The organism is Rhizorhabdus histidinilytica (assembly GCF_900167915.1).
In the GTDB taxonomy this organism is placed as follows: Bacteria; Pseudomonadota; Alphaproteobacteria; order Sphingomonadales; family Sphingomonadaceae; genus Rhizorhabdus; species Rhizorhabdus histidinilytica.
The window spans coordinates 506124-618908 of sequence record NZ_FUYM01000002.1; the positions used below are offsets into that span (position 1 = coordinate 506124).

The 112785-nt window shown below is 67.9% G+C and carries 103 protein-coding genes and 1 tRNA gene (2 of these 104 running past the window's edge); 51 read left to right on the forward strand and 53 right to left on the reverse strand.

The features are described from left to right. The 4 genes from B5X82_RS06115 to B5X82_RS06130 all read right to left on the reverse strand — a co-directional run. Positions 1–467 carry the 5' portion of a sulfotransferase domain-containing protein gene (locus B5X82_RS06115; RefSeq protein WP_079647213.1) on the reverse strand. It extends 304 nt beyond the left edge of the window, so 467 of the gene's 771 nt are visible here — the first part of the coding sequence; its start codon is at positions 465–467; the stop codon falls past the left edge of the window. After that, entirely contained in the window at positions 464–1879 is a 1416-nt protein-coding gene (locus B5X82_RS06120) for an HlyD family type I secretion periplasmic adaptor subunit (protein ID WP_223811006.1), read from the reverse strand. Before B5X82_RS06120 ends, B5X82_RS06115 begins: the two co-directional genes overlap by 4 nt. Continuing rightward, entirely contained in the window at positions 1876–3597 is a 1722-nt protein-coding gene (locus tag B5X82_RS06125) for a type I secretion system permease/ATPase (protein WP_079647214.1), read from the reverse strand. The genes B5X82_RS06120 and B5X82_RS06125 overlap by 4 nt, the downstream gene beginning before the upstream one ends. Positions 3598–3685: 88 nt before the next feature. After that, positions 3686–5371: a TolC family outer membrane protein gene (locus B5X82_RS06130; RefSeq protein ID WP_079647215.1), complete on the reverse strand. Its 1686-nt coding sequence runs from the start codon at positions 5369–5371 to the stop codon at positions 3686–3688. 246 nt (positions 5372–5617) lie between these two features. On the opposite strand from B5X82_RS06130, the gene B5X82_RS06135 reads away from it, so the two are divergent. Continuing rightward, positions 5618–9733: a glycosyltransferase gene (locus tag B5X82_RS06135; protein WP_079647216.1), complete on the forward strand. Its 4116-nt coding sequence runs from the start codon at positions 5618–5620 to the stop codon at positions 9731–9733. Between the two features lie 51 nt (positions 9734–9784). Next, the gene (locus tag B5X82_RS06140; protein WP_079647217.1) at positions 9785–12436 is read left to right on the forward strand and encodes a methyltransferase domain-containing protein; all 2652 of its coding nucleotides are present in this window, start codon (positions 9785–9787) and stop codon (positions 12434–12436) included. A gap of 14 nt (positions 12437–12450) precedes the next feature. On the opposite strand, the gene B5X82_RS06145 is transcribed toward B5X82_RS06140, so the two are convergent. Further along, on the reverse strand, positions 12451–13059 hold the full coding sequence (locus B5X82_RS06145; protein ID WP_079647218.1) for a class I SAM-dependent methyltransferase: 609 nt from the start codon (positions 13057–13059) through the stop codon (positions 12451–12453). Positions 13060–13257: 198 nt separating this feature from the next. Between B5X82_RS06145 and B5X82_RS06150 the strand changes: the two genes are divergently transcribed. Continuing rightward, the gene (locus tag B5X82_RS06150; protein WP_125725103.1) at positions 13258–14406 is read left to right on the forward strand and encodes a hypothetical protein; all 1149 of its coding nucleotides are present in this window, start codon (positions 13258–13260) and stop codon (positions 14404–14406) included. A 32-nt stretch (positions 14407–14438) separates the two neighbouring features. Here B5X82_RS06150 and B5X82_RS06155 read toward each other — a convergent pair whose 3' ends face one another. The 6 genes from B5X82_RS06155 to B5X82_RS06180 form a co-directional block, all read right to left on the reverse strand. Further along, on the reverse strand, positions 14439–15476 hold the full coding sequence (locus B5X82_RS06155) for a class I SAM-dependent methyltransferase (protein WP_079647220.1): 1038 nt from the start codon (positions 15474–15476) through the stop codon (positions 14439–14441). Position 15477: 1 nt separating this feature from the next. Beyond that, on the reverse strand, positions 15478–16332 hold the full coding sequence (locus B5X82_RS06160; RefSeq protein ID WP_235862611.1) for a glycosyltransferase family protein: 855 nt from the start codon (positions 16330–16332) through the stop codon (positions 15478–15480). Positions 16333–16469: 137 nt separating this feature from the next. Beyond that, the gene (locus tag B5X82_RS06165; RefSeq protein ID WP_079647222.1) at positions 16470–17633 is read right to left on the reverse strand and encodes a lipopolysaccharide biosynthesis protein; all 1164 of its coding nucleotides are present in this window, start codon (positions 17631–17633) and stop codon (positions 16470–16472) included. A gap of 32 nt (positions 17634–17665) precedes the next feature. Further along, positions 17666–18460 (reverse strand): ABC transporter permease, encoded by a 795-nt coding sequence (locus B5X82_RS06170; protein ID WP_079647223.1) that lies wholly within the window; start codon positions 18458–18460, stop codon positions 17666–17668. After that, positions 18457–19728 carry a glycosyltransferase family 4 protein gene (locus B5X82_RS06175; protein ID WP_079647224.1) on the reverse strand — a complete coding sequence of 424 codons (1272 nt, stop codon included), beginning with the start codon at positions 19726–19728 and terminating at the stop codon, positions 18457–18459. Before B5X82_RS06175 ends, B5X82_RS06170 begins: the two co-directional genes overlap by 4 nt. 10 nt (positions 19729–19738) lie before the next feature. Beyond that, a complete protein-coding gene (locus B5X82_RS06180; RefSeq protein ID WP_079647225.1) occupies positions 19739–22093 on the reverse strand; it encodes a glycosyltransferase in 2355 nt (784 codons plus the stop codon). Between the two features lie 253 nt (positions 22094–22346). Between B5X82_RS06180 and rfbC the strand changes: the two genes are divergently transcribed. The 5 genes from rfbC to B5X82_RS06205 are packed head-to-tail and all read left to right on the forward strand — an operon-like array spanning position 22347 to position 26234. Continuing rightward, on the forward strand, positions 22347–22904 hold the full coding sequence (gene rfbC, locus B5X82_RS06185; RefSeq protein WP_079647226.1) for a dTDP-4-dehydrorhamnose 3,5-epimerase: 558 nt from the start codon (positions 22347–22349) through the stop codon (positions 22902–22904). A gap of 10 nt (positions 22905–22914) precedes the next feature. After that, positions 22915–23973 carry a dTDP-glucose 4,6-dehydratase gene (gene rfbB / locus B5X82_RS06190; protein WP_079647227.1) on the forward strand — a complete coding sequence of 353 codons (1059 nt, stop codon included), beginning with the start codon at positions 22915–22917 and terminating at the stop codon, positions 23971–23973. Further along, on the forward strand, positions 23970–24860 hold the full coding sequence (gene rfbD, locus B5X82_RS06195; RefSeq protein ID WP_079647228.1) for a dTDP-4-dehydrorhamnose reductase: 891 nt from the start codon (positions 23970–23972) through the stop codon (positions 24858–24860). The genes rfbB and rfbD overlap by 4 nt, the downstream gene beginning before the upstream one ends. Before the next feature lie 4 nt (positions 24861–24864). Then, on the forward strand, positions 24865–25734 hold the full coding sequence (gene rfbA, locus B5X82_RS06200) for a glucose-1-phosphate thymidylyltransferase RfbA (protein ID WP_079647229.1): 870 nt from the start codon (positions 24865–24867) through the stop codon (positions 25732–25734). Continuing rightward, positions 25734–26234 (forward strand): Crp/Fnr family transcriptional regulator, encoded by a 501-nt coding sequence (locus tag B5X82_RS06205; RefSeq protein ID WP_079647230.1) that lies wholly within the window; start codon positions 25734–25736, stop codon positions 26232–26234. The genes rfbA and B5X82_RS06205 overlap by 1 nt, the downstream gene beginning before the upstream one ends. 124 nt (positions 26235–26358) lie before the next feature. Here the strand turns inward: B5X82_RS06205 and B5X82_RS06210 are convergent, their stop codons facing one another. The 4 genes from B5X82_RS06210 to B5X82_RS06225 all read right to left on the reverse strand — a co-directional run bounded on the left by B5X82_RS06210 (position 26359) and on the right by B5X82_RS06225 (position 31157). Then, on the reverse strand, positions 26359–27411 hold the full coding sequence (locus B5X82_RS06210; RefSeq protein ID WP_079647231.1) for a rod shape-determining protein: 1053 nt from the start codon (positions 27409–27411) through the stop codon (positions 26359–26361). Between the two features lie 111 nt (positions 27412–27522). Beyond that, positions 27523–28275: a tetratricopeptide repeat protein gene (locus tag B5X82_RS06215; protein ID WP_079647232.1), complete on the reverse strand. Its 753-nt coding sequence runs from the start codon at positions 28273–28275 to the stop codon at positions 27523–27525. Positions 28276–28342: 67 nt separating this feature from the next. Then, on the reverse strand, positions 28343–30823 hold the full coding sequence (locus B5X82_RS06220) for a TonB-dependent receptor (protein WP_079647233.1): 2481 nt from the start codon (positions 30821–30823) through the stop codon (positions 28343–28345). Positions 30824–30947: 124 nt separating this feature from the next. Continuing rightward, positions 30948–31157 carry a hypothetical protein gene (locus B5X82_RS06225; RefSeq protein WP_139385031.1) on the reverse strand — a complete coding sequence of 70 codons (210 nt, stop codon included), beginning with the start codon at positions 31155–31157 and terminating at the stop codon, positions 30948–30950. A gap of 148 nt (positions 31158–31305) precedes the next feature. Here B5X82_RS06225 and trxB point away from each other — a divergent pair, with 148 nt between their 5' ends. Next, entirely contained in the window at positions 31306–32277 is a 972-nt protein-coding gene (gene trxB / locus B5X82_RS06230) for a thioredoxin-disulfide reductase (RefSeq protein ID WP_079647235.1), read from the forward strand. A gap of 159 nt (positions 32278–32436) precedes the next feature. Here the strand turns inward: trxB and B5X82_RS06235 are convergent, their stop codons facing one another. After that, positions 32437–32712: an acyl carrier protein gene (locus B5X82_RS06235; protein ID WP_079647236.1), complete on the reverse strand. Its 276-nt coding sequence runs from the start codon at positions 32710–32712 to the stop codon at positions 32437–32439. Between the two features lie 126 nt (positions 32713–32838). On the opposite strand from B5X82_RS06235, the gene B5X82_RS06240 reads away from it, so the two are divergent. The 11 genes from B5X82_RS06240 (at position 32839) to B5X82_RS06290 (ending at position 47193) form a co-directional block, all read left to right on the forward strand. Further along, entirely contained in the window at positions 32839–34374 is a 1536-nt protein-coding gene (locus B5X82_RS06240) for an acyl-CoA ligase (AMP-forming), exosortase A system-associated (RefSeq protein WP_079647237.1), read from the forward strand. After that, the gene (locus B5X82_RS06245) at positions 34371–35612 is read left to right on the forward strand and encodes a pyridoxal-dependent decarboxylase, exosortase A system-associated (protein WP_079647238.1); all 1242 of its coding nucleotides are present in this window, start codon (positions 34371–34373) and stop codon (positions 35610–35612) included. Before B5X82_RS06240 ends, B5X82_RS06245 begins: the two co-directional genes overlap by 4 nt. A 120-nt stretch (positions 35613–35732) precedes the next feature. Then, positions 35733–36347 carry an XrtA/PEP-CTERM system exopolysaccharide export protein gene (locus tag B5X82_RS06250; RefSeq protein ID WP_223811423.1) on the forward strand — a complete coding sequence of 205 codons (615 nt, stop codon included), beginning with the start codon at positions 35733–35735 and terminating at the stop codon, positions 36345–36347. Between the two features lie 29 nt (positions 36348–36376). Continuing rightward, a complete protein-coding gene (locus B5X82_RS06255) occupies positions 36377–37897 on the forward strand; it encodes an XrtA system polysaccharide chain length determinant (RefSeq protein ID WP_079647240.1) in 1521 nt (506 codons plus the stop codon). Positions 37898–37901: 4 nt separating this feature from the next. Then, entirely contained in the window at positions 37902–39008 is a 1107-nt protein-coding gene (locus B5X82_RS06260) for an AAA family ATPase (RefSeq protein WP_079647241.1), read from the forward strand. Continuing rightward, a complete protein-coding gene (locus B5X82_RS06265) occupies positions 39005–40612 on the forward strand; it encodes a hypothetical protein (protein ID WP_079647242.1) in 1608 nt (535 codons plus the stop codon). Before B5X82_RS06260 ends, B5X82_RS06265 begins: the two co-directional genes overlap by 4 nt. Before the next feature lie 38 nt (positions 40613–40650). Beyond that, positions 40651–42192 (forward strand): XrtA/PEP-CTERM system-associated ATPase, encoded by a 1542-nt coding sequence (locus B5X82_RS27325; RefSeq protein WP_139385032.1) that lies wholly within the window; start codon positions 40651–40653, stop codon positions 42190–42192. A gap of 7 nt (positions 42193–42199) precedes the next feature. After that, positions 42200–43045 (forward strand): XrtA system polysaccharide deacetylase, encoded by an 846-nt coding sequence (locus tag B5X82_RS06275; RefSeq protein WP_176152489.1) that lies wholly within the window; start codon positions 42200–42202, stop codon positions 43043–43045. Between the two features lie 3 nt (positions 43046–43048). After that, the gene (locus B5X82_RS06280) at positions 43049–44098 is read left to right on the forward strand and encodes a FemAB family XrtA/PEP-CTERM system-associated protein (RefSeq protein WP_079647244.1); all 1050 of its coding nucleotides are present in this window, start codon (positions 43049–43051) and stop codon (positions 44096–44098) included. Continuing rightward, positions 44098–45288, forward strand: coding sequence for a TIGR03087 family PEP-CTERM/XrtA system glycosyltransferase (locus tag B5X82_RS06285; protein ID WP_079647245.1), 1191 nt, complete (start codon positions 44098–44100; stop codon positions 45286–45288). Before B5X82_RS06280 ends, B5X82_RS06285 begins: the two co-directional genes overlap by 1 nt. A gap of 3 nt (positions 45289–45291) precedes the next feature. After that, the gene (locus B5X82_RS06290; protein ID WP_079647246.1) at positions 45292–47193 is read left to right on the forward strand and encodes an XrtA/PEP-CTERM system amidotransferase; all 1902 of its coding nucleotides are present in this window, start codon (positions 45292–45294) and stop codon (positions 47191–47193) included. A gap of 8 nt (positions 47194–47201) precedes the next feature. Here B5X82_RS06290 and B5X82_RS06295 read toward each other — a convergent pair whose 3' ends face one another. From B5X82_RS06295 to fmt, 3 genes are read right to left on the reverse strand one after another with little or no spacing between them, the layout of a single operon-like run. Next, positions 47202–47618 carry an FKBP-type peptidyl-prolyl cis-trans isomerase gene (locus B5X82_RS06295; RefSeq protein WP_079647247.1) on the reverse strand — a complete coding sequence of 139 codons (417 nt, stop codon included), beginning with the start codon at positions 47616–47618 and terminating at the stop codon, positions 47202–47204. Next, positions 47615–48379, reverse strand: a complete 765-nt coding sequence (gene truA, locus B5X82_RS06300; protein ID WP_079647248.1) for a tRNA pseudouridine(38-40) synthase TruA — start codon at positions 48377–48379, stop codon at positions 47615–47617. The genes B5X82_RS06295 and truA overlap by 4 nt, the downstream gene beginning before the upstream one ends. Next, entirely contained in the window at positions 48376–49302 is a 927-nt protein-coding gene (fmt, locus tag B5X82_RS06305; protein WP_079647249.1) for a methionyl-tRNA formyltransferase, read from the reverse strand. The genes truA and fmt overlap by 4 nt, the downstream gene beginning before the upstream one ends. A gap of 52 nt (positions 49303–49354) precedes the next feature. Here fmt and recR point away from each other — a divergent pair, with 52 nt between their 5' ends. The 3 genes from recR to def all read left to right on the forward strand — a co-directional run bounded on the left by recR (position 49355) and on the right by def (position 51034). Next, entirely contained in the window at positions 49355–49951 is a 597-nt protein-coding gene (recR, locus tag B5X82_RS06310) for a recombination mediator RecR (protein WP_079647250.1), read from the forward strand. A gap of 96 nt (positions 49952–50047) precedes the next feature. Further along, positions 50048–50419, forward strand: a complete 372-nt coding sequence (locus tag B5X82_RS06315) for a hypothetical protein (protein ID WP_079647251.1) — start codon at positions 50048–50050, stop codon at positions 50417–50419. 81 nt (positions 50420–50500) lie between these two features. After that, positions 50501–51034, forward strand: coding sequence for a peptide deformylase (def, locus tag B5X82_RS06320; RefSeq protein WP_079647252.1), 534 nt, complete (start codon positions 50501–50503; stop codon positions 51032–51034). A gap of 118 nt (positions 51035–51152) precedes the next feature. Here the strand turns inward: def and B5X82_RS06325 are convergent, their stop codons facing one another. Both B5X82_RS06325 and B5X82_RS06330 read right to left on the reverse strand, forming a co-directional pair. Then, positions 51153–51836 carry a Fe2+-dependent dioxygenase gene (locus B5X82_RS06325; protein ID WP_079647253.1) on the reverse strand — a complete coding sequence of 228 codons (684 nt, stop codon included), beginning with the start codon at positions 51834–51836 and terminating at the stop codon, positions 51153–51155. Positions 51837–51843: 7 nt separating this feature from the next. Beyond that, positions 51844–52572 carry an energy transducer TonB gene (locus tag B5X82_RS06330; RefSeq protein WP_079647254.1) on the reverse strand — a complete coding sequence of 243 codons (729 nt, stop codon included), beginning with the start codon at positions 52570–52572 and terminating at the stop codon, positions 51844–51846. 138 nt (positions 52573–52710) lie between these two features. Between B5X82_RS06330 and B5X82_RS06335 the strand changes: the two genes are divergently transcribed. Then, entirely contained in the window at positions 52711–55020 is a 2310-nt protein-coding gene (locus tag B5X82_RS06335) for a ribonuclease R family protein (RefSeq protein WP_079647255.1), read from the forward strand. Between the two features lie 188 nt (positions 55021–55208). On the opposite strand, the gene dcd is transcribed toward B5X82_RS06335, so the two are convergent. The 5 genes from dcd to B5X82_RS06360 form a co-directional block, all read right to left on the reverse strand. Next, on the reverse strand, positions 55209–55763 hold the full coding sequence (gene dcd, locus B5X82_RS06340) for a dCTP deaminase (protein ID WP_079647256.1): 555 nt from the start codon (positions 55761–55763) through the stop codon (positions 55209–55211). Positions 55764–55894: 131 nt separating this feature from the next. Beyond that, positions 55895–56350, reverse strand: coding sequence for a cytidine deaminase (locus B5X82_RS06345; RefSeq protein ID WP_079647257.1), 456 nt, complete (start codon positions 56348–56350; stop codon positions 55895–55897). A 10-nt stretch (positions 56351–56360) separates the two neighbouring features. Further along, on the reverse strand, positions 56361–56843 hold the full coding sequence (locus B5X82_RS06350; RefSeq protein WP_079647258.1) for a UPF0262 family protein: 483 nt from the start codon (positions 56841–56843) through the stop codon (positions 56361–56363). A 96-nt stretch (positions 56844–56939) separates the two neighbouring features. Further along, the gene (locus B5X82_RS06355) at positions 56940–57989 is read right to left on the reverse strand and encodes an HlyD family secretion protein (protein ID WP_079647259.1); all 1050 of its coding nucleotides are present in this window, start codon (positions 57987–57989) and stop codon (positions 56940–56942) included. Further along, positions 57986–58423: a MarR family winged helix-turn-helix transcriptional regulator gene (locus B5X82_RS06360; RefSeq protein WP_079647260.1), complete on the reverse strand. Its 438-nt coding sequence runs from the start codon at positions 58421–58423 to the stop codon at positions 57986–57988. The genes B5X82_RS06355 and B5X82_RS06360 overlap by 4 nt, the downstream gene beginning before the upstream one ends. Before the next feature lie 155 nt (positions 58424–58578). Here B5X82_RS06360 and B5X82_RS06365 point away from each other — a divergent pair, with 155 nt between their 5' ends. Continuing rightward, positions 58579–60093 (forward strand): replicative DNA helicase, encoded by a 1515-nt coding sequence (locus B5X82_RS06365; RefSeq protein ID WP_079647261.1) that lies wholly within the window; start codon positions 58579–58581, stop codon positions 60091–60093. 192 nt (positions 60094–60285) lie between these two features. On the opposite strand, the gene B5X82_RS06370 is transcribed toward B5X82_RS06365, so the two are convergent. The 6 genes from B5X82_RS06370 to B5X82_RS27330 all read right to left on the reverse strand — a co-directional run bounded on the left by B5X82_RS06370 (position 60286) and on the right by B5X82_RS27330 (position 64767). Next, positions 60286–61050: a phosphoadenylyl-sulfate reductase gene (locus B5X82_RS06370; RefSeq protein ID WP_079647262.1), complete on the reverse strand. Its 765-nt coding sequence runs from the start codon at positions 61048–61050 to the stop codon at positions 60286–60288. Next, positions 61043–61468 carry a DUF934 domain-containing protein gene (locus tag B5X82_RS06375; protein WP_079647263.1) on the reverse strand — a complete coding sequence of 142 codons (426 nt, stop codon included), beginning with the start codon at positions 61466–61468 and terminating at the stop codon, positions 61043–61045. Before B5X82_RS06375 ends, B5X82_RS06370 begins: the two co-directional genes overlap by 8 nt. Further along, positions 61461–63095 carry a nitrite/sulfite reductase gene (locus tag B5X82_RS06380; RefSeq protein ID WP_079647264.1) on the reverse strand — a complete coding sequence of 545 codons (1635 nt, stop codon included), beginning with the start codon at positions 63093–63095 and terminating at the stop codon, positions 61461–61463. Before B5X82_RS06380 ends, B5X82_RS06375 begins: the two co-directional genes overlap by 8 nt. Next, entirely contained in the window at positions 63095–63391 is a 297-nt protein-coding gene (locus B5X82_RS06385) for a DUF2849 domain-containing protein (RefSeq protein WP_079647265.1), read from the reverse strand. Before B5X82_RS06385 ends, B5X82_RS06380 begins: the two co-directional genes overlap by 1 nt. Then, positions 63388–64176, reverse strand: coding sequence for a uroporphyrinogen-III C-methyltransferase (gene cobA, locus B5X82_RS06390; protein WP_079647266.1), 789 nt, complete (start codon positions 64174–64176; stop codon positions 63388–63390). The genes B5X82_RS06385 and cobA overlap by 4 nt, the downstream gene beginning before the upstream one ends. A gap of 72 nt (positions 64177–64248) precedes the next feature. Then, positions 64249–64767, reverse strand: a complete 519-nt coding sequence (locus tag B5X82_RS27330; RefSeq protein ID WP_377266391.1) for an HGGxSTG domain-containing protein — start codon at positions 64765–64767, stop codon at positions 64249–64251. 1389 nt (positions 64768–66156) lie between these two features. Here B5X82_RS27330 and B5X82_RS06400 point away from each other — a divergent pair. Genes B5X82_RS06400 through B5X82_RS26225 form a run of 3 tightly spaced genes read left to right on the forward strand, consistent with a single transcriptional unit; the run spans position 66157 to position 67491 of the window. Next, positions 66157–66861, forward strand: coding sequence for a transposase (locus B5X82_RS06400; RefSeq protein ID WP_079647267.1), 705 nt, complete (start codon positions 66157–66159; stop codon positions 66859–66861). Next, positions 66861–67223 carry a hypothetical protein gene (locus B5X82_RS26220; RefSeq protein ID WP_139385033.1) on the forward strand — a complete coding sequence of 121 codons (363 nt, stop codon included), beginning with the start codon at positions 66861–66863 and terminating at the stop codon, positions 67221–67223. The genes B5X82_RS06400 and B5X82_RS26220 overlap by 1 nt, the downstream gene beginning before the upstream one ends. A 10-nt stretch (positions 67224–67233) precedes the next feature. Next, positions 67234–67491, forward strand: a complete 258-nt coding sequence (locus B5X82_RS26225) for a hypothetical protein (RefSeq protein ID WP_139385034.1) — start codon at positions 67234–67236, stop codon at positions 67489–67491. A 242-nt stretch (positions 67492–67733) separates the two neighbouring features. Here B5X82_RS26225 and B5X82_RS06405 read toward each other — a convergent pair whose 3' ends face one another. The 3 genes from B5X82_RS06405 to B5X82_RS06415 all read right to left on the reverse strand — a co-directional run bounded on the left by B5X82_RS06405 (position 67734) and on the right by B5X82_RS06415 (position 69127). Then, the gene (locus B5X82_RS06405; RefSeq protein ID WP_079647268.1) at positions 67734–67955 is read right to left on the reverse strand and encodes a hypothetical protein; all 222 of its coding nucleotides are present in this window, start codon (positions 67953–67955) and stop codon (positions 67734–67736) included. 143 nt (positions 67956–68098) lie between these two features. Then, positions 68099–68587 (reverse strand): glutathione peroxidase, encoded by a 489-nt coding sequence (locus B5X82_RS06410; protein ID WP_079647269.1) that lies wholly within the window; start codon positions 68585–68587, stop codon positions 68099–68101. A gap of 30 nt (positions 68588–68617) precedes the next feature. Then, positions 68618–69127 carry a MarR family winged helix-turn-helix transcriptional regulator gene (locus B5X82_RS06415; RefSeq protein WP_079647270.1) on the reverse strand — a complete coding sequence of 170 codons (510 nt, stop codon included), beginning with the start codon at positions 69125–69127 and terminating at the stop codon, positions 68618–68620. Between the two features lie 65 nt (positions 69128–69192). On the opposite strand from B5X82_RS06415, the gene B5X82_RS06420 reads away from it, so the two are divergent. Further along, complete coding sequence (locus tag B5X82_RS06420; protein WP_079647271.1) at positions 69193–70077, forward strand: branched-chain amino acid aminotransferase; 885 nt, start codon at positions 69193–69195, stop codon at positions 70075–70077. A gap of 3 nt (positions 70078–70080) precedes the next feature. Here the strand turns inward: B5X82_RS06420 and rarD are convergent, their stop codons facing one another. The 6 genes from rarD to B5X82_RS06450 form a co-directional block, all read right to left on the reverse strand. Continuing rightward, the gene (gene rarD, locus B5X82_RS06425) at positions 70081–70971 is read right to left on the reverse strand and encodes an EamA family transporter RarD (protein WP_079647272.1); all 891 of its coding nucleotides are present in this window, start codon (positions 70969–70971) and stop codon (positions 70081–70083) included. A 66-nt stretch (positions 70972–71037) separates the two neighbouring features. Then, the gene (locus B5X82_RS06430) at positions 71038–71826 is read right to left on the reverse strand and encodes a sulfite exporter TauE/SafE family protein (RefSeq protein ID WP_079647273.1); all 789 of its coding nucleotides are present in this window, start codon (positions 71824–71826) and stop codon (positions 71038–71040) included. A 93-nt stretch (positions 71827–71919) separates the two neighbouring features. Then, a complete protein-coding gene (locus B5X82_RS06435; protein WP_079647274.1) occupies positions 71920–74373 on the reverse strand; it encodes a TonB-dependent receptor in 2454 nt (817 codons plus the stop codon). 226 nt (positions 74374–74599) lie between these two features. Beyond that, on the reverse strand, positions 74600–75280 hold the full coding sequence (gene pyrF, locus B5X82_RS06440; RefSeq protein WP_079647275.1) for an orotidine-5'-phosphate decarboxylase: 681 nt from the start codon (positions 75278–75280) through the stop codon (positions 74600–74602). Continuing rightward, positions 75277–75639 (reverse strand): hypothetical protein, encoded by a 363-nt coding sequence (locus B5X82_RS06445; RefSeq protein WP_235862612.1) that lies wholly within the window; start codon positions 75637–75639, stop codon positions 75277–75279. Before B5X82_RS06445 ends, pyrF begins: the two co-directional genes overlap by 4 nt. Beyond that, positions 75636–77960: a patatin-like protein gene (locus tag B5X82_RS06450; protein ID WP_079647276.1), complete on the reverse strand. Its 2325-nt coding sequence runs from the start codon at positions 77958–77960 to the stop codon at positions 75636–75638. Before B5X82_RS06450 ends, B5X82_RS06445 begins: the two co-directional genes overlap by 4 nt. 259 nt (positions 77961–78219) lie before the next feature. On the opposite strand from B5X82_RS06450, the gene radA reads away from it, so the two are divergent. Beyond that, positions 78220–79587 (forward strand): DNA repair protein RadA, encoded by a 1368-nt coding sequence (radA, locus tag B5X82_RS06455; protein WP_079647277.1) that lies wholly within the window; start codon positions 78220–78222, stop codon positions 79585–79587. Positions 79588–79599: 12 nt separating this feature from the next. Continuing rightward, positions 79600–80172, forward strand: coding sequence for a CvpA family protein (locus B5X82_RS06460; protein ID WP_079647278.1), 573 nt, complete (start codon positions 79600–79602; stop codon positions 80170–80172). A 119-nt stretch (positions 80173–80291) separates the two neighbouring features. Here B5X82_RS06460 and B5X82_RS06465 read toward each other — a convergent pair whose 3' ends face one another. Then, positions 80292–80720 carry a VOC family protein gene (locus B5X82_RS06465; protein ID WP_079647279.1) on the reverse strand — a complete coding sequence of 143 codons (429 nt, stop codon included), beginning with the start codon at positions 80718–80720 and terminating at the stop codon, positions 80292–80294. A gap of 147 nt (positions 80721–80867) precedes the next feature. Here B5X82_RS06465 and B5X82_RS06470 point away from each other — a divergent pair, with 147 nt between their 5' ends. Together B5X82_RS06470 and B5X82_RS06475 are read left to right on the forward strand one after the other, a co-directional pair. Then, positions 80868–81956: a PA0069 family radical SAM protein gene (locus B5X82_RS06470; protein ID WP_079647280.1), complete on the forward strand. Its 1089-nt coding sequence runs from the start codon at positions 80868–80870 to the stop codon at positions 81954–81956. A 146-nt stretch (positions 81957–82102) separates the two neighbouring features. Continuing rightward, positions 82103–82654, forward strand: a complete 552-nt coding sequence (locus tag B5X82_RS06475; protein ID WP_079647281.1) for a hemerythrin domain-containing protein — start codon at positions 82103–82105, stop codon at positions 82652–82654. Between the two features lie 124 nt (positions 82655–82778). Here the strand turns inward: B5X82_RS06475 and moaB are convergent, their stop codons facing one another. The 3 genes from moaB to B5X82_RS06490 form a co-directional block, all read right to left on the reverse strand. After that, entirely contained in the window at positions 82779–83306 is a 528-nt protein-coding gene (moaB, locus tag B5X82_RS06480) for a molybdenum cofactor biosynthesis protein B (protein ID WP_079647282.1), read from the reverse strand. A 173-nt stretch (positions 83307–83479) separates the two neighbouring features. Beyond that, positions 83480–85255 carry a lytic transglycosylase domain-containing protein gene (locus B5X82_RS06485; protein WP_079647283.1) on the reverse strand — a complete coding sequence of 592 codons (1776 nt, stop codon included), beginning with the start codon at positions 85253–85255 and terminating at the stop codon, positions 83480–83482. Next, positions 85252–85959: a uracil-DNA glycosylase family protein gene (locus B5X82_RS06490; protein WP_223811005.1), complete on the reverse strand. Its 708-nt coding sequence runs from the start codon at positions 85957–85959 to the stop codon at positions 85252–85254. Before B5X82_RS06490 ends, B5X82_RS06485 begins: the two co-directional genes overlap by 4 nt. Before the next feature lie 189 nt (positions 85960–86148). On the opposite strand from B5X82_RS06490, the gene B5X82_RS06495 reads away from it, so the two are divergent. After that, entirely contained in the window at positions 86149–87798 is a 1650-nt protein-coding gene (locus tag B5X82_RS06495; protein WP_079647285.1) for an electron transfer flavoprotein-ubiquinone oxidoreductase, read from the forward strand. 78 nt (positions 87799–87876) lie between these two features. On the opposite strand, the gene B5X82_RS06500 is transcribed toward B5X82_RS06495, so the two are convergent. Beyond that, positions 87877–88167: a hypothetical protein gene (locus tag B5X82_RS06500; RefSeq protein ID WP_079647286.1), complete on the reverse strand. Its 291-nt coding sequence runs from the start codon at positions 88165–88167 to the stop codon at positions 87877–87879. A gap of 88 nt (positions 88168–88255) precedes the next feature. Between B5X82_RS06500 and B5X82_RS06505 the strand changes: the two genes are divergently transcribed. Then, positions 88256–88621, forward strand: a complete 366-nt coding sequence (locus tag B5X82_RS06505) for a hypothetical protein (RefSeq protein WP_079647347.1) — start codon at positions 88256–88258, stop codon at positions 88619–88621. Between the two features lie 99 nt (positions 88622–88720). Here B5X82_RS06505 and B5X82_RS06510 read toward each other — a convergent pair whose 3' ends face one another. Both B5X82_RS06510 and B5X82_RS06515 read right to left on the reverse strand, forming a co-directional pair. After that, entirely contained in the window at positions 88721–89590 is an 870-nt protein-coding gene (locus B5X82_RS06510; protein ID WP_079647287.1) for a 4-(cytidine 5'-diphospho)-2-C-methyl-D-erythritol kinase, read from the reverse strand. 17 nt (positions 89591–89607) lie between these two features. Beyond that, complete coding sequence (locus B5X82_RS06515; RefSeq protein WP_223811004.1) at positions 89608–91260, reverse strand: tetratricopeptide repeat protein; 1653 nt, start codon at positions 91258–91260, stop codon at positions 89608–89610. Positions 91261–91554: 294 nt separating this feature from the next. On the opposite strand from B5X82_RS06515, the gene B5X82_RS06520 reads away from it, so the two are divergent. Further along, the gene (locus B5X82_RS06520; protein ID WP_079647289.1) at positions 91555–92154 is read left to right on the forward strand and encodes a peptidylprolyl isomerase; all 600 of its coding nucleotides are present in this window, start codon (positions 91555–91557) and stop codon (positions 92152–92154) included. Between the two features lie 145 nt (positions 92155–92299). On the opposite strand, the gene B5X82_RS06525 is transcribed toward B5X82_RS06520, so the two are convergent. After that, positions 92300–92788, reverse strand: coding sequence for a flavin reductase family protein (locus B5X82_RS06525; RefSeq protein WP_079647348.1), 489 nt, complete (start codon positions 92786–92788; stop codon positions 92300–92302). Positions 92789–92958: 170 nt separating this feature from the next. Here B5X82_RS06525 and infA point away from each other — a divergent pair, with 170 nt between their 5' ends. From infA to B5X82_RS06550, 5 genes are all read left to right on the forward strand, one after another. Then, entirely contained in the window at positions 92959–93177 is a 219-nt protein-coding gene (gene infA / locus B5X82_RS06530) for a translation initiation factor IF-1 (protein ID WP_010162480.1), read from the forward strand. Between the two features lie 16 nt (positions 93178–93193). Next, positions 93194–93817 carry a Maf family protein gene (locus B5X82_RS06535; protein WP_176152475.1) on the forward strand — a complete coding sequence of 208 codons (624 nt, stop codon included), beginning with the start codon at positions 93194–93196 and terminating at the stop codon, positions 93815–93817. After that, complete coding sequence (locus tag B5X82_RS06540) at positions 93810–94811, forward strand: ribonuclease (protein ID WP_079647290.1); 1002 nt, start codon at positions 93810–93812, stop codon at positions 94809–94811. The genes B5X82_RS06535 and B5X82_RS06540 overlap by 8 nt, the downstream gene beginning before the upstream one ends. Further along, positions 94789–94950, forward strand: coding sequence for a DNA gyrase inhibitor YacG (locus B5X82_RS06545; RefSeq protein WP_079647291.1), 162 nt, complete (start codon positions 94789–94791; stop codon positions 94948–94950). The genes B5X82_RS06540 and B5X82_RS06545 overlap by 23 nt, the downstream gene beginning before the upstream one ends. 67 nt (positions 94951–95017) lie before the next feature. Continuing rightward, positions 95018–95093, forward strand: a tRNA-Phe gene (locus B5X82_RS06550). A 559-nt stretch (positions 95094–95652) separates the two neighbouring features. Here the strand turns inward: B5X82_RS06550 and B5X82_RS06555 are convergent. Both B5X82_RS06555 and B5X82_RS06560 read right to left on the reverse strand, forming a co-directional pair. Then, positions 95653–96597, reverse strand: a complete 945-nt coding sequence (locus B5X82_RS06555; protein WP_217699563.1) for a hypothetical protein — start codon at positions 96595–96597, stop codon at positions 95653–95655. 70 nt (positions 96598–96667) lie between these two features. Next, positions 96668–98908, reverse strand: a complete 2241-nt coding sequence (locus B5X82_RS06560) for a TonB-dependent receptor (protein WP_176152476.1) — start codon at positions 98906–98908, stop codon at positions 96668–96670. A gap of 223 nt (positions 98909–99131) precedes the next feature. Here B5X82_RS06560 and B5X82_RS06565 point away from each other — a divergent pair, with 223 nt between their 5' ends. The 7 genes from B5X82_RS06565 to B5X82_RS06595 all read left to right on the forward strand — a co-directional run bounded on the left by B5X82_RS06565 (position 99132) and on the right by B5X82_RS06595 (position 107056). Continuing rightward, a complete protein-coding gene (locus B5X82_RS06565; protein ID WP_079647294.1) occupies positions 99132–99779 on the forward strand; it encodes a helix-turn-helix domain-containing protein in 648 nt (215 codons plus the stop codon). A 238-nt stretch (positions 99780–100017) separates the two neighbouring features. Next, positions 100018–101868, forward strand: coding sequence for a M2 family metallopeptidase (locus tag B5X82_RS06570; protein WP_176152477.1), 1851 nt, complete (start codon positions 100018–100020; stop codon positions 101866–101868). Positions 101869–101931: 63 nt separating this feature from the next. Further along, on the forward strand, positions 101932–102840 hold the full coding sequence (locus B5X82_RS06575; protein WP_139385035.1) for a sulfite exporter TauE/SafE family protein: 909 nt from the start codon (positions 101932–101934) through the stop codon (positions 102838–102840). A gap of 35 nt (positions 102841–102875) precedes the next feature. After that, positions 102876–103820: an alpha/beta hydrolase gene (locus tag B5X82_RS06580; RefSeq protein WP_079647297.1), complete on the forward strand. Its 945-nt coding sequence runs from the start codon at positions 102876–102878 to the stop codon at positions 103818–103820. 53 nt (positions 103821–103873) lie between these two features. Further along, positions 103874–105349: an aminopeptidase P family N-terminal domain-containing protein gene (locus B5X82_RS06585; RefSeq protein WP_079647298.1), complete on the forward strand. Its 1476-nt coding sequence runs from the start codon at positions 103874–103876 to the stop codon at positions 105347–105349. Between the two features lie 34 nt (positions 105350–105383). Beyond that, positions 105384–106631, forward strand: coding sequence for an aconitase X (locus B5X82_RS06590; protein WP_079647350.1), 1248 nt, complete (start codon positions 105384–105386; stop codon positions 106629–106631). After that, positions 106628–107056 carry an aconitase X swivel domain-containing protein gene (locus tag B5X82_RS06595; RefSeq protein WP_217699564.1) on the forward strand — a complete coding sequence of 143 codons (429 nt, stop codon included), beginning with the start codon at positions 106628–106630 and terminating at the stop codon, positions 107054–107056. Before B5X82_RS06590 ends, B5X82_RS06595 begins: the two co-directional genes overlap by 4 nt. 39 nt (positions 107057–107095) lie before the next feature. On the opposite strand, the gene B5X82_RS06600 is transcribed toward B5X82_RS06595, so the two are convergent. Further along, on the reverse strand, positions 107096–108355 hold the full coding sequence (locus B5X82_RS06600) for a metal-dependent hydrolase family protein (RefSeq protein WP_079647300.1): 1260 nt from the start codon (positions 108353–108355) through the stop codon (positions 107096–107098). 159 nt (positions 108356–108514) lie between these two features. Between B5X82_RS06600 and B5X82_RS27205 the strand changes: the two genes are divergently transcribed. Continuing rightward, positions 108515–110746 (forward strand): TonB-dependent receptor, encoded by a 2232-nt coding sequence (locus tag B5X82_RS27205; RefSeq protein ID WP_176152478.1) that lies wholly within the window; start codon positions 108515–108517, stop codon positions 110744–110746. Between the two features lie 64 nt (positions 110747–110810). Here B5X82_RS27205 and B5X82_RS06610 read toward each other — a convergent pair whose 3' ends face one another. Next, the gene (locus B5X82_RS06610) at positions 110811–111287 is read right to left on the reverse strand and encodes a MarR family winged helix-turn-helix transcriptional regulator (RefSeq protein ID WP_079647302.1); all 477 of its coding nucleotides are present in this window, start codon (positions 111285–111287) and stop codon (positions 110811–110813) included. A gap of 216 nt (positions 111288–111503) precedes the next feature. Between B5X82_RS06610 and B5X82_RS06615 the strand changes: the two genes are divergently transcribed. Both B5X82_RS06615 and B5X82_RS06620 read left to right on the forward strand, forming a co-directional pair. Next, positions 111504–112535, forward strand: coding sequence for a succinylglutamate desuccinylase/aspartoacylase family protein (locus B5X82_RS06615; RefSeq protein ID WP_176152479.1), 1032 nt, complete (start codon positions 111504–111506; stop codon positions 112533–112535). 41 nt (positions 112536–112576) lie between these two features. Beyond that, positions 112577–112785: the 5' end (the start) of a hypothetical protein gene (locus B5X82_RS06620; protein WP_079647304.1), read on the forward strand. The gene runs 496 nt beyond the window's last position; 209 of the gene's 705 nt are visible here — the first part of the coding sequence; it begins with the start codon at positions 112577–112579; its stop codon lies off the right edge, out of view.

Below are 112785 nucleotides of genomic sequence, written 5' to 3' on the forward strand. Positions count from 1 at the left end.
AAACCCCGCTCGACATAGCTGAACACGCGGTGATGGCCCGGCGCGGTAGGGTCTCCCGTCGCCACTCGCTCGCGGCCCTCGCGGATGCACCAGGCAAAGGGCTCGGTCTCCTTGCGCTTGGCATATTCCATCTTCCAGTGGGACCAGGCCCGCTGGATGGGGTCGCGGAACAACAGGATGATCTTCGCCGCCGGGTTATAGCGGACGATGCGTTCGAGCGCGTTGGGCCAATAGAGGTAGATCGGGGTCGCCTCGCCGCGCAGGCGATCGTCCGCCGTGAACAGGGCGTGATAGGCAGAATAATCCGGATCGGACCAATCTACCCCCTGCTCCTCGTCGAAGAAATGCGCTTCCTTGACCACCGGCATCTGGATGTCAGGCAGCTCGCGCAAATATTCGAACAGGGCGCTGGTGCCCCCTTTCTGTACCCCGGCGACCAGGAAATCGACCTTGCGGCCGCCGCTCATCGTTCCCTCAGCGCCGTCCGCATGGAGTCGGTGAACGGCTCGAGCAGATAGTCGAGGATCGAGCGCTGGCCCGTCACGATCGCCACGCTGGCCGGCATGCCGGGGGTCAGGTGGACATTGGGACCCGCCTTGGCGAGGTTGGCCGCAGGAACGGTGATCTCGACGAGGAAAAAGCTCGCGCCGGTCTTCTCGTTGATCCGCGCGTCGGCCGACACCAGCGAGACGGTGCCGTCGACCGGCGAGACGAGCCGGGGGTTGAAGCCGAGCAGCGTCACCCGTGCCGGCATGCCCTTGCGGACGTCGGAGATGTCGCGTGGCGAAACCTCGGCCGCGATGATCAGCTCGGTGTTGGTGGGGACGATCTGCATCAGCGTCTGCCCGGCCCCGGCGACGCCGCCCTCGGTGAACTGGGTCAGGTTGAACACATAGCCGGCGACGGGCGCGCGGACCTCGGACTGATCGCGCAGCACCTGCGATGCGCGCAGCTTCGGCACCGCGTCGGCAAGCTTTTCCTGCGCGGCACGGATGCCGTCGGCCACCTCGGTCTGATGGCGGTCCTCGAGCTGGGCGATCTGCAGACGGATCTGGCCGATCGACTGCCGGACGCGGGCGATGTCGGACATCACCGAACCCTTCTGGCCGCGCACCTGCACCGCGTTCCGTTCGAGCGCCAGCAGCCGGCTGTTCGGGGCATAGCCCTGCCGCGCCAGTTCGCGCACCCCGTCCAGCTCCTCGCGGATGAGCTTGCCCTGATCCTCGATCGCCTGCGCCTGGATGTTCAGGCCGTTGATCTGCGTCTCGAGCTGCTGGGCTTGCGAGCCGAGCACGAGCGCCTGGCTGCGGTAGAGCGTCATCCGGGTCTGGAACAGCGCATCCTGGCCCTGGATGAGCGCGGCGACGCGCGGATCGTTCATCCGGCTGCGCAGTTCGGGCGGATAGGTCACGGCGGCCGCGTCGGCGGCCTCCGCCTGGAAGCGCGCGATCTGGGCGTTCGAGCTGTCGACGATGCTCTGGTAGATGTCGACCGATGCGCCCGACTGGCTGTCGTCGAAGCGGATCAGAAGCTGCCCCTTGGCGACCTTCTGCCCCTCGCGGACGAATATCTGGCGGACCACGCCGCTCTCGAGGCGGCTGAGATTCTTGCTGTTGTTCTCGACCTTCACGACGCCGGTGGCCATCGCCGCGCCGGAGATCTTGAAGATCGCGGCCCAGACCAGCAGGGCGAAGACGAGGACGAGGATGACGATCCCGCCGGTCCGCATCGGCCGGCGCAGGTCGCGCTCCAGCTCGGGATCGCTCTGGGCAGGGGCCAGGCTGAACGCGACGGGAGCAGGGGCGGCGTCATCCGCTTCCTTCTCCGGGGCCGGTTCGGCGCGCGCCAGCATGCGGCGGAGATCGGGGAGGAACTTCACGACTTGGCCTCCGCGAGCGCGGGGACCGGCTTCTTCTGGGGCGTGAGCGAGCGCATCACCTCCTCGCGCGGGCCGAAGCGTTCGATCCGGCCGCCGCGCACCATCATCAGCTTGTCGGCCTGGGCCAGGACGCTGGGCTTGTGCGACACCATGACCACGGTGGTCCCGCGCTCCTTGAGGCCCTTGATCGCTTCGGCGAGCGCCGCTTCGCCATCGGCGTCGAGATTGGCGTTGGGTTCGTCGAGCACCACGACCTTCGGATTGCCGTAGAGCGTGCGCGCTAGGCCGACGCGCTGGCGCTGCCCGGCCGAGAGGACGGAGCCGCCTTCGCCCAGCTCGGTCTCGTAACCCTTGGGCAGGCGCAGGATCAGTTCGTGGGCGCCCGCGGCCTGGGCGGCCTTGATGATGTCGGCGTCCTCGGCATCCGGAAGGAAGCGGCAGATATTGTTGCGCACGGTGCCCGCGAACAATTCGGTGTCCTGCGGCTGATAGGCGACATGCTTGCCGAAATCGCCGCGTTCCCAGCTATAGACGTCGGCCCCGTCGAGACGGACCGTGCCCGCCGTCGGCTTCCAGATGCCGACCATCAGCCGCAGCAGCGTCGACTTGCCGGCGCCCGACGGTCCGATGATGCCCACCATCTCGCCGGGCTGGATCAGGAAGCTGGCGCCGACCAGGATGGGCGTGGGCGAAACGGCGGTCGCGAAGCTGACGCCTTCGAACGCGATCCGCCCCTGCGGAACCGGGAGCTGGGTCGCGGGCACCGGCAGTTCATAGTCGCCGAGCACCTTTTCCAGCCGGCGATAGGATTGCGACGCGTCGAACAGGATCTTCCACGATGCGACGATCCGATCGATCGGCGCCAGCGCGCGCGACGCCAGGATCATGTTGGCGAACAGCAGGCCCGACGCGATGTGGCCCGCGATCACCAGATAGGCGCCGACCGCGATGGTCATGATCTGGATTCCCATGCGGACGAAGCGGATCGCGCTCGAATAGAAGCTGCCCCGGCTGCTCGCCACGATCGTCATCTGCTGCGCCATCTGGCGATAGCCGGCCCAGGCGCTGCCGAGCGTCGGCAGCATGCCCAGCGCGCGGACGACCTCCGAATTGCGGAGCGCCGCGTCGGTGAACGAATAGCTCTTGATCGAGGCGGCGCTGGCCTGTTTCAACGCCGAGTGGGTGGCGCGGTCCTGGAGCACCGCCAGGATCAGCAGGATGATGCCGCCGACCAGCGTGACGACGCCGATCCACGGATCGATGATGAACAGCAGGCCCATGAAGATCGGCATCCAGGGCAGGTCGAACAGGACGCTGACCGCGGTTCCGCTGATCGCGCTGCGGATCGCGTCGAGATCGCGCAGCGCCTGCGCATGCGATCCGCCCATTCGCCGGACGACGAGGTCGAACAGCGCCGCGAAGGTCGGGCTCGCGAGCTGGCGGTCGAACGCCACCGAGAAAGTGGTCAGCACCTGCATGCGATAATGGTCGAGCACGCCCGAGACCATGAACACCACCAGCGCGCCGCCGGTCAGGACGAGCAGCGTCGAGCCGCTGTGGCTGTTGAGCACCCGCGAATAGATCTGGTTGGTGTAGATCGGCAGCGCCAGATACAGCAGGTTGCTCGCGAGGCTGAACAAGGCCGCGCAGATGAAGGAATTCTTCCCCTTCTTCAGCGCATCGGTGATCATGTTCTTCTCGAACAGGGCGGACATCATCGCGCAGTGGTTCCTGATTGCGGCATCCGCCGGCAAGGCCGCCGAAAGCGGCTCATTACCATCGTGGCCGGTGCTCGGCTAAGGCTTTTCATCGAGGACCGTCGGGGAGCGGCGGCGGGTCGCCATAGTCGCCGACGATCGATGGAATCTCGGCGGCGGTCACGACCCGGCTCTTGCTGATCGGGGTGAGCGGCTCCTCCACCGAATCCTTGGGTGGCGGCGGCGGCATCGTCGTCGCGCTGGTCGGTTTCGGCTGGTTGGCGCCGCGCAGGTCGACCTTGGAACGCGCATAGGGGCTCGCCGAACCGATCCGGTCGAGGAGCATCGCCGCCGGTTCGGTCGGGGAGATGCCGCGCCAGCGGACCCGCTTGAACTCCGCATCGGGGTCGCGCGCCGGGATGGCCGAGTTGACCGTGCGCGCGTCGAGCCGGCCCATGGCCAGCAGCAGCGAGGCGCGTGCGACATATTCGCTGTAGCGGCTGGACAACAGCGTCAGCTGCGCGGATGCCAGCTCCTGCTCGGCATTGAGCACGTCGGTGGTGCTGCGCAGCCCATATTGCTCCTCGCGCTGCATGCCGGCGAAGGTGATCTGGGCGGCTTCGACCTGGCGACGGCCGGCCACCACGGCGACGCGCGCGGCGGACAACTGGCTCCAGGCCAGGACGACGTCCTGGAGCGCCTGCCGCCGTTCCCCGTCGACGATGGCCTGCGCGGCGTTGTTCTGGTCCTCGGCCTGGCGGATGCGCGAGCGGATCGTGCCTGCCTGGAAGATCGGCTGGGTGATCGTGATCTGCGCGGTGACGCGGGTTTCCAGATTGTGCCGGTCATAAGGCGACAGCGGCCCGGCCTTGCCGGCGCTGGCGCTGATCGACGCCTGCGGGCGCTGGTTGCCGCGCTGCTCGGCGATGTTGGCGCGGCTCGCTTCCTCGGAGAAACGCGCGGCGGTGAGGTTGGCGTTCTCCTGGTCGGCGATGGCGAAGGCCTCGTCGATCGTCTCCGGCAGGCCGGGCAGCTCGGGCATCGGCTGGAGCTCGCCCGGCTCATGGCCGACGATCCGCAGATAGTCGCCGCGGCTGATCGCGAGCTGCGCCTCGGCCGAGGCGAGCTGGCTTTCACCTGCGGCGAGCCGCGCGTCCGACTGGGCGACGTCGGTGATCGTCGCGTCGCGCACCTTGCGCCGCGCCCGGCGCTCGGCGAGCTGCTCGCGCAGCGCCGCGACATTCTCGCGCGCGACCTCCAGCCGCTGCTGGTCGCGCAGCACCGCGCCATAGGCCTGGATGACGAGGCGGACCACCTCGCCCTCGACGCGGCGGAGCTGCTCCTGGCTGCCGCGGACATTGGCGCGGGCCTCGGCGAGCGCGCCGCGCAGGCGGCCACCGCTGTAGACCGGCTGGCGTACGCCGATGCTCAGCTCGCCCTCGTTGCTGTCGAGCGATCGCTGCCGGAGCTTCTGATAATCGTAGGTCGCCTGGCCGGTGATCGAGATGCTCGGCCCGTACTGGCCGCGCGTCTGGACGTAATTCTCGTTGGTGCTCTTCTGGCGGTAGCGCTGTTCGACGAGGGTCGGATTGGTCGCATAGGCCGACTCGACGGCGTCCATCAGCGTTTCGGCGTGGGCGGGTAGCGGGATGCAGGCCAGCAGGACCGAACCCAGCATCAACCGCCGGGCGCGGGCACGATGATGTGCCGGTCGATGATCGATACCCTGCTTCTCGAAGATCATCCGAATTCGCCGCCAGTTCGCGGTCGGCTCCACCCTCGGCATGCCTGTCATGCCGGGGCGCCCCCATAGCTGCCTGTACGCGGCTGTCAATTGGCATCGCTCGCTTGCTGCAGCCTTAACGACTTGCCTTAAAAGCGCTCTTGTTCCTAAGGAGCCCTTTTTCCCGGGCCGTCCTCCCGCCGGTCTTCAAGAGTTTCGCCGGATGGCTCGTGGCTATTTCTCCGTCCTGTTCCACATGTTAACCCGCATCGCATGACGGGGGGATTTCTACGGAGGCGCGCGGCCCGGCGCGCATTTGTGCGGGCGGGCGTCGAGCGCGACGGCGGGCGATGGGCGGCTGCGGCTGCGCAATATCGCCGTTACCTCCGCTATCGCCCCGATGATTTCGCGATCTGGGTGCAGCTTGGCCACATGCTGGGCGAGAGCGGCGATCCGGCGGGGGCCGACCAGGCCTATCGGACCGCGCATGCGCTGAACCCCGACGACGCCGATCTCGCCTTGTGCCGCGGGCACCTCGCCCGGCGCGGCGGCGATATCGAGGCGGCGATCGCCTTCTATCGCCGCAGCTTCGAGATCGACGGCGACGAGCGTGCCGCGGGCGCGCTGGCGGAGCTCGAGGCCGAGACCGGCTGCGAGTCGGAGCCCGAACCGGCGCCGGCCCATGGCGGGCGGCTCGACGGCTGGTTCGAGCGGTCGGTCTCCGGCGTCCTGTCGGAGGAGGGCGTGGACGATCCCTGGGTCGTGTTCCGCGCCGGCGACCGGCTGGTGGGGCAGGCGCGGCCGGGCCGCAACGAGGACGGTGTGCTCGAATTCCGCGCCACGCTCGATGTCGAGCTGGGTGAGAATGGCGAGGGAGTCGAGGTGATCGCCCGGCGCATGCCCGACGGCGCCATGCTCGAACCCGGACCGATCTTCCTCTTTCCGCCGTCGCGGCATCCCGCCGACCATGCGGTCGCCTGGTCGGTCCCGGCGGAGATCGTCAAGCCGTTCGACCTGCCGGCCGGGCGCGAGGTCGCGCTGTTCGTGACCCATTCGCGCTCGGGCAAGGTCAAGCCCAATGTGCTACCCTATGTCCGCGCGCTCAAGCAGGCGGGGCTTGCCGTGTTCCTGGTCGCGACGGTCGACCGGCCCGTCGACCTCCCGGCCGAACTGCTCGACAGCGTCGACGCGGCGATGGTCCGTCGCAATGCGGGCTACGACTTCGCCGCCTGGGCGCATGCGCTGAAGCTCCATCCCCGGCTGTTCGGGGCCGCGACCCTCTATCTCGTCAATGACAGCGTCGTGCCGGCGGCCGACGGCGCGCGGATCGGCGCGATCGTCGAGCGGGTCCGCCGCAGCGGCGCCGACCTGATCGGACTGACCGAGAGCCATGAGTGGCGCTGGCACGTCCAGAGCTACTTCCTGGCGATCAAGCCGGGGCTGCTCGCGTCCCGCTCGTTCCACGGCTTCATGGACGACGTCCGGCTGCTCACCCGCAAGGATCACGTCATCCGCGCCTATGAGGTGCGGTTGGCGGAGATCGCCGAGGAGGCCGGCCGTTCGGTCGAGATACTCTTCCCCAGCGCGACCGCGATCAACCCGACCTTGTTCGGATGGCGCGGGCTGGTCGAGCAGGGCATGCCCTTCGTCAAGGTGCTGCTGCTGCGCGGGACCTTCGACGCGATCGACATCGGCGGCTGGCGGGAAGTCCTCGCCGATGCGGGGTTCGACGTCGCGCTTGCCGAGGCGACGATCGCGGCGGGGGCGGAGGAGGGGCCGGTCGACGACGGCGGCCGTCTGCTCGCGCGGCGCCTGCCCACCGGGCTGCAGGCCGATCGGCCGCTCAAGGTCGCCTTCTTCGGGCCCTGGAACTACGACAACGGCCTCGGCCATGCCAGCCGCGGGATCATCGCCGCGATCCGGCGCACCGGCGTCCTGCTCAATCTCCATCCGGTCAAGCGGCCCTTCCACATCCACAAGCCGCTGGTCCCGCCTACCGACATCCTCGACTTCGAAGGCGTTCCCGACGTCGCGATCATCCATCTCAATCCCGACAGTTGGCATCTGCTGACCGACGAGCAGCACGCGACGATCGCGCAGGCGAAGCGCCGCATCGGCTATTGGGTGTGGGAAATGGGCCATATCCCGCCCGCCTGGCGCCGCAATTTCGGCGCGGTCGACCGGATCTGGGCGCCGAGCCGCTATTGCGCCGAGCTGTTCGCCGCGCAGGGCGGCGTGCCGGTCGACGTGGTCCCGCACGCCGTGCCGGTGGGCGAGCCGGCGACGGTCGATCGGGCCGGTGTGCTCGCCCGGCTCGGCCTGCCCGCCGATCGCCGGGTCATCCTCTACATATTCGACGGGTCGAGCTACCTGGTCCGCAAGAACCCGGCGGCGCTGGTCCGCGCCTTCTCGGCTTCCGGCCTTGCCGCGCGCGGCTGGTCGTTGCTGCTCAAGACCAAGCACCTCCACGACCGGCCGGAGGAGGGCGAAGCCTTCCGCGCGCTCGCCGAGGGGACCGAGGGCGTGGTGCTGATCGACCGGCCGATGGCGGCCGAGGAACTGGGCGAACTGAGGGCGCTCGCCGATCTCTACGCCTCGCCGCACTGCTCGGAGGGTTTCGGCCTGACGATCGCCGAGGCGATGGCGGCCGGCAAGCCGGTGGTCGCGACCGATTTTGGCGGCAGCCGCGACTTCCTCGACGCGTCGGTCGGCTGGCCGGTCAAGGCGCATCCCTGGCGGCTCGAGCAGGATTTCGGCCATTATGCCGAAGGCGGCGATTGGGCACGGATCGACGAGCCGGCGCTCGCCGCCACGCTCGCGCGCGCGGCCGATGCGATCGAGGCGGGCGACGATGTCAAAGGCGCCGCTGCCCGCGAGCGGATCGCGGCGCAACTCTCCTACGAGGCGGTGGCCGAGCAGGTCGCGGCCAGCCTGGCGGCGCTGCGCGAGATGCCGGCCGGTGGCGGCGGCGTCCATGTCCAGCCCAATCTCCTGGCCGGCATGCCGGTCGAACAGGCGATCCTCGGTCCGGGACTGAGCCTCCTTGCCCTGGCACCCGACGGCGCGCTCGATAGGCCGCTGCCCGACGACCTGCCGACCGACCGGGACGCGTGGATCATTCTCGCGCCGCGCGGCGCCATCCTCGCGCCGATGATCGAGCGCGACTGGCGCGAGGCGGCCGATGCCCGGCCCGACGTCGGCATCTTCTATGGCGACGATTTCGCGGCGGGGGCCGAACGCGGGCTCGATCAGCTCCGGCTGAAGCCCGCCTTCGACCTGACCCTCCTCGCGGCGCAGGACTATATCGGCGCGCCGCTGATCGTCCGCGCCTCGGTGCTCGCTGAACTGGGCCTGCGCGCCGAGATGGGCACCGCCCTGCTCGACGACCTGCTGCTGCGCGCGCACCATGCCGGCGTCTCGATCGAGCGGGTCGCCAAGGTCCTGCTGCTCCATCCGGGGCCGCGGCCGCAGGCCGATCCGGTGGTCCGGCAGGCGATGCTCGCGGCGCAGCCGCGCTTCGTCCACCATCGCTTTCGTCCCGGCCGCGCGCCAGGCACGCTGGCGCAGGAGCGGTTGTTCGGCCGCGATCATCCGTCGGTGTCGCTGCTGGTTCCGACACGGCGAAGCAAGCTGCCCGGCGGGCGCACCGCCTATGTCGAGCGGCTGTTGAAGGCGCTGGTCGCCACCGATTGGCCGATGGACCGGCTGACCGTGATCGTCGGCGACGACGTCGCGGGTGAGCCGGCCTGGACGAAACGCGCCTGGCCCTTCGCGCTGCACCGGATCGAGACGCTGCGCGGCGACGACGAGCCGTTCAACTATGCCGCGAAGATGAACCGGCTGTGGCGCGCCGCCGAGAGCGAGCAGATCGTGATGATGAACGACGACCTGCTTCCCACCGAACCCGGCTGGCTCAAGGCGCTGATCGGCTTCACGATGGACGAAGGCGTCGGCGGCGCGGGCGGACGGCTGCTCTATGAGGACGGCCGGCTCCAGCATGCCGGCATCGGTCCGCTGTTCGGCGCGATCGCCCATGTCTGGGCGGGACGCGAGACGGTCGCGGGCAGCTATCAGGACTGGGCGCTCGTCCAGCGCGAATGGTCGGCGGTGACGGGCGCGCTGTTCGCGACGCGGCGCTCGCTGATGGAGGAGGTCGGCGGCTTCGACGAGCAGTTCACGCTCGAATATAACGATATCGACCTCTGCCTGCGGCTGCGCGCGCTGGGCTATCGGATCGTCTGCACGCCCGAGGCGGAGATGGTCCATGCCGAACGCGCCTCGCGCGGCGACATGCCTGCCGGCGGCGACCAATATGCCGCCTTCCACCAGCGGTGGAGGCGCTGGCTCGATGACGATCCCTCCTGGCATCCAGGTCTCAACCGGGACAGCTTCGAGATGATGCCGATCGATGACCCCGGCGCCTGGTATCGCTGAGAAGGGTATAAAAGCCTAGGCTCGGACGGGCCGAGCCGCTAACCGCTTGCCATGGCCACGCAGAAGCCTTTCGCCGACGATCAAACCGCTTCGGGAGCGGAGCTGCCGCCTGCCTTCGACGCCGGCTATTATCTGTCGGCCAATCCCGACCTGGCGATCGCCGCCGATGCGGCCGCCGACCATTATGCCGCGACCGGCCGGGCCGAGGGCCGGGTCGCCTCGCCGCTCGCGCTGCGCGAGAATCTGATCGGGCTGATCGCCGACGGACGCTCGGTGCTGGAGATCGGGCCGTTCTGCCGCCCGCTGCTGCGCGGGCCGAACATCGCTTATCTCGACGTGCTCGACGCTGGGCAGCTGCGCGCGCGGGCGGTGGAGGTCGGTGCCGATCCGGCCGGATGCCCCGCGCATATCGACTATGTTGGCGGGCTGGAGCAGGTGCGGCGGCGCTTCGACGCGGTGATCAGCAGCCATGCGATCGAGCATCAGCCGGACCTGATCCACCATCTCCAGCAGATCGAGCGGATATTGCAGGCTGACGGCCTGTTCTGCCTGATCGTCCCCGACAAGCGCTACTGCTTCGACCATTATATCGCCGAGAGCACGATCGCCGACGTGATCGAGGCGCACCGCGAACAGCGGCGGCGGCACAGTCTGGCGAGTGTGATCGAGCATCACGCGCTGACCACCCATAATGATCCGCGGCTCCACTGGGCCGGGGACCATGGCCCCGCCGTCCGGGCCGACCGTGTGGCGCAGGTGGAAAAGGCGATGCGCAGCCATGACTTCAATCCCGGCCGCTATATCGACGTCCATGCCTGGTATTTCACGCCCGACAGCTTCCGCACGACGATCGAGACGCTGACGGAACTTGGGCTGATCGGCCTCGAGCTGGCCGGGGTCTACGACACCGTGCGCGGCCGCAACGAGTTCTGCGCGGTGCTGCGCCTCGGCGCGGCGGCGCGGGCGCGGGTGCGCGAAGGCCGTGACGAGGGCGGGGTGCTGTTCCTCCAGACTGCCGACGCCGAACATTATGCGCCGATGCTGGCGATCACCGCCGCCGGCGTCCGCGAATATTGCCGCCGGCATGGCTTCGGCTACGAGAGCTTCCTCGGCGTCAAGCGCGGCTTCCATCCCTGGCAGGCGACCTTCAACCGCATCCCGATGCTGGAGGAACTGGTCGCGCGCGGCTTCACCGGCTGGGCGGTCTATCTCGATGCCGATGCCTATATCCAGGATCTCGATTTCGACCTGGCCGCCTATCTCGCCGACAAGGGGGATCGTGCCGCGATCTTCGCGACCTCGGGGGTGACGGGCGAGCATTGGGACGTCAATGCCGGCGTCGCGCTGATCAACCTCGGCCATCCGCTCGGCCGCGAGCTGGTCGCGCGGTGGAGCGCCGCCTTCGCCGGGCATAGCGACGAGACGCTGCGCGACGCCACGGAATGGATGGGCGCCGGCAACGACCAGGACTTGCTGCACAAGATATTGGAGCGGGACGAGGCGATCGCCCGGGCCGTGCTGGTCGAACCGATGAGCCTGCTCAACGGACCGCAGGCCCGTTTCATCCGCCAACAGTTGCGGACCTTGGGCCCGACCCTGGAAGCCAGGACCGAGGCGTTGGCGAACGCGGTTTCCGCCGTCCTCCGCAACAATGGCGGCGGGCCGGTTCCCGCGACGGAGGCGGACCAGCGCTGGGCGGCGCGGTTCGCCCATCCCCAGGGACGCTTGCCGTCGCTGGTCGAGGCGCCGGTTCCGTCGCCCATGCTCGAACTGGCGGCCGGAATCGCCGGCATATGGTCGGCGGCGGGCGGCGCCGAGGAGCAGCCGCCCGGTTATCAGCGCGACCTGGCCGATCGCCTGCATGCGGGCGACGCCGGGGCGGTCGCCGCGGAACTGGCGGCGCTCGGGCGCGCGCGGTCGGCGCAGGGCTTTCTCGGCGGTGCGCGGCAGCACGAGCGCGCCCGCGATCCCCGCTTCGCCGACCGGCTGGCGCGCTGGACCTATGACAAGCTCGTCTCGCTGGCCGAGGCGGTAGGCGTGCTGCGGCTCGAAAATCCGGAAAATGGCGGCTGGGGCGAAAATGCGCTGACCGACCCGGCCGAGCTGTTCGCGGCGGTCGAGGCGGTGCTGGACGCCGACCTTGCCCCGCCGGCATCGGTCGGCGGTCACCTCGGCATCGCGGTGGGGCGCAGCATCATCCTCCACATGCGGATGCTCGACGCGATCCATGCGGCGTGGCGGCTCCGCCAACTCGCCGACATGGCCGGTCTCGGACGCGACGCGTGCATCGCCGAGATCGGCGGTGGCGCCGGGTTGACCGCCTATTATGCGTCGCGTCTGGGCCTGGCCCGATACCGGCTGTTCGATACGCCGACGATGAACGTGATCCAGGCCTATCTGCTCGGCGGGGCGGCACAGCCGCAGCCGCTCGCCGGCTTCGCCGCGCAGGCGCCGGGATCGGTCGATATCCTGTTCAACAGCGATACCCTGCCCGGGATGGAGCGGTCGGCGGCGCTCGCCCATCTCCGCGACGCAGAGCGGATCGGCGTCCGCCACATCCTCAGCATCAACCAGGAAGCCGCCGTCCCCGGCCAGGCTCCGCTATCCGAACTCCTCCGCGAGACCGGCGGCTACCGTCTCGCCTCCCGCCATCGCCATTGGCTGCGGGCGGGTTATGTCGAGGAGCATTATCTCCGGACCTGACATCGCCGCTTCGCCTATCGGCAGGGCGTGTAGAGCATCACCCGGATCTGCTCCCAGATCGGCGAGGAGAATTCGAGCACATACTGACCGCCGAAATCATAGGGCGCGGCGTTCAGGTCGAGGCAGCGGAAATCGCCGAAGTCGATATCGATGTTCCTGGCCGTGTCGAGCTTGTTGAAGGAGTTGGTCAGCAGGCATCTCGGATAGCGGCCGAACAGCTCGTCGCGGTGGCGGAAGACTTCCCGGTCCGGCAGATGCTGGAGCACGTCCTTCATGATCAGGAGGTCGGCGGCCGGCACCAGCGACAAATCCTCCGGCATCAGGTCGAACGAGACCTGCGCGCTTCCAAAGCGCTGCCGGTTGCGCTCCACGACGCTCGGGACAACGTCGAAACCATGATAGCGGACACCGTTCCAGTTGATCAGCCGCGAGAATTGCCAATCGCCGCAGCCGATATCGACGACCGACCTGATGTCGTTGAGATGGATGAAGCGCTCCAGAAAGGCGCGATATTCGATCGTCCAATAGGGCAGCGACCCGTCGCCCGAATGCCCGCCCCAATGTGAATCATCGGCCTCGTAGTGACGGCGGAAGGCTTCGGTCAATTCGCTGTACGAACTCATGGATCGAACCGTTCCTCTTACTTTCACCATGTGCGCCTAGCCTATCGCCGAACGCGACGAAACCGTTCCAACCCTCGGCAGCGCGTGCGTTGGTGGCCGGCTTGCACCATTTTGGTTGCAACGCACAAATACGGTGGAACTGTATCAGCGACGCCGGTAGCATCAATGTTGTTTCTTCTTCAACGAGTTATGGCGACGATGACAGTAACGCTGGTCCAGACATCTGACGCGATCTTCTACTATCCCATGCTCGTCGAGACCGCCAGGACAGTGCGTGCCTTCTGCGCTCGTAACGGCTTCGCCTATGAGCAATATGTCGGCATCAAGCGTGGCCACATGCCGTGGCAGGCGACCTATAACCGGGTCTATATCCTGAAGGAGATGCTCGACCGCGGCATGCAGGGCTGGGTTCTCTATCTCGACGCCGATGCCTTCATTCAGGATCTGGACTTCGATCTCGGCCGCTACCTTGCCGAGCGGTCGAAGGTCGGCGCGATCTTTGCCGGATACAGCACCTGCGACACGGCGTACGACATCAATGCGGGCGGGTTCGCGATCAATCTCTCGCATCCCGTCGGCAAATCCATCATTCTGGATTGGTACCGGTCGGTGGCCGACGTCCCGTCCGAGATATTCGAGGGCGCGGTCCATTGGGAGCATGATCTCGCCAACGACCAGCATCTCCTGTGGCAGATCCTCAAACGCTATGTGGAGGAGCTCGACCTGTCCGGCGACATCATCTTCGAACGTGCGAACCGGAGCTATGTGAACAACGGTCCCTTCATCGTTCAACTGCTGCGTTCATTTTACGATAGCTATGCCGAACGGTTGGTCGCGTTGAAGAAGCGCGTGAACGAGGTCCTCGCGAAGGAAGAGGGGCTGGCCGAAGAGGAGGGCGCCGGCATCTACATGTCGACGCAGCATCCCAAGCTGGTGACCGCGTCGGGCCGCAAGACATTGCAGGGGATCGTATCGAACGCGCAACATGGCGGGCTCATGTTCGGGCCGTACATCCATGTTCCCGCCGGTCGATACAAGGCCCGCATCTTCGGCGAGGTGCGCATGGCGGAGGGGCAGACCCAACTCACGGTGCTGAGCGATGTGGCGACCGACCGAGGCTTCAAGGTGCCGGTCTCCCGCTATCTGGTCTTCGACGGACCGCGGCGGGGGATCGTCTCCGAATTGCGCTTCGAGCTGCCCGAGGACGTCCATGATCTGGAGGTGCGGCTGACGGTCGGGCCCGAGGCCGATGTCGTGCTCCATGCGATCCAGATTCTGCCGCTGCTCGGCGACGAGGCGCTCGATCCCGCACCGGAACCGGCCCTGGGCGAGGTCTCGCCGGCCTAGAGCGACTTCCAGGCGGATGGCTGATACGGGTCTCAGCCGCGCTGGCTGAAACTGTAGACCTGCGCCCAGTGCGAATTGGGATCGCGATATTCGGCGCAGTCGAAGCCGGCTCTATCGAATCGTCCGACCAGGAAATCCTTCTGGAAGCCCAGCTCCATCCAGCCGCGGATGCGCATGACCGCGACATTTTCCCAGTCGAGGCGAAAGCCCCACAGATAGGGCATGTCCGGGCACAGCACGTCGAAGATCGGTTCTCCGGCCATCAGGATCCGCCCGGTCGGCGTGAGCAGCTCTCGCAGCTTCGGGATCACCCGCTCGAAATCGAGGCAGTGGTGGAAGCTTTCATAGAAAAAGATCAGGTCATAGGCGCCGGGAACGCCCGCCGGATTATGGCCGAACTCGCCGACATGCGGATGGAGATCCACCTGATAGCGATCCGCCGAGGTCCGCACCGCCCGGCAGAAGGCGGGGTTGATGTCGACGGTGTCCACCTTCGCGCCGAGCCGCGCGAAGGAGAGGGCGGTCAGGCCGAAGCCTGCGCCATATTCCAGCACGCGCTGTCCCGGCGAAATGCCGCTGCGCATCAGGATGTGCCCCATCGCCATCAGCTGTCCGCCGGCGAAGCTGGTATCACCCGATGCATAGAAGGCCGGCCGGAAGACCGCGTCGAGATCGCCGATCTCGGGTGTGTCCTCGTTGCTCGCCGCCTGATAGCCGGAGCGATTGGTGATCGCTTCCCACAGACGCAGCATCTGGTCGAGATAAGCCTGGCCCGCTGGGTCCAGGGTGACGTCGAACCAGTCCGGAAGCTGCAGCGAATGGCCTTGCCAGCGCTCGCGGTCGCCCCGCTGGAAATCGGCGGCGACCTCGTCGAGCTGGTCGAGGGTGATCACCTTCGGCGCGGTGAGGCGTTGACGGTAGCTATCGCGGAACTCGTCCGATTGGAGCAGCGCGGTGAACAGGTCCGACCGACTGGCGAAATGGCGGTGATGCTCGATGACCTGCTCATTCTCGGGTTCCCGGCCCAGGATGACCCGATAGCCGGCGATGACGTCGTCCCTACCGAGCATCTCAGCCATTCCCGTCCGGAACAGCTTCCGGGCGGTCGCGCGCCACTTCCGCGCGGATTCGAGCCCGATGTTCCGGACTGTCGAGTAGCAGGCGGACGACCTCCGGAATGCCATGTTCCAACCCCCTTGCGGCGATGAGCTGCGAATAGCCGACGCTCCCCCGGTCGGCCTCGCGCTTGAGTATGATCCGGTAGAGCTCGGAGACGACCGCGTCCTCGACGCTGCCCGATCCCGTCCCTGCGGCCCTGTGGAAGATATCCGCGACGGCGGCTTCGATCTTGTTCGTCCGGCTGTCGATATCGCCGTCGAGCGAGTTGAGCAGCTGCCGGATGAAGAGGCCCTGATGATGGTTGAACAGCATCGGATCGACGAACAGCGCCGGCGCACGGAGGCCGGCATCCTGATCGAGCGCCTGGTAGAGCATGGTCTGATCGTTGTCGTGGTCCCAGACCGAGGTCAGCGTGCGCAGCCGTTGGTCGGGAACGGCCATGAACCGCCGCTTCCACTCGCGCACCAGGGCAACGCCCTGAGGATGGCCCAGGTTGAAGAAGAGCACGCCCGAATTGATGTGCCAGGGAGTGGTCTCGCCCGGGATGGTCGTCATGATCGCCGACCGGTCCTGCTTGTCGGCAAGATAAGCCTTCAGATCGAAATCGAGGTCGAAGACATAGGCGTCAGCATCCATGTACAGCGCCCAGCCGCGATAGCCGCGATCGATCAGCTCCTCGAGCAGGAATATTCTGTTGAAGGCGGCCTGCGCGCCGTGGAAGCCGCGCTTGACGCCGACGAAGCTTTCATAGGCGAAGCCGTGGCGGCGGCAATATTCGATCGCAGTGCGCGACGTGGCCCGCAACATGCGACTATATTTGAACGCATCCGAAGTCTGGAGGATCGTCAGCTCCAAACCCGCACTCCCCTGTCACTGCATCGACATGCCATCCCGCGGGTATACGCGGGAGAGCCGTCATCCATTCCCAGCTTTTCCGAAACTTCCTACAACGAGTGCTCGCGCACGCCGGCGACCAGCAGCCAGCCGATGCCATAGGCGATCATCAGCGACAGGAACACCGTCAGCAGCATCTTGCCGCGCTCCGGGAATTCGGATTTCACCGGCATGTTCGGATCGACCACGCGGACGATGTAGAGCTGCTGCTTCATCGCCGCGTCACGCGCCTTTTCCAGGTTCGCCGCGGCGACCTCATAGCGCTTCGCCGCGAATTCCTGCCGAATCTGGAGGTCCTGGTAGTTACCCAGCCGCGCCGCGGTCGATCCGCCGCCCGCGGTGAGCTTGCCCGCCTGACCGGCGACCTGCGCCTCGAGCGCGCGGACCCGCGCGGCGACGGCGACATATTGCGGGCTGGTCGGGGCGATGATCCCCTGCATCGCGCTGAGCTGCGCGCGCGCAGTGGTAAGCTGGCCCTGCAGGGTCGCGATCAGGCTGAGCTGGGTCTTGCCCGAGACCTCAGGGTCGATGTCGCCGCGCTGCTGGCGGAAGGCGGTGAGCTGGCGCTGGATGTCGAACAGGCCCTGTTCGGCCTCGCCGAGCTGGCGGCGCGCATTCTTCAGCGCGTCGGTCTGGCTGCGCCGGTTGAGCATGTTGACCCGCTCTTCGCCCATGCCCAGCAGCTGGTTGATGATCGCGTAGGAATCCTCCGGTCGGAACGAACGGACGCGCAGCGTGGTGATCCCGGTTTCCTGGTTGAACCGCACGTCCACCTGCTTGCGGTAGTAGCGCATCAGCATTTCCGGGGTCGGCTGCGAAAACCACAGCCGGGTGGCGATGTCGGCCTCCGGGCGGCGGAAGCGCTCGACCAGGTTCGCGCGCTGGTTGAGCAGGTTCACGGCCTGCTGCGAATCGAGATAGTCGTTGACGCTCATCGCTTCGCTGCGCGACTGCGACGCGCCGCCGCCGATCCCGAGCAGCTGGCTGAAGCCCATCGACGGCATCGGCGAGCTGTCCGCGGTGCGGACGATGAAGTGCGCCTCCGACTGATATTGGTCGGATGCGAACACATAATAATAGGCGGCGACGAGCAGGGTCGGCACCAGCACCACCAGCACGAACCACTTGTTGCGATAGGCCCAGCCGCGCAACATGTCCGGCCAGCGTTGCTCCGCGGCTTCCTGGCTGGCGTGGGGCTTGATGATTCCGTGCATCGATTGTCCGAATGAAACTGGCTGAAGAGTGCTTAGTGCAGGTGGATGCGATTGCGAACCCGCCGAATGCCGATCAGGCCGGTATAGGTGAAAATGGCGCAGTTGGCGATGAGATAGCCGGGGAACAGATGCTTGTCCGACGCGGTTTCGAACATGCCGTAGCGGGTGATCTCGAAAATGTTGACCAGCGGGAACCAGTCGGCCGCGTTCTGGATGTAGACGGGTAGCCATTCCACCGCGAAGAAGGCGCCCGACAGCGGCATCATGAAATAGGATATCGGGTGGACGAGCCGCTGCAGCGTCGGTTTCTCGAAGGTGACCGCAGTGACGTTCAGGCCCCAGGCGAAGGATATCCAGATCATCCCGGCCACGCCGCCGATCGCCCAGAGCGGGCGGGCGGGCGGTTCGGCGAAGCCGAGCAGGATGATGATCGTGTACAGCAGGACGAAGGTGGTGACGCACCCCGCCGCCTCGACCACGACGCGGGCCAGCGACAGGTTCAGCACCGATATCATCCGATGGTACATCAACGGCAGGCTGCTCTCCAGGATGCTCTCGGCCCGGTTGAAGATGCCGCGGAAGATGATGAAGACGCAGTAGCCGACCAGCGAGAAGGCGACCGGCGGCATCGTCGATCCGATATGGCCCGGCTGGAAGGCGTGGAGGGCGCCGATCACGGTCGCCAGCATCAGCGGCTCGCCGACCATCCACAGATAGCCGATATTGTTGCGGCCGAAGCGCGTGTGCAGCTCGCGCAGCACCAGCGCCCCGATCACGTCGAGCTGCAGGGTCAGGTCCCGGTAGAAGGAGGAACGGGTCGCCGTCATGCGCCGCCGCTCCCGCCGGAATCGAGTTCGCGAACCAGGTCAAGCACGGTCGCGATATGCGCGCGCCACCCCGGCGGTGTCCAGCCCCGCAGCCGCTCGATCTGCCGATCGCGCCGTTCGGAGCGGTCGGCGGCATAGTCGAGGATCATGTCCGCCCAGGCGGGACCGTCGAGCGGATCGAGGAATTCGGGGACCGCGCCGCCCGCTTCGCGCAGCGCCGGCAGGTCGCTGCAGATCGCCGGCGTCCCGGCCATCAGCGCCTCGGTGACCGGCATGCCGAACCCTTCGGCAAAGGACGGCAGCAGCAGCGCGCGGGCGTTGCGGAGCAGCGCGGCGACCCCCCGGTCGGACAGGCCCGCCAGCTCATGGACGTGGCCCCGGATCGCCTCGCATCGTTCGAGCATGTCGAGGACGTTCTCATTCTCCCAGCCGCGCCGGCCGACGATCGCCAGGTGCGGCGTCCGTTCGGGGCCCAGCGTCTCCGCCATCCGCCGCCAGACGTGGAGCAGCAGCAGGTGGTTCTTGCGCGGCTCGATCGTGCTCAGCACGACGAAATAGGGGGAAGGGAGGGGCAGCGGCCCGTCTCCGCCTTCGGGCAGCGGGTCGCAGCCGAGATGGGCGACCCGGATCGGCGGCGGTGTGGTGCCGGTGAGGAAGCGGGCCATCGAATCCGCGGTGGCCTGGCTGTTGGCGATCAGGCCGTCCGCCAGTGAGGCCATGGTGCCGATCCGCAGCCGGTGGGTCGCGGCGCCGTTGGGCCGCGCATATTCCGGGAATTCGATCGGGATCAGGTCGTGGACCAGGCAGATGAAGCGGGCCTGTTCCGCGCGCAGCTTGGCGCGGACGCGATCGGGGCGGTGCAGGTGATGCGGCGACGCCTGGACATAATAGCGGCGCACCCCCGGGGCGGGCCTGGGAACCGGACGGGGGGCGAGGCTGGCCAGCGTCCGCGCCGCGGCGATCGTCAGTGCCCCCCGGCCCGGCGCCGCGCGCTCCGCCCAGCGGGCTTCGGTCTCGTCGAGGAAGCGCAGCACCGCGGCATGCGGCAGCCGGCCGTAGACCCCGAACGGGTTGACCGCCGCGAAGCGCAGCCGATCGGGCACCAGGTCGAGAAGCTGGCGCGCATAGACCAGCTCGACCCGGTCGATGCCGGTCGGCATCGCGTGGAGCGTCCGCGACAGCAGGCGCGACAGGTCGAGGACGATCTCGACCCCGGCGGGCAGCAGCGGCGACGATGCGGCATCCCGCGGAGCAGCCAAGGTCGACATGGCGGCTGCTTTATCGCGTCGGACGCGCGCCGTCATCCTCTCCGAAGGCGTTGAGCGAATCGAGCCGGTTGAGCGTGATCGCCTCCAGGAAGTCCTGGCGCGCGCTCACGTCGTCGGTTCCGTGCAGGAAGAAGCCGGCCACGAAGAAGGTGACGATCGCGCCGTCGCCCGCCGCCAGCGGCGCGATCCGGACCGGCACGTCGTGGGAGGCGTCGGCGGCCGGTATCTCTATTGCGATCCACTTGCTCTCGTCGGCATGCAGGTCGCCCTTGAGCAGGATCGATCCATATTCGAACGACCAGAAGGACTGGACATGGTCGTCGCCGGTGAGCTGGAACAGCGCGCGCAGCGGCGGGTGGGGGCCTTCCAGCCGCAGCAGCAGCTCGCCGCCCTCGCGCCGGACCCGGCAGCCGCGATTCTCGGGCCAATGCCAGCCGAGATTGGAACGGAAGCCCTCGCCTGTGCGCATCCCCGTCCAGATGCGGATAGATTCGTTGCGCGTCAGGGGATGCCAGCGGCCGACGCGGGCGGTCAGCGGCGGCGGCACGGCGATGCCCTTGCCGGCGTCGCGCCCGGCGAAGCGGTCGAGCTCGTCGGCGATCTGGCCGGCGAGGTCGCTCCAGGCGCGGGGACGGAAGCCGGCGGCGATCCGTGCCTCGGTCGCGGCGCGATGGTCGGCGTCGAGGATCAGCTTCTCGGCCGCATCGGTCAGCGCCGCCACCGATCCCGCCTCGACATAGACCGCGAACGGGCCGCCCGCCTCGGGCAGCGACGCGGCATCGGAGACCAGCGGCACCTTGCCGTAGCAGAGCGATTCGGTGACCGGCAGGCCCCAGCCTTCATAGAGGCTTGGATAGACGGTGAAGAGCGCGTTGCGGTAGAGCAGCCCCAGCTCCTCGTCCGACAGGCGCGACAGCATCGACACCTTGCTCGCCAGCAGCTCGTCCTCGGCGAGGCGGGCATAGATGCGGTCGTTGAGCCAGCCGCGATTGCCGACGCAGACCAGCTGGGGCACCGCATCGGCGCCGTGGCGGCGGATCAGCTCGGCCCAGGTCTCGAACGCGACCATATGGCCCTTGCGCGATTCGATGGTGGACACGAACAGCACGAAGCCGCCCGGTGCGAGCTTCCACCGGTCGAGCGCCTGAGCGGGCAGCTCCGCCAGCGCCGGCTTGCGGAAATCGGTGTCGAGCGGGACCACCGCGATGTCGTCCGGATCGAGATGGTGGCCGAGCGTCTCTGCGACGGTGAGGAGGTCCCGCCGCGTCGCCTGCGAATTGACCAGGAAATGGTCGGCATGGTCGAACACGCCGATTACCCAGCTGATGAAGTCCTGGGTCAGCCCGCGCGTGCAATGTTCGGGCGCCATGATCGGGATCATGTCGTGGACGAACGGGATGTAACGGATGCCCCGCGTCGCCTTGGCATGGCGGACGTAGAGGAAATAATTCTGCAGCCACCAGCTCGTGCCGAGGTTGATCAGCGAGGCGCCCTGCGGGAATTCGAACGGGTCGGTCAGCGACAGGAACAGCCGCAGCCCGGCGACCGCCTCCAGCCAGGCAGGATCGAAGCGATCCCCGCCGGAGGTGCTGAGCCGCGCGATCGCGCGCATCCGCTCGACGGGCAGCTCGAGCCAGTCGTCGCGCCCGTCGATGAAGCAGCACAGCCGGATGTCGCGATCGCCACCGCGGGCGAGCGCGCCTTCGATCGTCTCGATCTGGACCCGCTGGATGCCGGTCGGCAGACGGGCATTGGCATAATAGCTGATCAGGTCGGAGATATCGAAGACCAGCGCCGGCTGCGTGCCGCTGGGCGCCGGCTGGTTCGCCGGCGCCATGTCCTCGGTGATCACGCTGCGGATCTGACCCAGCAGCGGCGCTTCGCCGGCGCGGGGCGGCAGCTGTTCGAACATCGTCCGGAGCTGCTCGATCAGCGCCCCGCGATCCTTGTGCGTCCGCGCCGCGAGCAGGCGGAGCAGCTCGTCGCCCTCGTGAGGCGCCTTCTCACCACCGTGCAGCGCGCGCAGGAAATGCAGGATCGCCAGATCGTCACGGCCGAGCTGCTTGTAGATATGCGCCATGAAGACATGGGTCTCGGCGAGGGTCGGGTCCAGCTTCGCCGCCTGGCCATAGGCCTCCGCCGCGGCCGCGAGCGCGCCCTGCTCCTTCTGCGCATGGCCGAGCTGGATCCAGATCGCGACGAGCGACGGCTGATCGTGCACCGCCGCCCGATAGGCTTCGGCCGCGGCCGCCCAGTCCTGGCGCGACCGCGCCGCATCGCCGCGCGCGACATGCTCGGTGGCGGCCACCGATCCATAGGCCGGGACGATCATCCGGCGGAGGCGGCGCACGAACGGGAGCTTCATCGCGACACCCGGAGCAGGACGCAGCCCGGCAAGCGTGCACGGTCATCGCTGTCGGCCGGCATCGACCGGAAAATATCCTGTAACATCAATGTCATAAATTGAATGACTAGGTTCCCCAACAGGAAAATCCTCGTAAAGGAGGTCGTGTCGCGCCGCAATATCCCCGCCATGTTTTCTTCATCGTGACAATTGCCGCTGGACAGCGGCGGTTGGGCCTGCGAACCGCGGGGCGGATCCAATCGGGAGCGATTTCTTGCCGGTCAAGCTCATCCACACCCGTCGTTTCGGCGATGATCGGGGTTGGTTCTCGGAAACCTATCATCGCCCGCGTTGGACCGCCGACGGTGCGGCGGAGGAGTTCGTTCAGGACAATCACAGCTATTCGAAGCATGTCGGCACGCTGCGCGGCATCCACTTTCAAGCGCCGCCGCATGCGCAAGCCAAGCTGGTGCGCTGCATCCGCGGCCGGATTCTCGACTATGCGGTCGATTTGCGCGCCGGTTCGCCGACCTATGGCCGCCATGTCGCGGCCGAACTGTCCGCCGACAATGGCGACCAGCTCTACATCCCGGTCGGATTCGGCCACGCCTTCGTGACGCTCGAGCCCGATAGCGAGGTGATCTACAAGGTGTCGGACGTCTACACGCCGGAAGCCGACGGCGGCATCCGCTGGGACTGCCCGACGATCGCGATCGACTGGCCGCTGCCGCCGGGTGGACCGGTTCTGTCGGACAAGGACCGGGCGTTGCCGCATCTCGCCGACTGGGATAGCCCCTTCGCCTATGATGGCGCGCCACTGCGGCCGCTCTAACGGAGAGACGATGCGTATCCTGGTCACCGGCGGCGCCGGCTTCATCGGTTCGGCGCTGATCCGCCACCTGATCGGTGAGACCGATCATGAGGTGCTCAATCTCGACAAGCTGACCTATGCCGGGGTGCTGAGCTCGCTCGATCCCGTCGGCGACAGCCCGCGCTACCGTTTCGTTCGGGGCGACATCTGCGACGGCGAGCTGGTCGGGCGGCTGCTTGCCGAGTTCCGACCGGACGTGATCGCCCATCTCGCCGCTGAAAGCCATGTCGACCGCTCGATCGACGGCCCCGGCGCCTTCATCCAGACCAACCTGGTCGGCACCTACACGATGCTGGCCGAGGCGCTCGCCTATTGGCGCGGGCTCGACGGCGATCGCCGCGACGGCTTCCGCTTCCACCATATCTCGACCGACGAGGTGTTCGGGTCGCTGGGCGAGGACGGCTATTTCACCGAGGCGACCGCCTATGACCCGCGCTCGCCCTATTCGGCGTCAAAGGCGGGATCGGACCATCTCGTCCGCGCCTGGGGGCACACCTATGGGCTGCCGGTGCTCGTCACCAACTGTTCGAACAATTACGGGCCCTATCATTTCCCCGAGAAGCTGATCCCGCTGATCATCATCCGCGCGCTCGCCGGCGAGCCGCTGCCGGTCTATGGTGACGGATCGAACGTCCGCGACTGGCTGTTCGTCGAGGACCATGCCCGCGCGCTGCGCGCCGTGTTCGAACGCGGCGTGCCGGGCGAGACCTATAATGTCGGTGGCGATTCGGAGCGCAGGAACCTGGCCGTGGTGCAGGCGATCTGCGCGACGCTCGACCGCCTCGCCCCGCGCGTCGACGGCCGCGCCTATGCCGATCAGATCAGCTTCGTCGCCGACCGGCCGGGACACGACCATCGCTATGCGATCGACGCGTCGAAGATAAAGGCCGAACTCGGCTGGGCGCCGCAGGTCCGTTTCGAGGAGGGTATCGAGCGCACCGTCCGCTGGTATCTCGACAATCGCGGCTGGTGGGGCGACATCCTCGCCGGGCGCTACGACACCGCCCGGCTGGGGCTGGCGAAGGCGTGACCCGCGCGCTCCTGGTCACGGGCGGGCAGGGGCAGCTCGGCCTCGAATTGGCACGGCAGGACTGGCCTGCCGATATGTCTGTACATTATCCGACGCGCGACGAGCTCGACATCGCCTCATCCGACAGCATCTCCGCCTATCTGCGCGGGCGTCGCTTCGATGCGATCGTCAACTGCGCCGCCTATACCGCCGTCGACAGGGCGGAGGAGGAGCGCGAGCTCGCCTTCCGCATCAATGGCGAGGCGCCGGGTCTGCTCGCCGCGACGGGCATCCCGCTCGTCCAGGTCTCGACCGACTATGTTTTCGACGGCAGCGGCGGCGGCTATTATCGTGAGGACGACCCGGTCGCCCCGCTCGGCGTCTATGGTGCGTCGAAGCTGGCGGGCGAGCGCGCGGTGCTCGCGAGCGGCACGCGGGCGGTGGTGCTGCGCACCGCCTGGGTGCTGTCGGCGCACCGCAGCAATTTCCTCAGGACGATGTTGCGGGTCGCCGCGACCAACCCGAAGCTGCGGGTCGTCGACGACCAGCGCGGATGCCCGACCGGAGCCGCCGACATCGCCGCGACGCTCCGCACCATCGCGCTGCGGCTGGTCGAGGACCCTGCCGCCCCGACCGGCGTCTATCATTTCGTCAATGCCGGCGAGGCGAGCTGGTGCGAGCTGGCGCGCGAGATCTTCGCACTGAGCGCCGCGGCGGGCGGCCCTTCGGCGGAGGTGGAGGCGATCACCACCGCCGACTATCCGACGCCCGCGAAGCGTCCCGCCAATTCGAGGCTCTCGACGGCGAAGATCATCACGGACTATGCTGTCCGTCCGCGCGACTGGCGTGCCGCCGTCCGCGATATCGTTGGTGAGCTTGTGGGGCCGGTGCCCCAGACAGGGGCGTAGTGGCGTGAAGGGGATCATCCTGGCGGGCGGCGCGGGGACGCGGCTCCATCCTATGACGATGGTCACGTCCAAGCAGCTCCTGCCCGTCTATGACAAGCCGATGATCTATTATCCGCTGTCGACGCTGATGCTGGCGGGCATCCGCCAGGTGCTGCTGATCTCGACACCGCGCGACGTCCCCGCCTTCCAGGCGCTGCTCGGCGACGGCAGCCAGTGGGGCATGGACATCGGCTACGCCGTCCAGCCCAGCCCCGACGGGCTGGCGCAGGCCTATGTCATCGGCGCCGATTTCATCGGCGGCGATCGCTCGGCGCTGATCCTCGGCGACAATATCTATTACGGCCATGGCGCGACCGACCTGTTCCGCTCGGCGATCGACCGCGAGGAGGGAGCGACCGTGTTCGCCTACCACGTCACCGATCCGGAACGGTACGGCGTGGTCGAATTCGACGACGCGATGCGCGCCGTGTCGATCGAGGAGAAGCCGGCGAAGCCGCGCTCGAACTGGGCGGTGACTGGTCTCTACTTCTACGATGCGGACGTGATCGAGATCGCCCGTTCGCTGAAGCCGTCGGCGCGCGGCGAGCTGGAGATCACCGACGTCAACAAGGCCTATCTGGCGGCCGGCAAGCTGTCGGTCGAGCTCATGGGGCGCGGCTACGCCTGGCTCGACACCGGCACCCCCGACAGCCTGATCGAGGCGGCCGAGTTCGTTCGCACGCTGGAGAAGCGGCAGGGCTTCAAGATCGCCTGCGTCGAGGAGATCGCCTATGGCCAGGGCTTCATCGATGCGGCCCAGCTCGAACGGCTTGCCGACGCCTTGGGCAAGAGCAGCTACGGGACCTATCTCAAAACCCAGGTGTTGAGGCGCTGATGCAGAATGCCCGATATATCGCCGCCGGCCTGAGCGATGCCGACATGCTGTGGCTGCTGTCCGTCGGCAAGCTGCGCGTGCTGCGTCCCGGCGAGACGCTGGTCGCGTCGGGCAAGCCGGTCAACGACCTGTTCTTCGTCACCGACGGCTTGCTCGAGGTCCGGCTCAGCGACGGGACGCGCGTGGCCGAGTTGCACCATGGTGACGTGGTCGGCGAGATGTCGTTCGTCGAACGCCATTCGCCGCTGGTCTCGGTCGTAGCCGCCGGATCGGAGCCGACCGAGATGCTCGCCATCCCGCGCAAGCTGATCCTCGACCGGTTCGAGCAGGAGCCGGTATTCGCCGCGCGTTTCTACCGTGCGCTTGCGGTGTTCCTCTCCGAACGGCTGCGCGAGACCACCGCCGCGGTCCAGGCCCAGGCGAAGAGCCTCCGCGACGACAAGGCCGACAAGGAAGCACGGGCGCGCTTCAGCCGCCTGTTCAGCAAGTCCGGGCCGTGATCGGATCGCCCCTCGCCCGTCATGCCGGCGGAGGCCGGCATCTCGGGAGAGCGGAGACGAGGTCGAGGCAGGAACCGCCTGAGATGCCGGCCTCCGCCGGCATGAAGCATCCGGAGGCAGCGGCTCAGGAAATCGCCAGCACCCCGGCATATTTGGCATCCTCGAGCGCCTGCCCCGCGCCCATCGCGACGCAGATCAGGGCGTCGTCGGCGACCGCCACCGGCAAGCCGGTCGCCTGGGCGATCACCTCGTCGATGCGGGCGAGCAGCGCGCCGCCGCCGGTCAGCACGATGCCGCGATCGACGATGTCGGCGGCGAGTTCGGGGGCGGTGTTCTCCAGCGCGGACATCGTCGCGCGCACGATCTGGCCGACCGGCTCGGCGATCGCCTGCGCGACCTCGGCCTGGGTGATGGTCAGTTCGACCGGCCGGCCCGTCACCAGGTCGCGGCCCTTCACCTTCATCTCCGGTCCTTCGCCGTCGGGTGCGTTCGCTGCGCCGATGCCGTGCTTGACCCGCTCGGCGGTCGCCTCGCCGATCATCAGGTTGTGCTTGCGGCGGATGAAGGAGGAGATCGCCTCGTCCATCTTGTCGCCGCCGAACCGGACCGAGGTGCTGTAGGCCAGGCCGCGCAGCGAGAGGATCGCCACCTCGGTCGTGCCGCCGCCGATGTCGACGACCATCGCGCCGGTCGGTTCGGTCACCGGCAGGCCGGCGCCGATCGCGGCCGCCATCGGCTCCTCGATCAGGAAGACCTTCGACGCGCCGGCGTTGAACGCCGCGTCACGGATCGCGCGCCGCTCCACCGACGTCGATCCGGAGGGGACGCAGATCACGATCTTGGGGCGCCGGGGGAAACGGCTCGGTCCGCCCAGCGCCTTGTCGATGAAATGCTTGATCATCTGCTCGGCCACGCCGAGATCGGCGATCACGCCGTCGCGCAGCGGCCGGACGGCCTGGATGCCGGCGGGGGTCTTGCCCATCATCAGCTTGGCGTCGTTGCCGACGCTCTTCACGCGCGAGACGCCGTCGCGCGTCTCGAGCGCGACCACCGATGCTTCGTTGAGGACGATCCCCCGGTCGCGGAGGTAGACGACCGTGTTCACGGTCCCCAGGTCGATCGCCATGTCGTGCGAGGAGAAATTCAATATACGGGAAATCAGCATCAAGAGCGCCATATTGCCGGATCGGGATACCGGGTCGGCCCGATCGGGAGCGCAGGCCTGCTGATCGCCCCGCCTTCCGTCAATCAAGGGAGCGTTGAAGCGCCGCCTTTCCAAGCCCAAAGGCTATCCGTCCCGGCTTCGCCGGCCGAATCCCTCCGCCGCTGCCCTGAGCTCCGCCACCGGGGCGCTCGCCAGCCAGCTCCGCGCCTTGGCGAGGAAGGCGTCGGTCGCCGTCTCGGGCACCTTTGCCAGCCAGTCCAGCGCCTCGTCGATCCGGCCGGCATCGGCCAACATCCGCGCATGGTTGAACTGGCCGCGGAAGTCGCCGCCCTCGGCGGCCAGCGCGTAGCAGCGAGCGGCCTCGGCCATGTCGCGTTCGACCACCCAACCGTCCTCGTGGAAGCTGCCGACGAAGTTGATCGCCTTGGCATTGCCCATCGCCGCCGCCCGGCGGAACAGGTCGAGCGCGGCGGGCTTGTCCTCGGGCACGCCCGCGCCGAGCGCCAGCGCGGTCGCATAATTGTACATGCCCCAGTCGAGGCCGCGGTCGGAAGCGACCTTGAACCATTCGGCCGCGCGGACCTTGTCGACGGCGACGCCCCAGCCGAGGTCGTAGCAGCGCCCCATCATGTTGATCGCCATGAGATGGCCCTGGCGCGCCGCCCGGTCGAACCAGCGCACCGCCTCGCGCGGGTCGGCGGGAAGGCCGGCGCCGTCGAGCAGCATCTGGCCGTAGATCGCCTGCGCCTCGGCGACGCCGCCTTCCGCCGCGACCCGCACGAAAGCCGCGCGCTCCTCCGGCGGCGCCGCCATGCGGCGGCGCATCTCGTCGGCATCCATCGCCAATATGGCTTCGATCGTCAGCGTCTCGGTCATCGGTCCCCGGAACGAGAAAGGCCCGCCTCTTGCGAAGCGGGCCATCCTCCAGAAAATCGGGCTGAACTCAATATTTGAAGCTCAGCGTCGCGAAGGCCGACCGACCCGGCGCGATCGAGGCGTAATGCGAGCTGTAGACCTGGTTGAAATAGGTCTTGTTGGTCAGGTTCTGCACGTTCACCGACAGGTCGACGGCTTCGCTGACCTTGTAGCCGATACGGGCGTCGAAGCGCCAATAGCTCGGCACAGCGCGTGCCAGTGTGGTGGTCGCGGGCACGACGGTCACGACACCAGCAGCGTCCTGCACAGCCTTGCGGTTGTCGGCATAGCCGCCATAGACGCGGCTCGAATAGAAGGCGCCGCCGCCGATCGAGAGCGCGTCGGTGACCTTGTAGTTGGTCCACAGCGTGAAGCTGTGCTTCGCGGTCTGCGGGAACTGCTTGCCGGTGTTGACCGACTGGACGAGCACGGTCTTGGCCGCCTGGCTTCCCACCGCGGCGGCGGTCAGCGCGGTGAAGCCGCCGTCGACGATCTTGGCGTCGAGATAGGTGTAGCCGCCGAACACGCTCCATTCGTCGGTGATGTTGCCGTTGAAGCCCAGCTCGACGCCGCGGATGCGACGCTCGCCGATGAAGGCGACGGTGTTGGCGTCGCTGGTGACGCGGGCGTTCTTGGTCTTGGTCTGGAACAGCGCGCCGGTCAGCGACAGGCCGCCGCCGAACAGGTCGGCCTTGGCGCCGATCTCGAACGACTTGGTCTTCTCGACGCGCAGCGCGTCGCTCGCCGCCTGGACGGCGTTGAGCGCGTTCTGCTCCTGGCCCTCGCCCAGCAGGCTGTTCGGCGGGGTCGCGGCGGTCGCGTAGGACGCGTAGAGGCTGGTGTTCGGGGTCGGCTTGAAGATCAGCCCCGCCTGCCAGTTGAAGATGTTGTCGACGCGGCGGACGACCGGACGGGTGCCGCCGGCCAGCGGCAGCGTCGAGGTCGTGCGGAAGCGGTCATAGCGCGCGCCGAGGTTGAGGATGAGCTGCTCGGTCAGCGTGATCGAGTCGAACGCGTAGACCGCCTTGGTGTTGGCCTCGTTCTGCGTCCGCGCGCTCGGCGCGGCGCGGGTGATCGGGGTCGGCACGCCCGTGGCGGTGTCGTTCGAATAGTTGATCCACGGATCGTTGGGGTTCGGATCGAACAGGCTGGTGCAATAATAGCGCGCGATGGCGAGCGCCGAGCAGCGCGGGCTGATCGTCGATCCGGTCGCGAGCACGAAGGCGCCGCGCTCGGCCTTCTCCGACGACAGCTCGGCGCCGATCGCGAAGCTGTGCTTGATCGATCCGGTCTCGAAGGTGCCGTAGAGGTCGGTCTGGTTGATGAAGCTGTCGGTATAGCCGAAGCGGGTGTTCGCGCGCCGCCAGACCTGGCCGCCGGGCTGCAGCGCGAGATTGGCCGGATTGCCGAACACATTGCCGGTCGAATCGTCGGGCAGCAGGAAGCTGTAGGCCTGCGAGCTATGGCTGAAGCGCGCGGTGTGGCGCAGCGTGACGGCGCCGAAGTCATGCTCGGCCCGGATCGTCGCCTGGTCGGTCTTGCCGTCGCGGAAGTCGCGGCTCTTGAGGCCGTAGAAGGTGTCGCGGCCGACATGGCCGGTGACGCCGCTGGCGGTGGTGATGTCGCCGAGCGCCGGGGTCGTGATCACATTGCCGGCGGGCGCGTTGCACAGCGTCGTCGAGCAGGCATAGAGGAAGGGGATGCCGCTGTCGGGCAGCTCGTCGGTGTCGAGATGGTAATAAGCCAGCGTCAGCTTGGTCGGCCCGTCCATCCCGATCGTGACCGACGGCGCGACGCCCCAGCGCTTCTGGTAGATCGCGTCGCGGCCGGCGACGTCCTGGTCGTGCCACATCGCGTTGAGCCGGAAGGCGACCTTGTCCGACAGCCGCACGTTCACGTCGCCGGTCACGCGCTTATAGTCGTCGGTGCCGTAGCTGCCCGAGCCGGCGAAGAAGGTCTCCTCCTGCGGCAGCTTCGAGACGATGTTCAGCGAGCCGCCGGCGCTGCCGCGGCCGCCCAGCGTCGAATCCGATCCGCGCACCACCTGGATCTGCTCGACCGCGAAGATCTCGCGATTCTGTGCACCGATGTCGCGGACGCCGTCGAGATAGGTCGAGCCCTGGCTGTCGAAGCCGCGTATGAAGGGGCGGTCGCCGATCGGATTGCCGCCCTCGGCCGCGCCGAAGGTGATGCCGGGGACGGTGCGCAGCGCCTCGACCAGCGTCGCCGATCCGGTGTCCTTGATCACCTGCTTGTCGACCACGACGATCGAGCGGGGCGTGTCGAGCAGCGGCGCGACCGCCTTGGGGCTCTCGACCCGCTCCGCCTTGTAGCCTTCCTCGTCGATCGCGGTGTCGGTCACGGTCATGCCGCCGAGGCGCTTCTCGCCGGCGGCGGGCTGCGCGTCCTGCGCCAGCGCCGGCGCCGAGGCGATGAAGCCGATGCAGCCGAGCGCCAGGAACGCCGGTGAGTTCGAGCCGGCCGTCTGGCGGTTATCGGAGCGAGCCATGATGTTTCCCCTTCTGGAGCTATTGTCCATGCAGGGATCGGCTACTGATAATCAGTCTCAAATATGTCAATTCATTTTCTGATAATCAGTTGCATTTGCTGTAGCCGAAAAGTGTCGGCGTGGGTCAGCCGCCCATGGCCTTGCGGACGGTGTCGAGCGTCGTCGGAAGCTGCCGGCGCAGTTCGTGTACGGCCTTGCCGAGCAGCGGATTGGCCTCGAACGCCGGCGAGGAGGTCGCTGCGGCGAAGGCGACGAGACAGCCGCCGAGCGCCAGCTTGTACGGCGCGCGGCCGCTCTTGTCCCGGATCAGGTTCCGCTCGCTGGTCCCGATCATCATGCCCCCTGGATCGCCCGTGTCGTTCGGGGGCACCGCATAGCTATCGAAGCCTAAAGTCCGGTAAAGGCGGCGCGGTTGCCAAGGCGGGGGCGGCATCCCTATCTGGAGACAGAGAATCGAAGCCATCACGGAGCCGACCGCCCTTATGACCGCCAGCCATTCGACCCGCATGCTCATCCTGGGATCCGGTCCTGCCGGTCTGTCCGCCGCGATCTACGGGGCGCGCGCCGGGCTCGCGCCGATCGTGGTGCAGGGGCTTCAGCCGGGTGGCCAGCTCACCATCACCACCGACGTCGAGAATTATCCGGGCTTCCGCGACGTGATCCAGGGTCCCTGGCTGATGCAGGAGATGCAGGCGCAGGCCGAGCATGTCGGCGCGACGATGATGTGGGACACGATCGTCGACGTCGACCTGAGCGAGCGGCCGTTCCGCCTGCGCGGCGATGGCGGCACTCTCTATGTCTGCGACACGCTGGTGATCGCGACCGGCGCACAGGCCAAGTGGCTGGGCGTCGAGGGCGAGGCGGCGCTGGGCGGCAAGGGCGTGTCCGCCTGCGCGACCTGCGACGGCTTCTTCTATCGCGGCAAGAAGGTCGCGGTGATCGGCGGCGGCAACACCGCGGTCGAGGAGGCGCTCTACCTGACCAACCACAGCCAGGACGTGACGCTGATCCACCGCCGCGACTCGCTGCGCGCGGAGAAGATCCTGCAGGACCGGCTGTTCGCGCACCCCAACGTCAAGGTGCTGTGGAACAAGCAGGTCGACCGCTTCGTCGGCGGCGCCGGCAATGAGGGGCTGGTCGCGATCGCGCTGCGCGACACCGAGACCGGCGAGACGTCCGAGCTGGCGGTCGACGGCGGCTTCGTCGCGATCGGCCACAGCCCGGCGACCGAGCTGTTCCGCGGCCATCTGGAGCTCGACGAGGACGGCTATCTGATCGTCGAGAAGGGCGGCACCCGGACCAGCGTGCCCGGCGTGTTCGGCGCCGGCGACGTCTCCGACAAGGTCTACCGCCAGGCGGTCACCGCCGCCGGCATGGGCTGCATGGCCGCGCTCGACGTCGAGCGCTTCCTGGCCGAAGCCGATTTCGAGGCGCGGGCGACCGTCGCTGCGTAATCCCCCCTCCCTTTCAAGGGAGGGGCCAGGGGGTGGGTGGCGAGCGGCAGCGAGCCTCCCCGGCGTCGGCGCAGAACTCCGCCGAGGGGCATCGAGCCCCTCGTCTCCGTACCCCACCCTTATATCCCTTCCCTGAAGGGGAGGGAGATTTCTTTGGGATTATTTCCCGGCGAGCTTCCGGTCGACGAACGCCACCAGCGCGCCGAAGCTTTCGAGCATCTCGCCGTCGACCTCGTCGTCGTCGATGATGATGTCGAGCCGATCCTCGAGCGCGGTCAGCAGTCCGGCGACGGCCATCGAGTCGAGCTCGGGGAGCGACCCGAACAGCCCGGTGTCGGCGGTGAAGCCGGCGGCGCGGTCGGCGTCGAGCGCGAGCACCTCGACCAGCACCGCGCGCACCACATCCTCTGTCTGGTCGAAATCGGCTGCGCCCACGTCATCGTCCCTGCAGGTTTCGAAATCGCGGCTCCGTAGACGGATCGCGGCGCAGGGACAAGATTTCGGATCGCCGCGGGCGCGAACCGTTGCCCCGGAGCCCGGCAAGCCCTAGCTGATGCGGCGATGGATGTGCTTCCCGATCCGACGCCCCGGCCGCTCGATCATCTCGCGCTGATCGGCGCCCGCGACGCGCCGGCGCTCGCCGACAAGGCGGGGCTGCTCGACCATGGCGGGCTCGATGACGCGGTCGGTGCGCTCGCGGCGGGGCTGCTAGGGCGGGGCCTGCGGCCCGGCGACCGGGTGGCGAGCTGGCTGCCGAAGCAGCGGCTCGCCTGCCTGATGCCGCTCGCCGCGGCGCGGGCGGGGCTGGTCCACGTCCCCGTCAACCCGCTGCTCAAGCATGGTCAGGTGGCGCATATCCTCGCCGACAGCGGCGCGCGGCTGCTGATCGCCGGCCGGGGCCGCGCCGACACGCTCGGGTCCGGCGACCGGCCCGACGATTGCGCGCTGCTGGTCGAGGAGGACGAGGGGGCGGCGCTGCTCGGCCATGGCGATCACCTGCCGCCGTCCTCGGCCGATCCCGATGCGCTGGTCGCGATCCTCTACACCTCTGGGTCGACGGGACGGCCAAAGGGGGTGATGCTCAGCCATGCCAATCTCTGGCTCGGCGCGGTCGGCGTGGCGCATTATCTCGGCCTCGGTGCCGACGACCGAACGCTCGCGGTGCTGCCGCTCAGCTTCGATTATGGGCAGAACCAGCTCCTCTCGACCTGGGCGGCGGGCGGTTGCGTCCATCCACTGGATTATCTGACGGCGCGCGACGTGGTGCGCGCGGTCGGCCGGCACGGCATAACCACGCTGGCGGGGGTGCCGCCGCTGTGGATCCAGCTGGCCGAGGCCGAATGGCCGGTGGAGTGCGTCGCGCCGCTGCGGCGGCTGACCAACACCGGCGGGCGGATGAGCGTGCCGCTGGTCCGGCGGCTGCGCGCGCTGTTCCCGGCCGCCAGGCTCTTCTCGATGTACGGCCTGACCGAGGCGTTCCGCTCGACCTATCTCGATCCCGCGCTGATCGACGAGCATCCGGAGTCGATCGGCCGCGAGATTCCCTTCGCCGAGGTGCTGGTCGTCCGTCCAGACGGCACGGTCGCGGCCGATGGCGAGCCCGGCGAGCTGGTCCATGCCGGCCCGCTGGTGGCGCAGGGCTATTGGCGCGATGCCGAGCGGACCGCGCAGCGCTTCCGCCCGGCGCCCGCCGCGTCGCGCCATGGCGGGACGGCGGTGTGGTCGGGCGACACGGTGGTGCGCGACGCGGCCGGACTGCTGCGCTTCGTCGGCCGCGACGACGAGATGATCAAGAGCTCGGGCAACCGGATCAGCCCGACCGAGATCGAGGAGGCGGCGATCGCCAGCGGCGCGGCGGCCGAGGCGGTCGCGCTCGGCGTCCCCGATGATCGGCTGGGCCAGGCGATCCTGCTCTACGCCCGGCCGGCGGGGGCGGAGGCCGACGCCGATGCGCGGCTGACCGACTGGTTCCGCCACAACCTGCCCAACTTCATGCAGCCCGCGCGGGTGATCTGGCGCGACGAACTGCCGCGCAACGCCAATGGCAAGCTCGACCGAACGGCATTGAAGGCCCAGGCGACGGAGGAGACGCGGTGAAGCCGACCGGACCGATACCCCCCGATTTCCAGTGGCGGGATGGCGCGCTGATGATCGGCGGGCGCAGCGCCGACGAGTGGATCGCGGTCGCGGGCGATACGCCGCTGTTCGTCTATGACCTCGCCGTCGTCCGCGATCGCATCGCCCGGTTCCGGGCGGCGTTCGCCGGCGTGTCGCTCCATTATGCGGTGAAGGCCAATCCGCATCCGCCGCTGGTCGCCGCGATCGCGCCGTTGGTCGACGGGATCGACGTCGCCTCGGCGGGCGAGGCGCAACTCGCGCTCGACGCGGGGATGGACGCGCGCCGCGTCTCCTTCGCGGGTCCTGGCAAGCGCGACCGTGAGCTGGCGATGGCGATCGAGGCCGGCATCACTCTCAACCTCGAATCGGAAGGCGAGGCGGAGCGCGCGCTGGCGATCGGGCGCGGTATCGGCCGTACGCCGCGCCTCGCGCTGCGGATCAACCCCGATTTCGAGCTCAAGGGATCGGGGATGAAGATGGGCGGCGGCGCCAAGCCCTTCGGCGTCGATGCCGAGCGCGCGGCCCCGCTCGTCCGCCGGATCGTCGCGGCGGGCGCGGACTATCGCGGCCTGCATATCTTCGCCGGATCACAGGCCCTCGACGCCGAGGCTCTGATCGAGGCGCAGCGCTCGGCCCTGGCGCTGGCGGCGCGGGTGAGCGGGGAGGCCGGAGTCGCCCCGCCGCACGTCAATCTGGGCGGCGGCTTCGGCATTCCCCATTTCGCCAACGACGCCGGATTAGACGAAAGTAGGGTGGGGGGCGCATTATCGTCGGCGCTTTCGCACCGCGATCCGATCCTTGCCGAGGCAGAATTTACAATCGAGCTCGGACGCTGGCTGGTGGGGGAGGCGGGCGTCTATCTGACCCGTATCGTCGACCGGAAGGCCAGCCATGGCGAGACCTTCCTGATCGTCGACGGCGGGCTCCACCACCAGCTTGCGGCAAGCGGCAACTTTGGCACCGTCGTGCGACGTAACTATCCGATTTCTTTGACGAAATATTCGGATTCGGCTAAGGTCGAAGAAGTGACTGTTGTGGGTTGTCTCTGCACCCCGATCGATCGGCTCGGCGACCATGTCGGCTTGCCGGAGGCGAAGGTGGGCGACGTGGTCGCGCTGTATCTGGCGGGCGCCTATGGGGCGAGCGCCAGTCCGCAGGCCTTCCTCGGCCATCCGCCGCCGCTCGAAATAACGATAGACGGGACCCGTATCCTGTGATTCTAAGCTAATGTTCATCGACGGTGGAGCATTAGAGTTCGCGTTGTGTTGATGGGCTTGGGGAAGGCCCTGGAGGATGTGCATATGGCCCTTGGTGCTGCACTGAAGCGGCTGGTCGCGATGTTGGCGGCGGCGACGTTGCTCGCCACCATGCCGGCCTGTGCCTATGCCAAGGACAAGGAGCTGCCGCCGGCCCCCTTCGTGCCCGATGGCGGCGCGCCGGGCGAGGACTATACGATCGGCCCGCTCGACGCCCTCACCGTGTTCGTGTGGCGCAATCCGGAGCTGGGCGCGCAGGTGCAGGTGCGGCCCGACGGGCGGATCACCCTGCCGCTGATCAACGACATGGTCGCGGTCGGCAAGACCCCGGCGAAGCTGTCGGATGACATCCGCGACGCGCTGTCGACCTATATCACCGACCCGATCGTGTCGGTGATCGTCAACAATTTCTCGGGCACCTTCGCCCAGCAGATCCGCATCGTCGGCGCGGCGGAGAAGCCGGCGACGGTGTCCTACAGGTCGGACATGACCCTGCTCGACGCGATGATCGCGGTCGGCGGGCTGTCGCAATATGCGGCGGGCAACCGCGCGAAGCTGATCCGCTACGATCCGGTGACCAAGCAGCAGCAGGAATATCGCCTGCGCATCGACAGCCTCTTGAAGCGGGGGGACATCAAGGCGAACGTGAAGCTGCAGCCGGGCGATGTGATCATCATCCCCGAAAGCGTGTTTTAGGAAGGGCCGTGGGGGCGGCGGGCTAATCGATGGAAGCCATCTACACCGAGATCAGGATTGCCCTGTACGCGATCTGGCGGATGCGCTGGCTGGCGCTCGCCGTCGCATGGGCCTTCTGCCTGATCGGCTGGGTGATGGTGATGCGGGTCCCCGCCGCCTATGAGAGCAGCGCGCGCATCCAGGTGCAGGTCAAGTCGCTGTTCGCCGACGGGGCCGAGAACGACATGCAGCGCAATGTCGACCGCGTCCGCCAGTCGCTGACCTCGACCGAGATATTGAAGCGCGTCGTCCGCACCGTCTCCAATGGTGAACGGCCGCTGACCTCCTATGAATCCCTGTCGCTGATCGGCGCGCTGCGCTCGGGCATCTCGATCACCGCGCAGGGCGACGACCTGCTGGAGATCAAGACGCGGATCAGCCTGAAGGGCATTTCCGAGCAGCAGACCGCCGCGATCGCGCGCAACGTCACCCAGAAGCTGATCGAGATCTTCATCCAGGAGAATGTGATCGGCAGCAAGGCGAACAATGCCGAGGCGCTGAGCTTCCTCGACCAGGAACTGGCCCGCCGCGCCAAGGAACTGGCCGAGGTCGACCGCCAGCGCGCGCAGATCACCCAGAACACGCTGGGCTCCCTGCCGGGCACCGGGTCGCTCGACCAGCGGATGGACGCGGCGCGCAACGAGATGGTCAACCTCGATTCGAACCTGATGCAGGCGCGGAGCGCGCTGGCCGCGATGAACGGCCAGCTCGCCGCCACGCCGGCGCAGATTCCGGCGGGCGTCAACGGTATCGACACGCTTGACCAGCGCATCGCGACGCTCGAGGGACAGCTTTCGGAAGCGATCTCGCGCGGCTGGACGGAAAAGCATCCCGACGTCATCGCCATCCGTTCCCAGCTTGCCCAGCTCCGCGCCGAAAAGGCGCGCGGCGGCAGCCGGTCGGTGCCGATGGCGCCCAACCCCGTCTATGTCTCGCTCAAGTCGATGCAGGCCGAGCGCGAGGGCAATGTCGCGGCGTTGCAGGCGCGCAAGTCGCAGCTCGAAACGGCGGTGACGACGATCGCGCAGCGCCAGCTTGCCGCGCCTGGGGCCCAGATCGACCAGGCCCGGCTCGACCGCGACTATGACGTGCTCAAGGACCAGTACAACAAGCTGCTGGCCCAGCGCGAGGCCGCCAAGCTGCGGTCCGACGCGACCGGCAAGACCGATGGCGTCCAGTTCCGCGTGATCGATCAGCCGTCGCTGCCGCGCCAGCCGGCGGCGCCCAACCGGGCAATGCTGCTCACCGGCGTGCTGGTGGCCGGGATCGTGGTCGGGGCCGGCGTGGCCTTCGCCAAGAGCCAGCTCGCCAATGTCTACACGACCACCCAGCAGCTCGCGAAGGCCAGCGGCCTGCCAGTGCTCGGGTCGATCTCGGAAGTGATCACCGCCGACACGCGGGTGATCCGGCGCAAGCAGATGATGTGGTTCTCCTCGGCTGCCGCGGGGCTGCCGGGGATGTTCATGCTGCTGATGCTGATCGAGTTCGTCAAACGCATCATGGTATCCTGACGGCATGGACGGACAGGACGATAGCGGCAAGCCGCCGCCCCGGAAGCGGAAGCGCCGCGGTTCGCTGATCGAGCGGGCCGGGTCGGTCTACGATTTCGAGGCGGTGCTGCGTGCCCGCGTCGTCATGCCGGACGGCGGCGGTCAACCGCCGGTGATCGACATGCCGGCGAGCCCGCCGCAACCGCAGCTGCAGCCATTGCACCAGCCGGTGATGCCGCCGCTGCCCTATCAGGGGCTCGACGCCGGCTCGGATGTCGCCGCGGTCGAGACGCCGCTGACGCCGGCCCGGGCCGATGCGGGGGGTGGGGGGCTGCTGCCGCCCGCCGCGCCGCCGGCTCCTGCTGCCGGCGACGGCGCCGCGCTGCCCGCGCCCGAGATCGTCTATCGCACCGCCAAGGTGAACCGCGCCGACCTGATCGACCAGGGTTTCGTGATGCCCGACGCGGCGATCACCGCGCTCGCCGAGGAGTTCCGCATCGTCAAGCGGACGCTGCTGCTCAACGCGATCGGTCCGACTGCGCTGCCCAACGGGCGCCGGATACTGATCTGCTCGGCGCAGGCGAACGAGGGCAAGACCTTCTGCGCGGTCAACCTGGCGCTGTCGATGGCGAATGAACGCGACATCGAGGTGCTGCTGATCGACGGCGACTTCGCCAAGCCGACCGTGCTTTCGACCCTGGGCATCGAGGGGCCGGTGGGGCTGATGGACGCGCTCGCCGATCCCGACATCGACGTCGAGACGCTGGTGATCAAGACCGACGTCGGCAACCTGTCGGTTCTGCCGTCGGGGAAATATACCAACGAGGCGACCGAGCTGATCGCCGCCGACCGGACCCGCACGATCATCGAGCGGCTGTCGGCCAGGCCCAATCGCATCATCCTGTTCGACAGCCCGCCGGCGCTGGCGGCATCGCCGGCGTCGGTGCTGGCCTATCATGTCGGCCAGGTGCTGCTCGTCGTCCGCGCCGACAAGACAGCGGAGGCCGAGCTGCGCGACGCGGTGCTGCTGCTCGGCGGCTGCGAAGAGATCCAGCTCCTCCTCAACGGCGCGCGCTTCGCGCCGAACGCTCGCCGCTTCGGCAGCTATTACGGATATGAAGCGCCGCGATGAGCGGAACCGCATCGCGCATCCTGCTGGGCCTGCTCGCCGGAGGCGCCGTCTGTGCTCCGGCCCATGCCGACCGGCCCGAGTTCGGCGCCTTCCTCAACCTCGACCAGATCGCCGAATCGCAACTTCACGGGCCCGGAGCGGACGACGTCACCTATACCGAGGTTTCGGGCGTATTGACGGCGCGGATCTCGAACCGGCGCATCGTCGCGTCGGGCACCTACCACCTGTCCTATCGCATCCCCGAGATGGGCGACGTCGACAAGAGCTTCAACCAGGACGGGTTGATGCGGCTGCAGGCCAACGTCATCGACGAGTGGCTGACCCTGGAAACCGGGGCGCTCGTCACCCGCAGCCGCGTCGATGCGAGCGGGGCCGCGCCGCAATTCAATATCGGCAATCCCCAGAATCTGACGCAGACCTATTCTGCCTTCGTCCAGCCGACCCTCATTCACCGGATCGGCGATCTCGGCCTCGGCCTCAGCTATCGCTACGCCTATACACAGAACGAAACGACCGACAACCTTCCCGCCACCGGTCCGATCAACGACCGGTTCGACAGCTCGAAGGCGCAGCAGGTGACGGCCAATATCGGCATGGAGCCGGGCAGCCTGCCGTTCGGATGGAAGATCTCGTCCGAATATCGCCACGAGAACACCACCAACCTCGACGAGCATTTCCGCGCCTTCAACGTCATCGGCGAGGTGCGGGTGCCGCTGGCGGGCGCGCCGGTCGCGCTGGTCGCGAGCGGTGGCTATGAACGGACGCGGACGTCGGAGCGCTCGGCGCTGGTCGATCCGATCACTGGCCTGCCGGTGCGCGGCAAGGGCGGCCGCTTCGTCGTCGATCCGGCAAGTCCGCGCCTGCTGACCTACGAGGTCGAGGGGCTGATCGCCAATGCGGGCGTGATCTGGCGGCCCAGCCGGCGCACCCGGATGGAGGCGCGCGTCGGCCGCCGTTATGGCGACCTGTCGGTCACCGGGCTGATCGAGATGCGGCCAAGCGAGCGTTCGGGGCTGACCCTGATCGTCACCGACCGGGTGGAAAGCTTCGGGCAGGGCGTGTCGAACGGCCTCGCGGGAGCGCCGCCGATGCTCGACGTCAACCAGGTCGATCCGTCCAGCTCCTACCAGCAATGCCTGTTCGGCAAGACCTCGGGAACGGGGCAGTGCATCGCGAGCTCGCTCGGTCAGGCATCGGCGAACAGCTATCGCGAGCGGGCGGCGAACATCATCTTCACCCGGACGATGCGGACTTGGACGTTCAGCGGCGGGCTGGGCTATGCGCGCCGTACCTATATCGACAATCCCAATTCGCTGTTTTCGCTCGACGGCGTCGTCGACCAGAGCTTCTTCAGCAACATCTCGATAGGCCGGCCGCTCAGCCGCACCTCGGGGGTGTCCTTTTCTTTTACGGGCAATTTGTTTAAGAATGGACAGGTCGGAGCGTCTGATGTGATGTCTGGATCGTTCAGCACCAATTACTACCGGAGCTTCGGACGCGGTATCCAGATGCAGGCGAGCGTCGCGGTAGATGGGTCGAAGCAGGATGGGATGACGGCCGATGTATCGGGACGCGCGCGGCTTGGCTTGCAATATCGGTTCTGAGATGCTGCACCGCTGCGTATCCGGGCGGGAGGGTCGATTTGGACCATGATCCCTACGGCCTGACCGACCGGCCGTTCCAGCTCACCCCCGATCCGCGCTTTTATTTCGAGAGCGCGACCCACCGCAAGGCAATGACCTATCTGGGCTATGGGCTTGCCCAGGGCGAGGGGTTCATCGTCGTTACCGGCGAGGTCGGCACCGGCAAGACCATGCTGGTCGGCCGCCTGATGGCGACGATCGACCGGTCGCGGCTGACCGCGATCAACCTGGTCTCGACCCAGCTCGAGGGCGAGGACATCCTGCGGATCGTCGCGCTCGCGCTCGGCGTCGCCACCGACGTCGCCGCCAAAGGGCAGCTGCTCGCCCGGATCGAGCGTTTCCTCCACGAACAGGCGCGTAGCGGCAAACGTACCCTGCTGATCGTCGACGAGGCGCAGAACCTGCCGATCTCGGCGCTCGAAGAGCTGCGCATGCTGTCCAACTTCCAATATGGCGGACAGGCGCTTCTCCAGATCTTCCTGCTCGGCCAGCCCGAGTTCCGCGAGGCGCTGGCCCAACCGCGCTTCGAACAGCTTCGCCAGCGCGTGATCGCCACCCACCATCTGACCGCGATGGGCGGGGACGAAGTGGCGCCCTACATCATGCACCGGCTCGCCTGCGCCGGCTGGAAGGGCACGCCGCGCTTCACCCAGGATGCCTATGAGGCGTTCCACCGGCTGTCGGGCGGCATTCCGCGACGGCTGAACATGCTCGCCGGCCGGGTGATGCTGCAAGGCGCGATCGAGCGGCTGACCGACATCGACGGCGAAGTGGTCGAGGACGTCGCCGCCGATCTGGCGAGCGAGAGCATCATGCCCGCCGACGGCCCCCAGCCGCAGGCGCGGGCGATGCCGCCTGCACCCGAGCCGCAGACCTACGCCTATCGCCCGCCGGCAGCGCCCGAGCCGGTCACGGAACCGGCGCCGCAATGGACCCCCGGCCCTGCCGCCGCACCGGCGCAGCAGCAGCCGGCCTATGCCGCGCCGACCCGCGCGCCCGGCTTGCCGTCCTATACGAGCTATGCCCCGGACGACGAGGATGAGCCGGCCGCGCCCGCCGTCCAGCCCGACCCGTTCGCCGGCCTGGCCAGCCATATCCCCCCGCCGGCGATCGAGCAGCCGCCGCGCTATGACGGCTATGTCCCGCCTGAGGCGGTCGTGCCGTCGCCGCCTCCGATCGCATCGCCGCGGCCTCCGCTGTACACGGCGGAAGCGGAGCAGGCTCCTGCGCCTCCGCCGGTGTGGGCTCCGGCTCCGCAGCCGGCCGTAGCGCCGCCGCCGGAAGCCTTCGCGCCGCCCCGGTCCGTCTATCAGCCGCCCGTCGCGGAGCCGCCGGCCGCTTCGCCGCAGCCTGTCCCGGCGGCCGATCCGGCGGTGGCGGACTATGCCGCGCGCAATGCCGAGCTGGAGGCGCGTCTGGCCGAGCAGGAGGCGATGCTGCGGCGGACATTGTCGTTGCTGGTCGAGTTGGTCGAGACGGACCCGCAATTGCCGAAGGACCCCCAAGGCAGCGGCAATGGCGGCAACCAGGACGCGGCCTGATCCCCGCATGGTCATCAACGGCCTGTCGGTCGATATCGAGGACTGGTTCCAGGTCGGCGCCTTCGAACGCACCATCGGGCGCGAGGACTGGGATGCACTGACGCCGCGGGTCGAACGCAACAGCGATGCGGTGATCGACCTGTTCGGCCGGACGGGCGCCAAAGCCACCTTCTTCACGCTCGGCTGGATCGCCGAACGCCATCCCGCGCTGATCCGCCGGATCGTCGATGCGGGACACGAGCTGGCGAGCCACGGCTGGGATCATGTCCGCGTCTTCACCATGACGCCTGCCCAGTTCCGCGAGGACCTGCGCCGCACCCGTGCGGTGCTGGAGGACCTGTCCGGGCAGAAAGTGACCGGCTATCGCGCGCCGAGCTTCTCGATCGACAAGCGCACCCCCTGGGCGCACGAGATCCTCGCCGAGGAGGGCTATGCCTATTCGTCGAGCGTCGCGCCCGTCGTCCATGATCATTATGGCTGGCCCGAGGCGCCGCGCTTCGCCTTCCGGCCGGTGGCGGGCAGCGCGCTGGTCGAGTTGCCGGTGACGACCGCCCGACTGGGCAGCCGCATCGTGGCCGCCGGCGGAGGCGGCTTCTTCCGCCTGTTCCCCTACGCCTTCTCGCGCTGGGCGATCCGCCAGGTCAACGGCGAGCGGCAGCCCGCCATCTTCTATTTCCACCCGTGGGAGATCGACCCGGGCCAGCCGAGGGTCGCCGATGCCCCGCTCCGGTCGAAGCTGCGCCATTATGCGCGGCTCGGCGCGATGGAGGGCAAGCTCGAACGGGTGATCCGCGACTTCCGCTGGGACCGGATCGACCATGTGGTCGCCGCCGAAGCGGCCACGGGCGGCTGAGCCGTGGCGGGGGTATGCAGCGTCGATCTGGCTGACCCGTCGACCCGGGCCGCGATCGACGCCTATGTCGAACGGCACCCGCAAGGTAGCGCCTTCCACCGTGCCGCCTGGAGCCGCGCGGTCGAGCAGGGCTGCGGACAGCCCGCCCATTATCTGGTTGCCGAGGCGGGTGGGGCGATTGCCGGGCTGCTGCCGCTGACCGCGGTGCATTCGTCGCTGTTCGGTCGCGCGCTGGTGTCGGCCGGTTTCGCGGTGGGTGGCGGCCCGATCGCCGACGATGCCTCGACCGTCGACCGGCTCGCCGAGGCGGGCTGGGCGCTGGCCGGCCGGCTGAGCTGCCCGTCGCTCGAGCTTCGCGGCGGGGCGGTGCCGTCGGGTCCGGGCTGGCACGTCGAGCAAGGGACCTATGCCGGCTTCGCCCGGCCGCTTGCGGCCGACGACGAGGCGGAATTGCTGGCGATCCCGCGCAAGCAGCGCGCGGAGGTGCGCAAGGCGCAGGGCTTCGACCTGGCGGTGACCACCGGCCGGGACGAGGCGAATCGCGCCGCCCATTATGCGATCTATGCCGAAAGCGTCCGCAACCTCGGCACGCCGGTCTTTCCCCGGGGTCTGTTCGACGCGGTGCTCGACGGCTTCGGCGACGATGCCGACATCCTGACCGTCAGCCGCGACGGCGCCCCGCTGGCAAGCGTGCTGAGCCTGTACCACAAGGACGTCGTCATGCCCTATTGGGGCGGCGGCACGCGCGCGGCGCGGGCCTGGCGGGCCAACGACATGATGTATTATGCGCTGATGCTGCACGCGCGGCGGCGCGGCTGCGCGGCGTTCGATTTCGGCCGCTCGAAATCCGGCACCGGCGCCTTCGCCTTCAAGAAGAATTGGGGTTTCGAGCCGGAGCCGCTCGCCTATGCCGCGCGGACGGCCGACGGCCAGCAGCCGCGCGAGATCAACCCGCTCAGCCCGCGATACCGGCTGCAGGTCGCGCTGTGGCAGCGGCTGCCGCTCGCGGTCGCCAACCGGATCGGGCCCTGGATCGCGAAGGGGCTCGGCTGATGGGCGAGCTGATGTTCCTGGCGCATCGCATCCCCTTCCCGCCGGACCGGGGCGATCGCATCCGCAGCTTCCACATGCTCCGCCATCTCGCGCAGAGCCGACCGGTCCACCTGCTCGGCTTCGTCGACAATGCCGAGGACCGCAAGGCGGCCAAGGAATTGCTGCCGATGCTCGCCTCGCTGCATATCGAGGTGCGCGACAAGTCGCGGCTGCGCGCTGGCGTCGAGGCGCTGATGCTCGGCGAGCCGGTGTCGGTCGCGGCGTTCGGGTCGCGGCGGATCATGCGCATGGTCGACCAGCTTCTCGCCGAGCGGCCGATCGAGACGATCCTCGCTTATTCGGGGCAGATGGCGCAGTTCGTGCCCGACGATCGCGAGGGGCGCCGCTTCATCATGGATTTCGTCGACGTCGATTCGGAGAAGTTCGCGGCCTATGGCGCCGAGGAGGGCGGGCTGATGGGCTGGATCCATCGGCGCGAGGGACGGCTGCTGGCGGCCTATGAGGACAGCATCGGCCGCTGGGCCGACGTCAACCTGTTCGTCAGCGAGGCGGAGGCGGCGCTGTTCCGGCGGCGGGCGGGGCTGTCGAGCAGCCATGTCCGCGCGCTCGACAACGGCATCGACACCGCCTTCTTCGACCCCGCCGGCTTCCCGCGCATCGACGGGGCGGAGCCGATGCTCGTCTTCACCGGGCAGATGGACTATCGCCCCAATGTCGAGGCGGTCGACTATTTCGCGCGGCGGACCTTCCCGGCGATCCGCGCCAAGCATCCCTCGACCCTGTTCGCGATCGTTGGCCGCGATCCGGCCCCGGCGGTGCGGGCACTGGCGGGCCTGCGCAACGTGATCGTCACCGGATCGGTGCCCGACGTGCGGCCGTGGCTGGCGGCGGCGGCGGTCGTCGTTGCGCCGCTCGACATCGCGCGCGGCGTCCAGAACAAGGTGCTGGAGGCGATGGCGATGGCGCGGCCGGTGGTCGCCTCGCCGGCCGCCTTCGAGGGGATCGACGCGGTTCCCGACAAGCATCTGTGCGTCGCCCAGGGCTATGACATGGCCAACGCCGTCCTCCATCTGCTCACCCATCCGGCGGAGGGCGAGGCGATGGGCCGGGCGGCGCGCGCGCATGTCGTCGCCCGCTACGACTGGGAGACCCAGCTCCGCACCCTCGACACGCTGATCGGACAGCCCTGAATCATGTGCGGGATCGCTGGCCTCTATCATCTGCAGACCGCCAAGCCGGTCGAGAAAGCCCGTGTCCGGGCGATGACCGAGATGATCGCGCATCGCGGGCCCGACGGGTCGGGGGTGTGGACCGCGCCGGGCGTCGGTCTCGGCCACCGCCGCCTGTCGATCATCGACCTGGCGGGCGGTACCCAGCCGATGGCGAGCGCCGACGGCCAGGCGATGCTCAGCTATAATGGCGAGGTCTATAATTATCGCGCGGTGCGTGCCGAGCTGGAGGCGCTCGGCCGCGCCTTCCGCACCAGCAGCGACAGCGAGGTGATCGTCGAGGCGTGGCGCCAATGGGGCCCTGATTGCCTGTCGCGGCTCAACGGCATGTTCGCCTTCGCGATCCATGATCGCGAGCGCGGCTGCCTGTTCCTCGCGCGCGACCGGCTCGGCGTGAAGCCGCTCTTCTATGCCGAGCTGTCTGACGGCAGCGTCGCCTTCGGGTCGGAGCTCAAGGCGCTGCTCGCCCATCCGCTGCTGCGCCGCAGCCCCGATTTCAGCGCTGTCGACGACTATCTGGGGCTCGGCTACGTCCCCGACGACAGCAGCATCGTCGCGGGCGTGAACAAGCTGCCCGCCGGCCATTATCTCCTGCTCCGGCGCGGCGCGCCGCTGCCCCGGCCGGTGCAGTGGTGGGACGTCAGCTTTGCCGACCGCGCCCGCGGCGGCCGCGCGGCGCTGGAGGAGGAGCTGGTCGGCCTCATGCGCGCCGCCGTCACCGACCGGATGGTGTCGGACGTGCCGCTCGGCGCCTTCCTGTCGGGCGGGGTCGACAGCTCGGCGGTGGTCGCGTTGATGGCGGAGGCGAGCCGGCAGGCGGTCAAGACCTGCTCGATCGGTTTCGACCATCCCGATTTCGACGAGACCCGCTACGCCGCCGCGATCGCGGAGCGGTTTGCCACCGACCATCGATCCCGCGTCGTATCGGCCGACGACCATGGCCTGGTCGACACGCTGGTCGCGGCGTTCGACGAGCCCTTCGCCGACGCCTCCGCGCTGCCGACCTACCGGGTCGCCGAGCTGGCGCGCGAGACGGTGACGGTCGCGCTCTCGGGCGACGGCGCCGACGAGGCCTTCGCCGGTTATCGGCGGCTCACCTTCTTCCAGGCCGAGGAGCGCGTACGCGGGCTGCTCCCCCTCGGTTTCCGGCGCAATCTGTTCGGAACGCTCGGCCGGCTCTACCCCAAGCTCGACCGGGCGCCGCAGATGCTGCGCGCCAAGAGCACGCTGGAGGGGCTCGGCCGGTCGAGCGAGGAGGCCTATGCGCTCGCGGTCGGCGTCACCGGCCCGGCGCTGCGGCGGCGGCTCTACACCGATCGCGCGGTCCGCGATCTTCAGGGCCATCGCGCCGAGGACCGCTATATTGCCGCGATGCGCGCCGCCCCGGCGCGCGACGCGCTCGACCGCGCCCAATATGCCGATCTCAAGATCTGGCTGCCCGGCGACATCCTCACCAAGGTCGACCGCACCAGCATGGCGGTCGGCCTCGAAGCGCGCGAGCCGCTGCTCGACTATCGGCTGGTCGAGTTCGCGGCGCGGCTGCCGGTGCGGATGCGGGTGCGCGGCACGACCGGCAAGTGGCTGCTCAAGCAGGCGATGCGCCGCTACCTGCCCGACGACATATTGTTCCGCCGCAAGATGGGCTTCGTCACCCCGATCAGCGCCTGGTTCCGGGGCCCGCTGGCCGACGAGGCGCGCCGGATCGCCAAGGCCTCCTCGCTGGTCGAGACCGGCTGGTTCGATCCGGCCGCGCTCGACGGCATCGTCGCCGAGCACCAGGCCGGCCGCTTCGACCATGGCCGCCTGCTGTGGCAGCTCATGATGCTCGACCGCTCGCTGGGGCGGCTGTTCGGCGCGGGGCGATAGGCGGGCGCCTACCGGACCTTGATCAGCTCCACCTCGAACAGCATCCAGCTATCGGGCGGGACGGGGCCCTTGCCCTTCGCGCCATAGCCGGCCTGGGGCGGGATGATCAGGGTGCGGATGCCGCCTTCCTTCATGCCGATGATGCCCGCGTCCCAGCCCTCGATCACGTCGCCGGCGCCGAGCGTGAAGGTCAGCGGCTCGCCGCCGCGCGAGGAGTCGAAATTCCTGCCGCGCTCCTCCTCGGGCTGGAGCCACAGCCAGCCGGTGTAATGGACGGTAACGGTCCGGCCCGTCCGCGCCTCGGCGCCGCTGCCGACCTCATAATCCTCGACCTGGGTGCCGTCGGGCAGGGTGATCGCCTGGGCATGGACGACGGCGCTCGCCATCAGGGCGAGCAGCGCGAGCAGCGGCTTGGGGAGCGTCATTGGGCGGCTTCTCCCGTTTCCGCCGGATAGACGGCTTCCATGAAATAGAGCCCGTCGGGCGGTGCGTTGAGGCCGAGGCGAGCGCGGTCCGCGGCCGCCAGCGCGTCGGCCAGTTCGGCGGCGGTCCAGCGGCCCCGGCCGACCAGCGCGAGGCAGCCCACCATTGAGCGGACCTGGTGGTGGAGGAAGGAGCGCGCCGCCGCCTCGATCTCGATCAGCTCGCCCGAACGGTGCACGTCGAGCCGGTCGAGCGTCTTGACCGGACTTTCGGCCTGGCAATGCGCCGAGCGGAAGGTGGTGAAGTCGTGCCGCCCGACGAGGTGCTGCGCCGCCGCGTGCATCGCCCGGTCGTCGAGCTCGGCCGCGACCTGCCAGGCGAGGCCGGCGTCGAGGGTCAACGGCGCGCGGCGGTTGACGATGCGATAGATGTAGCGCCGGCCGATGCACGAGAAGCGGGCATGCCAGTCGTCCGCGACCGGATCGCAGCCGAGGATCGCGACGGGCGCGGGGCGCAACCGCGCGTTGAGCGCCTCCTTGAGCCGGAACGGCGTGATCGGCTTGGCGACGTCGGCATGCGCGGTCATCGCCCGGCCGTGGACTCCGGCATCGGTGCGCCCGGCGGCGTGGATCACCGCCTGCTCGCCGGTGACGGCGGTGATCGCCTCCTCGATCGCCTGCTGGACGCTGGGGCCATGCGCCTGCCGCTGCCAGCCCATGAAGGGGCGCCCGTCGAACTCGACGGTCAGGCGGAAACGGGTCATGTCCGCGACGGGCCGGCCAGATGGGTGCCCGCCGGGATGGCGAAGCCGCGCAGCAGCTCTCCGGCGCTCATCGCCGCCTTGCCGGCGCGCTGGACGCGGGTCGGCCGGATCGCGCCGCTGATGCATTCGATCGTCAGCGCGTCGTCGATCACTTCGCCGGGGGCCGCCAGGCTATGCCGATCGATCACCTCGCAGGCGAGGACGCGGATGCGCTCTCCCTGATGCTCGAACCAGGCGCCCGGCGCCGGGTTGAAGGCGCGAACCTGACGTTCGATCTGACCGGCGGCCTCGGCAAAGTCGATCCGGGATTCGGCCTTGTCGATCTTGGCGGCATAGGTGACGCCTTCGTCAGGCTGGACGACCGGGGGATGCGCGCCGAGGTCGGCGAGCACCTCCACCATCAGCGCGGCGCCGCTCCGCGCCAGCTCGTCGGTCAGCTCGCCCGCCGTCTTGCCGTCGACCGGGGTCTCGACCGTCGCCAGCATCGGGCCGGTGTCGAGCCCGCGCTCCATCTGCATGATCGTCACGCCGGTCGTGCTATCGCCGGCCAGGATCGCGCGTTGGACCGGCGCCGCCCCGCGCCAGCGCGGCAGCAGCGAGCCATGGACGTTGAGGCAGCCATGGCGCGGCGCGTCGAGGACAGGCTGCGGCAGGATCAGCCCATAGGCGGCGACCACCGCGACATCGAGGTCGAGCGCGGCGAAGTCCGCCTGCGCGTCCGCGTCGCGCAGCGTGATCGGGTGGCGGATCGGGATGCCCAGTTCCTCGGCCCTGCGCTGGACGGGGGAGGGCATCAGCGCCTTGCCCCGGCCGGCGGGGCGGGGCGGCTGGCAATAGACGGCGGCCAGCTCGTGGCCGGCGTCGACCAGCGCGTCGAGCGTCGGTACGGCGAAATCGGGGGTTCCCATGAAGGCGATGCGCATGTCCCCTCTGAAACGCTTGCCATCCGATGATGCAAGCCCATATCGATGGGCGATGTCGTCTCCCGAGATCGAAACGCTGACCCAGGCGCTCGCGAAGCTGCCCGGCCTCGGCCCGCGCTCGGCGCGCCGGGCGGTCCTGCACCTGCTCAAGAAGCGTGAGGCGGCGCTCGGCCCGCTGCTGCGCGCGCTGGAGGCGGTCAACGACAAGCTCACCAGCTGCCATCTCTGCGGCAATGTCGATACCAGCGATCCATGCGGCATCTGCGCCGATCCCCGGCGCGACGCGCGCATGCTGTGCGTGGTCGAGGAGGTCGCCGATCTCTGGGCGCTCGATCGATCGCGGCTGTTCCCGGGCCGCTTCCATGTCCTCGGCGGGCGGCTTTCCGCGCTCGAAGGCATCCGCCCCGAGGACCTGTCGATCGACCTGCTGATCGGCCGGATCGCGGCCGGCGGGATCGACGAGGTGGTGCTGGCGATGAACGCCACCCTCGAAGGGCAGACCACCGCCCATTATATCGCCGACCGGCTGGAGAGCTTCCCCGTCCGCCTGACCCAGCTCGCCCATGGCCTGCCGGTGGGCGGCGAGCTCGACTATCTCGACGAGGGAACCCTGGCGCAGGCGCTGCGCGCCCGCCGTCCGGTGAGTTGAGCCGGATGCTGTTCTGCTGCGGTTAAGATTGACCGGTCCATCCTTGGTCAGCCCGACTCCAGCTCGGACCCAAGAAAAAGGGAAGGAGCTATACAGATGAGACCTATATTCACCCGCCTGGTCGCGGCACTCGTCGTCACCGGCACGGTCGCGGCGGCGGCGCCCGCCGAGGCGCGTGATCGCTGGGGCCACCGCTACGAGCATCGCTGGGACGGCGACCGTCACTGGCGGGGTGACCGCTGGCGCGGCGACGGCTGGCGGGGCGACCGCTATTGGCGCGGCGATCGCTGGCGCGGTCGTGGCTACGGCTATTATGCCCCGCGCCGCTATTATTATGAGCCGCGCTATTACGGCTATGGCTACGGCTATCCGCGCGGACGCTATTATTATCGCGACCGTGGCGGCGATGCGCTGATCGGCGCGATCGCGGGCATCGCGATCGGCGCGGCGATCGCCAGCGCCGACTGACCGGTCCGGCTCCTCCCGCGCAGCGGGAGGGGCCACCGGCGTCGCCTTGACGATTCGGCCCGAAATACCTAGCTCGTCGTCATGGCCATCCGTCCGATCCTCGAAGCGCCCGATCCGCGCCTGCGCACCAAGTCCACTCCCGTGGAGGCGGTCGACGATGATCTGCGCGCGCTGGTCGCCGACATGTTCGAAACCATGTACGATGCGCCGGGCATCGGCCTGGCCGCGATCCAGGTCGGCGTGCCGAAGCGCGTGCTGGTGATCGACCTGCAGGAGGAAGAGGACGCCGAGGGCAAGCCGATCCGCCATCCGCGCGTTTTCATCAATCCCGAGCTGTTCGATCCGTCGGAGGAGCAGTCGGTCTACAACGAAGGCTGCCTGTCGGTCCCCGATCAATATGCCGAGGTCGAGCGCCCGGCGGTGATCCATGCGCGCTGGCTGGACGAGCAGGGCGAGAAGCATGAGGAGCGGCTCGAAGGCCTGCTCGCCACCTGCCTCCAGCATGAGATGGACCATCTCGAAGGCATCCTCTTCATCGACCATCTGTCGCGGCTGAAGCGCGAGATGGTGATGAAGAAGCTCGAAAAGGCCCGCCGCGCCCGCAAGGCGGCCTGATTTCTTCCCATTTCGTCATTCCAGCGAAAGCTGGAATCTCTCTGCCTTGTCTCGATTGTGGAGAAAGAAAGGGAGATCCCGGCGTTCGCCGGGATAAGGAGGATATCGGCCTGAGGCCTCACGCCTCCGCCCAGCGCCGCAGCAGGTTGTGATAGACGCCGGTCAGCTTGATGATCGCCGGATCGTCCTGCCCGCGATCGCCGGCGACTGCCTGGATCGCGGTGTCGAGGTCGAACAGGGTGCGGCGGGCGCCATCGTCGCGGACCATGCTCTGGATCCAGAAGAAGGAGCACAGCCGCTCGCCGCGCGTCACCGGGGTGACGTGGTGCAGGCTCGACGCCGGATAGAGGATCATGTCGCCCGCGCCGAGCTTGACCTTGTGGGTGCCGAGCGTGTCCTCGACCACCAGCTCGCCGCCGTCATAGCTGCCGGGATCGTTGAGGAAGAGCGTCGCCGACAGGTCGGAACGGATGCGGAAGTCGGTGCCGCGCTTCATCCGGATCGCGTTGTCGACATGGGTGTCGAACCGCTCGCCGCCCGAATAGAGGTTGAACAGCGGTGGGAACACCCTGAGCGGCAGCGCCGCCGCGATGAACAGCGGCGTTGCGCCGAGCGCGTCGAGGATGACGCCGCCGGCCTCGCGCGCCGCGGCGCTGTCCTCGGGCAATTGCCGGTTCTTCTTGGCAAGCGCGGACTGATGGCCCGAGGTGGCGTTGCCATCGACCCATTCCGCCTCGGTCACGAGGGCGCGGACATGATCCAGCATGCGGCCCGTCAGGACGCCGGGTATCGCGATCATCATCGGCGGATCAGCCGTTCAGGGTGAAGGGCATGGTGTAGAGGCCGCGTACCTCGACCGGCTGGCCGTCGCGGATCACCGGCTGCCAGCGCCAGCCGCGGATCGCCTGAAGCGCGGCCTGGTCGAGACGGGCGAAGCCGCTGCTCTGCGCGATCGAAATCTCGGCGACCCGGCCGTCGGTGCCGATCAGCAGCCGGACGACGACCGTGCCCTGTTCATGCTTGCGGCGAGATTCCATCGGATAGCGCGGCGGCTTGCCTTCGAGCAGCCGCTCGTCGAGATTGCCGACCATCACCGGCCCCGCCGGCGGTGGCGCCGCGACCGCGACCGGCTTGGGCGGCGGGGGCGCGGAGGTGACGGCGATCGGCGGAGGTGGCGGGGCGATCGTCTGAACGATCGGCGCCGGCGTCACGACCACCGGCTGGACCTTCTCGACCACCACGGGCTCGGGCTTCGGCTTCTCGGCCGGCGGCGCGGGCGGTTCGGCGATCAGGTCGACGACCAGCGGCTTCTTCTTCTCTGCGATGTGGATGACGTCGAAGGTGACCAGCGCATAGAAGGCGACGAGGTGGAGCGCGACGATCGCGGCGATCATGGGCCAGTTGGGCGCGCGATCGGCGCCATAGGCCGAACGCTCGACCGTCACCGGAGGCGGGGCCTTCGCTTGCGAATCGGGCAGGTCGGCGAAGAAGAGCGCACGGCCCTCCGCTCCCGCATCCCTGTCCAGCGTCGCGTGCATCGTCAACGATCGACTCCCTGTCTGCGGCTTCGCTACCGCAGTTCTTAGTGCAAATCAATCGCAATAGCGTTTGATCGCGGTCAACAACCGCGCATTGCGGAGCGTGACGAAACGCCCCGCCATCCCTATGTGTTGGTGATGCGTCGCCCCAAAGCAGCCGGTCTTCCGACCCGCGAACAGATCATCGATTTCATCACCACGTCGGAGGTGCCCGCCGGCAAGCGCGAGATCGCGCGCGCCTTCGGGTTGCAGGGCAATGAGAAGATCGCGCTCAAGGCGTTGCTCAAGGACATGGCCGACGAAGGGCTGATCGACAGCGCCCGAGGCCGCGCCTTCCACAGGATGGGCGGCATCCCCAAGGTAACGGTGCTGCGGATCACCGACGTGACCGACGAGGGCGTGCCGCTGGCGGTGCCCGAGACCTGGCACGGCGAGAGCGGCCCGCCGCCGCAGCTCCGCGTCCGCGAGATGCGCGCGCGCAAGGGCAGCGCGCTCGGCGTCGGCGACCGCATCCTGGCGCGGACCGAGGAAGCCGGCAACGGCTGGATCGCGCATCCGATGAAGAAGCTGGCGCGTGGCGAGGCGCTGATGCTCGGCATCCTCCACCGCGACGGCGACCGGCTGTGGCTGCGCCCGGTCGACAAGCGCGAGAAGCGCGACACGCTGGTGTCCGACGCGGGCGACGCCGATGCCGGTGACCTTGTCCTCGCGGAGAAGGCGGGCCGGCCGCCGCGCATCACCGCACGGGTGACCGAGCGGCTGGGCGATCCCTTCGCGCCGCGATCGTTCAGCCTCGTTGCGATCCACAAGCACGGCATCCCCGATGTTTTTCCCGAGACCGTGATCGAGGAGGCTGGCCTCGTCACCCGGCTCGACCTGGGGGAGGGGCGCGAGGATCTGCGCGACCTGCCGATCGTCGCGATCGATCCGGCCGACGCGCGCGACCATGACGATGCGATCTGGGCGGCGCCCGACGACGATCCTGCCAACCCGGGCGGCTTCCGGGCGATCGTCGCGATCGCCGACGTCTCCTTCTACGTCCGTCCCGGATCGGCACTCGACCGCGAGGCGAAGAAGCGCGGCAACAGCGTCTATTTCCCCGATCGGGTCGTGCCGATGCTGCCCGAGGCGCTGTCGGCTGACATGTGCTCGCTCAAGCATGGCGAGGACCGCGCGGCGATGGTCTGCCACCTGACGGTGAAGGCGAACGGGACGCTGGCGAACTGGCGCTTCGCCCGCGCGGTCGTGCGTATCGCGGCGAACATCGCCTATGAGGATGCGCAGGCGGCGATCGACGGCGCGCCGGTCGCCGGGACATGGGACAAGGCTCTGGTCGATAGTGCGCTCAGGCCGCTCTGGGCCTGCTGGAAGGTGCTGGCCAAGGCACGCGATGCGCGCGAGCCGCTCGATCTCGACTTGCCCGAGCGTCGCGTGGTGCTCGACGAGAAGGGCCGTATCCTGTCGGTCGCGCCGCGTGAGCGGCTCGACGCGCACCGGCTGGTCGAGGACTATATGATCGCGGCCAATGTCGCGGCTGCCAAGGCGCTGGAGGCGAAGAAGGCGCCGGTCATGTACCGCGACCACGAGCCGCCGAGCCGCGAGAAGCTGGTCGCGCTCAAGGACTATCTCGCCACATTCGACATGGAGTTCGCGCTGGGGCAGGTGGTGCGCCCGGCGACCTTCAATCATATCCTGAGCCGGGTCACCGACGATGCGATCCGGCCGCAGATCATGGAACAGGTGCTGCGCAGCCAGACCCAGGCCTATTATGCGCCGCGCAACGCCGGCCATTTCGGTCTGGCGCTGGGCAGCTACGCGCATTTCACCAGCCCCATCCGCCGCTATGCCGACCTGCTCGTCCACCGCTCGCTGGTCGGCGCCTATGGGCTGGAGACCGGCAGGCCCCGGCTGGAGGGGCCGGGCCGGTCGGGCGACATCGTGCCCAGGACCGCACTGACGCAGGAGGAGGCCGAACGGATGACCCCGATCGGCGAGCTGATCAGCCAGGCCGAGCGGCGCGCGATGGAGGCCGAGCGCGAGACGATCGACCGCTACGTCGCCGCCTATCTGTCGACCAGGGTCGGCGAGCTGCTCGACACCCGGATCACCGGGGTCCAGCCCTTCGGCTTCTTCGCGACGGTCGAGGGACTGGGGGGCGACGGGTTGGTGCCGGTGTCGACGCTCGGCGCCGAGCGCTTCCACTATGACGAAGGCGCGCAGGCGCTGGAGGGCGAGGAGAGCGGCGATCGCTACACGCCGGGGATGAAGCTCAGGCTGCGGCTGGTCGAGGCCAATCCGATCAACGGCTCGCTGCGCTTCGAGCTGGAGGAGGGCGCCAGCCACCTGCCGATGCGCGGCCCGCGCGGCACCCGCGGGCCCAAGCGGCCGATGATGGGCCGCCGCGGCCGGCCAGCCAATATTCGCCACAAGGGCGGCCGGCGGCGCTAACTCATCCCGACTCAAAATCCATCATGCCAGCCCCTCGACTGCCTGCAAGGCAGGCGCTCGGGATAGACTTCAGCCAAGGGCTGAAGGCTGGTCTCATGTTTGTCGTCTTCTCAGATGCGATCTGGCCGATGAGAGACATGGACCCCGGCCTTCGCTGGGGTGACGGTGGTTTCAATCCGTGAGGTGCCTCAGAGCCGCGGCAAGGTCACGCCCTGCTGGCCCATATATTTGCCGGCCCGGTCGGCATAGCTGATCTCGCAGGGCTCATTGCCCTGGAGGAACAGGAACTGGCAGGCGCCCTCGTTCGCGTATATCTTGGCGGGGAGCGGCGTGGTGTTCGAGAATTCGAGCGTGACATGGCCTTCCCAGCCCGGTTCGAGCGGGGTCACGTTGACGATGATGCCGCAGCGCGCATAGGTCGACTTGCCGAGGCAGATGACGAGGATGTCGCGCGGCACCCGGAAATATTCGACGGTGCGGGCGAGCGCGAAGCTGTTGGGCGGGATGATGCAGACGTCGGTCTCGCGGTCGACGAAGCTGTTCGACGCGAAATCCTTCGGGTCGACCGTCGCCGAATCGACGTTGGTGAAGATCTTGAACTCGGGCGCCACGCGCGCGTCATAGCCATAGGAGGAGAGGCCGTAGCTGATGCAGCCGTCGCGCCGCTGCGCCTCGACGAACGGCTCGATCATCCCGTTCTTCGTCGCCTGTTCGCGGATCCACTTGTCCGACATGATCGTCATTCGGCTTTAATTCCCCACTGAAACCGCTCATCCTGAGGAGAGGCTGAGCCTGGCGAAGCCTCGTCTCGAAGGACCCTCCGAGATGCCATTTCGTCTTCGCTCAATGGCTCCTCAGGACGAGCGGGTAAAGATCAATCCGCAAGTCCCAGATCGGCCGGCCCGAAGGCATGCGGCAGCAGCTCCGACGCCCGAAAGCGGGCGAAGGCGCCACCGTCGGCCGATCCGCAATAGATGTCGATGTCGCGGCCGCCGAGCTGGGCGGCCTCGTTGATGATCTGGCGGCAGCGGCCGCAGGGCGTGACCAGCGCCGATCCGGCGATCGACCCGTCGCTTTCGATCCGCCCGCCGGTGACGCCGATCGCGACCACGTCGCGCAGATGGCCCTCGCTGTTGGCCGTCGCCAGCGCCACCGTCTCGGCGCAGAGCGACAGGCCGTAGCTGGCATTCTCGAAATTGGCGCCGGTGACGATCCGGCCGTCGGCGAGCAGCACCGCCGCGCCGACGCCGAAGCGCGAATAGGGGGCATGGGCGTTGGTCGCCACGCCGCGCGCCGCGTCGATCAGGACGCGGCCGGCCACCTCGCGCATGTCGACCGGTTCAGCCACGGATGTGCAATACGCAGATCAGGGTGAAGAGCCGGCGGGCGGTATCGAAATCGACCTCGATCTTGCCTTCCAGCCGTTCCTTTAGGAGCTGCGCCGCGTCGTTGTGGATGCCGCGCCGGGCCATGTCGACCGTCTCGATCTGCTGCGCGGTCGAGGTCCGGATGGCCTGGAAATAGCTGTCGCAGATCGCGAAATAGTCCTTGATCGGCCGGCGGAAGCTGGCGAGCCCGAGGATCAGCGTTTCGAGCAGCTCGCCGGATTCCGCGTGGACGTCGATCGCCAGCCGCCCCTCCTCGACCCGCAGCTTGACCCGATAGGGCCCGGCATAGTCCTGGGGATAGGCGCGCAACGGCTTGAAATGATTGCCCTCGAGCAGGTCGAAGATGGCGACGCGCCGCTCCTGCTCGACATCGGCATTGCGCCAGATGATCGTCTTCTCGTCGAGATCGATGGCGATGATGCGCGGATCGGACATTGTCTCGGCCTTAGCCTTGGCGGAGCCGCTTGGCAAAGTGAAGCATGCAGATCCTTGGGGGGTCTGCATGCTTCCAGTTGGCCTCGGGGGAGGAACTCAATCGGCGACGTGTACCGTGACATGGGCGCTCCAGCCGGCGACGAGCGGCCGGTCGAGCCGGTCGTCGATCTGGATGCGGACGGGGACGCGCTGGGTGACCTTCACCCAGTTGCCGGTCGCATTCTGCGGCGGCAGCAGGGAGAATTGCGAGCCGGTGCCGGCGTTGATGCCGATGACGTGGCCCTTGATCGTCCGGCCGGGCATCGCGTCGAGCTCGATGTCCGCGCGTTGGCCGATGCGGACCTTGTCGAGCTGGGTTTCCTTGAAATTGGCGTCGATCCAATAGCCATGGTTGCTGACGATGTTGACCATCGGCAGCATCTGGATCGCCATCGTGCCGGGCTGGAGCTTGTCGGCCTGGCTGATCCGGCCCTCGATCGGCGCGCGGACCTCGGTGCGGGCAAGGTCGAGCGCGGCCTTGTCGCGCGCGGCGACCGCGGCCTCGATCTGCGGGTGGCCGCCGTTGCGCGACGTCCCGATCACGGCGCGGGCCGACTCGGCCTCCGACCGGGCGGAGGCCTGTTCCGCCTGGGCGGCGGCGAGCGCGGCCTTGGCGGCGTCATAGGATGCCCGGGTGGTGAAGCCGCGCGCGAGCAGCTCCTGCTGCCGCGCGAAGGTGTCGCGGGCGAGATTGACGTCGGACACGCTCTTGGCGGTGTCGGCCCGCTTGGCGTGATAGGTGCTCTCTAGCTGGGCGACGGTCAGCTCGGCATTGCCGACGGCGGCTTCCGCCTGCATCAGCGCGATGCGATAGGGCTGGGGATCGATCCGAAAGAGCAGGTCGCCCTTCTTCACCAGTTGGTTCTCGCTCACATGGACATCGGTGATGCGGCCCGCGACCTCGGCGCTGACCTCTACGACATGGGCGTTGACCTGGGCGTTGTCGGTCGAGACGGTCCGCCCGCCGGTCAGCCACAGATAGACCCCGGTCGCCAGCAGCAGCGCCGGCACCGACAGCATCGCCGCGAGCCGCCCGAGCCGCCGCTCGCCGGCCGTGGCCGGCTCGGCCAGCGCTACGTCGCCGGCGATCGAGCGCATCTCGTTCATTGCCGGTGCTCCGCCACGAGCGGCGGATCGCTGCGCTCGTCCTGTTCGCGGAAATGATCGCGGACGATCGTAAGCAGGTCGGTCAGGGTCTCGCGTTGCCTGGCGTCGAGCGGGGCGAGCAGATTATTCTCCATCTCGTTGGCGATGTCGGTCAGTTCCTCGACGAGCGGCGCAGCCTTGTCGGTCAGGTAGAGCCGCCAGACGCGGCGGTCGGCGGGATCGGCGCGCCGCTCGACCAGCCCGCCCTCGGACAGCCGGTCGACCATGCGGCACAGGGTGATCCGCTCGACATCGAGCATTTCCGCGACCTCGCTCTGGGTCGGGCCGTCGGAGCGATCGAGGCAGAGCAGCACGCGCCATTGGGCGCGGGTCAGCCCGCGCGAGCGGGCGCGCGCGTCGAACCAATAGCGGGACTGGCGCGCGATATCGTGCATCAGAAAGGAAACGCGGCGACTCAATTCTGTATGCATGCTTACATTGTGGATACTTGCTGTATGTATTGCAAGCGGGAATATATCCACAGATCGACCCCCGGAACTTTTGCAGGCAAGCGCTTGCGGCGGGGCGCCGGGGCGGGGATAATCGGACCATGGTCGAGCCCGTATCCATCCTGCCGCCCGCGCCGGGCGAGCCGCCCGCCTTGCCGCACAACATCGAGGCGGAGGCCGCACTGCTCGGCGCGATGATGCTCGACAACCGCATCGTCGAGGACATCCAGATCAAGCTCAGGCCCGAACATTTCTTCGAGCCGCTGCACGGCCGTATCTATGAGGCGATCCTGCGCATGCTCGATCGCAACATGCTGGCGACGCCGGTGACGCTGCGTCCCATGTTCGAGGGCGACGCCAGCATGCGCGAGCTGGGCGGCCCGGCCTATCTGGCGCAGCTGACCGGCAGCGGCGCCGCGCTGATCGGCGCGCGCGACTTCGCCAACCAGATCTACGACCTTGCCCTGCTCCGCGCGCTCGTCGCGGTCGGCCGCGGCATGGTCGAAGGCGCGCTCGACACCTCGGAGGAGGTCGATCCCAAGGCGCAGATCGAGCAGGCCGAGATTGCGCTCTACAAGGTCGCCGAGGAAGGCGGCGAGGAGGGCAGCGTCAAGAGCTTCGGTCAGGCCACCAAGATCGTCATCGAGACCGCGAGCGCCGCGCTCAATTCGGGCGGCCATGTCGCCGGCCTCACCACCGGGCTCGAACGGCTGAACGCCAAGATCGGCGGCCTGCATCCGTCCGACCTGATCATCCTCGCCGGGCGTCCGGGCATGGGCAAGACCTCGCTCGCCACCAACATCGCGTTCAACGTCGCACAGCGCTACATCCGTGACCAGCAGGACGGCATCGCCCATACGGTGGGGGCGCCGGTCGCGTTCTTCAGCCTGGAGATGTCGGCCGACCAGCTCGCCGGCCGCGTCCTGTCCGAACAGGCGGAGATCAGCTCCGAGCAGATCCGCATGGGCAAGATGAGCCATGCGGAGTTCGCGACCTTCGCGCGCGCGGCGCAGGACCTCGAGAACCTGCCGCTCTATATCGACGACACCCCCGGCCTGACGATCGCCGCGCTGCGCACCCGCGCGCGCCGGCTGAAGCGGCAGCGGGGGATCGGCTGCATCATCGTCGACTATCTCCAGCTCCTCCAGGGATCGGGGCGCAGCTCGGACGGCAACCGCGTGCAGGAGATCTCGGAGATCAGCCGCGGCCTCAAGACGCTGGCCAAGGAGCTGAGCGTTCCGGTGATCGCGCTGTCGCAGCTCAGCCGCGCGGTCGAGCAGCGCGAGAACAAGAAGCCGGTGCTGTCGGACCTGCGCGAATCGGGATCGATCGAGCAGGACGCCGACATGGTCTGGTTCGTCTACCGCGAGGATTACTACCTCAACCTGATCCGTCCCAAGGAGGCCTCGATCGAGGCCGGCGACAGCGCGGTCGAGGTCACCGCCTTCGAGGAGTGGAAGATCAAGATGGAGCGGGCCCACAACCGCGCCGAGCTGGTCATCGCCAAGCAGCGCCACGGTTCGACCGGCACGATCCCGCTCAAGTTCGAGAGCCGGTTCACCAAATTCTCGGACCTCGCCGACGACTATTACGGGACCAGCGACTTCGACGATTGAGGTGCTCGACAAGCCTGCCGATTCGTGATCTTCTCAGTCCAGGCATCCGCAAGAAGCGGGCTCAGGTGGGGAGAGGGTGCGATCATGGAGCGCATCGATCATGTCATGGACCGCGTGCTGACGATGGCGGTCCTCTGCATGCCGTTCTACGTCATCTACAAGCTGGGGCTGTTCCTGATCGAATAGCCCCGGTCAGAAGACCGGCTCCTCGCCCGGGCGGACGATCGGCTCGCCGTGGATGCCGCACTCGACCTTGTCCCAGCCGCGCCAGCGGCCGGCGCGCGGATCCTCGCCCGGCTTGACCACGCTGGTGCACGGGGCGCAGCCGATCGACAGATAGCCCTGCGCCTCGAGCGGATGGCGCGGCAGCCCGCGCGCCTCGAACCAGCGATCGAGATCGGCCTTGGTCCAGTCGGCGAGCGGGTTGAACTTGATCCGGTCGCCGTCGAGCTCGAACCGCGCGATGCCCGAGCGGGTGGAGGCCTGGAAGCCCTTGCGGCCGGTGATCGAGGCGTCGAAATCCTTCATCGCCGCGGCGAGCGGCAGCACCTTGCGGATCTCGCAGCAGCCGTCGGGATCGTAGGACCAGCGCAGCCCGGTGCCGTCCTTCGCCGCGACCGCCGCCGCTTCGGGCGTGACGTTGCGGATGCCGGTCAGCCCGAGCCGGGCGACCAGCGTGTCGCGATAGGCGAGCGTCTCCGGGAACATCTTGCCCGTATCGAGGAAGATCACCGGGGTCGACGGATCGACCGCCGCGACCAGATCGAGCAGCACCGCCGACTCCGCGCCGAAGGAAGAGACGACGGCGATGCGGCCGAGCAGCCCTTCCTCCAGCACCGCCCGGATCACCTCCTGCGTCGCGACGCCCTCGAAGCGCGCGTTGAGGCGGGCCACGTCCGCAGCGGTGAAGCGCGGCGCGGTGTCGATCCGGTCGATGCGGCGGGCCGTCTCAGCCATGCCGCTTCGCCCAGACGGGCGTGAGGCCGTCGGCGGCCTGCTGATAGACGGCCGGGAAGATGCTCATCGCGCGCTCGGCCGCCGCCGGATCGATCGGATGATCGGGAGCGAAGGAGTCGAAGCCGCAGCGGCGCATGAAGAGGAGCTGGTCGAGCAGCACGTCGCCGACCGCCTTGATCTCGCCCGTGTAGCCGGCCTCGCGCAGGATGCGCGCGGAGGAGTAGCCGCGCCCGTCGCGGAAGCGCGGGAAGTCGATCTCGACCAGGCGAAGCCGGTCGAGCACCGGCACCAGCCGGCGCACGTCCTCGCCCGCCTCGATCCGCACCGACGTCGCGTCGGGCTGGTCGAGAAAGGCGTCGAGGGTCACCGCCGGCTCGTCGGCCGGCTCGTCGTCGCGATAGCGCAGCACCTCAGCCATAGATCGCCTCCTTGAACGGCTCGAAGCCGACGCGGCGATAGGTGTCGAGGAAGCGCTCGCCGTCAACGCGCACCTCGCGATATTTGCCGATCGCACGCTCGATCGCGTTGACCACGCCGTCCTCGTCGAAGCCGGGGCCGGTGATCTTGGCGAGCGCCGCGTCCTCCGCGCCCGATCCGCCGAGCAGCAGCTGGTAATTCTCGGTACCCTTGCGATCGACGCCGAGGATGCCGATGTGCCCGACATGGTGGTGGCCGCAGGCGTTGATGCAGCCCGATATCTTGATCTTCAGCTCGCCCAGGTCGCGCTGCACGTCATAGTCGGCGAAGCGCTCGGCGATCTTCTGCGCGAGCGGGATCGAACGGGCATTGGCCAGGGTGCAATAGTCGAGCCCGGGGCAGGCGATGATGTCGGTGACGAGGTCGAGGCTCGCCGTCGCCAGATCGGCGTCGCGCAGGGCCTGCCACACCGCGTGGAGATCGGCCTTGCGGACGTGCGGCAGGACGAGGTTCTGCGCATGGGTGGAGCGCAGGTCGTCGAGGCTGTAGCGCTCGGCGAGATCGGCGACCACGTCCATCTGATCGGCGCTGATGTCGCCCGGCGTCTCGCCGACCTTCTTCAGGCTGATCGTGGCGATCGCATAGCCCGGCTGCTTGTGCGCATGGACGTTGTGCTTCACCCAGCGGGCGAAATCGGGATCGGACAGGTCGATCTCGTCGCTCAGGCCGGTCTCGAACGCGGGCGGCGCGAAATAGGCCGCGATGCGCTCGAATTCCTTCATCGGAATATCGTCCATCTGCGGCTGGATCGCCTGCCATTCCTCCTCGACCTGGCGGGTGAACTCCTCCGCGCCGAGATCGTGGACGAGGATCTTGATCCGCTGCTTGTGGATGTTGTCGCGGCGGCCGTTGCGGTTCCACACGCGCAGGATCGCCTCCAGATAGGAGCAGATCCGGTTGGCCGGCAGGAAGGGGCGGATCAGCGAGGCGACGAAGGGGGTGCGCCCCATGCCGCCGCCGACATGGATCTCGAAGCCCATCTCGCCCGCGTCGTTGCGGAGGATGCGCAAGCCCACGTCGTGCAGCTTGATCGCGGCGCGGTCCTGCTCCGACGCGATCAGCCCGATCTTGAACTTGCGCGGCAGGTAGCTGAACTCGGGGTGGAAGGTGGTGTACTGGCGCAGCAGCTCCGCCCAGGGGCGCGGATCGCAGATCTCGTCGGCGGCGGCGCCGGCGAACTGGTCGGCCGAGATGTTGCGGATGCTCTCCCCGCTGGTCTGGATGGCGTGCATCTCGACCTTCGCCAGCTCGGCGAGGATGTCGGGGGTCTGATCGAGCTTGATCCAGTGATATTGGAGGTTCTGGCGCGTGGTGAAGTGGCCGTAGCCGCGGTCATATTCGCGCGCGATCCGCGCCAGCGTGCGCATCTGCAACGCGTTGAACGTGCCATAGGGGATGGCGACGCGCAGCATATAGGCGTGGAGCTGGAGATAGAGGCCGTTCTTGAGCCGCAGCGGCTTGAACTGGTCGTCGTTCATCTCGCCGGCGATGCGGCGGGCCACCTGGTCGCGGAATTCCTCGACGCGGGCGTCGACGATCGCCTGGTCGTAAGTGTCGTAGCGGTACATCAGATCACCCAATTGCCGGCGTCGGGATCGACGGGTTTCAGCGAGAGATCGAGGCGGACGGTAGGGCCGAGCGCCCGGATCCGATCCTTGATATGGGCGGGACGGGGCCCCTCGGGCGTCGGCGTCGCCTCGACGACATAGCCACCGTTGACGCGCTGCGCGGCGGTCTCGGCGGCGATCAGCGCATCGCCGGTCTCGCCGACGTCGACCGCTTCCTCGATATGGCGCGACCAGCCGTCGCCGGCCCACCAGATCACCGCCCCGGTCTTGAGATCGTTGCCGGTTACCAGCTTCAAGAATATGCCTCCACTTGCTTGGCCAATGCCGTCAGCCTGTCCTGCGCGTCGGACAGCAGGACTACCTCGCCCACGACGATGATCGCCGGGCTGATCACCTTCTCGCGCTCCACCATGTCGCCGAGGTCCGCGAGCAGGGTGCGCATCGCGCGCGACCCTTCGAGGGTGCCGCGTTCGAGCACCGCGACAGGCATGTCGGGGGCGACCCCGTCCGCCATCAGCTTGTCGGCGATCAGGCCGGCGCAGGTGACGCCCATATAGATGACGAGGGTGCGGCCCTGGCCAGCGAGCCCGGCCCAGTTCTGTTCGGTCAGCCCCTTGCAGGTGCCGGCGACGAAGCTGACCGCGCTCGACCAGTCGCGATGGGTCAGCGGCAGCATCGCCTCCGCCGCGCAACCGAGCGCCGAGGAGACGCCGGGGACGACCTCGACCGGCAGGCCGGCCGCGCGGACCGCCTCGACCTCCTCGCCGCCGCGGCCGAACACGAACGGGTCGCCGCCCTTCAGCCGGACGACCACCGACCCCGCCTTGACATGGGCGATGATCAGCGCGTTGATCGCGTCCTGGGGCAGGGTGTGGCGGTCGCGCTTCTTGGCGACCGAGATGCGCTGGGCCGAGGGCGGCGCATAATCGAGCACGCGCAGGTCGATCAGCCCGTCATGGACGACGACGTCGGCGGCGCGCAGCGCCTCGACCGCGCGCAGGGTCAGCAGGCCGGGATCGCCGGGACCGGCGCCGACCAGGATGACGCGCCCACGCGCTTCGGGATCAAGCAAGGATGCCATGGCCGCCACATGGGCCCTGATGCCGCGCTGCGCAAATCAAGGATGCTTGGGGGGCGGCCAAGTTTTCTTTGCTCAAGGACTTAGCCGGTCTCGTCGCGATGCTTCCCGCGCCCGCGTTCGCCCTCGCGGCACCTCTCCTGCAAGCGTCATTCCGGCGGAGGCCGGAATCTCTGGCGTCAGGAGCGCGCGGCCCTCCCCCCGTAACGGCGCGACGGCGGCACCATCCGCCCCGCATTTTCCGGGTGCATGGGGTTGTGTGTGCGTTTTTCCATTTTTCCCGCCCGGCCCCGATGCGGCGAAGGCCGGACCATCCGCCGCGCCGAACCCCTCGACCAGCCGATCCGTCGCGGCCGGGCTGGTGGCGCGCAGATAGCGGACGACCGACCGGATCCAGGCGGACCGCAGCCCATGCTTCCACGCGTTGCGATTGCCGCGCGGCGCACCGCTGCCCTTGCCCCCGTGCATGCGGCACCGCCGGTTCCCCTTCACCGCAGGCGACCGGCAGGGGAGGCCGGAACGCGTGCGGGCGCCGCAACGGGGAGCGCTGGCGAGGATGGCGGGTTGGCCGGGGGTGTGGGTTTGGAGGTGCATGTCTGTATCTCGAGGCGACGCCTTCAGGCGTGGTTTTGGAAGCCGTCCAGCTTAGTGAGAGGTGGAAAAATTAAAAGAACAAAAATAGAACATTTTGCAGCGAGGAGAGTGGCTGCTGACCGAGGGCGATTGCGCAAGGGCTGCCCGCTCGCAACAGCAGAATGGCTCCGGTGGCAAAAACGGGCTGCCGATCGCGTTTTTTCTCGCTAATGCGGATCAAAACCGAACGAAAGAATTGGTGTCCCGTTCAGCGTTGGCGCGGGAAACGCCAGGCTTCCTCGCCTTCATCCGCTTCAGACTCGACTTTTTTTAGATTCATGCTGCTTATGTGGCGCGCTGAGCATCCCGCGCAGGGCGTCATCTCCCATTGATCGGTCGACATGAATAAACCTCGTCGTCAGTGCATCTTCTGCGATAATCCAGTCGATAGCAAAGAGCACATCTGGTCTACTTGGATGCATGATTTGTTGGTCGAGCAAGCAGCACCGGATACCACTCTACCCACATACGACCGCCAAGCCATTTCGCGAACTCCTGATGGAAAAGAAGAGATTACAGGTCCCAGGCGTAAACCGGGCCGCGTCTTCAACATTCAGGTTAGGGCGGTTTGTGAGCGATGCAATAATGGATGGATGAATCGCCGCGAGGGACAGGTTCGTCCCTTTCTTGAATCTATGATTAAGGGTAACCAAGTCACACTGAGTGCGGCAGACTTGGAAGCGCTTGCTCAATGGTGTGCGCAAAAATTTATAGTGATGGAACATTCCACGCTTGGTACTTCGCTAACCCCAAAAGCAGACCGAGTGGCGTTGCGAGATAACGGGACAATACCTCCCTATTTCCGCATCTACGTCGGCAATCACGTAAGCAGGTCTCGATCTGCAGGTCGGAGACACAGTCACACCGTTGCAAGGTCAACCGCGGGGCCGATTCCACCGTTGGACGGAACGGACCGCAACATACAGACTATCTCTCTCATTGTAGGGAGGCTGTTTCTGCACCTTAACGCTGCGCGATCGAGCGAAATTCAAATTGAGGATTGGGTCATCATTCCTGCTGTCTGGAGCAGATGCCGCATCTGGCCCAATCCCAACGTCGGACTGAGCTGGCCTCGTCGCCCCTTGCTTGACAATCAAGGTCTCGGGCTGTTGTCCCATGTGCTGGATGACATAATCGAGACTAACATTACGAGATGGATACCCTTTCCGAATTAGAACTGGTTTGAGCAAACGCGTTTATCTGGCCTTCTTCCGAACGACCTCGACGGCTTGCAAATCACTTCCGAAAAACTTTTCTAAGAGCGAAGTAAACGGCGGGTTGGACAATTAAAATTTCGGGGACATAATACTAAATTGAAATCTACTGCCGATGTGAAAGCGATACCGAGCTATGGCCCGCCTTTCCCGCATCGTAATCCCCGGCGTCGCGCATCATGTGACGCAGCGCGGGAACCGGAAGCAGCCGATCTTCTTCGGTGACGAGGACCGGAGGCTCTATCTCCAACTCCTGCGCGAGGGCTGCTCCCGGGCGAAGGTGCGTTGCCTTGCCTGGTGCCTGATGGACAATCACGTCCATCTGATCCTCGTCCCGGACGAGGCCGATGGTCTGCGCGCGGCGCTCGGCGAGGCGCATCGCCGCTACACGCGCCACGTCAATTTCCGGGAAGGCTGGCGCGGCTACCTCTTTCAGGGGCGCTTCGCGAGCTATCCGATGGACGACCCGCATCTCGTGGCGGCGGTGCGCTATGTCGAGCGCAACCCGGTTGCAGCAGGGCTCGTCGCGCAGGCGGAAGACTGGCGTTGGTCCAGCGCGCGCAGCCACATCGCGGGCAAACGGATGCCTGACGATCCGCTGACGGATATTGAGGCACTGGGTGCGCATATTCCCAACTGGCGGGCGATGCTGCGGTACGGCGCCGAGGCCGGCGCCGTTGATGTGAAGGGAGAGGCGCTGGCCGAGGCGATCGAGGCGCGGCTGCGCACCGGTCGGCCGCTCGCTGCTGAAGAATGGATCGCGCGGCAGGAGCGGGCCACCGGTCGACAGCTTTCTCCCGCCAAGCGCGGACCAAAGCCGAAGGATGGGAAATTAGTATAGTGTCCCTAAAATATGCCAAGGATTGCACGGCTGCGCAATATGGCTTTGGAGATGGAGATACGCCTACAGGTCTTGATTTTGGAAAATTGGCCTCAGAAATAGGATCGCTGCCAGTATTCAAGCCCCTCGCTGGCATTCCGGTTATTGGTGAATCATCTAAATTTACTAATGTTTTAAATTATACTTCCTTACAATTGGGACTGAACACCCGCTTCGAAGGAGCCGCATTGCGTAATCTCACCAAGGCCGCTTTTGGCAGTGTGCGGGTTGCCACAGTGCTTGGCCGAGCGAACGTCGTGGTTGGCGGCGTCCTGCTGGCTTGGGGCGCCGCTTCAATCGCGATCTGTGCCAATCGAGAGTAGGATTCTTGCCATGCCAAATCTAAATATTGATCAATCAATCGCAATTTTACGAGCTGAAATATCTAAGTATTATGATAAAGAATTCAGTAATATTGATAGCCTTTATATTGATTTATCCATAGCATCTGATGACTTATCGGCAATTGCATTATCTATTGAAAGAAAATATGGAATTAAGTTTGAAAAAAATGAATATAGAGAGATTAATAATGTAGAAGAATGGGCAAGGGTTATCCAGAATAAGATATCAAAACTTCCGAGGGTATGAATTCCGAAATTCCGGGGACGCAAATTCCGGGGACACTATACTGAATTGCAATCCGCCCGCCGACGCGGAAACGAAATTAGTATAGTGTCCCTGAAATTACGGATCGTCCGACATTAGGGTCGCCCCTTCCTCGGCCGAAGCCGTATGAACGAACGACCGCTTTTGGTGCTGCGCAGGACGAGCCGGAACGGCAGTAATTAGGGCGTGAAGCTGACGCTCCAACGGTCGAAGAACTAGCCTGCTCATCTAATAACAAAATCCCCGATCTCGAAATCGGTCGCCAAGGTGTTGAGCGCCATCACGCTGTCCTTCGGGATGTCGCTCGACGGCATGCCGGTGCTGAAGAGGTAGGTGTCGGAACCGACCTGGACCGCCGCGATCTCGTTGTAGCCGGCATGGGCGGTCATCATCGCCTTCGCGTGCTGGATCGCCGCCTCATAAGAGTCGGCGGTGCCGCTCAGCACCGTCTCGGTCGTCGCTCCCGAGACCCCGCTGGAAATTAGTATAGTATCCCTGAAATGGGAGGATGGAAGGGCGGAAGTAGGCTCGCTTCGCCCGCACCCACCCCCCGGCCCCCTCCCTTGAAAGGGAGGGGGAGAAGGGGAAGTCAGGCGCCTTCGAGCAGTTCCTCGATCTCGCCGCGGATCGCTTCGGGCTTCGTCGTCGGGGCGTAGCGGCTGAACACCTGGCCGGAACGGTCGATCAGGAACTTGGTGAAGTTCCACTTGATGCCCTCGGTGCCGAGGATGCCGCGCGCGTTGCTCTTCAGCCAGCCGTAGAGCGGGTGGGCGCCGGGGCCGTTGACCTCGACCTTCGCGAACATCGGGAAGCGGACGTCGTAGCTGGTGCGGCAGAAGGCGTCGATCTCCGCCTCGTCGCCCGGCTCCTGCCCGCCGAACTGGTTGCAGGGGAAGCCGAGCACCACCAGCCCGCGGTCGGAGAGCTGCTCGTGCAGCATCTCCAGCCCGGCATATTGCGGGGTGAAGCCGCACTGGCTGGCGGTGTTGACGATCAGCAGCACCTTGCCGCGCCAGCGATCGAGCGGAACCTCGCTGCCGTCGATCGCGCGGGCCGAGAAGTCGTAGGCGGTCGTCATCGCTGATCCCTCATCGCTCGCTTCCCCTCGTCATCCCCGCTTGCCGGCGTGCGGCATGCGCGGCTTCTCCTCGGCCGGAACCAGTCCTTCGAGCACCGCCCAGAAGCCGGTCACCGCATTCTGCCCGGCCTGGGCATAGGCGCCCGACAGCCGTTCGCGCAGCGCCTCGAACAGCGACGCTTCCAGTTCCGCACCCGCCTCGGTGACGCGGAGCAGGCGCTGGCGCCGGTCCTCGCGGCCCATGCGCGTCTCGATCAGGCCGCGCTCGGCCAGCTCGTTGAGGACGCGGCCGAGCGACTGCTTGGTGATGCCGAGCAGGCGCAGCAGCTCGCTGACCGTGATGTCGGGGTTGCGGGCGATGAAATAGAGCGAGCGATGATGCGCGCGGCCGAGGCCCTGTTTCGCCAGCCCCTCGTCGATGCCGCGCAGCAGGTGGCTATAGCCGAAATAGAGCAGCTCGACGCCGCGCCGGATCTCCGGCTCGCGCAGGAAGAGGGGGGAGGCGGCGCGGAAGCCGTCGGGGGGATTTTGGACAGCCATGTTGACGTATTTTGCCACTGCTTCTAATCCGATGCAACGAAAGAATCGTGCGTGAAAGCGGAAAAATGGCTGAGGAAATAACGTTCGACGATCGCGACGGCTTCATCTGGATGGACGGCGGGCTGGTGCCCTGGCGGTCGGCGAACGTCCATGTCCTCACCCATGCGCTCCATTACGCCTCGTCGGTGTTCGAGGGGGTGCGCGCCTATGGGGGCACGATCTTCGAACTGAGCTGGCACAGCCGCCGGCTGCGGGAGAGCGCGCGGCTGCTGGGGTTCGAGCTGCCCTGGTCGGTCGAGGCGATCGACGCGGCCTGCATCGAGACGCTGGCGGCGAACGGGCTGAAGGACGCCTATGTCCGCCCGGTCGCGTGGCGCGGATCGGAGCAGATGGGGGTGTCGGCGATCCGGACGCGGCCGCACCTGGCGATCGCCTGCTGGGCATGGGGCAGCTATTTCGATCCCGACGCGGCGGGGCTGAGGCTCGACATCGCGCCGTGGCGCCGGCCGCCGCCCTATTGCGCGCCGGTGCAGGCCAAGGCGTCGGGCCATTACATGATCGCGACGATGTCCAAGCACCATGCCGAGGGGCGGGGATTCCACGACGCGCTGATGTTCGACCATCGCGGCCAGGTGGCGGAGGCGACCGCGGCCAACGCCTTCTTCGTCAAGGACGGGGTGCTGCATACGCCGGCGGCGGACTGTTTCCTGAACGGCATCACCCGCCAGACCGTGATCGGCCTGGCGCGGCGGCGCGGGATCGAGGTGGTCGAGCGCGCGATCTGGCCCGAGGAGCTGGAGGGGTTCGAGCAATGCTTCCTGACCGGATCGGCGGCGGAGATCGTCGGCGTCGCCTCGATCGGGCCGTGGACCTTCGGGACGGGCGAGCTCAGCCGGCAGATGCGGAAGGACTATGCCGATCTGGTGCGGGGGCGGCTGGCGGCGGGCTGATCGCTATTCGGGCACCGAGGGCGTCACCCGGCCGCGGTGCCAGGTGACGGCGACATAGACCGCGAGGCCCGACCAGATCAGCGCGAAGGCGAGCATGTGGATCGGCAGCAGCGGCTCGCCGAACACCAGCACCGCGATCAGCAGCTGCAGGGTCGGGCCGACATATTGGAGCAGGCCGAGCTCCGAATAGCGCATCCGGTTGGCGGCGCCGACGAACAGCAGCATCGGCACAGTGGTGACGAGGCCACTCGCCATCACCAGCCAGATCGCCGGGGCATCCGGCCGGGCGAGCGCGTTCGGCATGGTCAGCAGCCAGGCAAGGGCGATCGGCAGCAGCAGCCCGGTCTCGATCAGCAGCCCCTCGACCGGGCCGAGGCCGACGATCTTGCGGACGAGGCCGTAGAGGCCGAAGGTGATCGCGAGGCCGAGCGGGATCAGCGTGCTGCCGCCCTGGTGGAGAGCGAGCGCGGCGACGCCGGCCGCGGCGAGCAGGATCGCGACCGTCTCCGGCCGGCCCAGCCGCTCGCGCAGGAAGACGACGCCGAGCAGCACGTTGACCAGCGGGTTGATGAAATAGCCGAGGCTGGCCTGCAGCGTGTGGCCGCTGTTGACGCTGTAGACGTAGATCATCCAGTTGGTGCCGATCAGCAGCGTCGACGCGACCAGGGCCAGCAGGAAGCGCGGCGTGGCGATCGCCGTCCGGATCGCCGGCCAGCGCTTCGCCACGGTGGCGAGGACCAGCAGGATCGCGAGCGACCAGATCACCCGGTGCGCGAGGATGTCCGCCACCGGAAGCGCCTGCAGCGCGCGGATGAACAGCGGCAGCAGGCCCCAGATGGTGTAGGCGCCAAGGCCCATCGCGACGCCGAGGCGGGTTTCGGAGCGGGACGACATGCAAGGCCGCCTATTGCCGCGCGGACCGAAAGGCAATCGCCCTTCGGCGCGACGCGCGGCGGGCCGTCAGGCCAGCGCCTTCCACAGGCTGAAGACGCTGGTCGCGACGAGGACGATGCCGACCATCGTCAGCAGCCGCTTCGCCGGGATGCGCCTGACGAGCAGCGCGCCGATCGGCGCCGCGAGCAGGCCGCCGATGATCAGGCCGACCGCCGCGATCGTGAAGGCCTGCAGGCCGAGCGTGGCGATGAAGGTCAGCGAGATCGTCGAGGTCAGGAAGAATTCGGCGGTGTTGACGGTGCCGATCGTGCGGCGCGGCTCGGTGCCCTGGACCAGCAGGTTGGAGGTGACGACCGGCCCCCAGCCGCCGCCGCCCGCCGCGTCGAGGAAACCGCCGACCAGGCCGAGCGGGGCGATCACCTTCGCGGGCTTGTGCTCGGCGCCATGGTCCATCCGCCAGGCGCGCCACAGCAGGTAGATGCCGATCCCGACCAGATAGGCCATCACGAACGGCCGCGCGACCGAGCCGTCGATATTGGCGAGCAGATAGGCGCCGACGATGCCGCCGAGCATGCCCGGCAGGACGAGCCGCGCGAACAGCCGCCAGTCGACGTTGCGCTGGGCGATGTGGCTGACCGCCGAGGCGGCGGTGGTGAAGGTCTCGACCAGATGGACGCTGGCGGAGGCGCGCGCCGGGGCGATGCCGATGACGCTGACCAGCAGCGTGTTGGTGATGACCCCGAACGCCATGCCGAGCGCGCCGTCGACGACCTGCGCCACGAAGCCGACGCCGATGAACGGCGCCAGGGCCTGGAGATGGGCGAAGGTGAGTTCGGGAAGCGAGAAGGAGAACATGCGACTGATCTTCCATCCAAAAAATCCCGGCCGGCGCCTCTCAGGCACCGACCGGGGCAGGAAAGCAAGGTAGCTTTTATCGGGGGGCGGCTATCAGAACTTCGCCTTGACGGTGGCACCCCAGGTGCGCTGATCGCCGAGGGTGCCGGCGATCAGGCCGACATTGCCCGGGGCGACCTGCAGAAGATCGATATATTTCTTGTCGAAGGCGTTGCGGACCCAGCCGAAGATGTCGAACCGTTCGGTGCGGAAGCCGGCGCGGAAGTTGACCACCACATAGCCCTTCACCTCGGTATAGGCCGACGGCGAGGCGTTCGAGTTCCAGTGCGAGCGGTAGTTGCCGTCGGTGCCGACATAGGCCTGGCCCTCGTTCGCCAGCAGCTCGACCGGGACATTGGCCTCGGCGCCGAAGGAGGCGGACCAGCGCGAGACGCCGGGGAGACGCTGACCGGAAATGTCGCACTGCCGCGGGCTGAGCGCACCCGGCACACCGGGCTGCGAATAGTCGGGCGCGGCGCCGGCCGGCTGGAGCGTGCCGCCCGACAGCTCGGGCGGGCAGGGCGCGTTGACGAACTTCTTGTACTTCGCGTCGGTGTAGGCACCGCTCACATAAGCGAGGAAACGCTCGCTGGGATTGATGCGGAAATCGGTCTCGATGCCCTGCGAGCGCACCTTGCCCGCATTGGCGAGATAGCCGCGCACCGTGCCGAACTGACCACCGTTCACGGTCGCCTGGAAATTCTTGATGTCGGTGCGGAAGGCGCTGATGTTGAAGACGGCCTTGCGATCCCAGAACTGGGTCTTCAGACCGACCTCGAAGTGATGGACCGATTCCGGCTTCACCGTGCTCGCCGAGAGATCGGGCACGTTGGCGCTGGTCAGCGGCAGGCCGTTCTGGTTGATGCCGACGGTCTTGAAGCTCTTCGCATAGGTGGCGTAGCCGAGGATGCCGGGCGCGAACTTGTAGTTCACGTTCAGATCATAGCTGAAGTTCCACTTGCTCACCGACGGGCTGGTCGACTGCGGCTGGTAGACGCCGCACTGGGCCGCCAGGACGGTGCCCGCCGCCGGAGCCGGAGTGCAGCTGATCACCTGGCCCGCGCCGTTGGTGACGACGCGCTGATAGAAGCCGCTCTTCTTGTCGTAGTTCAGGCGGACGCCCGGCTGGATGGTCAGGGCGTCGGTCACCTTCCAGGCGAGCTGGCCGAAGGCCGCCGCGCTGGTGCTCTTGAGATATTGCGTGTTGGTCGCGGTCAGGCCGTTGAGGATGCTGGGGTCGTTCGCCTGGGCGCCGCTCAGGCTCCAGCGGCTGGCGTCGATGCCCTGGGCTTCGGTGCCCTGGGTGTCGATGCGCTGCTTGAAGCCGAACAGGCCGACGACGAAGTCGATCTTCTCGCCCTCGTAATTATAGCGGAATTCCTGGCTGTACTGATCCTGCTGCGACGGGTTCTGCGACTTGGCGACGATCGACAGGCCGGTGAAGTCGCGGTCGTTCTCCGGCTTCCAGTCCCAGAAGCGCCAGGCGGTGATCGAGGTGATGGTACCGGAGCCGACGCCCCAGACCGCCTTGAGCGACACGCCGCCGATCTTGTTGCCGGCGTTGAGGCTGGAGTCGAGATCGGTCAGGCGATCATAGGGGTTGCGGCTCGGCACCTGATAGTTGCGGCCGGCGGCATTGGCGGCGGCGACGAGCGCGTCATATTGGCGGGAGAGCGCGCGCTGGGTCCGGCCGACGCGGACGAAGGTGGTGCCGTAGCCCAGGGGATCCTGCTTGCTGTAGTCGCCCGACAGGGTGATCTTGAGATCGTCGCTGGGCTTGAACAACAGGGTGCCGCGCACGCCGAGATTGTCCTGCTCGTTGATATATTGCCCGGTGGTGACGTTGTAGAGCGTGCCCCGGCGCGAGGTCACGCCACCGGCGACGCGCACCGCGACCTTGTCGGACAGCGGGCCCGACACGGCGGCCTTGGCCTGCTTGAACTCCAGGTTGCCGGCCGTCACCTCGGCGCGGCCCTCGAAATCGAAGGTCGGCTGGTTGGTGGTGATGTTGATGGCACCGGCAGTGGTGTTCTTGCCGTAGAGCGTGCCCTGCGGGCCGCGCAGCACCTCGACCTGGTTCACGTCGAGGAAATCGAACACGGCGGCGGCGACGCGCGAGTTGTAGACGTCGTCGACATAGATGCCGACGCCCTGCTCGAAGCCGTCGCTGGTCAGGCCGAACGGAACGCCGAGGCCGCGGATGTTGACCGAGGTGTTGCGCGGGTTGGACGAATAGACCTGCAGGGTTGGGGCGAGCTGCTGGAGCTTCAGGATGTTGAAGTTGCCGGTGCTCTCGATCTGGTTGGCGCCGACCACCGAGATCGCCAGCGGCACTTCCTGCGCAGTTTCCTGCCGGCGACGCGCGGTCACGATGATCTCGCTGTTGGCGCGCGGCGATTCGAACTCGGAGCCTTCCACGGCGGCGGTGGCCGCGGCCGGCGCATCCTGCGCATGGAGCGGAGTGGTGAGGCCGGCCAGTGTGGCACTCGCCAGGAGCAGTTTCTTCATGATGTCCCCCTTCTCAAATCATCCGTTCGCCCTTGGGCCGATGGGGAGAGCGGGGTGGGCGCCCGCTCTCCCCGCCCCGGGGAACTGTCGGGAGGAGGTTTATCTCTACTATTCGAGAAGAGAAGAAAGAAAATCTATCTTTAAGGTAGATAAAAGGGTTTTGATGGGGTTAAGATATTGATATTACTCGATTTTAAATTTCCGCTCGCTTCGACCGGCGCGCCGGTCAGAGCGTCGCCTCGATGGCGCGGGCGGCCTGGTCGGGGTCATCGGCCTGGGTGATCGGGCGGCCGATGACGAGGATCGACGCGCCCTGGTCGAGTGCCTGGCGCGGCGTCATGACGCGCTTCTGGTCGGCATGGCCGTTGCCGTCGGCCGGGCGGATGCCGGGGACGACGAAGAAGCCCTGCGGCCACAATTTGCGGGCGGCCTTCACCTCGTTGCCAGAGCAGACCACGCCGTCGAGCCCGGCCTGCCTGGCGAGCAGGGTGAGCCGCTCGACCTGGGCATGGGTGTCGGGGGCGACGCCGATCGAATCGAGGTCGTTGCCGTCGAGGCTGGTGAGCACGGTCACCGCGACGACCTTGGTGCCCACCGGTGCGGCCGCCTTGGCATCCTCCATCATCGCCAGCCCGCCGGCCGCATGGACGGTCAGGATCGCGGGCTTGAGGCTCGCGAGCGCCTGCACCGCCTTGGCGACGGTGTTGGGAATGTCGTGGAGCTTGAGGTCGAGGAAAACGGGCAGGTCGAGCGCGGCCATCTCCCGTACCCCGGCCTGGCCGTGCGCCGAGAAGAATTCGAGCCCCAGCTTGATCCCGCCGACATGGTTGCGGACCCGCGCAGCGATCTCCCGCGCGCGGGCGATGTCGGGCGTGTCGATCGCCACATAGATGGGACTGCGGGTCATGCTTCGGTTCCAGTGGGCGGCGGGGCCGCGATCGGTTCGGACGCCGCGGGCGCGGGCGGGGCCGCCACTAGCGCATTACGCTCGAGATTGTCGATCCTGCGATGCAGCCGCCACAATTTGGTGCGGTGGACGGCATAGGTCGGCAGGAAGCCGATCAGGATGCCGAGCAGGAGGAGGACCGGCAGCTTCACGTCGGCGGTCAGCCCGGCCCACAGGTTGATCGGCACCGGCGCCCAGTTCCGCAGCGAGAAGATCACCGCGATCACCGCCAGGACCACCCAGAACAAGGTCTTGAGGAAATGCATGGTCCCGCTTGTCCCCCAGCCGTCCGGCGCGGTCAAGATGCGGGGGATCGTCACGCGTTTGGTCCGATCTCCTCCTCGATCGTCGCGATCTGGTCCGGGATCGCTTTCAGCCGGTCGCGCTCCTCGTGCAGGATGGCATGGAAAAGGGTGCGCTTGAGCGTGGCGACGTCTTCCTCGGCGAGCGTCTCCCCTGCGGGGATCGTCGAGACCAGCACGTCGATCATCCGCTCGGCGCCGTGGAGGCGGCCCCACAGATAGTCGTTCTCGCGGTAGGCGCGGCTGAAGAAGGCGCCGAACAGGTTGAATTCGATCCCCCTGAGCGTCGCGGCCGCGCCGCCCGTCCGGATCGAACCGCAATCGTCGGGGGAGATGCGGTCGACCTGGATGGCGTGGAATTCCTGAGCCCCCTGCAGCCGCATCAGCGACAGGGTGGCGAGGTCGAAGAAGCTGAAGCCGAGATAGCCGAGCAGGAGGCTGCGGCGATCGGCCCTGGACAGGCGCGGCAGCACCGCAGCGATCGCCCGGTCGGTCTCGACATCGAGCGCCTCGAGGGCGCGGGTCGCGGCGATGCTGGCGAGCGCGGTCTCGGGATCGTCGGCGAAATGCTGCGCGGCGGCGGCGACCGGCCGCTCATAATGGTCGCGCATCTGGAGGTTGAGGAAGGGCGCCAGCGATCCGTAGATCGCGTCGCGCGCGGCCTGGAGCGCGGCCTCGTCGCTGCCGCCGTTGCCGGTTTCGATCTCGGTCAACCGGTCGGCCAGGAAGCGCAGCCGGCGGATGCGGAAGCCCAGGTCGTGCTGGCGGAAGAATTCGAGCAGCGGCTCGGCGGTGGCGCCGCCGCTCAGCGCGTCCCGCTCCTCGAAGCCCTTGTCGCGCATATAGGCGCCGATCCCCGCCCGCACCGCATGGCGGAAGCTGTTGTCGTCGCCGCCGCCGATCAGCGCGATCGTCGAGGCGAGTTCATCGGCGATGATCGACAGCTTGAGCTGGCCGTAGCCGGCATAGGTGAAGCCGGCCTGACGCGCAGCCTGCTCATGCGCGCGCGACCGCCAGCTTCCGAGCCGCTCGGGGCTGGGGCGGTAGAGCAGGATCTGCCGCCCCATCGCGGCTTCGACCGCCGCCTCGACCTCCGGGCGGATCGCGTCGATGATCCGCCTGGTCTGGGCGATCCGCGCGGAGCGCTGCTCGATCAATTCCAGATTGTCGCGGATCGGCTGTTCGCGCGGGATGGTGGACATCGCGCCGAAGATGGTCGCGAAGAAGCCAGGCAGGCGCACCACGCCGTCACTGTAGCGTTCGGGCGGGGCGTGTGCGTTGGCGGTGGGATCGAGATAGAGGAAGCGCCGGTCGACTTCGCGCCGCGCAGGGCGGTTGCGCAGCGCGTCGATCGCCGGGCCGAAGGGCGCGTTGGCGAGGACCGAGCCGTCGATCAGCACCAGGTCCTCGGGGCTGCCGCTCGCCGCCGCGCTGGGAAAGATGCGGTGGAGGAAGGCCTCGCGGCCGTGCCAGTCGCGCTTGCGCGCCTTCAGCACCTTGTCCATCTCGGCAACGTTGAAGGGTGGGAAGGCGCCGGGAAAGCTCGCTGTGGCGCGACCCGCGAAGGCCAGCTCGATCGGGTCGGCGAGCAGCCGCTCACCGATGCCGCGATCGGTGAAGCCGATCGTCAGCCGGTGCTCGCGCTCCTCGGCCAGTGCAGGGCTGTGCAGCCGCAGCCGCTGGTCATAACCGTGGAAGTCGGTGACCGTGACCGACACGTCGAGCGGTTGGCGATCGGGCAGCAACGGCGGCCCCGCCGGCCCCTCCGCCATCGCATCGAAGGCGTCCAGGATCAGATTGGTGAAGGTCACGCCGCCGAAGGGCGGGTGGAACCAGCGCGCCCGGACGAAGCCCGACAGCTTGCGGCGCACCTCGGCCCGGGTCTCGGCCGACACGGTGCGTTCGACCGTGCCGCCGCGCTTGCGCGCCAGCATCCAGGCGAAGGGCAGCGCCCACAGCTTGGTGAACCAGCGCAGCGGCCGGGCGTCGGGATCGAGCAGCACCTCGACATCCGCCTTCTCCAGCCACAGCGTGGTCAGCGGCTCGAGCGACTGGCCGGTCGAGATGGCATGGCCGAGGAAGATGCCGTTGAGACCGCCCGCGCTGGCGCCGGCGATGACGTCGATCAGGACGCGGACGCGGACGCCCTTCTCCGCTTCGATCTGTTCGAGCAGGCGGCGATAGATCGCCTCGCTGCCGACCGAGGCGGGCGCCCCGTCGTGGAAGGCGCGGCTGGCACGCGCGAGCCGCCACAGCTCCTTGGTGATCCCGTGCATGTACACGGCCAGGCTGACCCCGCCATAGCAGACCAGCGCGAGCCGCAATTCCTTCTCCCGCATGTCGGGCGATGTCCCACATATGCCGTTCGATGCCAAGGGAGGCGACACGATCCTGTCGGCAGCCTCTCATCGTCATTCCCGCGAAAGCGGGAATCCACGGTCACGGAGCATTCGATCTCTTGCGGGCCGCCGTCCATGGATTCCCGCTTTCGCGGGAATGACGGGGTAGGAGTGGGATGGTCGGGGCGGGATCGCGGTCGGCGGTTGCCCTTGCGGGTGCGGCCCGCTATGTTCTCGCTTCGTTCATATGAGGACCGGAATGGCGAAGCCGCAGAAACGCTATGTCTGTCAGGCCTGCGGCGGCGTCGCGACGCGCTGGCAGGGGCAATGCGCCGATTGCGGCGAATGGAATTCGATGGTCGAGGAGGCGACCAACGTCACCGTCTTCTCGGCGAAGCACGACCTGCGCACTGGCGGGCGGGCGATCACGCTGGTCGGGCTCGATGCCGACATACCGCTGCCGAAGCGCTGGACGACGGGCATCGCCGAGTTCGACCGGGCGCTCGGCGGCGGGCTGGTGCCGGGATCGGCGACGCTGATCGGCGGCGATCCGGGGATCGGCAAGTCGACGCTGCTGCTCCAGGCGTCGGCGCGGATGGCGATGGCGGGGCAGCCGGTCGCCTATATCTCGGGCGAGGAGGCGGCTGACCAGGTGCGGCTGCGCGCGCGGCGGCTCGGCCTCGGCCAGGCGCCGGTGCAGCTCGCCTCGGCGACGTCGGTGCGCGACATATTGACCACGCTGGAGAAGGCGCCGCCGTCGCTGCTGGTGATCGATTCGATCCAGACGATGCACAGCGACCTGATCGAAGGCGCGCCGGGCACGGTCAGCCAGGTGCGCGCCTCCGCCCAGGAATTGATCCGCTTCGCCAAGGAGCGCGGCACCGCGCTGGTGCTGGTCGGCCATGTCACCAAGGACGGCTCGATCGCCGGCCCGCGCGTGCTGGAGCATATGGTCGACACGGTGCTGAGCTTCGAGGGCGAGCGCAGCCACCAGTATCGCATCCTCCGCGCGGTCAAGAACCGCTTCGGCGGCACGGACGAGATCGGCGTGTTCGCGATGGCCGAGGCCGGGCTGGACGAGGTCGCCAATCCGAGCACGCTGTTCCTGACCGATCGCGGCGAGGAGATGAGCGGCGCGACGGTATTCCCTGCGATCGAGGGCACCCGGCCGGTGCTGGTCGAGATCCAGGCCCTGATCGTGCGATTGCAGAGCGGGGCGACGCCGCGGCGTGCGGTGGTCGGCTGGGATTCGGGGCGGCTGGCGATGATCCTCGCCGTGCTCGAGGCGCGCTGCGGGCTCAGCTTCTCGACCGCGGAGGTCTATCTCAACATCTCCGGCGGCTATCGGGTGTCCGATCCGGCCGCCGACCTCGCAGTCGCGGCGGCGCTGGTCTCGGCGCTGGCCGAGCGGCCGGTGCCAACCGATTGCATCGCCTTCGGCGAGGTCGCGCTGTCGGGCGAGGTCCGCTCGGTCGCGCATGCGAACCTGCGGCTGAAGGAGGCCACCAAGCTCGGCTTCGGCAAGGCGTGGGGACCCAAGGCGAAGGACGGGCCGCCGGCCGGCATGCGGCAGGAAAGCTTCGCCAGCCTCGGCGCGCTCGTTGACCATATCCTCGGCCGCCGGTAGCTAACCAGCCCTATGAGCGGATTGACCGGTCTCGACATCATCGTGCTGCTGGCGATCTTCGGCGGCGCGATCTTCGGCGTGATGCGCGGCTTCGTGACCGAGGTGATCTCGCTGTTCGCCTGGGTCGCGGCGATCGTCGCGCTCAAGCTGTTCCACGGCGTCGCGACCAAGCTGCTGATCCATGTCGTCGGCAATCCGAGCGGGGCGAGCGTGCTCGCCTTCGCGCTGGTCTTCCTGATCGTCTATGCCGGGGGCAAGCTGATCGCCGGGACGCTGGGCCAGCGGATGCGGAGCTCGGTGCTGGGGCCGCTCGACCGGGTGCTGGGCTTCGGCTTCGGCGCGCTCAAGGGGCTGATCATCGTCACCCTCGGCTATCTGCTGATCAACCTCGGCTACGACACGCTCTATGGCGCGGCGGCCGAGCGGCCCGGCTGGATGCGCACATCGCGGACCCATCCGCTGCTCAACGCCACCGGCCGCGCGATCGTCGACTGGGTCGGCAACCGCCGCAAGGCGGGCGGGCTGATCGGCGATGGGAATGAAGCGGCGAAGCCGGCGGAGCAGGCCAAGCCGGCCGGGGAGTAGGCTTCAGAAGGACTCGTCATGCCGGCGGAGGCCGGCATCTCGGGAGAGGAGAGACGAGCGCGAGGCAGGAGCCGCCTGAGATGCCGGCCTCCGCCGGCATGACGAACGGATGGGGCCTTCTAATCCCGGAAGTTGAGCTCCAGGGTCACGTCGCTGGGGTCGTTCACCAGGATCTGGCGGAGCTGGTAGGCGGGCAGGTCGAAGGTCCTGTAGGGCGCGCCGTGCGCCTCGATCCGTGCCACCATCGCGTCATAGTCGTCGCAGTGGAAGGCGATATGGTCGACCGCGCCGCCGCCCTTCATCGCGTCGGGATCGAGCGGCCCTGCCAGGTCCCCGAGCCGGTGCCGGATTTCCTTCAGCGAGGCGTCGCGATTGTCGGTGTCGAGGTCGATGACGTGGATGACCGCCACGTCGCTGTCATCGTAGAGCCAGACGCCCCGGTTCATGCCGGGCACCGGGCCCGCGCGAAGGCCGATCACCTCCTCGTAGAAGCGGATCGTCGCCGCCAGGTCGAAGCTGCGGATGTTGCAATGTTCCAGTCGGGCCATGGTCTTCCTCTCTCGGGGCGATCCTAGAGCAATCTGCGCGATTCCCATATCGTGCAGATGGTTTTTCGCGTCTTGCGTAAGCCGATGCCTATTTCGTCGCGCGGCGCCGATGCTTGCATGGCTATTTGTTCATGATATGTTCTTATCATGAGCGACTCGGCATCGATATTGCCGCCGGCCGTCAAGGGCCGGGGGGCGGCCAGCGCGCGGCCCAGCGCGCGCTTCGACGACCGGGGGCGCGAGGACGACGGCGACTGGTTGGACGCGAGCGCGGCGATCGACGGGGAGGGGCCGCCGCTCCGTACCGAGGTGACGATCGAGAAGCCCAAGACGATCATCACGCGCAACCGATCGCCCGACCTGCCGTTCGACCGATCGATCAATGCCTATCGCGGCTGCGAGCATGGCTGCATCTACTGCTTCGCGCGGCCGACCCACGCCTATCAGAACCTGTCGCCGGGGCTCGACTTCGAGACCAGGCTGTTCGCCAAGCCCGACGCGCCCGCGCTGCTGCGCCGCGAGCTGGCGAAGCGCGGCTATCAATGCACGCCGATGGCGATGGGGACCAACACCGATCCCTATCAGCCGATCGAGGAGCGCTACCGGATCACGCGCGCGGTGATCGAGGTGCTGGCCGAGCATGATCATCCGCTGGTGATCACCACCAAGTCGGCGCGGATCGTCCGCGACATCGACCTGCTCGGGCCGATGGCGGCGAAGCGGCTGGCGGCGGTGATGATGTCGGTGACGACGCTCGACCCGGTACTCGCCCGCCGGATGGAGCCGCGCGCCTCGGCCCCGCGCCAGCGGGTCGCGGCGATCGCCGCGCTGGTCCGGGCGGGGGTGCCGACCTCGATCAGCGTCTCGCCGATCGTCCCCGCGATCAACGACCATGAGATCGAGGCGATCGTCGCCGCCGGCGCGGAAGCGGGCGCGCGCGCCGCCTTCTCGATCGTCGTGCGGCTGCCGCACGAGGTGGCGCCGCTGTTCCGCGAATGGCTGGAGATCCACTATCCCGACCGCGCCGCCAAGGTGATGGCGATGATCGCGGCGATGCGCGGCGGCCGCGACAACGAACCCAATTTCTTCGACCGTTTCCGCCCGCAGGGCGCCTATGCGGCGGCGCTGCGGGCGCGCTTCAAGCTCGCCTGCCGCCGGCATGGGATGAATGCCGAGCGGTTCGAGCTGCGCACCGACCTGTTCCGGGTGCCGACCGATCAGTTCAGCTTGTTCTAGGGGCGGCCGACCCGCCCGCCATGCCGGCGGAGACCGGCATGACGCGATAGGGCGGGCGCCAACCGCTTGTTTCGCCTGCGTTTCCGCAACCCTGTAGCGGCTGGATCGTTCTGACCGGCGATTCCCGGAAAAGCAGGAGAGATGCCATGTTGGAGGAAAAGACCACCCGCAGCTTCGCGATCGGCGCCGCCGCCGGCCTGACCGCAGGGCTTGCCGCGAATGCGGTGCGCAAGATCTTCGTCCAGGCGCCGACGATGATGGCCGGCGAGTGGGACGATGCGCTGGCGGCCGAGCATCGCGCCGTGCTCAAGCTGTTCGACGAGATACAGGCGACGGAGGAAGGCCATGGCACGCGCCGCTCCCTGCTCCTCACCCAGATCGCCCATGCGCTCGCCAAGCATGCGCTAGAAGAAGAGAATGCGGTCTACACGACGCTGCGCGTCCACGGGCAGGTGGCGGACGCCGACCGGCTCAACGGCGATCATGGCTATGTGAAGCAATATCTGTTCGAGCTGGGGCAGATGGCGCCCGAGCACCCGCTGTTCCTCTCCAAGATCGGCGATTTCCGGTCGATGCTCGAGGAGCATATGCGCAACGAGGAGGAGACGGTCTTCCCCAAATTGCGCGGCGTGCTGACCGAGGAGGAGAATGGCCGGCTGACAAAGGCCATGAACATGGAAGGGCTGAAGATAGCGTAGTTTGTTTGGCCCCCAGGCGCCGGGCGGCCCGTCCGCGGGCCTTGGCTTTCGCGAGGATACCGCGGCGCGCGTTCGCGCTTGCAGAGGCCGCTGACGTGGCCTGGTCGCTCATCCTGGCTGCCCGTTACCGTTCGGTCAGGCGGGGCATCAGCTCGACGAAGTTGCAGGGCATGTGGCGGCTGTCGAGCTGGGTGACGAGGATGTCGTCCCAGCCGTCCTTCACCGCCCCGGTCGATCCGGGCAGCGCGAAGATATAGGTGCCGCGCGCGACGCCGGCGGTGGCGCGCGACTGGATCGTCGAGGTGCCGATCTTGGCGTAGCTCAGCCAGCGGAACAGTTCGCCGAAACCGGGAATCTCCTTGTCCCAGACGCGGGCCAGCGCCTCTGGCGTGACGTCGCGGCCGGTGACGCCGGTGCCGCCGGTGGTGATCACGCAATCGACCTGCGGGTCGTCGATCCAGCCGTGCAGCCGCGCGACGATCCGGTCGACATCGTCGGTGACGATCGCGCGGTCGGCGAGGATGTGCCCGGCGCCCTCGATCCGCGCGACGAGCGTGTCGCCCGACTTGTCGGTGGAGAGGTCACGGCTGTCCGACACGGTCAGCACCGCGATGCGAACGGGGTGAAAGGGGAGGTCTTCCTTGATCGGCATGCTCGGTCTCTCTCGTCACCCCAGCGAAGGCCGGGGTCCATGTCTCTATCCGCGAACGAAGATCATCGTGTGGGAAAACAGACATAGATGCCAGCCTTCAGCCTTTGGCTGAAGTTCATCCCGAGCGCCTGCCTTGCAGGCTGTCGAGGAGCTGGCATGACGGGGAGGGGAGGTCAGTCGGCCGCCGCCGTCGCGCCCAGCGCCGTCAGGCGGACGGCGGCCCGGCCCGGCATGCCGGGGAAGCGCGGCCACAGGCCCTGCGAGATCGCCGTCAGGCTGGCGGCCTTGGCGCCGCTGTGGCGCTGATACATCCAGTAGTTGCGCAGCACGACCGCGACATAGGCGCGGGTCTCGGCGAAGGGGATCGATTCGATGAACAGCAGCGGATCGTCGAGGCTGCGGCCGCGCGCGTTCCAGTTGGCGACCGAACCGGGCCCGGCGTTGTAGGCGGCGATCACCTTGGGCAGCAGCCCGCCGGTGCCGCTGTTGTCGGCCAGCTCGCGCAGATAGGCCTGGCCCAGGTCGATGCTGGTCGCGGGCTGGAACAGCGAGGCCGGATCGACGGTGCGGCCGAGGTGGCGCGCGACCATCTGCGCGGTGGCGGGCATGAGCTGCATCACCCCGCGCGCGCCGGCCGAGCTGATCGCGTCGGTCTTGAAGCGCGATTCCTGGAGCGCGTGGGCGAACACCAGCGCCTTGTCGACCTGCCAGCCCGAGGCCGGGGTCCAGGCGGGCATCGGGTAGCGCGCCGCCGCCGAGAGCTGCGCGCCCGACGGGCCGTTCTGCGCCAGCCAGATCTGCGCGGCGGGAAGATCGAGCCGGGCGGCGAGGTGGATGAGCGATTCATGGTCGCGGCTGAGGCCGATCTTCGCCTGGTGGCGGAGCATGTCCTCGGCGAGGCCGGTCTCGCCGATCTCGGCGAGCGCGGTCGCGCGGCGGACATTGGCGATCGCGCCGATCGACGCCCAGTCGTTGGCGGTGAGCTTCATGCTCGCGCCGCCTTCGTCGGCAAGGCCGAGCGCGGCCTGGGCGATCAGGCCGTAGAAGCTCTCCTTCATCCGCGCGGCCGAGCGCAGGCGCGGCTCGATCCGCTCGGGATGGCCACAGGCCATGTCGGCGCGGCTCGCCCAATAGAGGCCGGCGGCCGTCATCTCCGGATCGCGGGCGCGGCCGGCGACCTCCTCGAAGGCGGCTCCGGCGGACTGGCAGTCGTGCTGCCGCCAGGCGGCGAGGCCCGAGACCCAGCTCGCCTGCACCGCCCAGTCGCCGGCGCCGGGCCGCGCCTGATCGGCGAGGCGGCGCGCGGAGGCGTCGTCGCCCGACAGATAATAGGCCCAGGAGACGCGCTGCAGCCATTCGGCCTGCGCCTCGGGCGAGAGCTGGCCGAGGCGGTCGTTGACCAGCGCCTCGGCCTCGCTCGGCCGGTCGTCGCGCAGCAGCGGCGTCGCGACCTGCGCCAGCGCGGCGGCGGCCCGGTCACTGCGCAGCGAGCGTGCCGACTGGCGCTTGGAGGGGCCGGCATAGCGGACCAGATCGCGGGTGACCGGCAGCGCCGCCGTGGCGAGGCCGCGGCGGGAGGCAAGGGCGGCGAGCTGGGCGGCCTGCGGCAGATCGGGCGCGGTGGCGACGAGCTGGACGAGCTGGTCGTCCGAGACGCGCGGCGATCCCTTGGCGAGGATCAGCTCGGCCTGGGCGACGTTGCTGAGTGGTCCGGTCGGGATCGCGTCGATGCCGGCCTGGGCGGCGCTCCAGTCACCGGCGCGGATCGCGGCGAAGATCGTGCGATAGGCGGTGCGCTGATCGGCGGTGAGGCCCGACACGATCGGCAGCGGCTGGGCGGCGGCGGCGAGGCCGACCGCGGCGGCGGGCACGGCCACCGCGTTCTGGGCGGCGGCGGCGGTGAAGGGGGCGAGGGCGATCGCGCCGGCAAGCAGATATCTACGCATCATCCGAGGAGCTTCATCAGGAGTTGCAGGTCTTCCCAGGCGCGGCGCTTCTGCTGGGGGTGCTGGAGGAGGGTGCGGGGGTGGAAGGTCGCGACGGCGCTGACCGCTCCCCCCTGGAGCTGGACCTCATGGACCCGGCCGCGCGCCTCGACGAAGCCGAGGTCGAGGAAGGTGCGCGAGGGCTGCTCGCCCATCAGCAGCAGCGCGCGCGGCTTGGCGAGGAGGACGTGGTGGCGGGCGAGCCGGCCGAACAGCGCGCCCTGGCTGCGGTCGACGAAGCCGCCCGACGGCCGGCCGGGCGCCATGGCGGAAAGATAGAGCGACTGGCGGTCGCGCCCCATCGCGCCCAGCATCTTGTCGAACAGCTCGCCGGCCGGGCCCGAGAGCAGCCGGCCGTTCGCCGGGTCCTCGGCCTCGGGAAGGTCGACGAGCACCATCAGCCCGGTCGCCGGATCGCCGGAGGCCGCGACCCGCGCAGACATCGGCATCATGATCTCGTCGCTGGTGGCGAGCCACGACTGGAAGCCGGCGAGCGTATCGGGGAAGGCCGGTGCGGCGGCGCGGGCGGGGGCATCGGCCCGGATCGGCGCGGCGGCGGGCGGCGGCGCGGCGGCCGCCTGCGCTGGCGCCGCCGCTGCCGGAGCGGGCCGCGCGGCGGGCGGAACGACGCGCGCGAGCCAGTCGCGCGGCGCCTCGTCCACCAGCACGTCTAGCCCTGCATCCTCCCACCAACCCATTAGGCTCGTGATTTCTGCGGCCGAACCGAGATTTGCCCCCAAATCCATATGGGACATCTAAAGGAATGGGTTGACGAAGGCGTCAATCTGCGGGCAGCGGCTTTGGGGCATGACGTTTGAATGATGCGATGACCGGATAGCAGGACAAGGACGAGGAAAATGTCGACGCGCGAATCGATGGCTTATGACGTCGTCATCGTGGGCGCCGGGCCCGCGGGACTGGCGGCTGCGATCCGACTCAAGCAACTCGCCGCCGAGGCAGGACGCGAGATCGGGGTCTGCGTCCTGGAAAAGGGATCGGAGGTCGGAGCCCACATCCTGTCGGGGGCGGTGGTCGATCCGATCGCACTCGACGAGCTGCTGCCCGACTGGCGGGAGCTCGACAGCCCGCTGACCGTGCCGGTGACCGAGAACCACCACTGGATACTGACCGCGAAGCGCCAGTTCTCCATGCCGCACATCGCGATGCCGGGCTTCATGCACAACAAGGGCACCTACACGCTGTCGCTCGGCAATCTGTGCCGCTGGCTGGCGGGGCAGGCCGAGAATCTGGGGGTCGAGATCTTCCCCGGCTTCGCTGCCGCCGAGATCCTCTACAATGAGGACGGCTCGGTGAAGGGCGTCGCCACCGGCGACATGGGCATCAGCCGGGAAGGCGAGCACAAGCCCGACTACCAGCCGGGCATGGAGCTGCACGCGCGCTACACCTTCTTCGCCGAGGGCGTGCGCGGCCATCTGTCGAAGATGCTCAAGGCACATTTCGATCTGGAGGCCGACTGCCAGCCGCAGACCTATGCGATCGGCATCAAGGAGCTGTGGGACATCGACCCCGACAAGCATGTGCCGGGCCGCGTCATCCACACCCAGGGCTGGCCGCTCACCGACGAGGTCGGCGGCGGCTTCCTCTACCACCAGGCGAACAACCAGGTCGCGCTCGGCTTCGTGGTCGGCCTCGGCTACAAGAATCCGCACCTCTATCCGTTCGAGGAATTCCAGCGCTGGAAGCAGCATCCGAAGATCCGCGAGATCCTCGAGGGCGGCCGCCGCGTCTCCTATGGCGCGCGCGCGATCAACGAGGGCGGCTGGCAGGCGGTGCCGAAGCTGGTCTTCCCCGGCGGCGCGCTGATCGGCTGCTCGGCCGGCTTCGTCAACGTGCCGCGCATCAAGGGCAGCCACACCGCGATGAAATCGGGCATGCTCGCGGCCGAGGCGGCGTTCGACGCGATCGTCGCCGACCGGACCGGCGACGAACTGGCCGCCTATCCGGACGCGCTGGAGAACAGCTGGATCGCCAAGGAGCTGAAGATCGTCCGCAACGCCGAGCCGTTCATCGCGAAGCTCGGCCCGGTCGCGGGGACGCTGCTCGCCGGCATCGACATGTGGATGCGCAACCTGGGTATCGGTCTGCCCTTCACCCTCAAGCATCACAAGGACAATGAGGGGATGTGGCGCCAGGACGTCGCGCCGAAGATCGACTACCCCAAGCCCGACGGGGTGATCAGCTTCGACCGGCTGTCGTCGGTGTTCCTGTCGAACACCAACCATGAGGAGGACCAGCCGGTCCACCTCCAGCTCAAGGACCCGAGCGTTCCGATCGACATCAACCTGCCCTGGTACGATGCGCCCGAGCAGCGCTATTGCCCGGCCGGGGTCTACGAGATCGTCGGCCGCGACGAAGGCGAGCCGCGCCTGCAGATCAACGCGCAGAACTGCGTCCACTGCAAGACCTGCGACATCAAGGACCCGACCCAGAATATCAACTGGGTGACGCCGGAAGGCGGCGGCGGGCCGAACTATCCCAACATGTGAGGTGACGGCGGGCCGGGGGAAACTCCGGCCCGTCCTCGCTCGGCCCGGCATGACGGACGGGGCGGAGCAGGCGCGGCGTCAATAGGGCGCGCAGGCGTCATATTCGCCCGCGCGGCAAGCCGCGACGCGCCGGCGCCATTCGGCGCGTTCGCGCTCATAGCGTTCCTGCGCGCGCCGGTTGGCCGCGCGGACGTCGGCATTGGAGCGGTCGCGGCGGTCGACCACCGACTGGGCGCGGCGATTGAGTTCGATCGTGCGGAGCCGGTCGGCGCGATGCTCGGCATCCTCGGGCTGGGCATGGGCCGCGCCTGCGATCGCGGCCGCGAGGAAGGCGAGGGGCAGCGACAGGGCGAGCAGCGGGCGGGTCATGCGCGAACGCTTGCCGCAGGCCGGCTTGCGCCAGGCTGAACCGCGCCGCGCTTGCGTTGTCGGCCGCGCCTCGATATGCGCGCCTGCGATGTCCACTCCGCGCAAGACCCTCTCGCTCAGCCGCGTCGTCGCGCCCGCCGAAGGCCCGGCGCTGACCGGCGATGCGCAGATCATCGCCCAGGCGGTCCGCCGCAAGCTGGCGATCACCGCCGTGTACAACCGCACCAGCATGGTGATCGCGCCGCACATCCTCTACACCAAGCATGACGACCTGTTCATCGACGGTGTGGTGACGCTGCGCGACGGCAAGGTGCCGGCCGAACCGAAGCTCGGCACCTTCAAGCTGGCGGGGCTCAACAATGTCTCGCTGACCGTCGACAGCTTCACGGTCCAGCCCTTCTACGATCCCGCCGACGCCAAATATGAAGGCGTCACGGTCGCCAAGGTCGACTAACCTCGATCCGGTTCGGACGGAATCGGACCGAGGCCAGTCTTTGTTGGTTTTCCGTGATTTCCGAGTCGGCCGATGGCCCATCGGCCTTGAAATCACTCGCTAACGCAAGCGGCTGGCCAGTCGCCACCAGTCGGGGCGGTGGGCGGCGACGGTGTGGTCGGCGGCATCGCGGTCGGCTTCCGATCCGAACAGCGCGAAGCAGGTGGCGCCCGACCCCGACATGCGGGCGAGGATAGCGCCCGGCTGCGCCGCGAGCAGCGCCACGACCTCGCCGATCACTGGATGGAGCTTCGTCGCCGGCGCCTCCAGGTCGTTGCGCCCGGCGAGCGCCGCCGCGAGCGGGTCGCCCGGGGCGAGCGGGCCGCGGTCGATCCGGTCCCAGGCTGCGAAGACCGGACCGGTCGGCAGGGCCACGCGCGGGTTGACCAGCAATAGCGGCAGGCCGTGGAGGCCATCAGCCGCGATCAACTCGAGCCGGTCGCCGCGCCCGTCGCCGCGCACCGTGACCGATCGGACGCAGGCGGGGACGTCGGCGCCGAGCGTTGCGGCGAGCGCCATGACGCGGGGGTCGTCGGGCGCGATCCCGTAGGCGCGGCCCAGTAGCCGCAGCACCGCCGCGGCGTCGGCCGATCCGCCGCCGATCCCGGCCGCGACCGGCAGCCGCTTGTCGAGCCGGATCGCCGGTTGCGTTTCCATACCGGCCAGCGCGCGCAATCCGTCGGCGGCGCGCATCACCAGATTGTCCTCCGGGTCCTCGCCCGCCAGCGCCGGGGCGAACGGCCCGGCCAGCGTCAGCCGGGGCTGGCCGGGCTCCGCCGCGACGATGTCGCCATGCTCCGCGAACGCGAAGATCGTCTCGATATCGTGATAGCCGTCGGCCCGGCGGCGGCGGACGTGCAGCGCCAGGTTGATCTTGGCGTGGGCGACCTCGATCGAGGCCCCCGCACGGTATTCGCCCGCGATCGTCATTCGGTAAGAGCGCGCGATCAGTTGGCGCTGAGCCGGTCGCCGGGGCCGTCGGCCAGCTTGCGCTTGATCCTATCGCTGTCGGCCTTGTCGGCCTGGACCAGCGCCGCGCGCCAGGCGTAGCGCGCCTCCATGCGCCGGCCGACCGCCCAATAGGCGTCGCCGAGATGCTCGTTGATCACCGACTGGCCCGGCTCGCCCGCCACCGCGCGTTCGAGCGCGGCGATCGCGCCGGGATAATTGCCGCGCTTATAGTAGAGCCAGCCGAGCGAATCGGCGATCGCCGCGTCGTTGGGATCGAGGCTGCTCGCACGTTCGATATAGGCCTGCGCCTCGGGCAGGTTCTCGCCGCGGTCGAGCATGCCATAGCCGAGATAGTTGAGGATCACCGCCTGGCCGGGCGCCAGCTTGCTGGCCTGGCGCAGCAGCTCCTTGGCGCCTTCCCAGTCGCCGGACCGGTCGAGCGCGCCGGCCTGGAGGAACAGATGCGCCCAGTTCGGCACGCCCTGCGCCGTATCGATGTCGATCGCGCGCTGATAGGCCTTAACCGCCTCGGCGGGGCGATTGAGATCGGCGAGGATGCCGCCCAGCTCGACGAAGGTAGCGGCGCTGGCGCCAGGCTGGGCCGCCGCCTTCTGCGCATCGGCGAGAGCGGCCTGGCGATTGCCCATCGACAGCAGGATACCGCTGCGTTCCTGTCGCGCGGCTTCCCACAGCGGGTCCTCGGCAGGGACGGTGTCGAGCAAGGCGAGCGCCGCGTCATGATAGCCGTTGGCGGTCAGCAGGTCGGCGGTGGCGATGATCGCCGCGGCATTGCCCGGCGCCAGATAGCCGCCGATGCGGGCGAGCTGCAGCGAGACGGGCGAGCGGCCGTCACCCTTCACGTCGATCGCGAGCTGCGCGAACAGGTCGGACAGGCCCAGCTCGGGCGTGTCGATCGCGCCGAGGAGCGGCTTGCCGGCGTCGAGCGTGGCGCGGGCCCGGATCAGCTCGGGCGTCTGGCCTTCGAGGATACCGCGCGCATTGGCGAGGTCGCCGCGCTTGGCGAGCAGCGCCGCGGCCGCGAGCTGGAGGCGCAGCGAACGCACGTCGTGCGCCGCGACCAGCCGCCGCAGGTCCGACAACATCTCATAGCGGCCCATCGCGAGCGCGATCAGTAGATGATGGTCGCGCGAATAGGCGTTGGAGAGTTGCGAGCCGCCGGTCGGTGCGGCGAGCCTGGCGGCGTCAGGCGCCTGGCGGCCATAGGCGACCCAGCCGCGCATCACCGGCGCGAGGAAGCCGAACACCTGTTCACGCTCGATCCGCCCGATCGTCGCATTGGCCCGCTTCCAGTCATGTGCGGTGACCGCCTCGGCGAACAGCAGCAGCGTGCCGTCGGGGGGCAGGGCGCCGAGCCGGTCGAGTTGTGCGGCGGCGAGCCCGGCGAGCTTGTAGTTGCCCGCGGTCAGCGCCTGGCGATAGGTTCGGAGCGCCAGCCGCTTGTCCTGTGGCGACGCCTGGAGCAGGCGGGCATAGCTGGCAGCGGCCGCATCGGGCATGCCGGCGGCGTCGGCGAGCCGGGCACGGACATATTGCCGCATCTCGGCAGAGGCATCATTGACGATGGCCTGGGCCATGGCCGGCCAGGCCAGCAGCAGCCCCGCGGCGATGGCGACCTGTCCGCGTTTCATTCCCATCTCCGGCTCCGAACCATGTCTCCCCCGTCTACCCCAGCGGGGCGAGGCTCGGCCAGCCCTCAAACGCGCGGTCCGTCGCGGTCCTCGTATTTATCTGCTATTGCGAGTGATTATCAGATTTGTTAGATCATGGGGCCTGATGAGAACGCGGCCCCGCCCCGGGCCGCAAGGCGCCGGTCCGCTGCCCTAACCTTCGGTTGGCCACGGCCGGAGAGCGGGCCGGCGCCACCCTTTCCGACGAGCGGCCAGGACTGTGGCGTCGACGACCGGCCACGCTACAAGGGGCGCATGATTCGCCATCTCCTCCCGATCGCGCTGGCGCTGCTCGCTGCCGCGCCCACCCAGGCCGTTCCGGCTTCGTCGCTGGTGAAGGTCGCGCTCAAGACCAGCGAGGGGACGATCGTCGTCGCCGTCGACACGAAGCGAGCGCCGATCACGGCGAACAATTTCCTGGCCTATGTCGACCAGAAGAAGCTCGACGGCACCACCTTCTACCGGGCGGCGCGCGCGATCGGCAATCCGAAGCGCGGCTTCATCCAGGGCGGCGTCCATCGCGACGCGCGCCGGTCGCTGCCGCCGATCCGGCACGAGCCGACGACCAAGACCGGCATCCGCCATGTCGACGGTGCGATATCCATGGCGCGGCGCGAGCCGGGATCGGCGATGGGCGAATTCTTCATCCTGGCGGGCGCCGCGCCGGCGATGGACGCGAAGCCCGGCGGCGGCGACGCCAATGCCGGCTATGCCGCCTTCGGCAAGGTGGTATCGGGCATGCCGGTGGTGAAACGCATCCTGGCCGTGCCGACCTGGCCGGGCGGAGCGGGGGCGATGAAGGGCCAGCTCATCAAGCGGCCGGTCAAGATCATCGAGGCGAAGCGGATCGGCTAGGATCGCGGTCGCCTGTTTTCCCCATCCGTCCGTCATTCCCGCGAAAGCGGGAATCCATGGACGGCGACCTGCTAGAAACTCGAATGCTCCGTGACCGTGGATTCCCGCTTTCGCGGGAATGACGGAAGAGGGGCCAGGTCGAACCCTAGCGCGCGGCGTTGGCGAAGGTGCCGTCGACCCAGACCAGCGGCGAGATCTCGTCATGGTTCACGACATGCTCGACCTCGCCGATGAACAGCGTGTGGGTGCCGACGTCGAGCCGCTGGGTGGTGCGGCAGACCAGGCTGGCCAGCGCGTCGCCGAGCACGGGGATGCCATCCGGCCCGGCCGTCCAGCCGCCGTCGTCGAACCGCTCGAGGCCCTTCTTCTTGCCGCTGAAGATTCCGACGAGGTCGCGGTGGCGATCGGCCAGCAGGTTCACGCAGAAGCGCTCCTCCCCCATCAGCACGGGGTGGATGCTGGCGGTGCGGTTGACGGCGGTCAGCAGGGTCGGCGGCTCGGCGCAGACCGACATCACCGCGGTCGCGGCCATCCCGGTCCAGTTCTCGCCCTTGCCCGACGTGATCAGCGCGATCGTCGTCGCCAGCCGGCGCATCGCATGGCGGAAGCCTTCCTTGATCTCGTCCTCGCTCACCTTGGTCTCCTCCTCGCTTTTCAAGCGGCGCTAGAGAATAGGACGGCCGGGCGCAATCGCCTCGATGCGCGATCGATCGTTTTGCAGCCTTCCGGCACCGCTTTTCTTTTGCTGGCCAAGCGCGTATGGCGACGCGAAATCCCGAAGATCAGCCTGAATGAGGAACGAGTTTGGCCAAGGAAGAATTGCTCGAAATGCGCGGGCAGGTCGTGGAACTGCTGCCTAATGCGATGTTCCGCGTGAAGCTCGAGAACGACCATGAGATTCTCGGCCATACCGCCGGAAAGATGCGCAAGAACCGCATCCGCGTGCTGGTGGGCGACGAGGTTCTGGTCGAGCTTACCCCTTATGACCTGACCAAGGGTCGCATCACCTATCGCTTCAAATAAGGGGCGGGGGTCTCCCTTGTCGTCAGACCCGTCCCCGTCCGATTCCCCTATCGTCCTAGCTTCGGCCAGTCCCCGCCGGGCCGAGCTGATCGCCCGGCTGGGCCTGGCGCCTGCCGCGATCGATCCCGCCGACATCGACGAGACGCCGCGCAAGGGCGAGTTGCCTGCGCCCTATGCCGCACGCATGGCCGCCGAAAAGGCGGCGCGGGTGGCGGCGCGCCATCCCGGCGTCGCGGTGCTCGGCGCTGATACGGTGGTCGCCGCCGGCCGGCGCATCCTGCCCAAGGCCGAGGCGGAGGCCGAGGCGCGCACCTGCCTGCAGCTGCTGTCCGGTCGTCGCCATCGCGTCCATTCGGCGGTCACGCTGATCGATGCGGGCGGCACGGCGCGACACAGGCTGTCGACCAGCATCGTTCGTTTCAAGCGGCTGACGGCGGCGGAGATCGAAGCCTATCTGGCCGGCGGCGACTGGCGCGGCAAGGCGGGCGCCTATGCGATCCAGGGCTATGCCGAGAGCTGGGTCGCGATGCTGGCGGGCAGCCATTCGGGGGTGATGGGCCTGCCGCTGTTCGAGACGCGCGCGCTGCTCGTCGCGGCGGGGCTGTTGCCGCCCGGCCCGCCGTCGACCCCCGATGCGTGAATGGCTCTACGAGGCGGGGATCGGGGAAGCCCGGGCCGCGCTCGTCGAGGATGGCATCATCATCATGGCCGAGATCGAGCCTGACGATGACGGCGCGCGCGCCGGCACGATCGCCGAGGCACGGCTCGACCGTATTGTCGTGCCCGGCCGCCGCGCGATCGTCCGGCTCGATTCGGGCGAGGAGGCGCTGATCGAGCCGGTGCCGAAGGGCGTGTCCGAAGGCGGACGCCTGCTGGTCGAGATCCACCGCGTCGCGCTCGCCGAGACCGGGCGGACCAAGCTGGCGCTGGCGCGGCTTGCCCCCGAGGGCGCGGCGCCCGCGGCAGGCCCCGATCTGCTGGCGCGGATCGGGGTGGGAGGCGATCCGGTGCGGCGGCTCCAGGGTCACCAGGCCGACGCGCTCGAAGCGGCGGGCTGGTCCGAACTGATCGAGGAGGCGGGGAGCGGGGAAGCGGCGTTCGACGGCGGTGCGCTGCACCTGTCGCTGACCCCGGCGATGAGCCTGATCGACGTCGACGGCTGGCTCGACCCGGCCGCGCTGGCGCTGGCCGGGGCGGCGGCGGCGGCACGGATGATCGTGCGGCACGGCCTGGGCGGGTCGATCGGCATCGACCTGCCGACCGTCGAGGGCAAGGCGCTGCGGCAGGCGGCGGCGGAGGCGATCGACGCGATCCTGCCGCAGCCGTTCGAGCGGACGGCGGTGAACGGTTTCGGTTTCCTCCAGATCGTCCGCCGACGGGCGCGGCCATCGTTGCCCGAGCGGTTGCGGCGCGATCCCGTGGGCGCGGCCGCCCGCGCGCTGCTGCGCCGTGCCGAGCGGACGCCGGGGGCGGGCACGCGAACGCTGACCGCCGCGCCGGCGGTGATCGACCGGATCGCGGGCCGGCCGGCGTGGGTGGCGGAGCTCGAACGGCGGCTGGGCGCGCCGATCGTCTTGCGCGGCGACGCCGGGCTCGCCATATCGGCGGGCCATGTCGACGCGCAAACCCCCTAAATGCCCCGGCTGCGGCAAGGCCCCGGCCGAGAAATTCGAACCTTTCTGCAGCCAGGGCTGCCGCGACCGCGACCTGCTCAAATGGCTGGACGAAGGCTATCGCATCCCCGGCCCACCGGCCGATCCCGAGGGCGAATAAAAAAGCGAAAAGCGGGCTGGACAGAGTGCGCGACCCGCCTCTATAGGCACGCCTCCAACGCGCGAGTGCCCAGGTAGCTCAGTTGGTAGAGCATGCGACTGAAAATCGCAGTGTCGGTGGTTCGATCCCGCCCCTGGGCACCATTTTCCTCCCTTTGACAGCATGATGTTATCAGCCGCTTTCGCTGTGCCGCGATTAGCCGCGGGAATGCGGGGCCTTGCGCGGTTGCGGACATCGGGCGCTGTGACGGGGAGATGTTTTCAGGCCCACGCAAGCGGCGTGATCTGAGCGATCTTCTCCACAGGCCTCAATTCGCAGTCGGCGGATGCGATGCAATTCGATCGAGAGGACCACGCTGTCATTTTCCTGATCGAAATGACTACGGTGCCCGATACCCGAGCCTCACCCCCAACGCCGCCACGGTGTCGAAGATGTCGATGAGATATGGGTTGGCGTTGGCGATACCATTGTCGTCCGGTCCATTCTCTGGCCCAACGCGTGTTGCTCGTTAAAGTTTGCAGATGTTACGTAGCCGTTGTTCCGCGCGAATGCCGCTTTCCTGGCCTAAGATTCATGACGTCACGGGTGAGTGGCGGACGCGCCTGCCACTGGAGCATGGGACATGAAGGTGGTCCAGGCAGTGCCGGGCAGGCTGCGCTGGTCGTTCCGGCGAGCGGAAGATTGGCAGCCGGCAGGGACTTCTCAGCCCCGGCCGGCCGCGGCTTCGGCCGATGGGCGCGCGGAGGCGCGGTAGGTTTCCCAGGCGGCGCCGGCGGCGAGCAGGTCGGCGGTGGCGGTGCCGACCGACTTGAACAGGGTGATCTCCTGCCCGTCGCGTCGCTGCCCCGCATGGGAGGCCAGCGTCGCCAGATCGCCCAATATGGCGTCGGGCGTGATGACGCCGTCGCGCAGCGGGGCGATCAGGTCGCCCGCCTCGGCCAGGGCGCCTTCCCGCGTATCGACGAAGATCCGGCATCGCGCGATGCCGTCGTCGTCGATCTCGCGCATGTCCGGCCGGTATCCGCCGACGAGGTCGACATGCATGCCCGCGCGGAGCCACCGGCCGTGGATGAGCGGCTGGGTCGCCCTCGTTGCCGAGCAGACGATGTCGCCCCAGCCCACGGCCGCCTCCAGGTCGGCCGCGACCTCGATCTCGATGCCTGGAAGCCGCTTCCGCACCTGTTCGACCGCCTGCCGGCAGCGCTCGACGTTGCGCGCCCAGACGCGCACCTGGCCGATCGGCCGGACCGAGGCGTGGGCGGCGGCGAGATAGGGGATGAGGTGGCCCGCGCCGAGAAGGGTGAGCCGCGCCGCGTCGGGCCGGGCCAGCCGGCTGGCGGCCGCGGCCGACACCGCCGCCGTCCGGTGCCCCGTCAGCGCGTCGGCATCGATCGTCGCGAGCGGCACGCCCGTCGCCAGGTCGAACAGGGTGAAGAGGCCCTGGATCGAGGGGCGCCCGGTTCCGGCGTTCTCGGGCGTGATGGTCAGGATCTTCACGCCGGCGAAGCGATCGGAGATCGCCGGCATGACCAGCAGCTCCCGCCCGTCCGGCGCGTCGATCCTCTGTCGAAGGGGCGGCCTTTCGGCCGCCCCGAACGCCATGAGCAACAGCTCCACTAGATCGATCCGCTGGAAGAGCCGGGCCATCTCGGCCGCATCTAGATGAAGCAATGTCGTCAATCCCGCCCTGCCCACATGCCCTGTCGACGGTGTCCGGTTACAGCGACAGGCTGACCGTCGCCTTGATCGTGCGCGGCCGGATCACGCCGAGGTTGTCGTAATAGGTGCCCAGCCCGCCGAACGTTTCCCCGTAGAAACGCGGGAAGGTATAGTCGTCGGTGATCCCGCGCTTGTCGAAGACGTTGTCGGCGGAGAGGGTGAAGCTCCACTGGTCGGTCTTGACGCCGGCGCGCAGCGCGACGGTCGAGAAGCCGGGCAGCAGGACATAGGGCGTGTTCACGCTCGCCTTGTAGCTGTTCGGCCGGTTCGAACTGGCGGTGAAGGTGCTGCCGACGAAGCCGTCGAGGCTGTTCGACAGCGCCCATTCATAGTCCGCCGTCAGCGATCCGCTCCAGCGCGGCGTGCCCGCCATGCGCTCGCCCGGCGCCGCGCCGACGCCGGCCCGCTCGTCGGTGGTGATCTTAGCGGCGGTGTAGGCGAGGGTGCCGGAGAAGGACAGGCCGTCGATCGGGCTATAGGTGCCCGACGCCTCGAAGCCCTTGCTCTCGGCCTTGCCGTTGTTGCCGCGGAAGGTCTGGAAGTTGACGATCAGCGGAAGCTGGATCGACGACCATTTGATGTAGAAGCCGGCCAGGCTGAAGGTCAGCCGCTTGTCCGCCGTGCTCGCCTTCAGGCCGAGCTCGTAGTTGGTGAGCTCCTCCGGCTCGAACTCGGTCGGAATGACCTGGCCGACCCGGAAGAAGTTGGGGCCGCCGGCGCGATAGCCGCGGGAGACGTTGCCGTAGAGCAGCACGTCTTCCATCGGATGGTAGCGGCCGGTGACGGTCCAGGTGATGGCGTCGTCCTTGGACGCACCGCTCCTGCCGTTGAAATTGCCGTCGTTGCCGTATCCGAACCCGTCCTGCTTGTTCTCGCTGTAGCGCAGGCCGGCGGCGATGTCGAAGCGCGGGCTGAAATAGTAGGTGGCGTTCGCGAAGCCCGCCTTCTCCTCATATTTCGCGATCGTCCCGCTGAAGAAGTCGACCGAATAGAGCCCGGTCGCGAAGTCGAGGATGAGGTCGGTGCTGGTGCGGTTGTAGCGCTCGTTGGTGTAGTAGAAGCCGAGCTGCCACTCCAGGCCATGGCCGCCCGCGTCCTTCGATTGCAGGCGCACTTCCTGGACGAACTTCTTGTTCTCGCCGTCGCTCGCGAAAGAGAAGCGCGTGTTCGGCGCGAAGGACGGGCCGTTCGACGTCCGCGCATATTTCTGGTCGGTCCAGCTCGACGTGGAGAAGGCCGTCGCGAAGCCGAAATCATAGCTGATCGTCGCGTTGTACAGGTTGAACCGGTCGCGGATCAGCTCCGGGATCGGGCGCGACTGGGTGAGATCGCCGAACGCCGGCGTCAGCGTGGTGCGAAGCCCGTCGACCGACGATTCGCCGCCGACGTTGAGCCGCTGGGTGAAGGCGCTCAGCCGGATCTTGAGGCCGTCGACCGGGCGCAGTTCGAGCGATGCGCGGCCGCCCCGGTTCTTGGCGAAGTTCACGTCCTTGTCGTTGAGCGCGACATTGTCGATGAAGCCGGCGTCCTTGCGATAATTGGCGACGACGCGCAGGGCCGCCCATTCGGCGATGGGGATGTTGACCATGCCCTTGCCGGCATAGTCGGTGCCGCCCTTGTGGACCGCGCCGGTGCTGGCCGACATGGCGGCGGCGAACCGGTCGAACTCGGGCGTGTTGGTGACATATTTGATCACGCCGCCCAGCGCATTGGCGCCGTACAGGGTGCCCTGCGGCCCCTTGAGCACCTCGATCCGGCTCATGTCGAACGGATCGAGATCGGGGTTGAGCTCGCCGGCGAGCGCGGCGGTCGCGGCCGCGGTGATCGGCGTCTCGTCGAGATATTGGGCAACCGAGCTGCTCGGCTGGGTGGTGCCGACGTTGATGCCGCGGATGCTGATCTGGGACCGGCCGGGGGTGACGCTCTGGAACGACAGGCCCGGCGTGAGGCGGGAGAAGTCCTGGAACGAGCTGATGCCGAGGTTGGAGAGGCGATCGCCGCTGAGCGCGGTGATCGACGAGCCGACGTTGGAGATGCTCTCGCTCCGCTTCGAGGCGGTGACGATGATCTCGGCCTCGGCCGATGCCGAGTCGGCCTCGCCCGCGGCGGGCGCCTGGGCGATGGCCGCCTGCGAAGATACCGCCAGCGCGGCCGCGGCGGCTGCCCGCAAAAGCACCGAATGGACGGTCGGCCGGCGCCTGGAGGTGGCATCCGACATCGAGCTTACCAACGTGATCATAGCGACGCCCCTTTTTTTGTTGCTCGCGGAATGTGCCGAAGATGGTACAATATGTCCAGTATTTTTCCGAAAAGGAAAATAATGGCGCAGTTCCGCCATATCTGCACGGTCCTGGCGACGCGGCTTGGGCTGATGCCGCAAGGGGAATAAGGCGCGCGATCATATTGCGTGGCCTTTGGCGGGCTTGTACAAATATTGACGAATTTGACGAAGGAGCAAAGATTTGGCCACCGCTGCCAAGCGCAACCCCGCGAGAACGACGCTCGGATCCGCCCTGCGCTCGATTCGTCGGGAGCGGGAGTGGAGCCTCGCGGAGATGGCCGCCAAGACCGGGCTGTCGACCTCGTCGCTGTCCAAGATCGAGAATGGGCAACGGTCGCTGACCTACGACAAGCTGGTCGAGCTGGCCGAATCGCTGTCGGTCGACATTTCCCGGCTTTTCAGCGCGGGTCCCGTGCCGTCGGGCCTCGCCCATTTCGCCGGGCGCCGGAGCGTCCAGCGCGAGGGCGACGGCTTCGAGATCCAGGCCGGCGTCTACACCTACAGCTATCTCGCCTATGACCTGATGCGGAAGCGCTTCACCCCCGTGCTGATGGACATCCATGCGCGCTCGATCGACGAGTTCGACGAGCTGGTGCGGCATGAGGGCGATGAGTTCGCCTATGTCCTCGAGGGCGAGGTGGAGGTCCACACCGAGATCTACGCGCCGCTGCGGCTGAAGGTCGGCGAGAGCGTGTTCTTCGACAGCAAGGTCGGGCACGCCTATGTCAACGCCGGCGACGGCCCCGCCCGCATCCTCTGCATCGGTTCCGAGGCGGGTGTGCGCGGCGACGGCGTCATCCAGTTCGCCCAGGACCATCTCGGCGAATAAGGCGGCGGCAAGGGCGCCCCGCGTCCGCCGATCCGGCCTCCTTCCCGCGCGGCGCGCGGCCGGGGCGGTCCGATTTTCCTTTATGTGTCGAGGCTTGCGAGCCAGAGGGCGGTGTCCTCCGCGTCTGGGTCGTTTCGGCATCGCGTTGCCATGGGAGAAATATTCCGGTCGTATTGACATATTGGAAAATCAATGGACATATCGGACATCAATCGCCAAATCGCCGAGGGAGAGTGCGGTGACGATCCAGCGTCCGTCCAGGAACTCGGCAGCATTGCGCTGTATCGTGCTCGCCATGGCGGCGAATCTCTCCGCACCCGGCATCGCTGCCGCGCCGACGGCGTCCCCGGCATCCCCCTCGGGCGCGTCCGCGCCGGAAACGGTGGAAGCCTTCCTGGCCCGGGCGGAAGGCGAGCTCGACGCGGCGACCGAAGCCTCGAACCGTGCCGACTGGGTGCACGCCACCAACATCACGCCCGATACGGATTGGCTCAGCAGCGCCGCGCGGAACCGGCTCGCCGCGCTCAGCCTCGACCTCGCCCGCGAGGCGGCGGCGTTCGACCCGACGGCGGCCGGACCGGTCGAGCGTCGCAAGCTCGACCTGCTGCGGCGGCTGACCAATGTCCCGCCGCCGGCGGACAAGCGGAAGGCCGCTCGCCTCTCGGCCCTGCAGACGTCGCTCAGCAGCAACTACGCCACCGGAGCGTTCGACTTCCAGGGCAAGGCGACGTCGCTCCGCCAGGCGGAAGACCTGCTGGCGAAGACGCGCGACCCCGAACAGGCGCGGTTGCTATGGGAAGGCTGGAGGGAGAGCGCGAAGCGGCTGAAGTCCGATTATGCCGAGATGGTCGACCTCTCGCGGCAGGGCGCGCGCGAGCTGGGCTTCGCCGACATGGGCGAGCTGTGGCGCGCCGGTTACGATCGCAGCCCGAGCCAGGTCGAAGCCGATCTCGACAAGGACTGGGCCGCCCTCAAGCCGCTCTACGCGGCGCTGCATTGCTTCACCCGGAAGCGGCTTTCCGAGCGGTACGGCGCATCGGTGCAGCCGCGGACCGGCCCGATCCGCGCCGACCTGCTCGGCAATATGTGGAGCCAGAACTGGGGCAACATCTTCGATATCGTCTATCCCGGCCCGGTCGAGCGGCCTGATATCGACAAATATCTCCTCGCGGCCGGCTACGACCCGATGCGCATGGTGAAGACCGCGGAGGGCTTCTACGTCTCGCTCGGCTTCGATCCGCTGCCGGCCAGCTTCTGGACGTCGTCGCAATTCGTCGAGCCGGCCGATCGCGCGGTGGACTGCAATCCGTCGGCCTGGACGATCGACAATCGCAGCGACGTCCGCCTCAAGATGTGCATCCGCGTCACCCGCGCGCAATTCCGCACGGTCTATCATGAGCTCGGCCATGATTTTTACAACCTCGCCTATGTGAAACAGCCCTTCCTGTTCAGGCGGGGCGCGGACGAGGGGTTCCATGAAGGGATCGGCGATTTCATCGCCCTCTCCGCGACCACGCTGGGCAATTACAAGCGGCTGGGGATCGTTCCCGCCGACGCCCCCGGCGGCGACGATATCGGGCAGCTCCTCCAGAAGGCGTTGGACGAGGTGCCGCTGCTGCCCTTCGCGGTCGCCCTCGACAAATGGCGCTGGAGCGTGTTCGCCGGGCGGATCGCGCCGGACCATTACAACGATAGCTGGTGGAAGCTGGTGGCGGAATATCAGGGCGTCGCCCCGCCCCGGCCGCGCCCGGCCGACGGCTTCGACGCGGGGGCGAAATATCACGTCGCCGAGAACGTCCCCTATATCAGCTATCTGAAGGCCCGCCTCTATCAATATCAGTTCCACGAGGCGGCGTGCCATATGGCGAAGTGGAAGGGGCCGCTCCACCTTTGCTCGATCTACGGCGACAAGGAGGTCGGCACGCGGCTGCGCCAGATGCTCGCGCTCGGCGGGTCGCGCCCCAATTCGGAGGCGCTGGCGCTCTTCACGGGAAGCTCGGACGCCGATCCGCGGGCGATGCTGGAATATTACCGCCCGGTGCTGCGCTGGCTCGAAAAGCAGAATGGCGGAGAGCGCTGTGGATGGTGATCGCCGGAGACCCGGTCACGAGGCCGGGCCCGCGCGACCGTCGAACGGGGGAGGGGGACGATCTTGCCGCTGATAGACATGCTCCTGGCGATCCTCGGCGCGCTGACGCTGGTCTTCGTCGTGCAACTGGGGCGCCGATGGCTACGGGACCCGGTGCGCCCCCGGCTCGAAGGCGTCGCGCTGAGCGCCGTCGCCAACTTCTTCGACGCGCTGGGGATCGGTTCCTTCGCCCCGTCGACCGCCTATCTGAAGATCAGGCGCCTGACTCCCGACGAACTGATCCCGTCGACGATGATCGCGGGCTACACGATCGCGACAGTCACCGAAGCCTTCGTCTACATCACCTCGATCGTCGTCGATCCGGTCCTGCTGGTCGCCTCCATCCTGGCGTCCAGCGTCGGCGCGGTCGCCGGCGTCATCCTGGCGCCGCGCCTGCCGGTCCGCGCGATCCAGACGACGATCGGCGTCGGGCTGCTGATCGCGGCGTCGCTCTACGCCCTGTCCAACCTCGGCCTGATGCCGGGCGGGGGCACCGCCACCGCGCTGCCGCCGTCCGGGCTCGCACTGGTCGTCGCCGTCTCCTTCGCGCTCGGCATCCTCACCAATCTCGGCATCGGCAGCTTCGCTCCGACGCTCATCCTGCTCAGCCTGCTGGGCATGGACCCGCGCGCGGCCTTCCCGATCATGATGGGATCGGCCGCCTTCATCTTCGTCGCCAGCGCGACGACGATCGTGCGCACCAGGCCGCTCGATCTGTCGCTGGTCGGCGGAATGGCCATCGGCGGCGCCCCTGCGGTGCTGCTGGCCGCCTATCTCATCAAGTCGCTGCCGCTCCACGCCCTCCGCTGGGGCGTGGTCGTGGTGGTCGCCTATGCCGCCGTCCTGATGCTGCGCTCGGCGATACGGTCGCGGCGCCGGGCCGGTGATCCGGCCGCCCCGGCGGGGCCGGCCGTCCAGGCGATCGAGCCGTAGGGCAAGCCGCCCCAAATCATAAAAGGGAGACCCGCATGACCCAGTCCGATATCTCGCGGCGCAACATCCTGTTCGGCGCCGCCGCGGTCGCCGCCGCCGGCGGCCAGGCCCTCGCCCGGCCGCAGAAGCGCAAGGTCGCGACCCCGCGGAAGCTGGCCGGCATCGATCGCAGCGAGGAGCGTCTCCTCGTCGGCGCCGACGGACAACGCTTCCTCATCCAGATCGCCTATCCCCACGCGGTCGAGCCCGATCTTCCGCTGATGATAAGGGGCCGCAAGCCGGTCCCGATCTATGTGCTGGACGGCTGGGACAATTTCGCGACCGTCGTGGGGCTCGTCCGCATGATGCAATGGGGCGGGTCGGTCCCGCCATGCCTGGTGGTCGGGATCGGCTATGCCGATCCGGTCGCGGCCGAAAAGGGATCGCGGCGCCGCTATGACCTGACCCCGACCCCGAACGGCCCCGACACGAAGATTCGCTATGGCGGTTCGGCGCCGTTCCGGTCGTTCCTGCGGCAACAGGTCAAGCCGCTGATCGAACGGGAGTTCACGGTCGACGTGGCCCGGTCGACGCTGGTGGGCCATTCGCTCGGCGGATTGTTCGCATTGGAGACCGCCCTGTGCGAGCCGTCGCTGTTCCCGAACGTGCTCGCGCTCAGCCCGTCGCTGTGGTTCGACAACCATCTCGTCCTGGGACAGTTGAACGCGGCGCTGAAGGCGGGGGCCCCGTTCCCGCGGATCGTCGCGCTGGCCGGCGACCGCGAGCAGCAGATCACGCGCGGCGACTACAACATGACCCGCAATGTCGAGATATTCGGCGAGCATGTCGCCGCGGCCGGCCGCGCGGCCGACATCTTCGCGGGCGTGCTGGAGGACACCACCCATCACACCATCCAGGGCCAGGGGACGACGTTCGGCCTGCGCAAGCTGCTCGATCCGACGCCGCCGAGCTTGCGGTCCGGCTGCGTGAAAGCGGCATAGCGGAAGGCCGGGCCGGCAGGCCATGGTCCGATGACATCAAGGGGAGACTCCGAATGAACAGCCTGGAAAAGAGCCGCCGCGACATCATGAAGATGACGGCGCTGGGCGCGATCGCCGGCGGGCTGGTCTCGCGGACCGACAAGGTCGCCGCGATGCAGGGCGCGGCCGCCCCCGGCCGCACGATCACCGCCGCGCTGAAGGCGATGCCGAAGAACAGCGAGGCGCTGCTGCTGCCCGCCCGCTATGGCGGCGTCGACCAGCCGCCGAAGCCGGCGACGACGGACATGCTGCCGCTGTCGTGGCACAAGAGCCGGATGAAGGCGCTGTTCGCCAAGGCGGCCGAGCGCGGCGTCCAGTCGCTGCTGCTGCGGTCGCCGGAGAACGTCACCTATTATACCGGCTATTCGTACAGCAACACCGAACGCCCGCAGGCGACCTTCATCAACAAGGACGACGGGGCGCCCTGGTATTTCCACCCGATGGTCGACGACCAGCTCGTCCGCAGCGGATGGTTCGACGGCGGGCAGCGCGTCTTCTTCGATTTCCCCCACGCGGCAGGAGGATTCCCCAACCAGGGCAAGGTCGTCACCTCGCCCGGCATCGACCTGATGAGCTTCATGCTCGAAGGCATCCGCGACAGGGGCGTGCAGGGGACCAAGATCGGCCTCGACGGCGAGCTCTATCCGTCGGAAATGGCGAAGTTCCGCAAGATCCTGCCCAAGGTCGAGATCGTCGACATCGGCGACCTCATCCTCGAGATGCGCATGGTCAAGACGCCCGAGGAGCTCGCCTTGTGGAGCCGGGCCTATTCCTATCATGATCGGGTGCAGGCCTTCGCGCGGGACTATCTGCTGACCTACGGCACCGACATCACCGACCTCGAGCTGAAGATGGCGTCGGAGCTGTGGCTCCGCGACACGCTTTATTCGGAGCTCGACCTGGCCGGCGGCGCCCCCAATCACGGCGTCGGCTCGATCGGCGAGGTCGAGGTCCGCTCGGGGCCGGTCAACGCCTATCCGCACCCCAACCAGCCCTATTATTCGCAGGTGCTGCGCGACGCTCCGCTGCAGGTGGTGTCCTACATCATGGTCGGGCTCTGCGGCGGCGAGAATTACCGCATGTACCAGATCGCCGACCAGTCGGGCCGCTTCGACCCGCACGGCACCAGGTTGTGGGAGGTCAGCCAGCATTGCTGCGACATCCAGCGCGACATGCAGAAGGCCGGGGCGGTGTGCGGCGACATCGCCTATGCGATCCACAAGTACCAGGTCGACAATGGGATGAAGGATTATATCTACACCCGCGCGGCCCACGGCCAGACGACCGAGGGGCACATGCCGCCCTTCATCGCGCTCGGCGACCGCACCGTGCTGCCGAAGAACTCGGTGATGTCGGAGGAGCCGGGGCTGTACGATCCGGTCAACAAGGTCGGCTATAACTGGAGCGACAGCATCGTCACCGGGGAGGCCAGCGGCTATCGGATGAGCCGCACGCCCTATTCGAAGGAATGGCTGTTCGTCCGGCTCTGACGCTGCGGATCGAAGCAAGGTGAAGACGACGCCGATGCAACTGGAATCCATCGACCAGGCGCTTCTCGACGGGGCTTTCGGGGCGGCCTCGGCGCATGCGATGCGGCTGCTGGTCCGATATGGCGAGGTGTTCGAGGCGGATCGCTTCATATCGATCGAATCCGCGCATATCGACGGCTGCCTCTACCATGGGCCTTCCAGCATCAACTTCGTGCGCCGCTTCGTCGACCTCGGCGGACGGGTGCGGGTGCCGACGACGCTCAACGTCGCCGCGGTCGACGTGGTCCATCCCGGCTGGCACCAGGGGCCGCCCGATCTCCTGTCGGAACAGGCGCTGCTGACCGCGCTGCACGAGGAGCTGGGCTGCGTCGCGACGCTCACCTGCGCGCCCTATCAGCGGATGCTGAGGCCGGGCCTCGGCGATCACATCGCCTGGGCGGAGTCGAACGCGATCGCCTTCGCCAATTCGGTGCTGGGCGCGCGGACCGATCGCTATGGCGACTTCACCGATCTCTGCGCTGCGCTGACCGGACGCGTGCCCTATGTCGGCCTGCACAGGCCGGAGAACCGCCGCGCCACGCTGGTCGTGCAGGCGCCCGCCATCGACGCGACCGGGCTGGCCCGCGACCTCTATTTCGCGGCGATGGGATATGTTCTCGGCGCGCGGTCGGCCGGCCATGTCCCCGCAATCGTCGGCCTCCCGCCGGATGCAAGCGAGGACGAGCTGAAGGCGCTGGGGGCGAGCGCCGCGTCGGCCGGGGCGATCGCGCTGTTCCATGCCGTCGGCATCACCCCCGAAGCCGCGACGCTGTCCCAGGCGACCGGCGGCGCGGACGCGGAGGCGGCGACGATCGCGATATCGGGCGAGGAGCTTCGCGCCGCCGTGCGGTCGCTCTGTCCGCTGCTGGCGGGGGAGAGGATCGCCGCGGTCTGCCTCGGCACGCCGCATTTCTCGATCGCGGAGTTCGAGCATCTCGCCCGCATCGTCGACGGACGCCGGGCCTCCGTCGATGTCGAGGTCTATGTGTCGACCTCGCGCGAGATCGCCGCGCATGTCGAGCGCACGCCTGAGCTCGGGCCCGTGCTCTCGTTCGGCGCGAAGCTGGTGGTCGACACCTGCACCTACCTGGCCCCGGTCGTGCGCGAGACGACCGGCGCGATCGTGACCAATTCGGGCAAATGGGCGCATTACGGCCCGGGCAATCTGGGACGGCGCGTGGGCCTGATGACGCTGGAGCAATGCGTGCGGTCGGCCGAAACCGGACGGGTCGCGGCATCGTGACGATCGCTTCGCCAAGAGTGCTGACCCATGGCGTCGCGCGGGGGACCATCGCCCTCCTCTTGCAGCCGCTGAGCCTCTGGGGAGGCCTGCACCTCGACGACGGCACGATCTGCGACGTGAACCATCCGCAGCATGGCCTGTCGCTGGCCGGCAAGGTGCTGGCGATGCGTGCGGCGCGGGGATCGTCCTCCTCGTCCAGTGCGCTGGTCGAGGCGGCGCGGCGCGGCGTCGCGCCTGCCGCCATCATCCTCGCCCGGCCCGACCCGATCCTCGCGATCGGAAGTCTGGTGGCGGCCGATCTCTACGGGCTCCAGATCCCGGTGATATTGTTCCCCGAGGACGCGTGGCACCGCATCCCCGCCGATGGCGAAGCCCTGGTCGACGCGTCGGCAAGCGGCTGCCGGGTCGATTTCGCCGTCCTATGAGGAGGGCGCCGGCGCGGACGGGCCCGCGCCGCACCCGGTTCACCCCGCGCGATACCCGATCTGGTTCCTGATCATCTCGCCGCCGCGCATGATCACCGGCAGCTTCGCGCCGTCGGCCGCGAGCAGCCCGATATCCTTCAGCGGATCGCCGTCGACCACGATAAGGTCGGCATAGGCGTCCGCCGTGACGCAGCCGAGCCGCCCCTGATGCTGCAGGATCTCGGCGCCGGTGGAGGTTGCCTGGCGGAGGATTTCGAGCGGGCTGAAGACGTCGCGCCGCAGCAGGAACTCGCCCGCCTGGGCCGTATAGACATGGCCGACCAGGTCGGTGCCGAAGCCGAGCTTGACGCCGGCCGTCCGCATCGTCTCCAGCCCGCTGGTCGCATGGACGCGGACCTCTTCGATCTTGGAGAGGATGTCCGCCGGCAGCTTCGCCGCCCGGCCATGCTTGGCCAGCGCATCGACGATCGACATGGTCGGCACGATGTGTGCGCCCTTCGCGGCGACCAGGGCGGCGGTCTCCGCGTCGATCAGGGTGCCGTGCTCGATCCCGCGGACGCCGAATTCGACGCATCGCCGGATCGCGCTCGGCGTGTGGCAATGCGCCGTCGCGTAGCTGCGGCGGGCGACGCATTCGTCGACGATCGCCCTGATCTCGGCTTCGCGATAATGGTCGAGCCAGATCGGATCGGTGGGCGATACCACGCCGCCCGACGCCATCAGCTTGATCATGTGCGCGCCGCGGCGGAACTGTTCGCGGACCGCGGCCAGGCACTGGTCGACGCCGTCGGCGATCACCGACAGGCTGTTGTTGGCGCCGCAACTGCACATCGCATGGCGATGGGGATCGCCTTCGACATGCGCGGCGCGGAAATCGCCATGGCCCCCGGTCATCGATATGACGCGCCCGCCGTAGAAGAAGCGCGGGCCGCGGATCAGGCCGTCGCCGAGCGCCCGGGCGAGGCTCCAGTCGCCGCCGCCGACGTCGCGCACCGTGGTGAAGCCGCAATCGAGCGCATGGCCCAGCATCCGCACGGCATGGGCGGTGCGATAGGGCTGGCCCATCGCATCGACCTTCTGCAGGTCGACGTCGGACGCATAGGCGTGGATGTGGAGATCGATCAGGCCGGGCATCAGGGTGCGCCCCGCCAGGTCGATGCGCGGGGCGTCGGCCAGCCGGACCGGCCGGTCCGAGACTTCGCGGATCCGGTCGCCTTCGACCGCGACCGACATGCCTTCCGCGCATTCGCCGTTCAGGCCGTCGAACACCCGCGCATTGTCGAAGACGAAGAAGGTCATGATCGCGATGTCCCCATGGCTGGCTGTCTCGATGCTCCGCGCCGCATCCGCGGCCCGGCCGGTCCGAGATGTTTATAGGGCGCTATATGTGCTTCTTGCAATATGTGCTATTTGATCATAATATGCAGCTCGTGGATCATACCCAAAAAGGAAAACCACATGGCTAGGGAGGTTGAATTGCACCACATCGTACGCGCCCCGCACCGGGCGCCCCGCATGGGCGGAACGCCGCTGCCGAAGGCGCGGCTCGGGGCCGGGCTGCTCCGGGCGGCGGCGCCGGTCGCGCTGATCGCCGCGGGGATGACGCCATCGACCGCGATCGCGCAGTCCGCGTCCGCCGCGACCGGCAGCGGCACGATCGAGGAAATCGTCGTCACCGCCCAGAAGGAACGGAGCACGCTGCAGAAGACCGCGGCGGCGATCACGGCGCTGAGCGGCGACGCGCTGCTCGCGACCGGCGTGACCGACATCCGCGCGGCGCAGGCCTATGTGCCGTCGGTGCGCTTCCAGCAGCAGGGGGCCGCGACCGAGGTCTATATCCGCGGCGTCGGCTCGTCGATCGACTCGCCGCAATATGAGCCGCCGACGTCGGTGCATTTCAACGGCGTCTATGTGCCGCGCAACGCCACCGGCGGCGCCTTCTACGACCTCGAACGGGTCGAGGTCCTGCCCGGGCCACAGGGCACGCTCTACGGCCGCAGCACGCTGGGCGGCACCGTCCAGATCATCGCCAAGCGCCCGACCCGGGATTTCGGTAGCGAGTCGCTGGTCGAGGGCGGGAACTACTCCTTCGCGCATGTCAGCACCGCGGTGAACGTCCCGGTGAGCGAGACGCTCGCGGTGCGCGGCGCGTTCGATTACCAGTATCACAAGGGCTATCAGAGCTCGGGCGCGGATTCCGCCAACAACTACAGCGCGCGGCTGTCGGCGCTGTACAAGCCCAGCGACGACCTGAGCGCCTATGTGTGGGCGAGCGTGACCGACCTCAACGGCCACCCCGCCAACTTCATCAGCATCGGCGTCGATCCGGCGGGCGCGGTGACCCCGGGCAAGTTCCTCAATTCCAATCCGTGGGACGATCGCTTCCCCGCCTCGCTGCTGCCGCTTCTTCCGACCGGCCAGGTCAAGCCCGGCGAGTGGCGATACAAGAACATCATGGTCGGCGGCGAGCTGAACTGGAACCTCTCCGACTCGGTCGTCCTCACCTATATCCCCTCCTACCTGACCTTCTACAGCGAGCCGCGCTTCTATTTCGGGGGCATCCTCGCGGCCGCCACGGAGAAGGACAAGCAGACCACCCACGAACTGCGGCTCTCGGGCGACAATGGCAGGCTGAAATGGGTGGCCGGGCTCTACGGCTACCGGCTGGTGTCGAGCGGCACGGTCTTCGTCGGTGGCTTCTCCGCCGCCGAGGGCGCCTTTCCCACCAGCAACGTGACGCGGCACCGCGCCAAGGGCCTGGCCCTGTTCGGCCAGGCGACCTATCGGCTGTCGGACCAGCTCCGGCTGATCGCCGGCGGCCGCTACAGCCATGACGATCGCGTCGGCAACGGCTTCTATTTCGATGCGACCGGGCTGGCCTTCTACGACTATGGCCGCAAGTTCAACCATGGCGATTTCAAGGTCGGGGTCGAATATGACGCCGCCCCCGAGGTGATGCTGTACGCCACCGTGCAGTCGGGCTTCCAGCCGGGCACGTTCAACCAGTTCCGCAGCACCGCCGCCGTTCCCAACGACATCAAGTCGGCCAAGCTGATCGCCTATACGGGCGGCTTCAAGAGCCGCGCCTTCGGCGACACGCTGCAGATCAACAACGAGGCCTTCTTCTACAATTACGAGAATCTGTTCGTGTCCGCCTATGACGCGCTGACCAACAGCACGCGGACCTTCAACGCGCAGCGCGCGCACATCTATGGCGACCAGCTCGACGTGATCTTCAAGCCGACCCGTTCGGACCAGTTCACCCTGACGGTCGGCTACCTCCACGCCCGCTACAAGAAGTTCATCCTGCCGGGGGGCGCCAGCTACAGCGGCAGCCAGATCCAATATTCGCCCGACTGGACGATCAGCGCCGGCTATTTCCACGATTTCGACCTGCCCAAGGGCTATGTGCGGGCGCAGGTCAACACGCGCTTCGAGGACAGCTTCTTCGGCGACTATCTGCATTCGCCGGGCACCCGCCAGGGCTCCTATACCAAGACCGACGCGTCGCTGACCTATTATGACGATGACGGCCGCTGGAGCTTCGGTATCTGGGCCAAGAACCTGGAGAAGGAAGCGGTCGAGGCCGCCGTGGCGACCGGAAGCCTGACGCCGTTCAACCCGCTCGCCGGGACCGGCTCGCTCGAGCCGCCCCGCACCTACGGGGTCCGGGCGACGTTCAAGATGTGACCGTCGCCGGATGAGGCGCAAGAGGCCGTCCGCGATCGCGGGCGGCCTTTTCGTCTGCCGGCCGTCAGCTCCCCTTGGCGGCGGCCTTGCCGGCTTTCTCGAACCGGTCGAAATCCTCGGGCGTCAGCTTGCAGAGCTTGGCGAGGCACTGCTCGAAATTCCGCCGTTCGTCGTCGGTGAGGACGCTCAGCGCGCGCAGCTCGGTCGTCTCGCGTGCCCGGTTGGCTTCCTGCACCAGCTTCTTGCCGGCGGGAGTCACCTTCAACAGGAACTGCCGGGCGTCCTCCGGCGAGATCGTCCGTTCGATCAGCTTCCTCTTCACGAACATGCTCAGTGCCCGGGAGACGGCCGTCCGGTCGAGATAGGATTGCCGGACGACCCAGCTCACCGACTGGTCGGGGTTCTCGGCGATGATGCGCAGCAGCCGGATCTGGTCGAGCTCGAGCCCGAACTGGTTCCGGCAGATCTGGTTCGCGGTGACGCGCGCGGTCAGGATGAATTGATCGAGCCAGATGAGCAGTGAAGAGCTGGATTCCTGCATCGTTCAGATCCACATCTATTTTTTTAAGATCATATTGCATTATGTGCAAATTGCGCATATTGCTGTTCTCACATTAAGTCCAGCGCCTATGCGAGATGAAGCGGGGAGGTCAATCCCCGTCGCATCCGGGCACGAGGCGGGGCGCGGGCGATGCGCCCGTCTGGCGAGACAAGCAAAAACGGATTCCGCCATCGGCGAGTCCATGAGGAGAGTTGTATGGCGGATGAGGTGCGCGAAGCCTTTCAGCAGGGGGATATCCGGGCCGAACCGGGGACGATGGTGCGCGGGATGCTCGGTGGCGCGAACATGCCCACCGGCGAGCGCGTCGAGATTCCTTGCATCGTGGCGCATGGCGCCCATGCCGGTCCGACGCTGGTCGTAACCGCGGTGACCCACGGCAACGAGATCGTCGGGGCCGGCGCGGCGATCCAGTTCTCGCGCGACCTCGATCCGCGCGCGCTGCACGGCACGGTGGTGATCGTCCCGATCGCCAACCCGCCCGCGGCGGCGGCCGGCGCCTATGTCAGCCCATTCGACGGCATCAACATGTCGGGGCCGATCTATTGGGACGCGCCGCACGGCGCCAGCCTCAGCCACCAGCTCGGCGCGGTGATCGGCCAGGTGCTCGAACGCGCCGATTATTATGTCGACCTGCATGGCAATTTTCAGCCCTGCGTCCCGATGACGATGATGTTCCTGGAATCGTCGCGGGACGAGGCCACCCGCGCGGCGACGATCGCGATGGGCGAGGCCGTCGGCGTCACCCCGGTCGACATGAGCGCGCCGCCCGCCCATCCCGCCTGGCTCGGGCCGATGGACAGCTTCCCGACGCCGACCGCGCTGTCGCGCGGCATCCCGGCGCTGATGGTCGAGCTGCACGGCGCGCCGACGCTGATGGACGCCGACCGCGGCAGCCGCTGCCTCTTCAACATCCTGCGGTCGCTGGGGATGCTGGACGACGGCGAGGCGATCCGCCCCGATGCGACGCGGTTGCCCGGACGGTACGGTTATTATGGCGCGCTGGAGACGAAGGCGGCCGGACTGATGTGGATCCGACATCCGGTCGGCGAACCGTTCGAGGCCGGCGCGCTGCTGCTCGAGATCACCGATCCGTTCGGCGAGGTGCTGGAGGAGATCCGCGCGCCCGTCGCCGGCTTCTGCTGGGCCTATTTCGGCTCCCACCATGGCAGCTCGCACATCGTCTTCAGCGGCGGCACGGTCGCGCTCATGGCGCAGCGGCTCGACTGAGCGATGAAAGCGGACTCAAAAAGGCACAAGAAGGGAAATCCATGAAAACGATCGAGCGCCGCGTGTACAATATCGCGGTCCTGGTGACGCCCGAGCAGGGCGACGAGCTGGTCGTGCAGCTCGAGCAGGCGGGGCTGCGGCTGGCCGACGACACCGCCGAGCGCAATGTCGGCCTGCGGTCGCGCCTGCTGCCGATCGCCGGGGGCGGCTTCATCGAGGTGTCGTGCGAATTGTCGCCGGGGTCGTTCGT

Excerpts from the sequence above, each read along its gene's own strand:
- B5X82_RS06125 (WP_079647214.1), bottom strand. The coding sequence starts at position 3,597 with ATGATGTCCGCCCTGTTCGAGAAGAACATGATCACCGATGCGCTGAAG.
- B5X82_RS06130 (WP_079647215.1), bottom strand. The coding sequence starts at position 5,371 with ATGACAGGCATGCCGAGGGTGGAGCCGACCGCGAACTGGCGGCGAATT.
- B5X82_RS06140 (WP_079647217.1), top strand. The coding sequence starts at position 9,785 with ATGGCCACGCAGAAGCCTTTCGCCGACGATCAAACCGCTTCGGGAGCG.
- B5X82_RS06145 (WP_079647218.1), bottom strand. The coding sequence starts at position 13,059 with ATGAGTTCGTACAGCGAATTGACCGAAGCCTTCCGCCGTCACTACGAG.
- B5X82_RS06150 (WP_125725103.1), top strand. The coding sequence starts at position 13,258 with ATGACAGTAACGCTGGTCCAGACATCTGACGCGATCTTCTACTATCCC.
- B5X82_RS06155 (WP_079647220.1), bottom strand. The coding sequence starts at position 15,476 with ATGCTCGGTAGGGACGACGTCATCGCCGGCTATCGGGTCATCCTGGGC.
- B5X82_RS06160 (WP_235862611.1), bottom strand. The coding sequence starts at position 16,332 with ATGTTGCGGGCCACGTCGCGCACTGCGATCGAATATTGCCGCCGCCAC.
- B5X82_RS06165 (WP_079647222.1), bottom strand. The coding sequence starts at position 17,633 with ATGCACGGAATCATCAAGCCCCACGCCAGCCAGGAAGCCGCGGAGCAA.
- B5X82_RS06170 (WP_079647223.1), bottom strand. The coding sequence starts at position 18,460 with ATGACGGCGACCCGTTCCTCCTTCTACCGGGACCTGACCCTGCAGCTC.
- B5X82_RS06175 (WP_079647224.1), bottom strand. The coding sequence starts at position 19,728 with ATGTCGACCTTGGCTGCTCCGCGGGATGCCGCATCGTCGCCGCTGCTG.
- B5X82_RS06180 (WP_079647225.1), bottom strand. The coding sequence starts at position 22,093 with ATGAAGCTCCCGTTCGTGCGCCGCCTCCGCCGGATGATCGTCCCGGCC.
- rfbB (WP_079647227.1), top strand. The coding sequence starts at position 22,915 with ATGCGTATCCTGGTCACCGGCGGCGCCGGCTTCATCGGTTCGGCGCTG.
- B5X82_RS06205 (WP_079647230.1), top strand. The coding sequence starts at position 25,734 with ATGCAGAATGCCCGATATATCGCCGCCGGCCTGAGCGATGCCGACATG.
- B5X82_RS06210 (WP_079647231.1), bottom strand. The coding sequence starts at position 27,411 with ATGGCGCTCTTGATGCTGATTTCCCGTATATTGAATTTCTCCTCGCAC.
- B5X82_RS06215 (WP_079647232.1), bottom strand. The coding sequence starts at position 28,275 with ATGACCGAGACGCTGACGATCGAAGCCATATTGGCGATGGATGCCGAC.
- B5X82_RS06220 (WP_079647233.1), bottom strand. The coding sequence starts at position 30,823 with ATGGCTCGCTCCGATAACCGCCAGACGGCCGGCTCGAACTCACCGGCG.
- B5X82_RS06225 (WP_139385031.1), bottom strand. The coding sequence starts at position 31,157 with ATGATCGGGACCAGCGAGCGGAACCTGATCCGGGACAAGAGCGGCCGC.
- trxB (WP_079647235.1), top strand. The coding sequence starts at position 31,306 with ATGACCGCCAGCCATTCGACCCGCATGCTCATCCTGGGATCCGGTCCT.
- B5X82_RS06240 (WP_079647237.1), top strand. The coding sequence starts at position 32,839 with ATGGATGTGCTTCCCGATCCGACGCCCCGGCCGCTCGATCATCTCGCG.
- B5X82_RS06250 (WP_223811423.1), top strand. The coding sequence starts at position 35,733 with ATGTTGGCGGCGGCGACGTTGCTCGCCACCATGCCGGCCTGTGCCTAT.
- B5X82_RS06255 (WP_079647240.1), top strand. The coding sequence starts at position 36,377 with ATGGAAGCCATCTACACCGAGATCAGGATTGCCCTGTACGCGATCTGG.
- B5X82_RS06260 (WP_079647241.1), top strand. The coding sequence starts at position 37,902 with ATGGACGGACAGGACGATAGCGGCAAGCCGCCGCCCCGGAAGCGGAAG.
- B5X82_RS06265 (WP_079647242.1), top strand. The coding sequence starts at position 39,005 with ATGAGCGGAACCGCATCGCGCATCCTGCTGGGCCTGCTCGCCGGAGGC.
- B5X82_RS06275 (WP_176152489.1), top strand. The coding sequence starts at position 42,200 with ATGGTCATCAACGGCCTGTCGGTCGATATCGAGGACTGGTTCCAGGTC.
- B5X82_RS06285 (WP_079647245.1), top strand. The coding sequence starts at position 44,098 with ATGGGCGAGCTGATGTTCCTGGCGCATCGCATCCCCTTCCCGCCGGAC.
- B5X82_RS06290 (WP_079647246.1), top strand. The coding sequence starts at position 45,292 with ATGTGCGGGATCGCTGGCCTCTATCATCTGCAGACCGCCAAGCCGGTC.
- B5X82_RS06295 (WP_079647247.1), bottom strand. The coding sequence starts at position 47,618 with ATGACGCTCCCCAAGCCGCTGCTCGCGCTGCTCGCCCTGATGGCGAGC.
- truA (WP_079647248.1), bottom strand. The coding sequence starts at position 48,379 with ATGACCCGTTTCCGCCTGACCGTCGAGTTCGACGGGCGCCCCTTCATG.
- fmt (WP_079647249.1), bottom strand. The coding sequence starts at position 49,302 with ATGCGCATCGCCTTCATGGGAACCCCCGATTTCGCCGTACCGACGCTC.
- recR (WP_079647250.1), top strand. The coding sequence starts at position 49,355 with ATGTCGTCTCCCGAGATCGAAACGCTGACCCAGGCGCTCGCGAAGCTG.
- B5X82_RS06315 (WP_079647251.1), top strand. The coding sequence starts at position 50,048 with ATGAGACCTATATTCACCCGCCTGGTCGCGGCACTCGTCGTCACCGGC.
- def (WP_079647252.1), top strand. The coding sequence starts at position 50,501 with ATGGCCATCCGTCCGATCCTCGAAGCGCCCGATCCGCGCCTGCGCACC.
- B5X82_RS06325 (WP_079647253.1), bottom strand. The coding sequence starts at position 51,836 with ATGATGATCGCGATACCCGGCGTCCTGACGGGCCGCATGCTGGATCAT.
- B5X82_RS06330 (WP_079647254.1), bottom strand. The coding sequence starts at position 52,572 with ATGCACGCGACGCTGGACAGGGATGCGGGAGCGGAGGGCCGTGCGCTC.
- B5X82_RS06335 (WP_079647255.1), top strand. The coding sequence starts at position 52,711 with ATGCGTCGCCCCAAAGCAGCCGGTCTTCCGACCCGCGAACAGATCATC.
- dcd (WP_079647256.1), bottom strand. The coding sequence starts at position 55,763 with ATGACGATCATGTCGGACAAGTGGATCCGCGAACAGGCGACGAAGAAC.
- B5X82_RS06345 (WP_079647257.1), bottom strand. The coding sequence starts at position 56,350 with ATGCGCGAGGTGGCCGGCCGCGTCCTGATCGACGCGGCGCGCGGCGTG.
- B5X82_RS06350 (WP_079647258.1), bottom strand. The coding sequence starts at position 56,843 with ATGTCCGATCCGCGCATCATCGCCATCGATCTCGACGAGAAGACGATC.
- B5X82_RS06355 (WP_079647259.1), bottom strand. The coding sequence starts at position 57,989 with ATGAACGAGATGCGCTCGATCGCCGGCGACGTAGCGCTGGCCGAGCCG.
- B5X82_RS06360 (WP_079647260.1), bottom strand. The coding sequence starts at position 58,423 with ATGCACGATATCGCGCGCCAGTCCCGCTATTGGTTCGACGCGCGCGCC.
- B5X82_RS06365 (WP_079647261.1), top strand. The coding sequence starts at position 58,579 with ATGGTCGAGCCCGTATCCATCCTGCCGCCCGCGCCGGGCGAGCCGCCC.
- B5X82_RS06370 (WP_079647262.1), bottom strand. The coding sequence starts at position 61,050 with ATGGCTGAGACGGCCCGCCGCATCGACCGGATCGACACCGCGCCGCGC.
- B5X82_RS06375 (WP_079647263.1), bottom strand. The coding sequence starts at position 61,468 with ATGGCTGAGGTGCTGCGCTATCGCGACGACGAGCCGGCCGACGAGCCG.
- B5X82_RS06380 (WP_079647264.1), bottom strand. The coding sequence starts at position 63,095 with ATGTACCGCTACGACACTTACGACCAGGCGATCGTCGACGCCCGCGTC.
- cobA (WP_079647266.1), bottom strand. The coding sequence starts at position 64,176 with ATGGCATCCTTGCTTGATCCCGAAGCGCGTGGGCGCGTCATCCTGGTC.
- B5X82_RS27330 (WP_377266391.1), bottom strand. The coding sequence starts at position 64,767 with ATGCACCTCCAAACCCACACCCCCGGCCAACCCGCCATCCTCGCCAGC.
- B5X82_RS06400 (WP_079647267.1), top strand. The coding sequence starts at position 66,157 with ATGGCCCGCCTTTCCCGCATCGTAATCCCCGGCGTCGCGCATCATGTG.
- B5X82_RS26225 (WP_139385034.1), top strand. The coding sequence starts at position 67,234 with ATGCCAAATCTAAATATTGATCAATCAATCGCAATTTTACGAGCTGAA.
- B5X82_RS06410 (WP_079647269.1), bottom strand. The coding sequence starts at position 68,587 with ATGACGACCGCCTACGACTTCTCGGCCCGCGCGATCGACGGCAGCGAG.
- B5X82_RS06415 (WP_079647270.1), bottom strand. The coding sequence starts at position 69,127 with ATGGCTGTCCAAAATCCCCCCGACGGCTTCCGCGCCGCCTCCCCCCTC.
- B5X82_RS06420 (WP_079647271.1), top strand. The coding sequence starts at position 69,193 with ATGGCTGAGGAAATAACGTTCGACGATCGCGACGGCTTCATCTGGATG.
- rarD (WP_079647272.1), bottom strand. The coding sequence starts at position 70,971 with ATGTCGTCCCGCTCCGAAACCCGCCTCGGCGTCGCGATGGGCCTTGGC.
- B5X82_RS06430 (WP_079647273.1), bottom strand. The coding sequence starts at position 71,826 with ATGTTCTCCTTCTCGCTTCCCGAACTCACCTTCGCCCATCTCCAGGCC.
- B5X82_RS06435 (WP_079647274.1), bottom strand. The coding sequence starts at position 74,373 with ATGAAGAAACTGCTCCTGGCGAGTGCCACACTGGCCGGCCTCACCACT.
- pyrF (WP_079647275.1), bottom strand. The coding sequence starts at position 75,280 with ATGACCCGCAGTCCCATCTATGTGGCGATCGACACGCCCGACATCGCC.
- B5X82_RS06450 (WP_079647276.1), bottom strand. The coding sequence starts at position 77,960 with ATGCGGGAGAAGGAATTGCGGCTCGCGCTGGTCTGCTATGGCGGGGTC.
- radA (WP_079647277.1), top strand. The coding sequence starts at position 78,220 with ATGGCGAAGCCGCAGAAACGCTATGTCTGTCAGGCCTGCGGCGGCGTC.
- B5X82_RS06460 (WP_079647278.1), top strand. The coding sequence starts at position 79,600 with ATGAGCGGATTGACCGGTCTCGACATCATCGTGCTGCTGGCGATCTTC.
- B5X82_RS06465 (WP_079647279.1), bottom strand. The coding sequence starts at position 80,720 with ATGGCCCGACTGGAACATTGCAACATCCGCAGCTTCGACCTGGCGGCG.
- B5X82_RS06470 (WP_079647280.1), top strand. The coding sequence starts at position 80,868 with ATGAGCGACTCGGCATCGATATTGCCGCCGGCCGTCAAGGGCCGGGGG.
- B5X82_RS06475 (WP_079647281.1), top strand. The coding sequence starts at position 82,103 with ATGTTGGAGGAAAAGACCACCCGCAGCTTCGCGATCGGCGCCGCCGCC.
- moaB (WP_079647282.1), bottom strand. The coding sequence starts at position 83,306 with ATGCCGATCAAGGAAGACCTCCCCTTTCACCCCGTTCGCATCGCGGTG.
- B5X82_RS06485 (WP_079647283.1), bottom strand. The coding sequence starts at position 85,255 with ATGATGCGTAGATATCTGCTTGCCGGCGCGATCGCCCTCGCCCCCTTC.
- B5X82_RS06495 (WP_079647285.1), top strand. The coding sequence starts at position 86,149 with ATGTCGACGCGCGAATCGATGGCTTATGACGTCGTCATCGTGGGCGCC.
- B5X82_RS06500 (WP_079647286.1), bottom strand. The coding sequence starts at position 88,167 with ATGACCCGCCCGCTGCTCGCCCTGTCGCTGCCCCTCGCCTTCCTCGCG.
- B5X82_RS06505 (WP_079647347.1), top strand. The coding sequence starts at position 88,256 with ATGTCCACTCCGCGCAAGACCCTCTCGCTCAGCCGCGTCGTCGCGCCC.
- B5X82_RS06510 (WP_079647287.1), bottom strand. The coding sequence starts at position 89,590 with ATGACGATCGCGGGCGAATACCGTGCGGGGGCCTCGATCGAGGTCGCC.
- B5X82_RS06515 (WP_223811004.1), bottom strand. The coding sequence starts at position 91,260 with ATGAAACGCGGACAGGTCGCCATCGCCGCGGGGCTGCTGCTGGCCTGG.
- B5X82_RS06520 (WP_079647289.1), top strand. The coding sequence starts at position 91,555 with ATGATTCGCCATCTCCTCCCGATCGCGCTGGCGCTGCTCGCTGCCGCG.
- B5X82_RS06540 (WP_079647290.1), top strand. The coding sequence starts at position 93,810 with ATGCGTGAATGGCTCTACGAGGCGGGGATCGGGGAAGCCCGGGCCGCG.
- B5X82_RS06545 (WP_079647291.1), top strand. The coding sequence starts at position 94,789 with ATGTCGACGCGCAAACCCCCTAAATGCCCCGGCTGCGGCAAGGCCCCG.
- B5X82_RS06555 (WP_217699563.1), bottom strand. The coding sequence starts at position 96,597 with ATGGCCCGGCTCTTCCAGCGGATCGATCTAGTGGAGCTGTTGCTCATG.
- B5X82_RS06560 (WP_176152476.1), bottom strand. The coding sequence starts at position 98,908 with ATGATCACGTTGGTAAGCTCGATGTCGGATGCCACCTCCAGGCGCCGG.
- B5X82_RS06580 (WP_079647297.1), top strand. The coding sequence starts at position 102,876 with ATGACCCAGTCCGATATCTCGCGGCGCAACATCCTGTTCGGCGCCGCC.
- B5X82_RS06585 (WP_079647298.1), top strand. The coding sequence starts at position 103,874 with ATGAACAGCCTGGAAAAGAGCCGCCGCGACATCATGAAGATGACGGCG.
- B5X82_RS06590 (WP_079647350.1), top strand. The coding sequence starts at position 105,384 with ATGCAACTGGAATCCATCGACCAGGCGCTTCTCGACGGGGCTTTCGGG.
- B5X82_RS06600 (WP_079647300.1), bottom strand. The coding sequence starts at position 108,355 with ATGACCTTCTTCGTCTTCGACAATGCGCGGGTGTTCGACGGCCTGAAC.
- B5X82_RS27205 (WP_176152478.1), top strand. The coding sequence starts at position 108,515 with ATGGCTAGGGAGGTTGAATTGCACCACATCGTACGCGCCCCGCACCGG.
- B5X82_RS06610 (WP_079647302.1), bottom strand. The coding sequence starts at position 111,287 with ATGCAGGAATCCAGCTCTTCACTGCTCATCTGGCTCGATCAATTCATC.
- B5X82_RS06615 (WP_176152479.1), top strand. The coding sequence starts at position 111,504 with ATGGCGGATGAGGTGCGCGAAGCCTTTCAGCAGGGGGATATCCGGGCC.